The 115,343-nt window shown below is 42.3% G+C and carries 103 protein-coding genes, 2 rRNA genes, 2 pseudogenes and 1 riboswitch (1 of these 108 running past the window's edge); of the genes and pseudogenes, 55 read left to right on the top strand and 52 right to left on the bottom strand.

Translation table 11 applies throughout. The features are described from left to right. Both ACEWB7_RS01410 and rrf read left to right on the top strand, forming a co-directional pair. Positions 1-179: ribosomal RNA gene (locus ACEWB7_RS01410) — 23S ribosomal RNA — on the top strand; the annotation flags it as partial. 234 nt (positions 180-413) lie between these two features. Continuing rightward, positions 414-528, top strand: a 5S ribosomal RNA gene (rrf, locus tag ACEWB7_RS01415). Positions 529-678: 150 nt separating this feature from the next. On the opposite strand, the gene ACEWB7_RS01420 is transcribed toward rrf, so the two are convergent. The 6 genes from ACEWB7_RS01420 to ACEWB7_RS01445 all read right to left on the bottom strand — a co-directional run bounded on the left by ACEWB7_RS01420 (position 679) and on the right by ACEWB7_RS01445 (position 6,666). Beyond that, positions 679-1,257, bottom strand: a complete 579-nt coding sequence (locus ACEWB7_RS01420) for a lytic transglycosylase domain-containing protein (RefSeq protein WP_166138226.1) — start codon at positions 1,255-1,257, stop codon at positions 679-681. A 213-nt stretch (positions 1,258-1,470) separates the two neighbouring features. Next, a complete protein-coding gene (locus ACEWB7_RS01425; protein ID WP_166138223.1) occupies positions 1,471-1,959 on the bottom strand; it encodes a GNAT family N-acetyltransferase in 489 nt (162 codons plus the stop codon). 106 nt (positions 1,960-2,065) lie between these two features. Continuing rightward, complete coding sequence (locus tag ACEWB7_RS01430) at positions 2,066-3,265, bottom strand: acyl-CoA dehydrogenase family protein (RefSeq protein WP_312308701.1); 1,200 nt, start codon at positions 3,263-3,265, stop codon at positions 2,066-2,068. A gap of 23 nt (positions 3,266-3,288) precedes the next feature. Further along, a complete protein-coding gene (locus ACEWB7_RS01435) occupies positions 3,289-4,575 on the bottom strand; it encodes an acyl-CoA dehydrogenase family protein (RefSeq protein ID WP_312308746.1) in 1,287 nt (428 codons plus the stop codon). 252 nt (positions 4,576-4,827) lie between these two features. Then, on the bottom strand, positions 4,828-6,201 hold the full coding sequence (locus ACEWB7_RS01440) for an ABC1 kinase family protein (protein ID WP_005235905.1): 1,374 nt from the start codon (positions 6,199-6,201) through the stop codon (positions 4,828-4,830). Positions 6,202-6,357: 156 nt separating this feature from the next. Further along, on the bottom strand, positions 6,358-6,666 hold the full coding sequence (locus ACEWB7_RS01445) for a hypothetical protein (RefSeq protein WP_312308704.1): 309 nt from the start codon (positions 6,664-6,666) through the stop codon (positions 6,358-6,360). Positions 6,667-6,867: 201 nt separating this feature from the next. Between ACEWB7_RS01445 and ACEWB7_RS01450 the strand changes: the two genes are divergently transcribed. The 7 genes and pseudogenes from ACEWB7_RS01450 to ACEWB7_RS01480 all read left to right on the top strand — a co-directional run bounded on the left by ACEWB7_RS01450 (position 6,868) and on the right by ACEWB7_RS01480 (position 13,478). After that, complete coding sequence (locus tag ACEWB7_RS01450; RefSeq protein ID WP_312308706.1) at positions 6,868-7,254, top strand: lysozyme inhibitor LprI family protein; 387 nt, start codon at positions 6,868-6,870, stop codon at positions 7,252-7,254. 197 nt (positions 7,255-7,451) lie between these two features. Next, the gene (gene prmB / locus ACEWB7_RS01455; protein WP_104426049.1) at positions 7,452-8,462 is read left to right on the top strand and encodes a 50S ribosomal protein L3 N(5)-glutamine methyltransferase; all 1,011 of its coding nucleotides are present in this window, start codon (positions 7,452-7,454) and stop codon (positions 8,460-8,462) included. Positions 8,463-8,474: 12 nt separating this feature from the next. Continuing rightward, positions 8,475-9,569, top strand: a complete 1,095-nt coding sequence (aroC, locus tag ACEWB7_RS01460; RefSeq protein WP_180014728.1) for a chorismate synthase — start codon at positions 8,475-8,477, stop codon at positions 9,567-9,569. A gap of 64 nt (positions 9,570-9,633) precedes the next feature. Then, positions 9,634-10,155: pseudogene (locus ACEWB7_RS01465) on the top strand (GNAT family N-acetyltransferase). Between the two features lie 61 nt (positions 10,156-10,216). Continuing rightward, the gene (locus tag ACEWB7_RS01470; RefSeq protein WP_312308709.1) at positions 10,217-10,651 is read left to right on the top strand and encodes an Imm44 family immunity protein; all 435 of its coding nucleotides are present in this window, start codon (positions 10,217-10,219) and stop codon (positions 10,649-10,651) included. Positions 10,652-10,811: 160 nt separating this feature from the next. After that, complete coding sequence (locus ACEWB7_RS01475; protein WP_312308710.1) at positions 10,812-11,720, top strand: AEC family transporter; 909 nt, start codon at positions 10,812-10,814, stop codon at positions 11,718-11,720. A gap of 291 nt (positions 11,721-12,011) precedes the next feature. Next, positions 12,012-12,099: riboswitch (glycine riboswitch) on the top strand. 134 nt (positions 12,100-12,233) lie between these two features. Further along, on the top strand, positions 12,234-13,478 hold the full coding sequence (locus ACEWB7_RS01480) for a D-amino acid dehydrogenase (protein WP_312308712.1): 1,245 nt from the start codon (positions 12,234-12,236) through the stop codon (positions 13,476-13,478). 192 nt (positions 13,479-13,670) lie between these two features. On the opposite strand, the gene ACEWB7_RS01485 is transcribed toward ACEWB7_RS01480, so the two are convergent. Beyond that, positions 13,671-14,324 (bottom strand): hypothetical protein, encoded by a 654-nt coding sequence (locus ACEWB7_RS01485; RefSeq protein ID WP_312308713.1) that lies wholly within the window; start codon positions 14,322-14,324, stop codon positions 13,671-13,673. 99 nt (positions 14,325-14,423) lie between these two features. Here ACEWB7_RS01485 and ispF point away from each other — a divergent pair, with 99 nt between their 5' ends. Further along, positions 14,424-14,912: a 2-C-methyl-D-erythritol 2,4-cyclodiphosphate synthase gene (gene ispF, locus ACEWB7_RS01490; protein WP_034171374.1), complete on the top strand. Its 489-nt coding sequence runs from the start codon at positions 14,424-14,426 to the stop codon at positions 14,910-14,912. 2 nt (positions 14,913-14,914) lie between these two features. Here ispF and ACEWB7_RS01495 read toward each other — a convergent pair whose 3' ends face one another. The 3 genes from ACEWB7_RS01495 to ACEWB7_RS01505 all read right to left on the bottom strand — a co-directional run bounded on the left by ACEWB7_RS01495 (position 14,915) and on the right by ACEWB7_RS01505 (position 17,613). Continuing rightward, positions 14,915-15,439, bottom strand: coding sequence for a protein tyrosine phosphatase family protein (locus tag ACEWB7_RS01495; RefSeq protein WP_125278644.1), 525 nt, complete (start codon positions 15,437-15,439; stop codon positions 14,915-14,917). 64 nt (positions 15,440-15,503) lie between these two features. After that, positions 15,504-16,595 carry a 3-deoxy-7-phosphoheptulonate synthase gene (locus ACEWB7_RS01500; protein ID WP_125278643.1) on the bottom strand — a complete coding sequence of 364 codons (1,092 nt, stop codon included), beginning with the start codon at positions 16,593-16,595 and terminating at the stop codon, positions 15,504-15,506. Between the two features lie 127 nt (positions 16,596-16,722). Continuing rightward, positions 16,723-17,613 carry a sulfite exporter TauE/SafE family protein gene (locus ACEWB7_RS01505; protein WP_208462255.1) on the bottom strand — a complete coding sequence of 297 codons (891 nt, stop codon included), beginning with the start codon at positions 17,611-17,613 and terminating at the stop codon, positions 16,723-16,725. Positions 17,614-18,021: 408 nt separating this feature from the next. Here ACEWB7_RS01505 and lpxB point away from each other — a divergent pair, with 408 nt between their 5' ends. Beyond that, positions 18,022-19,194, top strand: coding sequence for a lipid-A-disaccharide synthase (gene lpxB / locus ACEWB7_RS01510; protein WP_411580359.1), 1,173 nt, complete (start codon positions 18,022-18,024; stop codon positions 19,192-19,194). On the opposite strand, the gene ACEWB7_RS01515 is transcribed toward lpxB, so the two are convergent. Further along, positions 19,183-20,133, bottom strand: a complete 951-nt coding sequence (locus ACEWB7_RS01515; RefSeq protein ID WP_312308714.1) for an AraC family transcriptional regulator — start codon at positions 20,131-20,133, stop codon at positions 19,183-19,185. The two genes, lpxB and ACEWB7_RS01515, sit on opposite strands and share 12 nt — an antisense overlap. Before the next feature lie 188 nt (positions 20,134-20,321). Between ACEWB7_RS01515 and ACEWB7_RS01520 the strand changes: the two genes are divergently transcribed. Next, complete coding sequence (locus ACEWB7_RS01520; RefSeq protein ID WP_312308715.1) at positions 20,322-21,536, top strand: alkane 1-monooxygenase; 1,215 nt, start codon at positions 20,322-20,324, stop codon at positions 21,534-21,536. 56 nt (positions 21,537-21,592) lie between these two features. Here the strand turns inward: ACEWB7_RS01520 and ACEWB7_RS01525 are convergent, their stop codons facing one another. Then, the gene (locus ACEWB7_RS01525) at positions 21,593-23,416 is read right to left on the bottom strand and encodes an acyl-CoA dehydrogenase (protein WP_312308748.1); all 1,824 of its coding nucleotides are present in this window, start codon (positions 23,414-23,416) and stop codon (positions 21,593-21,595) included. 78 nt (positions 23,417-23,494) lie between these two features. Between ACEWB7_RS01525 and ACEWB7_RS01530 the strand changes: the two genes are divergently transcribed. Then, complete coding sequence (locus ACEWB7_RS01530; RefSeq protein ID WP_312308718.1) at positions 23,495-24,475, top strand: GlxA family transcriptional regulator; 981 nt, start codon at positions 23,495-23,497, stop codon at positions 24,473-24,475. Between the two features lie 45 nt (positions 24,476-24,520). On the opposite strand, the gene ACEWB7_RS01535 is transcribed toward ACEWB7_RS01530, so the two are convergent. The 4 genes from ACEWB7_RS01535 to ACEWB7_RS01550 all read right to left on the bottom strand — a co-directional run bounded on the left by ACEWB7_RS01535 (position 24,521) and on the right by ACEWB7_RS01550 (position 26,834). Continuing rightward, positions 24,521-24,730 carry a hypothetical protein gene (locus ACEWB7_RS01535; RefSeq protein WP_312308721.1) on the bottom strand — a complete coding sequence of 70 codons (210 nt, stop codon included), beginning with the start codon at positions 24,728-24,730 and terminating at the stop codon, positions 24,521-24,523. Positions 24,731-24,836: 106 nt separating this feature from the next. Then, positions 24,837-25,043: a helix-turn-helix transcriptional regulator gene (locus ACEWB7_RS01540; RefSeq protein ID WP_005235867.1), complete on the bottom strand. Its 207-nt coding sequence runs from the start codon at positions 25,041-25,043 to the stop codon at positions 24,837-24,839. 151 nt (positions 25,044-25,194) lie between these two features. Next, positions 25,195-26,394 (bottom strand): MFS transporter, encoded by a 1,200-nt coding sequence (locus tag ACEWB7_RS01545; RefSeq protein ID WP_312308725.1) that lies wholly within the window; start codon positions 26,392-26,394, stop codon positions 25,195-25,197. Beyond that, positions 26,391-26,834, bottom strand: coding sequence for a MarR family winged helix-turn-helix transcriptional regulator (locus ACEWB7_RS01550; protein WP_312157574.1), 444 nt, complete (start codon positions 26,832-26,834; stop codon positions 26,391-26,393). The genes ACEWB7_RS01545 and ACEWB7_RS01550 overlap by 4 nt, the downstream gene beginning before the upstream one ends. Before the next feature lie 260 nt (positions 26,835-27,094). Between ACEWB7_RS01550 and ACEWB7_RS01555 the strand changes: the two genes are divergently transcribed. Both ACEWB7_RS01555 and cydB read left to right on the top strand, forming a co-directional pair. Beyond that, complete coding sequence (locus ACEWB7_RS01555; protein WP_312308728.1) at positions 27,095-28,540, top strand: cytochrome ubiquinol oxidase subunit I; 1,446 nt, start codon at positions 27,095-27,097, stop codon at positions 28,538-28,540. Further along, positions 28,537-29,541 (top strand): cytochrome d ubiquinol oxidase subunit II, encoded by a 1,005-nt coding sequence (gene cydB, locus ACEWB7_RS01560; RefSeq protein ID WP_034702762.1) that lies wholly within the window; start codon positions 28,537-28,539, stop codon positions 29,539-29,541. Before ACEWB7_RS01555 ends, cydB begins: the two co-directional genes overlap by 4 nt. 200 nt (positions 29,542-29,741) lie before the next feature. Here the strand turns inward: cydB and ACEWB7_RS01565 are convergent, their stop codons facing one another. Continuing rightward, entirely contained in the window at positions 29,742-30,359 is a 618-nt protein-coding gene (locus tag ACEWB7_RS01565) for a thermonuclease family protein (RefSeq protein WP_312316252.1), read from the bottom strand. A 161-nt stretch (positions 30,360-30,520) separates the two neighbouring features. Beyond that, positions 30,521-31,438: a LysR family transcriptional regulator gene (locus ACEWB7_RS01570; RefSeq protein WP_312308729.1), complete on the bottom strand. Its 918-nt coding sequence runs from the start codon at positions 31,436-31,438 to the stop codon at positions 30,521-30,523. 94 nt (positions 31,439-31,532) lie between these two features. On the opposite strand from ACEWB7_RS01570, the gene ACEWB7_RS01575 reads away from it, so the two are divergent. The 9 genes from ACEWB7_RS01575 to ACEWB7_RS01615 all read left to right on the top strand — a co-directional run bounded on the left by ACEWB7_RS01575 (position 31,533) and on the right by ACEWB7_RS01615 (position 39,286). Then, a complete protein-coding gene (locus ACEWB7_RS01575; RefSeq protein WP_312308731.1) occupies positions 31,533-32,774 on the top strand; it encodes an acyl-CoA dehydrogenase family protein in 1,242 nt (413 codons plus the stop codon). Positions 32,775-32,828: 54 nt separating this feature from the next. After that, entirely contained in the window at positions 32,829-33,950 is a 1,122-nt protein-coding gene (locus tag ACEWB7_RS01580) for a phosphotransferase family protein (RefSeq protein WP_312308732.1), read from the top strand. Then, on the top strand, positions 33,947-34,645 hold the full coding sequence (locus tag ACEWB7_RS01585; protein ID WP_312209009.1) for a histidine phosphatase family protein: 699 nt from the start codon (positions 33,947-33,949) through the stop codon (positions 34,643-34,645). Before ACEWB7_RS01580 ends, ACEWB7_RS01585 begins: the two co-directional genes overlap by 4 nt. Positions 34,646-34,697: 52 nt before the next feature. Further along, positions 34,698-35,441, top strand: coding sequence for an SDR family oxidoreductase (locus tag ACEWB7_RS01590; RefSeq protein ID WP_004785546.1), 744 nt, complete (start codon positions 34,698-34,700; stop codon positions 35,439-35,441). A gap of 123 nt (positions 35,442-35,564) precedes the next feature. Further along, positions 35,565-35,870: an IS630 transposase-related protein gene (locus ACEWB7_RS01595; protein ID WP_000122230.1), complete on the top strand. Its 306-nt coding sequence runs from the start codon at positions 35,565-35,567 to the stop codon at positions 35,868-35,870. Between the two features lie 47 nt (positions 35,871-35,917). Next, on the top strand, positions 35,918-36,412 hold the full coding sequence (locus ACEWB7_RS01600) for an IS630 family transposase (protein WP_001003818.1): 495 nt from the start codon (positions 35,918-35,920) through the stop codon (positions 36,410-36,412). A 328-nt stretch (positions 36,413-36,740) separates the two neighbouring features. After that, positions 36,741-37,799, top strand: a complete 1,059-nt coding sequence (locus ACEWB7_RS01605; RefSeq protein ID WP_312308734.1) for a fatty acid desaturase — start codon at positions 36,741-36,743, stop codon at positions 37,797-37,799. A gap of 159 nt (positions 37,800-37,958) precedes the next feature. Beyond that, positions 37,959-38,669, top strand: a complete 711-nt coding sequence (locus ACEWB7_RS01610; protein WP_179993226.1) for an SGNH/GDSL hydrolase family protein — start codon at positions 37,959-37,961, stop codon at positions 38,667-38,669. 32 nt (positions 38,670-38,701) lie between these two features. After that, positions 38,702-39,286 carry a uracil-DNA glycosylase family protein gene (locus tag ACEWB7_RS01615; RefSeq protein WP_034704166.1) on the top strand — a complete coding sequence of 195 codons (585 nt, stop codon included), beginning with the start codon at positions 38,702-38,704 and terminating at the stop codon, positions 39,284-39,286. Between the two features lie 60 nt (positions 39,287-39,346). On the opposite strand, the gene ACEWB7_RS01620 is transcribed toward ACEWB7_RS01615, so the two are convergent. From ACEWB7_RS01620 to ACEWB7_RS01630, 3 genes are all read right to left on the bottom strand, one after another. Continuing rightward, positions 39,347-39,838, bottom strand: coding sequence for a pyridoxamine 5'-phosphate oxidase family protein (locus tag ACEWB7_RS01620; RefSeq protein ID WP_159122904.1), 492 nt, complete (start codon positions 39,836-39,838; stop codon positions 39,347-39,349). A gap of 172 nt (positions 39,839-40,010) precedes the next feature. Further along, the gene (locus ACEWB7_RS01625; RefSeq protein ID WP_125278624.1) at positions 40,011-40,448 is read right to left on the bottom strand and encodes a hypothetical protein; all 438 of its coding nucleotides are present in this window, start codon (positions 40,446-40,448) and stop codon (positions 40,011-40,013) included. Between the two features lie 263 nt (positions 40,449-40,711). Then, entirely contained in the window at positions 40,712-42,265 is a 1,554-nt protein-coding gene (locus tag ACEWB7_RS01630) for a phospholipase D family protein (RefSeq protein WP_312308741.1), read from the bottom strand. A gap of 120 nt (positions 42,266-42,385) precedes the next feature. Here ACEWB7_RS01630 and ACEWB7_RS01635 point away from each other — a divergent pair, with 120 nt between their 5' ends. The 4 genes from ACEWB7_RS01635 (at position 42,386) to ACEWB7_RS01650 (ending at position 47,276) form a co-directional block, all read left to right on the top strand. Then, positions 42,386-43,498, top strand: coding sequence for an S-(hydroxymethyl)glutathione dehydrogenase/class III alcohol dehydrogenase (locus ACEWB7_RS01635; RefSeq protein WP_034704162.1), 1,113 nt, complete (start codon positions 42,386-42,388; stop codon positions 43,496-43,498). A gap of 208 nt (positions 43,499-43,706) precedes the next feature. Then, the gene (locus ACEWB7_RS01640) at positions 43,707-44,237 is read left to right on the top strand and encodes a hypothetical protein (protein ID WP_034704160.1); all 531 of its coding nucleotides are present in this window, start codon (positions 43,707-43,709) and stop codon (positions 44,235-44,237) included. A gap of 538 nt (positions 44,238-44,775) precedes the next feature. Next, entirely contained in the window at positions 44,776-45,825 is a 1,050-nt protein-coding gene (locus ACEWB7_RS01645; RefSeq protein ID WP_312316263.1) for a 3-deoxy-7-phosphoheptulonate synthase, read from the top strand. A 254-nt stretch (positions 45,826-46,079) separates the two neighbouring features. Beyond that, a complete protein-coding gene (locus tag ACEWB7_RS01650) occupies positions 46,080-47,276 on the top strand; it encodes a PilT/PilU family type 4a pilus ATPase (RefSeq protein WP_312316266.1) in 1,197 nt (398 codons plus the stop codon). Positions 47,277-47,351: 75 nt separating this feature from the next. Here ACEWB7_RS01650 and ACEWB7_RS01655 read toward each other — a convergent pair whose 3' ends face one another. The 5 genes from ACEWB7_RS01655 to ACEWB7_RS01675 form a co-directional block, all read right to left on the bottom strand. Next, on the bottom strand, positions 47,352-48,527 hold the full coding sequence (locus ACEWB7_RS01655) for an MFS transporter (RefSeq protein WP_312316269.1): 1,176 nt from the start codon (positions 48,525-48,527) through the stop codon (positions 47,352-47,354). Between the two features lie 252 nt (positions 48,528-48,779). Continuing rightward, positions 48,780-49,154, bottom strand: coding sequence for a glycine cleavage system protein GcvH (gcvH, locus tag ACEWB7_RS01660; protein ID WP_104426083.1), 375 nt, complete (start codon positions 49,152-49,154; stop codon positions 48,780-48,782). Positions 49,155-49,236: 82 nt separating this feature from the next. After that, a complete protein-coding gene (locus tag ACEWB7_RS01665) occupies positions 49,237-50,265 on the bottom strand; it encodes an AraC family transcriptional regulator (RefSeq protein ID WP_312316272.1) in 1,029 nt (342 codons plus the stop codon). 374 nt (positions 50,266-50,639) lie between these two features. Then, positions 50,640-52,496 carry an ABC transporter ATP-binding protein gene (locus tag ACEWB7_RS01670; protein ID WP_312316275.1) on the bottom strand — a complete coding sequence of 619 codons (1,857 nt, stop codon included), beginning with the start codon at positions 52,494-52,496 and terminating at the stop codon, positions 50,640-50,642. A 247-nt stretch (positions 52,497-52,743) separates the two neighbouring features. Continuing rightward, positions 52,744-54,003 (bottom strand): mechanosensitive ion channel family protein, encoded by a 1,260-nt coding sequence (locus ACEWB7_RS01675; RefSeq protein WP_125278616.1) that lies wholly within the window; start codon positions 54,001-54,003, stop codon positions 52,744-52,746. A gap of 430 nt (positions 54,004-54,433) precedes the next feature. Here ACEWB7_RS01675 and ACEWB7_RS01680 point away from each other — a divergent pair, with 430 nt between their 5' ends. Then, positions 54,434-54,763, top strand: coding sequence for a hypothetical protein (locus ACEWB7_RS01680; RefSeq protein WP_411580360.1), 330 nt, complete (start codon positions 54,434-54,436; stop codon positions 54,761-54,763). A 190-nt stretch (positions 54,764-54,953) separates the two neighbouring features. Here the strand turns inward: ACEWB7_RS01680 and ACEWB7_RS01685 are convergent, their stop codons facing one another. The 5 genes from ACEWB7_RS01685 to ACEWB7_RS01705 form a co-directional block, all read right to left on the bottom strand. After that, positions 54,954-55,490, bottom strand: a complete 537-nt coding sequence (locus ACEWB7_RS01685; protein ID WP_104426088.1) for a DUF2058 domain-containing protein — start codon at positions 55,488-55,490, stop codon at positions 54,954-54,956. A gap of 15 nt (positions 55,491-55,505) precedes the next feature. After that, entirely contained in the window at positions 55,506-56,180 is a 675-nt protein-coding gene (locus ACEWB7_RS01690) for a YoaK family protein (RefSeq protein ID WP_291360138.1), read from the bottom strand. Between the two features lie 42 nt (positions 56,181-56,222). Continuing rightward, positions 56,223-57,419 carry a serine/threonine transporter SstT gene (gene sstT / locus ACEWB7_RS01695; protein ID WP_312316279.1) on the bottom strand — a complete coding sequence of 399 codons (1,197 nt, stop codon included), beginning with the start codon at positions 57,417-57,419 and terminating at the stop codon, positions 56,223-56,225. A 313-nt stretch (positions 57,420-57,732) separates the two neighbouring features. Continuing rightward, complete coding sequence (locus tag ACEWB7_RS01700; protein ID WP_175967711.1) at positions 57,733-59,481, bottom strand: SulP family inorganic anion transporter; 1,749 nt, start codon at positions 59,479-59,481, stop codon at positions 57,733-57,735. A gap of 206 nt (positions 59,482-59,687) precedes the next feature. Next, a complete protein-coding gene (locus tag ACEWB7_RS01705; RefSeq protein WP_179992606.1) occupies positions 59,688-60,008 on the bottom strand; it encodes an ArsR/SmtB family transcription factor in 321 nt (106 codons plus the stop codon). Positions 60,009-60,300: 292 nt separating this feature from the next. Here ACEWB7_RS01705 and cysK point away from each other — a divergent pair, with 292 nt between their 5' ends. The 5 genes and pseudogenes from cysK to ACEWB7_RS01730 all read left to right on the top strand — a co-directional run bounded on the left by cysK (position 60,301) and on the right by ACEWB7_RS01730 (position 64,858). After that, positions 60,301-61,299: a cysteine synthase A gene (cysK, locus tag ACEWB7_RS01710; RefSeq protein WP_175967709.1), complete on the top strand. Its 999-nt coding sequence runs from the start codon at positions 60,301-60,303 to the stop codon at positions 61,297-61,299. A 263-nt stretch (positions 61,300-61,562) separates the two neighbouring features. Continuing rightward, a pseudogene (locus ACEWB7_RS01715) lies at positions 61,563-61,643 on the top strand (hypothetical protein); the annotation flags it as partial. A 36-nt stretch (positions 61,644-61,679) separates the two neighbouring features. Further along, positions 61,680-64,172, top strand: a complete 2,493-nt coding sequence (locus ACEWB7_RS01720) for a heavy metal translocating P-type ATPase (RefSeq protein ID WP_411580371.1) — start codon at positions 61,680-61,682, stop codon at positions 64,170-64,172. After that, complete coding sequence (gene cueR, locus ACEWB7_RS01725) at positions 64,172-64,606, top strand: Cu(I)-responsive transcriptional regulator (protein WP_104426096.1); 435 nt, start codon at positions 64,172-64,174, stop codon at positions 64,604-64,606. The genes ACEWB7_RS01720 and cueR overlap by 1 nt, the downstream gene beginning before the upstream one ends. Before the next feature lie 54 nt (positions 64,607-64,660). Further along, positions 64,661-64,858: a heavy-metal-associated domain-containing protein gene (locus ACEWB7_RS01730; protein ID WP_312316285.1), complete on the top strand. Its 198-nt coding sequence runs from the start codon at positions 64,661-64,663 to the stop codon at positions 64,856-64,858. Between the two features lie 53 nt (positions 64,859-64,911). Here ACEWB7_RS01730 and ACEWB7_RS01735 read toward each other — a convergent pair whose 3' ends face one another. Further along, positions 64,912-65,520, bottom strand: a complete 609-nt coding sequence (locus ACEWB7_RS01735) for a TetR/AcrR family transcriptional regulator (RefSeq protein WP_005235816.1) — start codon at positions 65,518-65,520, stop codon at positions 64,912-64,914. Between the two features lie 563 nt (positions 65,521-66,083). Here ACEWB7_RS01735 and ACEWB7_RS01740 point away from each other — a divergent pair. Then, a complete protein-coding gene (locus ACEWB7_RS01740) occupies positions 66,084-67,865 on the top strand; it encodes an acyl-CoA dehydrogenase C-terminal domain-containing protein (protein WP_411580361.1) in 1,782 nt (593 codons plus the stop codon). A 78-nt stretch (positions 67,866-67,943) separates the two neighbouring features. Further along, positions 67,944-69,119, top strand: a complete 1,176-nt coding sequence (locus ACEWB7_RS01745) for a thiolase family protein (RefSeq protein ID WP_312316371.1) — start codon at positions 67,944-67,946, stop codon at positions 69,117-69,119. Positions 69,120-69,245: 126 nt separating this feature from the next. On the opposite strand, the gene ACEWB7_RS01750 is transcribed toward ACEWB7_RS01745, so the two are convergent. Beyond that, on the bottom strand, positions 69,246-70,334 hold the full coding sequence (locus tag ACEWB7_RS01750; protein WP_175967701.1) for a putative zinc-binding metallopeptidase: 1,089 nt from the start codon (positions 70,332-70,334) through the stop codon (positions 69,246-69,248). 456 nt (positions 70,335-70,790) lie between these two features. Between ACEWB7_RS01750 and ACEWB7_RS01755 the strand changes: the two genes are divergently transcribed. Together ACEWB7_RS01755 and ACEWB7_RS01760 are read left to right on the top strand one after the other, a co-directional pair. After that, the gene (locus tag ACEWB7_RS01755) at positions 70,791-71,249 is read left to right on the top strand and encodes a GNAT family N-acetyltransferase (protein ID WP_104426988.1); all 459 of its coding nucleotides are present in this window, start codon (positions 70,791-70,793) and stop codon (positions 71,247-71,249) included. Positions 71,250-71,482: 233 nt separating this feature from the next. Beyond that, entirely contained in the window at positions 71,483-72,370 is an 888-nt protein-coding gene (locus ACEWB7_RS01760; RefSeq protein WP_104426100.1) for a DMT family transporter, read from the top strand. Positions 72,371-72,429: 59 nt separating this feature from the next. Here the strand turns inward: ACEWB7_RS01760 and pcaD are convergent, their stop codons facing one another. The 12 genes from pcaD to ACEWB7_RS01820 all read right to left on the bottom strand — a co-directional run bounded on the left by pcaD (position 72,430) and on the right by ACEWB7_RS01820 (position 83,694). Next, positions 72,430-73,209, bottom strand: a complete 780-nt coding sequence (pcaD, locus tag ACEWB7_RS01765; RefSeq protein WP_312316292.1) for a 3-oxoadipate enol-lactonase — start codon at positions 73,207-73,209, stop codon at positions 72,430-72,432. Between the two features lie 97 nt (positions 73,210-73,306). Beyond that, complete coding sequence (gene pcaF / locus ACEWB7_RS01770; RefSeq protein ID WP_312316295.1) at positions 73,307-74,512, bottom strand: 3-oxoadipyl-CoA thiolase; 1,206 nt, start codon at positions 74,510-74,512, stop codon at positions 73,307-73,309. Positions 74,513-74,675: 163 nt separating this feature from the next. After that, complete coding sequence (locus ACEWB7_RS01775) at positions 74,676-75,329, bottom strand: 3-oxoacid CoA-transferase subunit B (protein ID WP_312533448.1); 654 nt, start codon at positions 75,327-75,329, stop codon at positions 74,676-74,678. A gap of 21 nt (positions 75,330-75,350) precedes the next feature. Continuing rightward, positions 75,351-76,022, bottom strand: coding sequence for a 3-oxoacid CoA-transferase subunit A (locus ACEWB7_RS01780; RefSeq protein WP_004731110.1), 672 nt, complete (start codon positions 76,020-76,022; stop codon positions 75,351-75,353). A 37-nt stretch (positions 76,023-76,059) separates the two neighbouring features. After that, positions 76,060-77,280, bottom strand: coding sequence for a benzoate/H(+) symporter BenE (gene benE / locus ACEWB7_RS01785; RefSeq protein ID WP_004731109.1), 1,221 nt, complete (start codon positions 77,278-77,280; stop codon positions 76,060-76,062). A 58-nt stretch (positions 77,281-77,338) separates the two neighbouring features. Continuing rightward, positions 77,339-78,124, bottom strand: coding sequence for a benzoate diol dehydrogenase BenD (gene benD / locus ACEWB7_RS01790; RefSeq protein WP_312316303.1), 786 nt, complete (start codon positions 78,122-78,124; stop codon positions 77,339-77,341). Positions 78,125-78,141: 17 nt separating this feature from the next. After that, the gene (gene benC / locus ACEWB7_RS01795; protein WP_312316304.1) at positions 78,142-79,158 is read right to left on the bottom strand and encodes a benzoate 1,2-dioxygenase electron transfer component BenC; all 1,017 of its coding nucleotides are present in this window, start codon (positions 79,156-79,158) and stop codon (positions 78,142-78,144) included. Positions 79,159-79,251: 93 nt separating this feature from the next. Then, the gene (gene benB, locus ACEWB7_RS01800; RefSeq protein ID WP_064096717.1) at positions 79,252-79,743 is read right to left on the bottom strand and encodes a benzoate 1,2-dioxygenase small subunit; all 492 of its coding nucleotides are present in this window, start codon (positions 79,741-79,743) and stop codon (positions 79,252-79,254) included. Further along, the gene (gene benA, locus ACEWB7_RS01805) at positions 79,740-81,128 is read right to left on the bottom strand and encodes a benzoate 1,2-dioxygenase large subunit (RefSeq protein WP_312316308.1); all 1,389 of its coding nucleotides are present in this window, start codon (positions 81,126-81,128) and stop codon (positions 79,740-79,742) included. The genes benB and benA overlap by 4 nt, the downstream gene beginning before the upstream one ends. A gap of 75 nt (positions 81,129-81,203) precedes the next feature. Continuing rightward, complete coding sequence (catA, locus tag ACEWB7_RS01810; RefSeq protein WP_125278481.1) at positions 81,204-82,124, bottom strand: catechol 1,2-dioxygenase; 921 nt, start codon at positions 82,122-82,124, stop codon at positions 81,204-81,206. A 154-nt stretch (positions 82,125-82,278) separates the two neighbouring features. Then, positions 82,279-82,569 (bottom strand): muconolactone Delta-isomerase, encoded by a 291-nt coding sequence (catC, locus tag ACEWB7_RS01815; RefSeq protein ID WP_125278482.1) that lies wholly within the window; start codon positions 82,567-82,569, stop codon positions 82,279-82,281. Between the two features lie 15 nt (positions 82,570-82,584). After that, positions 82,585-83,694 carry a muconate/chloromuconate family cycloisomerase gene (locus ACEWB7_RS01820; RefSeq protein ID WP_312309705.1) on the bottom strand — a complete coding sequence of 370 codons (1,110 nt, stop codon included), beginning with the start codon at positions 83,692-83,694 and terminating at the stop codon, positions 82,585-82,587. A 115-nt stretch (positions 83,695-83,809) separates the two neighbouring features. Between ACEWB7_RS01820 and ACEWB7_RS01825 the strand changes: the two genes are divergently transcribed. The 3 genes from ACEWB7_RS01825 to ACEWB7_RS01835 all read left to right on the top strand — a co-directional run bounded on the left by ACEWB7_RS01825 (position 83,810) and on the right by ACEWB7_RS01835 (position 87,777). Continuing rightward, positions 83,810-84,721, top strand: coding sequence for a LysR family transcriptional regulator (locus ACEWB7_RS01825; RefSeq protein WP_312316312.1), 912 nt, complete (start codon positions 83,810-83,812; stop codon positions 84,719-84,721). Positions 84,722-84,950: 229 nt separating this feature from the next. Beyond that, positions 84,951-86,321, top strand: coding sequence for an MFS transporter (locus ACEWB7_RS01830; protein ID WP_262737478.1), 1,371 nt, complete (start codon positions 84,951-84,953; stop codon positions 86,319-86,321). A 112-nt stretch (positions 86,322-86,433) separates the two neighbouring features. Further along, positions 86,434-87,777, top strand: coding sequence for a DcaP family trimeric outer membrane transporter (locus tag ACEWB7_RS01835; protein ID WP_262737479.1), 1,344 nt, complete (start codon positions 86,434-86,436; stop codon positions 87,775-87,777). Positions 87,778-87,818: 41 nt separating this feature from the next. On the opposite strand, the gene ACEWB7_RS01840 is transcribed toward ACEWB7_RS01835, so the two are convergent. Next, on the bottom strand, positions 87,819-89,240 hold the full coding sequence (locus tag ACEWB7_RS01840) for a PLP-dependent aminotransferase family protein (protein ID WP_253148414.1): 1,422 nt from the start codon (positions 89,238-89,240) through the stop codon (positions 87,819-87,821). A gap of 189 nt (positions 89,241-89,429) precedes the next feature. Here ACEWB7_RS01840 and ACEWB7_RS01845 point away from each other — a divergent pair, with 189 nt between their 5' ends. The 5 genes from ACEWB7_RS01845 to ACEWB7_RS01865 all read left to right on the top strand — a co-directional run bounded on the left by ACEWB7_RS01845 (position 89,430) and on the right by ACEWB7_RS01865 (position 94,638). After that, positions 89,430-89,591, top strand: a complete 162-nt coding sequence (locus ACEWB7_RS01845) for a hypothetical protein (RefSeq protein WP_162835335.1) — start codon at positions 89,430-89,432, stop codon at positions 89,589-89,591. 260 nt (positions 89,592-89,851) lie between these two features. Further along, a complete protein-coding gene (locus ACEWB7_RS01850) occupies positions 89,852-91,489 on the top strand; it encodes a long-chain-fatty-acid--CoA ligase (RefSeq protein WP_262737480.1) in 1,638 nt (545 codons plus the stop codon). A 318-nt stretch (positions 91,490-91,807) separates the two neighbouring features. Further along, a complete protein-coding gene (locus ACEWB7_RS01855) occupies positions 91,808-92,830 on the top strand; it encodes a flavin reductase family protein (RefSeq protein WP_262737481.1) in 1,023 nt (340 codons plus the stop codon). Between the two features lie 40 nt (positions 92,831-92,870). After that, positions 92,871-94,037 (top strand): acyl-CoA desaturase, encoded by a 1,167-nt coding sequence (locus tag ACEWB7_RS01860; protein WP_312316326.1) that lies wholly within the window; start codon positions 92,871-92,873, stop codon positions 94,035-94,037. Positions 94,038-94,287: 250 nt separating this feature from the next. Further along, the gene (locus ACEWB7_RS01865) at positions 94,288-94,638 is read left to right on the top strand and encodes a hypothetical protein (protein WP_159122938.1); all 351 of its coding nucleotides are present in this window, start codon (positions 94,288-94,290) and stop codon (positions 94,636-94,638) included. A gap of 69 nt (positions 94,639-94,707) precedes the next feature. Here the strand turns inward: ACEWB7_RS01865 and ACEWB7_RS01870 are convergent, their stop codons facing one another. Then, a complete protein-coding gene (locus ACEWB7_RS01870) occupies positions 94,708-95,418 on the bottom strand; it encodes an HAD family hydrolase (protein WP_262737482.1) in 711 nt (236 codons plus the stop codon). A 405-nt stretch (positions 95,419-95,823) separates the two neighbouring features. On the opposite strand from ACEWB7_RS01870, the gene mtlD reads away from it, so the two are divergent. Beyond that, entirely contained in the window at positions 95,824-97,950 is a 2,127-nt protein-coding gene (gene mtlD, locus ACEWB7_RS01875; RefSeq protein WP_262737483.1) for a bifunctional mannitol-1-phosphate dehydrogenase/phosphatase, read from the top strand. A gap of 71 nt (positions 97,951-98,021) precedes the next feature. Here the strand turns inward: mtlD and ACEWB7_RS01880 are convergent, their stop codons facing one another. Both ACEWB7_RS01880 and ACEWB7_RS01885 read right to left on the bottom strand, forming a co-directional pair. Next, on the bottom strand, positions 98,022-99,026 hold the full coding sequence (locus tag ACEWB7_RS01880) for an ABC transporter substrate-binding protein (protein WP_262737484.1): 1,005 nt from the start codon (positions 99,024-99,026) through the stop codon (positions 98,022-98,024). Between the two features lie 10 nt (positions 99,027-99,036). Next, entirely contained in the window at positions 99,037-99,615 is a 579-nt protein-coding gene (locus tag ACEWB7_RS01885) for an ANTAR domain-containing response regulator (protein ID WP_004785667.1), read from the bottom strand. Positions 99,616-99,961: 346 nt separating this feature from the next. Between ACEWB7_RS01885 and ACEWB7_RS01890 the strand changes: the two genes are divergently transcribed. Together ACEWB7_RS01890 and ACEWB7_RS01895 are read left to right on the top strand one after the other, a co-directional pair. Next, a complete protein-coding gene (locus ACEWB7_RS01890; protein ID WP_262737485.1) occupies positions 99,962-100,165 on the top strand; it encodes a hypothetical protein in 204 nt (67 codons plus the stop codon). Between the two features lie 481 nt (positions 100,166-100,646). Continuing rightward, positions 100,647-102,812, top strand: a complete 2,166-nt coding sequence (locus ACEWB7_RS01895) for a TonB-dependent receptor family protein (protein ID WP_411580363.1) — start codon at positions 100,647-100,649, stop codon at positions 102,810-102,812. A gap of 66 nt (positions 102,813-102,878) precedes the next feature. Here ACEWB7_RS01895 and ACEWB7_RS01900 read toward each other — a convergent pair whose 3' ends face one another. Both ACEWB7_RS01900 and ACEWB7_RS01905 read right to left on the bottom strand, forming a co-directional pair. After that, entirely contained in the window at positions 102,879-103,487 is a 609-nt protein-coding gene (locus tag ACEWB7_RS01900; RefSeq protein WP_125278496.1) for a MarC family protein, read from the bottom strand. 28 nt (positions 103,488-103,515) lie between these two features. Then, entirely contained in the window at positions 103,516-105,552 is a 2,037-nt protein-coding gene (locus tag ACEWB7_RS01905; protein ID WP_125278497.1) for a choline transporter, read from the bottom strand. A gap of 271 nt (positions 105,553-105,823) precedes the next feature. Between ACEWB7_RS01905 and betI the strand changes: the two genes are divergently transcribed. From betI to ACEWB7_RS01930, 5 genes are all read left to right on the top strand, one after another. Then, complete coding sequence (gene betI, locus ACEWB7_RS01910) at positions 105,824-106,402, top strand: transcriptional regulator BetI (protein WP_034705247.1); 579 nt, start codon at positions 105,824-105,826, stop codon at positions 106,400-106,402. 21 nt (positions 106,403-106,423) lie between these two features. After that, positions 106,424-107,899, top strand: coding sequence for a betaine-aldehyde dehydrogenase (gene betB, locus ACEWB7_RS01915; RefSeq protein ID WP_262737488.1), 1,476 nt, complete (start codon positions 106,424-106,426; stop codon positions 107,897-107,899). 10 nt (positions 107,900-107,909) lie between these two features. Beyond that, entirely contained in the window at positions 107,910-109,565 is a 1,656-nt protein-coding gene (gene betA, locus ACEWB7_RS01920) for a choline dehydrogenase (protein ID WP_034585192.1), read from the top strand. 127 nt (positions 109,566-109,692) lie between these two features. Next, positions 109,693-110,463, top strand: coding sequence for a hypothetical protein (locus tag ACEWB7_RS01925; RefSeq protein ID WP_034705255.1), 771 nt, complete (start codon positions 109,693-109,695; stop codon positions 110,461-110,463). Between the two features lie 355 nt (positions 110,464-110,818). Next, on the top strand, positions 110,819-113,017 hold the full coding sequence (locus ACEWB7_RS01930) for an OsmC domain/YcaO domain-containing protein (protein ID WP_411580364.1): 2,199 nt from the start codon (positions 110,819-110,821) through the stop codon (positions 113,015-113,017). Positions 113,018-113,180: 163 nt separating this feature from the next. Here ACEWB7_RS01930 and ACEWB7_RS01935 read toward each other — a convergent pair whose 3' ends face one another. After that, on the bottom strand, positions 113,181-114,017 hold the full coding sequence (locus ACEWB7_RS01935; protein ID WP_004785687.1) for an IclR family transcriptional regulator: 837 nt from the start codon (positions 114,015-114,017) through the stop codon (positions 113,181-113,183). A gap of 569 nt (positions 114,018-114,586) precedes the next feature. On the opposite strand from ACEWB7_RS01935, the gene ACEWB7_RS01940 reads away from it, so the two are divergent. Further along, positions 114,587-115,343: the 5' portion of an acyl-CoA dehydrogenase family protein gene (locus ACEWB7_RS01940; RefSeq protein WP_034171043.1), read on the top strand. The gene runs 398 nt beyond the window's last position; only the first 757 of its 1,155 coding nucleotides appear in the window; its start codon is at positions 114,587-114,589; the stop codon falls past the right edge of the window.

The following is a 115,343-nucleotide window of genomic DNA, read 5'->3' on the forward strand; positions in this document are numbered from 1 at the left end:
TGTTCGGAAGGGATAACCGCTGAAAGCATCTAAGCGGGAAGCCTACCTCAAGATAAGATTTCCCCGAGACTTTATGTCTCCTAAAGAGCCGTTGAAGACTACGACGTTGATAGGTTGGATGTGGAAGTGCAGTGATGCATGAAGCTGACCAATACTAATTGCTCGTGAGGCTTGACTATACAACACCCAAGCAGTTGTATATAAAGCATCAATTGATTTCATATTGATCTAATGATCAGACAAAAACTTGATTTAGTTAAGCTAATCGAACAAATGAGAGTATAATTAAGCACTGCTTAGTTCTACTTGCAAGAACTCAGATACATCTGTTAATGCATTCTATTTGAAGAAAGCTAGGCAAACGAAGCGCAAGCAACGTAGATAAGACCATAGCGAGTAAGCATACCAGTTGTGCTGGCGACCATAGCAAGAGTGAACCACCTGATCCCTTCCCGAACTCAGAAGTGAAACCTCTTAGCGCTGATGGTAGTGTGGGGTCTCCCATGTGAGAGTAAGTCATCGCCAGCTCATTATTCCAAAAGCCCTCTGCTCACGCAGGGGGCTTTTTTTATAGAAAAAATAAAGATGAAATAGAAAAAGGCTTAAATAAATTTAAGCCTTTTTATTTATGGATTAATATTTCTGGAATGCATTTAATTAATCATTAGTACGTTCTAATTACATCGATTTTTTAAGTTGCTTCTGGTGCGTTAAAACTTCTTTAGCATATTTTTTGCCTTGTTTACGCATTTTCCGATCTTTCTCATAGGCAGTAGGGCCTACATTATAATAGCCCAGCGCTTTTTCTAGGCTGCCACTAGATTCCTGATAACGTGACAGAATATAACTCCCACATCCAATATTTATTGCTTCATTAAATAAATCAGGTCCACATGTAGATTGCCAATAACGCGGAACAATTTGCATAAGACCCACAGCACCTGCAGGTGAAGCGACCTGACTGCGATAGGTAGATTCCTGTCGAATCACGGCTGCTACTAGCAAGGGATCTAGACTATGTCTTTCGGCATTTTGAATAATTAAAGGTGAAACGCGAGTAGCAGTTATCGCAGGCACAGCATATGCAGTCTGAATTCCTTGAGACAGTTTAGCAGAGCGTTTTTCTAAGGAATTACCTCCTAGTGAGGAGCAAGCACTTATTAATATTGTACTTAAACCAAGTATCCCAATTTTTAAAGTAGTAGGATTTAAGACCTTTAATAATGAATAGTTTTTGCCAGAAAATTTGCCCAACAACTTTCAGCTTCCCTGTATTTTTAAAATTAGATTGATCTTAGGAAGATGTATGAAAATCGTCAAGAAATTAGATGATTTGTTTACAAAGACAAATTAGATTTTATTGAATAATGAATTTTTTATGAAGAATTGTTTAAAGAAAAGCCAATTAACAGTCGAATTTGTATCTCAGGCTTTTCTTTAAAGTGTATGTGTTTAGATGCACAAGAAAGCTTAGTCTAAAGTTTTTAGCATCCAGATTTCACAAGCTGCACTATGACCTGTATTGCCTTCGGGATGATCGAGATGTTCAAAACCTAATTTTTCGTAAAGCTTCACTGCCTGCCAAAGACTTGCAGTAGTCTCAAGATAGATTCGTTTAAAGTTCTGCTCATGAGCAAAGTCAAAGGTCAGATTTAAAATCTTTTTTGCAAATCCATAACGACGAATAATGGGTAAGAAATACATTTTCTGTATTTCTAGAATACTCTGATCACCCTGTAATGGCGCAATACCTCCGCCACCAAAGACTTGATCCTGCTCATCGATAATGACCCAATAAGCTGCATTTGGCTGCTGATATACTTCATACAGGTTATCCAAAATTGAATCACCGACAGCAAAGCCGGACTCTGCTGCAAGCCCGAATTCTACGGAAACTTCACGAATAATCTTGGCAATTTGAGCATTATCTTGAGGTTGTAGAGGACGAATAGAATACATAGATTATGACATAAAGAAGGATGGAAATTTTATAGACCGAAAATCATAAAAAATCTATCCTTTTTGTTGATTCATTCTTTAATGAAGCGGTATTTCCAGTTTTTTATTATTTTAATTCACTTGAAGATTTACCTAGTTCACGTCGAGCAATAATCAGTTGCTGGATCTGTTGAGTTCCTTCGAAAATATCTAGAATCTTGGAGTCACGTGCCCATTTTTCTAAAAGTTCTGCCTCGTTATAGCCTACAGACGCTGCTAATTCGACACACTTCAAAGTGATTTCATTCGCGATACGACCCGCCTTGGCTTTAGCAATAGAAGCTTCACGGGAATTAGGCTTACGATTATCCGCCATCCACGCAGCTTTTAACATTAATAAACGGGCAGATTCCCATTCGGCTTCCATACGATAAATCTGCGCTGCAATATTCGATGTTTGTAAAAAAGGCGTATTGTACTCAGGGTCTAGCTGATCCTTAAAAATTTCCTTGATTCTCTCTAAAGAAGCTTTAGAGCAACCAATTGCCATCGCTGCAACGAGTGGACGGGTATTATCAAAAGTTTCCATCACACCAGCAAAACCTTTAGCCACATCAATTTCAGCATGTCCAAGTAAATTAGCAGCAGGTATACGACAATCGATAAAACTAATTGCAGCCGTATCCGAGGCTTTAATACCTAGCTTATGTTCCAGACGCTCGATTTTCATGCCGGGTGTGCCTTTGGGTACGACAAAGGACTTGATCGCAGCACGGCCAAGTTTTTTATCCAAAGTCGCCCAGACCACAACCGCATCTGCACGTTCGCCAGAGGTGACAAAGATTTTTTCACCATTGAGGATATAGTCATCACCCTCTTTAATGGCAGTGGTACGAATGGCAGCTGAATCCGAACCACAGCCTGGTTCAGTAATCGCCATCGCTGCCCATATACCATGAAAGCGTTGCAACTGTTCGTCATTAGCAACGGCAGCAATGGCTGAATTTCCTAACCCTTGACGCGGCATGGATAAAAGCAGTCCGGTATCACCATAACACATTTCGACAATACTAAGTGCAGTGGACATATTTACGCCATTTTTATTGCTTTCATCGCTATCACCGCGTTTATTGACCGCAGCTCCTGCATTCATGCCTTCGCTGCCTTGGTTCATACCATCGACGACAGAGGCAAGCATATCCAACTCTTTCGGATAAGCATGTTCAGCTTTGTCATACTTGCGTGAAATAGGGCGGAGTACATTCAGGGCAACTTCATGTGCCTGATCAATCAGCAATTTGAATTTTTTAGGATTTTGCAAGTTCATTTATTTTTTTCCTTATTCTTTGCTCAGGCATGAAGGCCAGAATGTACGATTGCTGTTGCTCTTAAGTCCCGATACCAGCGTTCTACCGGATGTTCTTTGGTGAAGCCATGTCCGCCGAGAATCTGTACGCCATCTGTGCCAATTTTCATGGATTTTTCTGCACAGAGCAGACGGGCCAGATAAGCTTCTCGATGAAAGTCTTGACCAGATTCTGCAAGACTGGCGGCATTCAGGATCAGCATTTGCATGGCATCAATTTCAATCGCCATATCTGCAATCATAAAAGCTACACTTTGCCGATGGGAAATTGGTTCACCAAAGGCTGTCCGTTCATTGGCATATTGCACACAGTATTTTTTAACCGCTTCACAGGTACCGACCGCCATGGCACACCACATTAAATTGCCTAGATCAAGAAAAGCGGTGTAATCAAAATCGTCATCTCCCAAGCGTTGTGCCGGTGTGTTATTAAATTTGAGATTCACAGTTTGAGTGGCTTTCAAGCCCATAGCCGGAGATTTTTGTGCAGTAATGGTATTATTGCGTTGCACAATAAATACTTCGGTTTTGCCATTCAGATCTGCACTGACCAGATAGATATCAGCAGTTTCTCCGAGCATCACCAAGGTTTTTTCACCATTAATTAAATAGTGATCTCCATTCGAGGTTGATTTAGTTTTTAACTGATAAGGATTAAAGGCAGCTGTTGCTTCTTGTACTGCGAAGGTGGCTTTAAGATGCGGATCATCGGCAAATGCAGTCAAATACTCAGTCTGAACCTGTTCTGAACCCCAACGGGTAATCGCATTAATCACACTAAAGGTAGAAAGCAGACCAGCAGTCAGACTGAAATCACCTTGAGCCAACTGTTGAGCCATCAGGACATTGCTGACGATATTCTGTTCTGCAGCTACACCACCTAAAGCTTCAGGCAGCGCATAAAAATTAAGACCCAGATCAGTTGAATATTGCCAGAGTTCCTTTGGGAAGATTTCATGATGATCTGCATCATGTGCCAAAGGATAAAGGACTTCACTGGCAAACTGCTGCATCGCCTCACAGGTCATTTGCTGTTCTTCAGTCAGATTCAGATCGAACAGGGATTTAGACTGATGTGGTAAGCGTTGTCTTTGAATTTTCTGACCAGATTTCAGGATTTTCTGAGTCTGGCTGAGTGTTTTAAAACCTGCTTTAGAGCTTTGATAAAGAGATTTTTCTAAAAATTTACGCAGCTTTAATTGGTCGAGTAAATCACTTCCTGCCACTTTGGTCAGGATGGACAAGCCAAATCCTTGTGCTTTGTTCACCATATTGTTCATTCTAATTATCCTACGGGGTGTTATCTTATTTGCCTGATGTTGACATGCAGTTCTAGAAAAAACCATGTCATCAATGACATGAATCATTGTCAATTTATAATTAAAATAAAGAGGGGATTTGAAGAATTAAAATATTGAAACTAAATAGAAAAATAAAATAAGAAAAATTAGGTTTTTATCAAAAATTGACCCGAATGACAAAATCATCCGGGTCTTATATAAGGCTAATAATAACTTAGTCGATTAGAGATGACGTTTAATCATTGCACGTACATTAGTTTTCGCATCAATCACTGTCATGAAGGTATAAGCGCCGATGAACTTACGGCTGATAAACATAAATTCTTTAGGCGGTACACTGAAATAACGTGAAGCCATGGATTTAGAAGCCTGTTGCATCACACGGCTATGAAGCTGACTTTTTTTCCAGTTATAGCGGTCATGTTCATCCATCACGCCTGGAGGCAAGTCTTTATTGTTCATTGGCGAGCTGAAGGCTTCTGTAGCTAATAGGAAGACTTTCGCCATATCCGGTTTGATGCTAGGCGGAATAGAATCAAAGAATTCATAACCGGTCATGGCTTTCACCATCATGTCTGAATCATGATGATAACCGGCCTGGATCAGGTTACGCGCTACATTGAGTAGATGCTGGTCAAACTGACGGATTGCACCGAAGTCGAGAAGCACAATCTTGTCCTGAATATTTTCGCCATCCCCTAGACGTACCAAATAATTGCCGAAATTCGGGTCAGTCTGCATCTCACCCCATTCAAAAATCTCACGTACTGCGATTTCAAGGGAAGCCTCACCCAGTTTATTACGACGTTCCTGTGGTAGAGACAGCATTACTGGACTATTGATGGGTACACCACGTTCAAAGGTCATACACAGAACACGGTCAGTACAATAGTTATCGATGATGGTCGGTACGATATATCGTGGATCATTTTGCAGACGTTTACAGAAACGACGGGTCGTATCCGCCTCAATTTTATAATTGACCTCACGATGCATCATCTCACGAACTTCATCGAACCATTGATCAAATTCACGGGTTTGCGGCACCATACGGGTCAATTTGAGCATGTTCTTAAACAGGCTCATATCAGAATCAATAGCCTCAGCTACACCCGGGTACTGGATTTTAAGCACCAGTTCCATGCCATCTGACTTGCGTACAGCACGGTGAACCTGAGCCAAAGAGGCGGTACCTAGGGGCTCATGATCAACCGTCAGATCATCTAGCTTGGAACCTAATTGCTGTTGTAATTGGGCTTTGATCGCCGGCCACGCCAAAGCAACTGTTTTATTATTTAACGTATTTAAGGCTTGAGTGACCTCTTCTGGCAGAAAATGTTCGCCATACAGGGCCATCATCTGGCCAATTTTGACAATTGAACCTTTAAGCTTGCCAATTTCTGCAACCAGATAATCGGCCTGTTCTTTCATGGCTTTTTTGCGTCTTCTTTCTTTTTCTTCTTCACTCGAGAACATAGAACCCGCACTGGATGCTGCCCAGCGCGTACCTGCCAGCAAAGATGCCTTTGCGATCGATAAGCGTCGATCCATTGAGGAAGTTTTCAATTGTTTAAGCTTATCGTTCTGATCTGACATGTAAACTCAATCCTTTTATCAGCATAAAGCGGAATAAATCATTGTAGTGGATATTACCGTGTCTGCACGTATTAAAAAAGTTTAAGCCGCTGAATTCACGGTGAAAATCTCGGCAAGAGCATATCGCTTGCCGTTTTGACCAGTGTAGGGTGAATATTATGACATTTGAAATTGAATTTTTAATTCAGATCGTTGTTGTAACTGTTGTTTATTTGTTTGAATATGTTGATGAATTAGGTTCTGGACTGTTTCATGCATAAAACCCAGCGCATAACCCTTCACAATAATGATGCTTGGCAAACTGAAAAACAGGTTTTTGGCATCTTCCGGTGTCGCGCTACTAAATACGCCTTGCTGCATTAATGTGGTTTGTAAAAATACCTTTTCCTGCTGCACCTGACTGGATAACTGGTCATTCCAGTAGTTCTGGCGCATGGCCATAAGATTGTTGTGCTTATAGCTCATAAGATCTGGGCTCGTTTGGACATCATTGCCGAATTATATGCGGCCATAAAATCAAGTTTCAACCAAAGAACTGTGACATCTTTTTAAGCGAGAAAAATATAGGATTTTATCAAGGACTCAGTTAGTATCAGGCAATAATTTAAACAAGATTCATTATTCAATATTGATTGGAAACAAGCCAGTTTTGGTGAAGGGGATACTATGCGTTTTGCATGTTTATTAATGGCAGGTTGTTTGGGGACGATGGCATTACAGGTTCAGGCGGCTACAGGTTATTCTCAGGAATATACCCAGTGCATGAACTTTAGTTATGGCAATACAGCTAAACTGCAGAAATGTGTGAAAAAAGAATTAAAAGCACAGAATAAACGTCTAAAGAAAAACTATAAGACTTATCTGAAATTGAATGCGGGTTATCGTAATAATATTCGTGATCAGCATACAGTGTGGGAACGCAAACTGTCACAGCAATGCAAGCTGACCATGAATACTCAATATGCCCAGATTAAACAGGGTCAATGTGTGCTGGAGATGGTAAAAGATCAGGCGAATTTGTATCAATTGCGTTCTTATCGTGCCGGTGCTTAAACTGATTTTAAGTTAATAAGTCCTTCCGGAAATAGAGATAAATCTTAAAAAGCAGGATTCTAATCTGTCTGAAATCCAGAAGATCTGTCATTGATAAACCATGGAGAATTCGGGTTTTTCATGGTTTTGGCATTATAAAAGACCTCAAAACAAGGTATCATAAGGCGTTCTAAAAAATGACCTTGGAGACGCCTTAAGTGGATCGACCGACTATTAGCCCTGAACATTTGCAGGAAGCCGCTGAAAATTTAACTACCATTCGTGATTTTATTCGTTTTGGGGTTACAGCATTACGTCAATACGATGCGCACTTAGGTCAAGGTACAGAAGATTATTTTGCTGAAAGTTCAGCGCTCGTTCTACAAACCTTGTCACTGGACTGGAATGCAGATCCTGAAATTCTGGACTCTAAATTATTGCCAAGCGAAGTGGCTGAGTTCTTAAGCTTGCTGGAACGCCGCATTAATGAACGTGTTCCAACCTCTTATTTATTGAATCTGGCCTATTTCTTCGGCAAGCCATTCTATGTCGATGAGCGTGTTCTGATTCCACGTTCGCCAATCGTTGAGCTGATTGAAAACCGCTTTGCTCCTTATTGCCTGACTGAAAATGGTGAAATGGGCGCGGCAGTAAATAACCTGCCAGAAAACCCGAATCCAAAAACTCCACAACGCATTCTGGATATGTGTACCGGTTCTGGCTGTATCGCGATTGCATTGGCCTATGCTTTCCCGGATTCAGAAGTGGATGCAACCGATATTTCTAAAGAAGCTTTGGAAGTGGCGCAGATTAACTGTGAACATCACAGTAAGCAGTACCAAGTAGCGTTACTTGAATCTGATCTGTTCGCTAAAATTCCAGCTGAAAACCAATATGATCTAATCGTATCTAATCCTCCATATGTCGATGCAGAGGATATGGCTGATCTTCCTGATGAATTCCATCATGAGCCAGAGCTGGCATTGGCTGCTGGTCAAGACGGTCTGGATCTAGTACGTAAGATGCTGGCTCAAGCAGCTGATTACCTAACTGAAGACGGTTTAATCGTGATTGAAGTGGGTAACTCTGAATGGGCGATGAAGCAAAACTTCAATACCGTTGATTTCCACTGGTTACAGTTCCAACGTGGTGGTTCAGGTATTTTTGCACTGACTGCAGCCCAATGCCGTCAATATCGTGATTTATTCATTCAATCTGTTAATTCATAAGGAGTCGTTGACATGGCAGGTAATAGTATAGGGCAACTCTTCCGTGTAACGACTTGTGGTGAATCTCATGGTGTTGGCTTAATGGCCATTATTGATGGGGTTCCACCAGGGATTAAACTGTCTGAAGCCGATTTGCAAAAGGATCTGGACCGTCGTAAGCCGGGTACATCGAAATTTGCAACACAGCGTAAAGAACCAGATGAAGTTGAAATTATTTCAGGTGTGTTTGAGGGTAAAACCACCGGAACTTCAATCGGTCTTTTAATCCGCAATACGGATCAGAAATCGAAAGATTATGGCAATATCGCGCAAACTTTCCGCCCGGGTCATGCAGATTATACCTATACCCAGAAGTATGGTTTCCGTGATTATCGTGGTGGTGGGCGTTCAAGTGCGCGAGAAACTGCGATGCGTGTTGCAGCGGGCGCGATTGCCAAGAAATTCCTGTTTGAAAAATTCGGTATTGAAATCCGTGGTCATGTGACTCAGATCGGTACTGAAAAAGCAGAAAAACTGGACTGGAATGAAGTTCCAAATAACCCGTTCTTCTGTGGTGATGTTGATGCGGTGCCGCGCTTTGAAGCATTGGTAACTTCATTACGTGAGCAAGGCACAAGCTGTGGCGCACGCCTTGAGATCATTGCTTCTAAAGTGCCAGTGGGTTGGGGTGAACCAGTATTTGATCGTTTAGATGCTGATATTGCCCATGCCATGATGTCAATCAATGCCGTGAAAGGCGTGGAAATTGGTGATGGGTTTAGTGTCGCTGAGCAGTTCGGTCATGAAACCCGTGATGAACTCACAACAGATGGCTTCCTGGCGAACCATGCTGGCGGTATCTTGGGTGGTATTTCTAGCGGTCAGGATATTCGTGTTTCGATTGCGTTGAAACCAACGGCTTCCATCACAACTCCGGGTAAAACCATTACCATTAATCGTGAAGATACGGATGTCCTGACCAAAGGCCGTCATGATCCTTGCGTGGGTGTACGTGCAACCCCAATTGCTGAAGCGATGCTAGCAATTGTTTTGATGGATCACTTCATGCGCCATCGTGCACAAAATGCCGATGTCGTTGCGCCGTTTGAGCCAATTGAACCTAAATAATTTGCTTTATAGAAGCAAATGAAATTAAAGTCAGGCTTCGGTCTGGCTTTTTTATATTTATAAAATGAAAAATAACAATATTCGTTTAGCCCAAGCTACGGACATTCAAAGCATTGTTAAGTTGATCAATACAGCTTATCGATCTAATTTGGGCTGGACGCATGAACATGACATTTTTTTAGGTGATCGAATTAATGAGGCTCAGTTAAGTGAACTTTTAGCACGGCCTGATTTCGAACTTTATGTCTTGGAAAATAATGATCAACTGGTGGGTTGCATTGGTCTGACACACTTGCCAGATTGTTTTGAAATCGGCAGTTTTGCTATTGACTCAGTTCGGCAAAATTCAGGTTATGGTCGAATATTGTTAGATTTTGCTGAATAATACTCCAGAGAAAAAATACCTTTCAAAAAACTTAGAATGTCTGTTCTTAATGTTCGCATTGAATTAATCGCGTATTATGAGCGTCGTGGTTATCACCAAACCGGCAAAACAGAGAGTTACCCACTGCATGCAGATGTTGGACAGCCTTTAGTAGATTTAAATCTGGTGATTTTAGAAAAGAGTCTCGAAAAGATTTATTAAGTTATTTGAATCCATTTTTGATTCTAAGTGTGTTTAATAAGAATAATGACAGGATATATGAATGGAAGTATGGTTAAGTGCTGAATTAAGTAGGGAAGTGTTAACAGAAGATCATCTTGATCTCGAAAATAAAGCACGTAACGCAGTAGAAAATGCCTTAAATGCTCAACTACAAAATAAGTCGTATGATATTCCGATAGATAAATGGAAGTGCATTGAAATTATAATGGGAAATGATAGTTTTGATGAACGTATTTTTTATTCATTTAAACGTAGAAATATGGATTTCTGTTTAAGAATTGATCCAACAACTTTTAAGGCAACAGATGATTTAGGCCGTGAGAGACTCATTTTTAGGATGCTCTTAAGAAGCCTGGATTTGTTAAAAGTTAAGTTTGAAAAAGTCCGTCCGAAGCTTGATGCAAAGGTTTATGAGGAGCTTGAAAGACTAAAAAATGATGCACTAAATGTTGCAAAAGATGAAAGTTGGATTTAAAGCGTATTTTAATTAAAGCCAGCGAGAGTGTTTTTTATTTATTATCCATTGAATTTTCCACTATTTTTATCCTGAAACGAGTCGGTTGTTGTATCCTTGCTCATTGACAGGCAATTGAATTGGATGCGATTGCCGCAAAACCCATATCATGAGTTGTTCAATGTTTCAGACTATCTTCACTGTACTGTTTCCGCTTATTGGCCTGATTACTTTGGGCTATGTATTAAAACAAAGGAAATGGCTGGAAGATAGTTTCTGGCGTGGGGCAGAAAAACTCAATTATTTTGTCCTGTTTCCAGTCATGCTGTTTTTAAATCTGGCCATAGCCAAGATTGAAATGGCAGTCATTAAAGATGTGATTCTGGTGGTCTTTAGCCTTATGGCGGTGGTCAGTATTGCTCTATATGTACTGCGCAAGATTTATCAGATTGGCTATGCACATTTTGGGGTCTATGTGCAGGCACTTCTGCGCTTTAACACCTATATCGGACTTGCAGCAGTGAATGCTTTATTTCATCAGCAGGGCATGACCATTTTCGCCGTAGTGATGGTGTTGTGTATTCCACTGGTCAATATTTTATCTGTACTGGCATTTACCCGTAGTTCAGATATGCAGATCTTCAAAATCCTGATTGATCTGTTAAAGAATCCTTTAATTTTAGGCTCTCTTGTGGGTGGCCTATTTAATCTTTCAGGCTTATCACTCTGGGCTGGGTTTGAATTATTCTTAAAACAGATTGCCTTATGCAGTTTGCCGCTTGGCTTGATGTGTGTGGGGGCTGCCTTACAGTTCCAAGGCTTCCAGCGAGATATCTTCCCATTAGGTCTGGCGACTTTTGGACGTTTATTAGGAATGCCACTTGCTGCTTTCTTTGTCTGCCAATTATTTGATATTGATCCTTTAACCACCCAGGTACTGGTGTTGTTTTTTGCTTTACCTACTGCTTCAGCTTCCTATGTACTGACGCGTGTCTATGGCGGAGATAGCCAGTTCATGGCCAGTATTATCAGTATGCAAACGGTAGTCGCGGCTGGATCTCTCATGTTGATTCTTTCCTGGTTAATTTAATTTTAGTACCTAAAAGTCGGTCATATATTAAAGTCTAATATTAAATCAATCCTATAAATAGCCTAAGCAATTATTAACATTATTGCTTTTCTTAAATGCCTTGCATTGCAGCATGACGTAGGAAAATGAGGCAAAAAACCAAATTAAAATCTTAAAATTCGTTTGAAATAGATAGTGTTATTTCTTCTAAATTTATTGAAAATATCGTTACCACTTAAATCACGTGAATTAACATAAATAAAAAACTGTAGTCTCCGATAAGATGGTATATAAATTGCTCAGGATAATAAAAATATTATTGCAGGAGAGAAATGCTACTGCATTCGCCGAAGGAGCAAGGTCCCAGGAAACTCTCAGGCAAAAGGACTGCAATAATATATTAAACTCTGGAGAGAAGTGTTGAATCACTCACCGAAGGGGGAAGGTTGCTGCATACAGCTATGATGCAGTCACCGAAGCTCTCAGGTACACATGACAGATGGGAAAGACATCACATATTGAGGAGAGGTGTCTATGCGTCATGTTATTGTGGTGGGGGCAGGCATTACCGGTGTAACAACAGCTTATGAGCTCGCCTTACTCGGTTATCAGGTCACGGTGGTTGACCGTCATCTTTATCCCGCGATGGAAACATCCTTTGCTAATGGCGGGCAACTTTCTGCCTGTAATGCAGAAGTCTGGAATCAAAAAGCCACTGTGTTGAAAGGCATCAAATGGATGTCACAAAAAACCGCACCGCTATTGCTTAATCCTTCTTTTAGTCTGCATAAATATAGCTGGCTGATGGAATTTCTAGGTCATATTAAAAACTATGAAACCAATACCCGGGAAACGGTAAAAATCGCATTACTGGCCAGAAAACGTCTGTTTGAAATTGCCGAAATTGAGCAGATTGATTTTGATCTGGAAAAGCGCGGAATTCTACATTTCTACCATAATAAAGCTGATTATGATGTCGCAATTAAGGTCAATGATCTGTTGTGTAGTGGTGGTCTGGAACGTAATGCCATCAGCAATGAAGAAATCAAGCAGATTGAACCTGCATTAACTGGAGATTATTATGCCGGGTTTTATTGCCAGAGTGATGCGACTGGAGATATTCATAAATTCAGTACTGGACTGGCAAATGCCTGTATGAAAAAAGGGGTGAACTTCGAATTTGGTCAGGATGTATTTGCGGTCGATCACCAAGCACAGTATATTACGGTTAAATGCAGACCAAGCCCTGAAAATGTGCATGCCAATGCTGAAGATGTGCTCGAGATTCAGGCGGATGCCATTGTGGTATGTGCAGGCGTAAGCAGTTATCAGTTGGCAGATCTGTTGGGTGAGCGAGTGAATGTCTATCCGGTAAAAGGCTATTCAATTACCGTACAGCTGAATGATGAGCAAAGTCAGCAAAATGCTCCTTGGGTCAGTCTGCTAGATGAGAGCGCCAAGATCGTCTTGTCACGTTTAGGTAAAGACCGCTTACGTGTTGCAGGAACCGCGGAATTTAATGGTTATAATCGGGATATTCGTGTTGACCGAATTCAGCCTTTAATTGACTGGACACAACGCAATTTCGATCTGTGTACTGAACATGTGGTTCCATGGGCAGGTCTGCGTCCCATGATGCCGAACATGATGCCAGTGGTGCGTCGTGGTAGACAGGAACGTGTCTTTTATAACACCGGCCATGGACATTTAGGCTGGACATTATCAGCGGCAACCGCAGCTATGATTAGCCAAGAAATAGCTCAGCATTACCCGGCCTAAGTAAATAGCCCGTTTGCGGGCTATTTTAAAGCTCAAAAAATAATTGTTTATTCATTAAGTTCCTTCTACCTGAGCAAGAAGGTTAGGGGGGAAGGGAATCTTTATAAAAACCTCTCCTATAAGGAAAAGGAATTTCTAGTTCAAATTTTTAAATATATATTTAGGAAATCAATAGATAAAAAAGTCGGCTGTTTAATCATATAAACGATAAATACCACTAAAGCGCTCGCAGCCTTTTTGTTCAGTACTGACCGTCAAGATTGCCTTGCTATAGTTAAAGGTATATTTGCAGTCATGCTCATTATCCGTAATCTGGCTTTTAGTTTCCGTCGTGGTATAAGCCAGAAAAGGAATGGTCTGGGTTTCTGCACGATTGTTCGGATTACGGTAGGCGACCCCTTCAATCTTGATGCGGTCTTTCGTCAGCTGATGAATCTTGAGATGAATCGGCTGTTTGGCCATTTGGCCCTGTTCAAACTTGAGATAGTGCTGAGTCAGGCTCTGATTCAAAGAAATATAAATATTGAGGTCATCCAGACGCTGGTCAAATTGCTGTTTAAAGCAGTCCAGCGTTTTACATTGCTGTAAGCGTGTGCTCCATAGTTGCTGGGTATCTTGCAACAAGCGAACAGGCGCATCTGTAATCAGAAAAGCGGTAAAATATTGATCTGTCAGTTTTTCACGCGGTTCAGCTAGAGAGGCTGAGCAGATCTTTTTCATGGCTGCGTTATTGTTATGATGACTGCTACAGTCCAGCGATTCAGCATGAATGCTGCTAGCAAAAAGGCCTGTACCGAGTAAAAGTCCCATTATTTTCATCATATTTATATCAGTTTTCAGTAGCATGATCGCTTATACTTTCACTGTGTTACGCTAGGTCTAACTATAGCGAAATAGAAACGTCGTGTACAAGATTTCAATTAGTTATTTCTAAAGGATATAAAAGTGATTGCACAAATTCGTATTGGTCAGGGACTGGATGTACATGCATTTGAAGAAGGTGATTTTGTCACTCTGGCAGGTATTCAGATTCCACATACGCATGGCTTGAAAGCACACTCTGATGGTGATGTAGTTTTACATGCACTTTGTGATGCTTTATTAGGTGCCTTAGCACTGGGCGATATTGGTCAACATTTTCCGGATACCGATCCGCAGTTTAAGGGTGCGGACAGCAAGGTCTTGTTAAAGCATGTCTATCAGCTAATTCTGGATCGTGGTTATCGCCTGAATAATGCTGATATCACTGTAGCTTGTGAACGTCCAAAGCTGGCTAAACATAATCTGGAAATGCGTCAGAGCATTGCCGATGTTCTGGATGTGGATGTGACTCAAATCAGTATTAAAGCCACAACCACTGAAAAATTAGGATTTACTGGTCGTCAGGAAGGTATTCTGTCTATGGCAACTGTTCTGATCAGTCATTACAAATAACATCAACCGAAGTTATTAGGATGAATCAGGGATAATTCCAGTTCCTGTGTTGCTTTACGGCCTTGCAGCTGTAGGGCAACCGCATGAATTAAACCGGTCCAGGTTTCATTCGGTTCCCAGAGCTGATGCAGATATTCCTGTGCAGTCGGCATGTCCATATCCATATAGTATTGTCGATATAAATACATCAGGCAGCTGACATGATAATTCTGCGTACAATGTACCCAGACCATTTGTTCTTTGACCAGATGATCAATCAGATCCAGTACCAGCAGGCATTGGCTATCCGAAGGGGTTTCCCAGGAGATCGGCAACTGGATATAGTTCAGGCCAAGATCAAGACAAATTTTATCTTCATGTAACAGATGATGATCGCTATCTGTTAATGCCACATTGATTACGGTGGATACGCCGTATTCTTTAATCAACCTTAGTTGTTCAGTTGTCGGCTGACCAGAGCTGAACAGATGGTCATGGATGAACTGAAAATTTTCAATTTGACTTAATGCAGTTTCAATTTCATTCATCAGATAAAATTTTCCTTGTTCAGAAATGAAAACGCCATCTTGTCGATGGCGTTTGTCAGTTCGTTTAACGATTAGGTAAAACGTCCTTCAATGCCTCATGCATGTCAAGCAACACTTTTTCTGTGGTCTCCCAATCGATACAGCCATCAGTCACTGATTTTCCATATTCCAGATCACAAAGATTGGCAGGAATATCCTGACGGCCACCTTTCAGGTGACTTTCTACCATAATACCAACAATTGACTTGTTTCCATCAAGAATTTGTTCAGTAATATTTTTTAAGACAAGCGGTTGTAAGTACGGGTCTTTATTTGAGTTTGCGTGGCTGGCATCAATCATGATCTTGCCGCTGACTTTGGCTTTCGCAAGCGCTGCCTCAGCATCTGCAACTGAACCTGCATCGTAGTTAGGTTTGCCATTACCGCCACGTAGAACCACGTGTGCATATGGATTCCCTGAAGTACGAATCACCGCAACCTGACCTTGGTCATTTAGACCCAGGAAGCTGTGACCATGTTTAACAGATTGCATTGCATTGGTCGCAACAGTTAAGCCGCCGTCTGTACCATTTTTGAAGCCGACTGGTGAAGACAGGCCAGAAGACATTTCACGGTGAGTTTGGCTCTCGGTAGTACGTGCACCGATCGCTGACCATGAAATTAAATCCTGATAGTACTGTGGAGAGTTTGGATCCAGTGCTTCTGTTGCACATGGCAGGCCAAGTTCATTCAGCTCCAGTAACAGTTTACGACCGATACGCAGACCTTTCTCAATATTGAAAGAGTCATTCATATCAGGGTCATTGATCAGACCTTTCCAGCCTACAGTTGTACGCGGTTTTTCAAAATAAACACGCATTACGATATACAGGCTATCTTTTACTTTTTCGCTTAAAGCTTTTAAACGTTCAGCATATTCATGCGCAGCCGCTGGATCATGAATTGAACATGGACCAATCACTACAAAAATACGCTTATCCTTGCCATCCAGGATATTACGAATCGTTTCACGACCATGCAGTACGGTTTGATAAGCAGTTTCAGTCAAAGGTAACTCTGCTTTCAACTGAGCAGGTGTTACCAAAGGAATCATGCTTTGGATATTCACGTCATCAATATCTGATGCTGAAATAGGTTTTGACTGTAGTGTATTCATTGCCGTCACTGGTTTGATCATACAAAAGGTTGTTTAATAGCCTGAATATAACATGAATGATGCGTCACTTTGTTATAAAAAAGATGAATACTTCTTTGAAAAAAAAGTGATGAATCCATGATTTAGTTTAAACAGCAGCTGTTTTTTCTACTGCTGTTACCAATTCAGGTTGGGCGGGTTGTGCCGGTTTTGACTTGACTGGATTCACAATGAAATTCACGCCAAGACAGAACAGGGTAATCCCAAGAATTTTACGGATAATTTTCTCTGGCATACGTGAACTGATCAACGTACCAATTACAATCGCTGGAATCGAACCGCAAAGTAACCAGCCTAATAAAGTAAAGTCTACATTACCTGCACTCATATGGCCCAGACCTGCGACTAAAGTTAGAAGTACGGCATGTACTACATCCGAACCGATAATGCGGATCATGGGTAAATTCGGAAACATGAGGATCAAGGCCATAATACCGAAAGCACCGGCACCGACAGATGACAGGGTCACAAACACGCCCAGTACAATCCCCATGATCACGATCAATACACGTTTATTGCCAGATTTAAAATCAACTTTATCCAGATCCTGAGTCATGTCAGGCAGTTCTTGTTTGCGGTATTTATTAAAGAACTTTTCAATGGAATTGCGGAATACAATAGATGCACCGGTAAGGGTCAGCATAAAGCCCAATACCATAGTCAGCGTTGCTTTATAATGTGTCGATTGACTGAGATAATTCTCAAGGACCCAATGGGTTGCAAATGAGGCAGGGATACTACCAATTGCCAGCCAGATGACAATAGGCCAGACAATATTCATTTTTTTGGCATGAACCAATGAACCACAGAATTTAGAAATTGCGGCATAAAGAAGGTCTGTACCAATCGCGATATGCGGTTCAACCCGAAGCAGTGTAATCAGGATCGGGGTCATCAACGAACCGCCACCGACACCGGTAATCCCAACACAGAAACCTACCAATACACCTGCTAAAATAAATTCAATCGGACCAAACATGCATATATGCCAAAATCAAAAAACGAGCATATCTTATGACTTTTAGATATAAGTCGTTGTCTTGATTATTGATTTGCTTATTCTAAAAAGAGATAAAGACCATAAAATTTAAAGTAATTCATCCTGATTTATATTTTAATTTGAATCATCTAGCACACCTTTCTATTGCTAAGTACGAAAATTGATAAAGATTCTGCAAAATGCCTTTTTATTTATTTGTTTAAAGATCATTCGGTTTAGGTCACTTCTAATTTTTAAGCTGGGCTAAGGCGCGAGCATTGTCCAGATTCCAGTAGTTTTATTATTTGAGATAGCCACGATTTGTGAGTTCAACACTTAGTCATGCTCAAATCACGCTTTATGATAGAATCTGAACGGAATTAATTGGTCTCATTTGAGGGAATACACTTGCAAAATCGGAAGCTTAAAATCGGAATCGTGGTGGGAGAGGTATCGGGAGATACGCTTGGTGCGAAGCTCATCCGTAGTTTTCGAGAGCAGGGTTTTGATGCAGAATTTGAAGGGATCGGCGGGCCGCAAATGCTGGCAGAAGGCTTCAAGAGCTACTATCCAATGGATATTCTCTCGGTCATGGGCATTGTTGAAGTCCTGAAAGATATTAAAAAACTGTTCGCGGTTCGTGATGGTCTGGTCGAGACCTGGACGAAAGATCCCGTCGATCTTTTCATTGGAATTGATGCGCCTGATTTTAACTTAAGATTATCTAAAACACTGAAACAAAAACAGTTACCGATTAAGACCGTGCAATATGTCAGTCCTTCGGTCTGGGCATGGCGTCAGGGCCGGGTACATGGCATCAAGGCCAGTATTGACCTGGTACTGTGCCTATTTCCATTTGAAAAAGCATTTTTCAAGAAATGGGATGTTCCGGCAGCTTTTGTCGGTCATCCCTTGGCAAGCCAGTTACCCCTCAATAATGATCTGGCTGAAGCGCAGTCAGAACTGGGTTTAGATCCTGCACAAAAATATATTGCATTGCTGCCAGGTAGCCGCCGTGGTGAAATTGAACGTTTAGGACCATTGGTACTGGATGCAGCTAAAATTCTACATCAGAAATATCCAGATTATATTTTTCTGATTCCCGCCATTAATGAGATGCGTAAACAGCAGATAGAGAATCTGTTAGCGCAATATCCGGACAGTTTAAAAGCGCATATCCGCCTGATGGAAAATACCAGTAGTGAGTCAAAAATTGGCCGCCAAGTCATGAATGCTTCTAATATCATTGCGCTAGCTTCAGGCACTGCGACACTGGAAGCCATGCTATTACATCGTCCAATGGTAACTTTTTATAAATTGCACTGGTTGACTTATCAGATTGCCAAATTGCTGGTCAAAATTCCTTATTTCTCATTGCCAAATATTATTGCTGGCAAAAAAGTCATTCAGGAATTGATTCAGTCTGAAGCAACGCCTGAAAATCTGGCTGCTGAAATTGAAAAGCTGATGGATATCGAAGCAGCTCAAATTCAGGTGATGCAGCATCTTACTATGCATAAGCAATTGCTTTCCGGCAACAGTGAAGATCCTGTCAAAGCGGTACTAGACTTAGTCCAATAAAGGCGTCTTGCTTTTCTGACTGGCAAGACGATATTGAGTCGGGGTTTGTTCAAACTGTTTTTTAAAGCTTTGACTAAACGCCGTTTCCGAAGAATAGCCTACCAGATAGGCGATCTGCTGGATGCTAAATCCGCTATTTCTGAGATATTGTGCTGCCAGTCGAAGTCGATGCTGTTGTAAATAAGCCAATGGCGGCTCACCAACAATCTGGGTAAAAAGTTGGGCAAATTTGGAACGCGACATATGGCATTGTTCAGCCAGGCTTTCTACGGTCCAAGGCTGTTCTGGTTTGCCATGAATTGCTGCCAAGGCATTAGATAGTTCAGGATGCGAAAGAGCATTCAGCCAGCTCGAAGCATTTTCCAGATTCAAAATATAATCTCGTACGCATTCAATCAGTAAAATACTGACCAGATGATCCAGAATTTTGTCTCGTCCCGGACGAAGTTGCTGGGTTTCCAATGCCAGAAATTGCAAACCAACTTGTAACCATTCTGGTGCTGTATCTCCCAGAATATGCTGGATGTGCAGATATTTAGGTAAAGCACTCAATAGCGGTTTCGCCATCTGGATATCCAGATTGGAACGAATCGCCAAAATAAAACTACGTTCTGCTGAATGGGTGATATTGAGATCCACACATTGCTGTGCATGAGTCTGAAAATAAGAATTGATCGAATGATGTTCAGAAAAATCCGCATTACCGGGACTAGAAATCCGATGGGCAGAACCAGCAGGCAATAACACCAGATCGCCTTGTTGCAGCTCAAGCAGATCGCCATCTTTGAATATTAATTGCGCTTGACCCTGTAATAATACATAAGCCAGCATGGAAGGTTCATACTGATAATCAAACCCGCCTGGATGAAACACATTGAGGTAGAGATATTCGGATTTTTCCAGATGAATATCATCAAAAATTTTACTTAAAGCATCCATGCTTGACTCTATTCTTTTGTTTTAATTCATTTAATTAAATTTAAATAGCCCAGTCTTGTGATTTAAGGCCAAGATTTGGCCTAATGCGCCAAAGACGCTGACATAGTTTTTCTGGACGTTCAATACTGTTCGCTAATGCTGAAATATTCAACTATATGTGCAGAGTAACATAAAAAAGGAGGGTCGCAATGAATGCCCCTGCACAAATTAGCAAAGCTCAGTTCACGCAGGATGCGTCAGCGCTGAAAGGTGTCCAACTGGATAAAAAACGTTTTGGCTGGCTGCTGAGTCCCGGTTTGCCTGTGATCGGTATGGGAATTCTGGCTGGCTATCATTTTGGCCCCAAAGCCACTAAAAAAGTCTTTGCGATGGGTGGGCCTTTATTATTACATGTGATTATCCCAACATTAGATGCTTTAATTGGTGATGATGCCAATAATCCAAATGATGAGCAGATTCAGGCATTGGTCAAAGATCCTTATTATGACCGGATCGTGAAGATGTTTATCCCATTGCAAATGGCTGCCAATGCTTTTGCAGGCTATGTCGTATCCCGTCCTAATGTTTCTCTGGTCGATCAGGTTCTACTTGGCGTTTCTATGGGGGCGATCAATGGAATCGGTGTGAATACTGCACATGAGCTGAGCCATCGCCCTCAGAAAAAAGACCATTACTGGTCGCATGCCAGCCTGATGCCACTGGCCTATAACCATTTCCGGATTGAGCATCCTTATGGACATCATAAACGGGTGGCGACGCCAGAAGACCCGGCATCTTCGAAAATGAGAGAATCCTTCTACCGTTTCTGGCCACGTACCGTATTTGGTGGCTTGAAATCAGCAATTCAGATAGAAAAAAGACGTTTGGAACGTAAAAGTTTAAAATTCTTTAGTCAGGAGAATGAACTGTTTCATGGCTGGGCCATGAGTGCGGGCTATCATGCCTTGATGCTGAAAACGTATGGCAAAAAAATTATTCCTTATACGCTGACCCAAGCCTTTTATGGTATCAGTCTGTTTGAAATCGTGAATTATATCGAACACTATGGATTGAAACGCGGGCAAAAAGCGGATGGAACTTATGAGCGGACCTTGCCCGAGCATAGCTGGAACAATAACAACATCGTGACTAATCTGTTCCTGTACCAGTTACAGCGCCATTCGGATCATCATGCCTATCCAAGCCGGCCATTTCAGGCATTGCGACATTTTGATGAAGCGCCAGATTTACCAAGTGGTTATGCCACTATGCTGATTCCGGCACTGATTCCACCATTATGGTACAAGATGATGGATCAACGTGTGTATCAGCATTATCAAGGCGATCTGACTAAAGCGAATATACTGCCTTCGAAACGTGCCAAACTGCTTAAGAAATTTGGTCTAAAAGACGCTGCAGCTTAATGATGTAAACAAATAAAAAATGCGCCATTCGAGGCGCATTTTTTATTGAGTTTTATTTAGAACCAATCACTCTGCATCTTCAAACAGGTGTCATCGAAGTTCATCAGTAATTTGGCCTGATGTTCAATTTCAGGCAGTTCCCAATGAATAAAATATTGGGCTGCCTGAATTTTACCGGCCAGAAAGGCTTGATCTTCCTGTTGAGAAGATGCGCCAAATCTGAGTTGAGCTTGATTGGCCATTTCCAGCCACAACCACGCGATAATAGTTTTGCCCATCATATCCAGATATAGGCCAGAATTGGCCAAAGTTTCACTAACTTTGCCTTGATGCAGAGCCTGACCTAAAACCTGTGTGGTTTTTTGCACAGTGACAAGATGCTGTTTATAGACATCTGCCAGTTCTGTTAACTTGCTATCCTGAATCTCAGACAAGGTTTTCTGGATGCGTTGCATGAGCAGGGTCAGGCCTTTGCCATTATGCTGCCAGAGTTTACGGCCTAATAGATCCAGAGACTGAATCCCATAAGTGCCTTCATGAATCGGATTAAGACGGTTATCCCGATAGCATTGCTCAACCGGATATTCACGCGTATAGCCCGCACCACCCAAGACCTGGATCGCCAGATCATTGGCTTTAGGACCATAGGCAGAAGGGAAGGACTTGACCACTGGTGTAATGAGATCCAGCAAAATGGCACTCTCTTCATCTTGTGCAGCCTGATGTTCATCAATTAAACGAGCTGCAAATAAGCACAGCGCTAAAGCACCTTCAACATAAGATTTTTGTGCCAATAACATGCGTTTGACATCAGTATGCTCAATGATATTCACGGGCTTGGCATCAGGTGTCTTTTCGTGAACCAGACGACCTTGAGGACGGTTCTTGGCATAGTCCAGAGACTCCAGATAACCACGATAACCGATCATGGCTGCACCGAGGCCAACACCGACGCGCGCTTCATTCATCATCTTGAACATGTATTTTAGGCCATGTCCTGCTTCACCAATTAAATAGCCTAAGCAATTGTCATTTTCTCCAAAGCTTAGCACTGTTGATGTGGTGCCACGATAACCCATTTTATGTAAAAGGCCAGCTAATTGTACATCATTGGATTCACCTATAGTTCCATCTGTATTGGTTTTGAATTTCGGCACGATGAATAGGGAAATACCTTTTACCCCTTGCGGAGCATCTTGGATACGAGCCAGAACTAGATGCACAATATTTTCAGTAATGTCCTGATCACCACCAGAAATAAACATTTTCTGGCCTTTAATTTTGTAGCTTCCATCTGACTGAGGAATCGCTTTAGTGGTCAGATCACCCAAAGAGGAACCCACGTTCGGTTCGGTCATCGCCATAGTTCCGGCAAAGCGGCCACTAAGCATATGCGGCAAGAACATTTGTTTTTGTTCTGGAGAGGCAAAGGCTTGAATCAGATTTGCTGCAGCGGCTGTCAGAAAAGAGTAGGCAACAGTCGAAGGATTCGCTGACATGAAATAGGCATTGCAGGCCATATTCACCAAAGTCGGCAATTGCATGCCGCCGTCTGCGTAATCATGCTGGGCGCAGAGTAGACCAGCATCAGCAAATTGTTGCCATGCTATTTTTACTTCATCAATGGTCTTCACCTGTTTGCCATCAAAGCTCGGTTCATGATGATCAGCCTTGGTATTATGCGGCGCAAAATAATCGGTCGCGATGCCTTTTGCCGTTTCCAGAATGCTATCAAAGGTATTTTTATCATGATCCTGATAGCGTTCCAGTTCAGTTAAGGCTTCGAGTTTGAAGACATCATAAAGCAGAAAATTGAGGTCTTTATCATTAATCAGCTGAGTCACGGTACGGTCCTGAATGTGCAATCCTTGAGATAACATCAAGACTAGCAGTTGCTTTTATCAAGGAGGATTGTCAATAATGACATGAAACAGGTTAAAAGCGACAAATAGAAAAATATGCAACAGGTAGTGATTTTAGGCTTTGATGGTGCTTTGGCTTCAGCAATTACAGGTGTGGTCGATTTATTTGCCATGGCTGGCGTGAGCTGGAACCGGATTCAGCAGCAGGATGTACAACGCCTGTTTAAAGTGAGAATCGCCAGTCCAGATGGACAACCAATTCGTTGTATTAATGGTCTGGAATTACCAGCCCATTGTGCATATCAAGAGATTCAAACAGCAGATATTCTGGTAGTGCCGACCATCGCCGCACCTATACAAGAAGTGCTAGATCAAAACCCAGCTTTGATTCAGTTTTTAACTTCTGCTCATGCACAATCCACCTTAATCGCTGGAAACTGCACCGGGAATTTCTTTCTGGCAGAAGCTGGTATTTTAGATGGTCGTGTGGCGACAACGCATTGGGGCTTTCAGGACATGTTTCGTGCACGTTATCCTCAGGTCAAACTCAATGCCGATCTGATGATTAGCCGGGATCAGAATATTTACTGTGCAGGTGGAGGCTTGGCCTGGTTTGACTTAGGCTTGCATCTGATTGAACGTTTCTATGGTTTTGAAGTTGCCATGCAATCTGCCAAATCCTTTGTGATTGATTATCGACGCGATAGCCAACTCTCTTATTCATTAATGAAGATCGGTCAACCACATCATGATGAACTGGTGCAAAAAGTTCAGGACTGGTTAGAGCAGCATTTTCATGAAGAATTTACTTTGAATGCGCTGGCAGAACGTTTTAATGTCACGACTCGCACTTTAATCCGACATTTTAAGCAGGCGCTAAATATTGCACCGAACCAGTATCTGCAAGCGATTCGTATTGAAGCGGCACGCAAACGTCTTGAGGAAACCGATCAGGCAATAGATCTGATTATGCAAAATGTCGGCTATCAGGATCCAAGTTCATTTCGGCGTTTATTTTATAAAAAAACAGGGTTAACACCCTTAGAGTATCGCCGTCGTTTTAGTCGACGTTTCTAGATTTTGACAAAAAGAGAGATTCGAAAATCTCTCTTGGTATACATATTAGCTAAAGATGTCTTTACGTAAATAATGCGTATAAATGGTTGAGGCGATGCTTTGCAGGAAGCCGGTGAACATGATCCAGTAAATGAAAACTTCACGTTCTAACCATTTTAGTCCGAAGCCATCAAATCCGATGATGATTAAAAAGGCTGAACTAATCCCCAAAAATAAAATGTTATAGGATAATGATTTCTGCTTTAATAAAATCATTGTTCCTCTTTCGTCTTTGGCTTCCTGTGAGCACTCAAAGCGTATTTTATATATTTCACAGCAACCACAATACTTAAAATACTAGCCATCAATAACCAATATAGTGTCATGTTTCTTCCTCAGCATAACTAAACAGTTCCTCAATCGTGGTTTCAAGCACATTTGCTAACTTGAATGCCAGTATCAAGGAAGGGTTGTACTTCTCTTTTTCTAATGCAGCAATCGTTTGGCGGCTGACTGCTACTGCATCAGCAAGCTGTTGTTGTGTCCAACGTTTTTTAGCACGGAACACGATGATGTCATTCTTTAACATGTCTTTACTCCAACATCATTCAAAATGTAATATATATTTAACATTGTGTAAACTATATATTTCATAATGATGAAAATAAGCGTCATTTAAAAAGGTTGAGATATAAAAAACGGGCTTGATGCCCGTTTAAAAAAGTATTGAATCAACTCGTTTAAGCTTTGACTGAGGTCGATTTAACCTTGCGGCCATGCAGCAGGTAATACCAGATTAGACAGCTAAAGGTAAGCAATGCAGAGAATAGATAAAGCTGACGATAACCCACCTGATCCAGCAGCATACCGAGGAAATAAGGTCCGAAACCAAGACCGGCATCTAGCGCAATAAAGAAAGTTGAGGTGGCCAGACCCATCCGTTGCAAGGTGGTACTTTTCACGGCAATAGTCTGACACACTGACTGAATATTACCGAAACCAAAACCTAATAACGCGGCACTCGCCAGTAACATCACAGAGTTTTGTGCCTGACTCAGCATCAGAATACCTACTGCCATAATCACGATTGCAGGGTAGATAATGATGTTTTCACCTTTACGGTCCATTAATGGGCCAGTAAAAGGACGCGACAGCAGAATGGCAAAGGCATACATCAGGAAGAAGAAAGAGGCTGCTTCGACCAGATTGATGTCCTTGGCATAGAAGTGAATAAAGGACAATACGCCTGAATAACAGGTAGCCACCAGCAGGACAATCACTGCAATCGGCAAGGCATTCGGCTCTACATATTGAGCGAGCTTACTGGCAGATTGTGGAACAGATGAAGTTGATGTACCACTCGCTTTAAGACGCGGCGGCTGGATAAACAGACCGCAGATCAGGCAGCTGAGCGCCACGATAGTGGTGAAGATAAAAATCACCTGATAATTAAAATTCGTCATCAGCCAGATCCCGACAAAAGGACCAATCGCTGTACCGAGCGTACTGCTCATACTGAAATAGCCAATTCCCTCACCACGTCGTGTTGCCGGAATGGTTTGCGCAATTACTGTGCCGAGTACAGTAGAGGCCATACCCATCATAAAGCCGTGTATCAGACGAATACCCAATAACATTTCTAGTTTGGCCGGAATCATATAAAGTCCGGAAAATAGCAAAAAGCCAGTCAGGCCAATCACCAGGGTATTTTTCAGTCCTAGACGATTCAGCAATTTCCCAATAAATAAGCGTCCAATTAGCGTTCCGACAATAAACAGACCGGATACCAGACCGGCTTGTGCAGTCGATGCTCCCAGTTCAGCGACCGAGAAACCGACAATCACAATCACCAGCAGGTAAAATACCAAAACGAGCTGGAAATTAACCAGACTGACCAGGACGAAATTAGGGGTCCATAAGCGGGCTTGATCTTGGCTCATTGTGGTGTTTCCTGAGATGAAGGGTGTAATTGCTGAATCAGCTGTACCAAAGTGTTTTTACTGCTTTGTAGATCATCTGCGCCAATCTGTTGCAGTAACTGATCTTCAAAAGCATCAATCTGTTTGGAACACAGGTTAAAGGTTTTAACCCCTTGCTCGCTGAGCTTAAATAATTTTTGACGTTTATCTTCGGTTTCGATCTGGCAGATTAAGTCGAGTTCACTTAAATGCTGGATGCGTTTGGTAATGCTTGGTTTTGAAACATTTAAATAGCTTGAAATATCAACCAGCGTGCATTGCTGTTGGGATTGAATGGTATAGAGTACTTGCCATAAGGAATAATTAAGTTGGGAGGATAATAAAATAGTATTGATTTCATCACTCATGAGTCGTGCGCAACGCAGCAACAGTGAACGAAATCTGGAAGAGGGTTGAAACATATAGTTAACCTGGCTAACTAAATTGTGCCTAATTTACGCCTCTTTATTCAATTAAACAAGAGGGAAATTTTGAAAATTTCTGCATGGATAACGTTCTTCTGACTAAGTTGTTACAAGTCCTTAACCTGATTAAAAAACAATCAACAAAAGACTACATACTTTTAAGAATGATTCAGCCTAAGCTACCTAAGCACTAGAAAAATCCATCACTTAATAACTGAAGGGCAGATATGCCAAATAACACTGCATAGGTGAAGTTTATGACTCTGGGTTTAACTGCATTAGAGTTAGCACGAATACAGTTCGCCTTTACTGTATCTTTTCATATTATCTTTCCTGCAATTTCAATCGGATTAGCAAGTTTTTTGGCTATTCTGGAATGGCGCTGGTTAAAGACTAAAAATCCGATTTTTCAGGATCTGTTCAAGTTTTGGGTCAAAATTTTCGCCGTCGCATTTGGTATGGGCGTCGTATCCGGTGTGGTAATGAGCTATCAGTTCGGAACCAACTGGAGTGAGTTTTCCCGGGTCGCTGGAAGTGTGACGGGGCCCTTGCTGGCTTATGAAGTTTTAACTGCGTTCTTTTTAGAAGCCGGATTCCTGGGCATCATGCTCTTTGGCTGGGATCGGGTTGGCCCACGAGCACACTTTTTCTCCACTTTAATGGTCGCAGTCGGCACCTGTATTTCCATGTTCTGGATTTTATCTTCCAATAGCTGGATGCAGACCCCTCAAGGTTTTGCGATTGAAAATGGCCTGATCGTCCCGCAAGACTGGGTAGCGATCGTATTTAACCCGTCTTTTCCTTATCGTTTGGCTCATATGGCAATGGCCGCCTTTCTGGTCTCCGCCTTACTTGTAGCCTCAACAGCGGCATGGCATCTGATCAAGGGCCGTCGCGATCCTTTAGTCAAAACTTCGTTTTCCATGGCCATGTGGCTAATTCTGGCACTTGCACCTTTACAGATTTTTGTGGGGGATATGCATGGTCTGAATACACTTGAACATCAGCCAGCCAAACTGGCCGCGATGGAAGGCCATTGGGAAACCAATCATGATGAAGGAATGCCTTTATACCTGTTTGGGATTCCAGACATGCAAGCTGAAGAAACCAAATATGCCATTGGTATTCCTAAATTGGGTAGCCTGATTCTAACGCATTCTATGGATGGAAAAGTCACGGGGCTTAAAGATTTTGCGCCTGAAGATCGACCCAATTCACTGGTCGTGTTCTGGAGTTTCCGGATCATGGTCGGGATGGGTATGTTGATGCTCTTGCTTGCATTATGGGGGCTATGGTCACGTACCCGAGGACATTTTTATGAGTCACGTGGTCTGCATCGGTTTGCACTCATTATGGGTCCATCCGGATTTCTTGCCATGTTGGCAGGATGGTTTACCACAGAAGTTGGCCGTCAGCCTTGGGTCGTTTACGGCATCATGCGGACCAAGGATGCATTATCACCAGTATCTGCTGAACAGGTTGGTTTGACCTTGATTATCTTTGTGGTGGTGTACTGCGTCGTTTTTGGCGTGGGAATTTTCTACATGTTGCGCCTTATGCATAGAGGTCCAGAGTTTATTCATTCCAGACCACACCATGAATCGGATAGTGATGTGGTTCAGGCTTCTCGTCGACCATTGAGCAGTATTCGCGAACGTATTGAAGAGGTTCCTGAACATCCGGATCAGGAGGATAAAAAATGATTGATTTATCATTAATTTGGATTGCGATTATTGGCTTGGGTGTGCTGGTCTATACCATTCTCGATGGTTTCGATCTGGGCATTGGCATTCTATTTCCATTCTTCCCGCATCAGGATGAACGCGATGTCATGATGAATACGGTCGCTCCGGTCTGGGATGGTAATGAAACCTGGATGGTGCTAGGGGGCGCCGGATTATTTGCTGCCTTTCCCTTAGCTTATTCGACGGTACTCTCAGCGCTATATATGCCTATTATCCTGATGGTGATCGCCTTGATTTTTCGTGGTGTCGCTTTTGAGTTCCGTTTTAAGGCGAATAAAAGTAAACACTGGTGGGATAAAGCCTTTATAGGTGGGTCGATCGTCACCAGTTTCTTGCAAGGAATGATTCTGGGTGCATATATTCAGGGAATTGAAACGCGAAATGGTGTCTATGTGGGTGGTGGTCTGGACTGGCTTAGCCCATTCAGTATCTTTACCGGAGTCAGTGTTGTGGTGCTATATGCAGCATTAGGATGTGGCTGGCTCATTTATAAAACCGGTGATGATTTACAGGATCGCATGTTTAAACTGATGCCGAAGCTGATTATAGCTTTATTGATTATTCTAGGCGCTGTTAGCGTTTATACGCCGTTGACCCATCCGCAAATTGCGGAGCGCTGGTTCAGTCAGCCACAATTCACCTACTTTATGCCCGTACCGATCTTGGTCATATTGTTTACTTGGCTAGCCTTACGCGCTTGTAAAAGACGCAGTGAACTAGGTCCATTTTCCTATATGCTGGTGCTGGTATTCCTGGCATATACCGGTTTTCTGATTAGTCTGTGGCCATATATTATTCCGCCATCAGTCACGATCTGGCAGGCAGCGGCACATGAAAATAGCCAGTTATTTGCCTTGATTGGAGCCTTGATCCTGATTCCGATTATCGTGATTTATACCTGTATGTCCTATTGGGTATTCCGACACAAGGTGCGTGTTGGTGATGATGGTTATCATTAAGGAGCAGGCATGACACGCAAACAGATAGTATGGTTTGTAGGCTTATGGCTTGCAGGTTTTTTGACACTAGCACTTATTGCAGGAGCATTCCGCTTTCTGGTGCATTTGGCCTATTAGGTCATAATATAAACTGAATAAAGAAAAGGGATTTGTTATCACAAATCCCTTTTTTATATGCTAATTTTTTGATTTTTAAAAAGTCAAGATGAGGCTTTGATCTGTTTACGATACACACTTGGACGGACAGGGCGGCTGTTTTTCCATAACCCTTTTTTCTGCTTTTTGGCTTTATTCTGTAGCTCCATCATATAGCGTAAATGGTTTTTATCCCGGATATATTCTTCATAGACCCATGCCGCACCACGTTTCACCATCTCTTCATTGATATTCTTGCGATAACGATAGACCACACCGACACAGCGACCATATCGGTCAATATCCGTAATTTGTACCCGAATCATTTTATTTTTAACCATACTTTGAACCAGACGTAGCGATTCCTTGCCATAGGCCTGTGAAGATTCAGGCGCATCGACATAGGCAAAGCGCAGTTTGGTCTCAGAGCGACGGATATTAAAACGGTAGCAGGTGAGGGTATCGCCATCACTGACAGCACTTACCCGGCACCAGTATTTCTTGCCTTTCTTAAAGGGGCGAAATAGGTCCTTTAAATACACCGTAATTTTATGCAGCAAATAATAAGAAAAACACAGAAGTACGAAGCCCAGCACAATTTGCCAGGTGGTGGAGAGATGTAACAAGGGCAAGATCCAAATCAGCAAAAACAGCCGCATAAACACAGCTAAAAGTTGAGCCATTTTAGATCAAAGCCACTCCGCATAGGGCTTAAAAAGCCATCAATCAGTGTTTAGTTTTGTACCGATAAAATAGCCTAAGCACTATCAAATTAGGCCAATCTCAATCCTAAAACCTGATAATAAAAATAGCCTAAGCAAGTTTAAATTATCTCATAAATAGCCTAAGCAAATATTTTATAAATTTCATTTCTCAAAAATTGATGTCTTTTATTCTCCTGCAAATCTTTATGCCAATACATCCCCATATTAATTTTCGGCAGTTCTACAGGAACGTCAAAAATATTCAGACAGTTTGCTAACTGTAGATGAGTCAAAACATTTTTAGGAATTGTCAGCATGGCAGTCTTTTGCTGTTCCAGAATTTGCAGGGCTGTGGAATAGTGCTGACAACGTAAAAAAATCTGTCGGGAATAATGTTTTCGACTTAAATATATATCTTCAACTAAAACTCCCGTACGGCGTGAGGAAACGCCAATATGAGGTGAGGCCAGATAAATCTGTTCATTCATTTCTGTTCGTTGTGTACAGACCACGAATTCATCCTGTACCAGTCGTTCAAACTGAATTTTTTCACTAATACTTTGCTCCAGATCAATAACAAAATCGACCTGTTGAGAGGCGAGATCTGCAGCAATATTTTTACGGTCGAGTTTCATGCTACTCAGTTGAAGATCCAGGTTAATTTTTTGGAAATGTTGAACCAGTTTAGGAAAGATCATGGGTTCAATTTCGTCATGTACAGCAATTTTTAAGCTATGAATCGATTCCGGTCTGAATTGCTGATGCTGCATCGAAATATTCTGAATCGCAAAAAGTGCATTTTTAATTTCAGGATAGATCTGATCTGCAAACGGCGTAGATTGCATCTTGCTACCGGTTCGCACAAATAAATCATCCTGTAAATGCTGTCTTAAACGTTGTAAAGCATGGCTGGCTGCTGACTGGCTTATCGATAGAATTTGCGCAGCTTTAGAAATACTATTTTGTTCGTAAATGGCAATAAAAAGTGGATAAAGATTAATATCAATACGATGAAAATTTCGTAAATCCATGACGGTTTTTGAATGAATACTATGCATACTACTATATGGAATTAAATCATTTTATTCATAATATGTTTTGGGTTAAGGTGTTGTAAAGCGTATGAATTAGAATATTCAGAGGGATAAAGCAATGTTTGAGCTGTCAGCACGTGCACAGGATTATTTAAATAGAACAAAAAAGTTTATTACTGATGAAATTGAACCTGTCGAGGCTGATTTCTGGCATCAGGTGCATCAACTGAATCAAGGTGGCGACTGGACCAAATGGCAATGGCCGGCAGAACTTGAAACATTGAAAGATAAAGCCAAAGCGGCAGGTCTCTGGAATATGTTTTTGCCTTGTCCAGAATTAGGTCAGGGATTATCCGTTCAGGAATATGCGCATATCGCTGAACTTTCTGGGCGAAGCCTGATTGCACCTACCGTCTTTAACTGTAATGCGCCAGATAGCGGCAATATGGAAGTATTGTGGCGCTATGGTTCTGAAGAACAAAAACAGCAATGGTTGATGCCACTTCTGGAAGGGAAAATTCGTTCAGTCTTCTGTATGACTGAACCTGCAGTGGCTTCAAGTGATGCTACCAATATGCAGGCAACGGCGGTGGTTGAAGATGATGAAATTGTTTTGAATGGTCGTAAATGGTGGTCTTCAGGTTTGGGTGATCCAAATGCCAAAATCATCATCTTTATGGCACATACACCAGATGAATCCAAAGACCGTCATCATCAGCATTCCATGGTTTTAGTTCCAGTCGATACTGCAGGCGTAAAAATCGAACGGATGCTTCCAGTCTTTGGTGACTATGATGCGCCACATGGCCACGGCGAAGTCAGCTTTGATAATGTTCGTGTTCCAGTTTCGAATTTTATTGGCGGTGCAGGTCAAGGCTTTGAAATTGCCCAAGGGCGTTTAGGGCCAGGCCGTATTCACCATTGTATGCGTTGCATCGGTGCTGCTGAAAAATCATTCGAGTTGATGATTGACCGGGGTATGAGTCGTACCGCATTTGGTAAAGAGATTTTAAAACTGGGTGGTAATTTGGAACGTGTCGCAGAAGCACGTGTGGCGATCGATCAGGCTCGATTATTAACCTTGTATGCTGCCTATAAAATGGATACTTTAGGGAATATGGCAGCATTGACTGAAATTTCTGCAATTAAAGTCGTTGCGCCAAGTGTGCTGGAAAAAGTTGTGGATATGGCGATTCAAATCCACGGCGGTGCGGGTGTTTCTCGTGATACACCGCTGACCGGATTCTTTGCCCAAGCCCGTGCCTTACGTCTGGCTGATGGTCCAGATGAAGTGCATAAAGGCATGATTGCCAAACTGGAGCTAGCAAAACGTGGTTATAGCACACGTCGTAAAAAATAAGCTGGCTTTATATATAGAACATTGAAACGTATTAGAAGATTTTAAGGAAAAATTATGGCGGTCATTGATGTAGGTGGATCAGTTCGTGAAGGTGAGGAACTGGATGTACAGGCCATCACAGATTGGTTAAATCAACAAGGAGTAAATGTAGAAGGTCCTTTAGAGCTTACCCAATATTCAGGTGGAGCTTCAAACTGGACTTATCGTTTGCAATATGCCAATGCCGATTTAATTCTACGTCGTCCGCCTCAAGGGACTAAAGCTAAATCTGCACATGACATGGTACGTGAATATCACGTACAAAAAGCCTTGGCTGAACATTATCCAGTCGTACCTGAAATGGTGGCACTCTGTCAGGATGAATCAGTCATTGGCTGTGACTTCTATGTGATGAAACGCATTGAAGGTATTATTCCACGCGCCAAATTGCCGCCTGAATTGCAACTAAGTGAATCAGATATCCAGACTTTATGTATTAATGTGATTGATAAGCTGATCGAACTACACCAAGTTCCTTATACAGGTACAGAACTGGAAAAACTGGGCAAGGGTGAAGGCTATTGCCGTCGTCAGGTAGAAGGCTGGGATGCACGTTATGAAAAAGCCAAAACATTAAATGTTCCATCTTTTAAATATGTACGTAACTGGCTGAAAGATAATATTCCATCTGATTCTAAAACCTGTGTCATTCACAATGACTGGCGTTTTGATAATGTCATTCTGGATCCAGAGAATCCAACTGAAGTTATTGGGGTTCTGGACTGGGAAATGGCCACCCTGGGTGATCCGCTGATGGACTTGGGTTCTGCCTTGGCTTATTGGGTAGAAGATACGGACAATGCCATTTTTAAAGCAACACGTCGCCAGCCGACCAATTTAAAAGGTATGTTTACCCGTAAAGAAGTGGTGGATTACTATCTGGAGAAAACCGGTCTGCAACCGGAAAACTGGACATTTTATGAAGTGTTTGGGATTTTCCGTCTCTCGGTGATTGCCCAGCAGATCTATTACCGTTATTACCACAAACAAACCAATAATCCGGCCTTTAAGGATTTTTGGGTAGTGATTCATGCCTTGCATATTCGTGCCTTAAAACTGATTGGTTTACAAAAGCTGGAAGCCAATGACATTGCACAAAAATATATCCTGAAATTTAAAGAGTTAATGCCAAAATGACTACCATTTACTTGATCCGGCATGGACAGGCATCTTTCGGGGCAGCCAGTTATGATCAGCTTTCGCCAAATGGGGAACTACAGGCAAAATTGCTCGGTCGTTATTTTGATGAAATTCTGAAAGAAGCACCATATGTAGTGGCTGGTTCCATGCAACGTCATCAACAAACGGCGCAGTTATCTCTAGATGAATGTTTTCCTGAAAGCGAGATCTTGACCGATAGTGCCTGGAATGAGTTTAATCATCAGCAGGTCTTTGCCCGTTATGAACCGCGTTTTAATCAGCCAGAACTGCTGAAGCAGGATGTCTCAGAACATGCCAATCCGCGAGACTATTTGAGCAAAATCTTTAGTGGAGCGATTGCTCGATGGACCTGTGATGATTATCACCACGAATATGATGAATCCTGGCCCAATTTTAAAAGCCGTGTAGAAACCGGTTTGCAAAATTTATGTGACCAGCTTGCGCAAACTAAACCGCGCTATGCAATCGTGTATACCTCGGGTGGTGTCATCTCTGTGACGGTAGGCAAAATCCTAGGTCTGAGTCCGGAGAAAACTTTCGCTTTAAACTGGGCAATTACCAATACCAGTATTACTACATTGCGTCTGGTCGGAAATGAACCTCAGCTACTCAGCTTGAACGAACATCATTTTATTAAAGCACAGCGTCCAGACCTGCTAACCTGGATTTAAAAATTATTGAAGATAAAACACCTTAGAAAAAATAAAGGGATAGGGTAAAAACATGGCTAAAACGATTTTAATTACTGGTGCAAGTTCAGGGATTGGTGCCGGTATGGCACGTGAATTTGCAAAAAAAGGGTATAACTTGGCGATTTGTGCACGTCGTCTGGAACGTTTGGAAACTTTGAAGCAGGAACTCGAAAGCCAATATGATATTAAAGTCATTGCTAAAACACTGGATGTGACCAATTATGATCAGGTTTTTGAGGTTTTCCGTGCCTTTAAAGAGGACTTTGGCACCATTGACCGGATTATTGTCAATGCCGGTGTAGGTGAAGGCCGCCGGATTGGTAAAGGTAATTTTGCGATTAATAAAGCTACTGTTGAAACTAACTTTATTTCTGCATTGGCACAATGTGAAGCTGCAGTGGAAATTTTCCGCGCACAAAACTCCGGTCATCTGGTAATGATTTCATCGATGAGCGCAATGCGTGGTATGCCAAAACACTTGACCGCTTATGGTGCAAGTAAGGCTGGGGTTGCCCATCTGGCTGAAGGCATTCGTGCTGAACTAATTGATACACCAATTAAAGTTACGACCATTTTCCCAGGCTATATTCGTACTGAAATTAATGAAGGCGCGAAAAAATTACCATTTGAAGTGGATGAGAAAACGGGTTCACGTTTATTGGCAGAAGAAATTGAGAAAGCGCCAGTCAAAGCCTATGTACCGAAATGGCCTTGGTTGCCACTCGGTCTGGCAATGAAAGTATTGCCGCTAAAATTAGTCAATAAATTAGGTTAAAACTTCAATTTAAAAAAGCTCCATTCGGGGCTTTTTTACTTTTTAGTATTCAAAATTTTGGATAAAAGTAGGTAGGATAATTCTGGTATAGTCAAATCATTATAAAACCAATACAATGGTGCAATGAGTTATTCAGAACATTTTAGACGTAAAATTTTAGCTAAGCTTGAGGAAGGTTATTCTATTCGAGCAGTAGCTGCACAATTTGAAATTAATAAAAATACCATTGTTGAATGGAAGAAACGTATAGAGATTAAAAAAACTCGTGTACGTAAACCTTCTAAAATTAACGATGATGCTTTACGTGAAGATGTTGAAAAGTATCCTGATGCTTATCAATATGAACGTGCTGCACGTTTTAATTGTGGTGTTTCATCTATTGGTGCTGCATTAAAGCGCTTAAATATTACAGTTAAAAAAAGACGTTAAGCCATCCTAAAGCAGATACAAAGCTTAGGGATAAATTTATTCTGCAAGTGAATGAATTAGAAAAAAACCATCCGATTATTTATCTGGATGAAAGTGGTTTTAAGTCACATGATTACAGACCTCATGGCTACTCACGAAAAGGAGTACCCTGTCTAGGGCAATATAATTGGCAATTAAAGAATCAGACCAATGCCATTGGAGCAATCCATAAAGGGTATTTATTTTCAGTCGGTTTATTTGACTGCAAAATCAATTCAGATGTTTTTCATTTTTGGATTGAGCAATTCCTCATACCAGCATTACCAGAAAATAGTGTAGTGGTTATGGATAATGCAGCATTTCATAAAAGAGCAGATATTCAGGAGTTATTGGAACAACAAGGGCATAAAATTCTTTGGCTTCCTGCATACAGCCCTGATTTAAATCCTATAGAACAGATGTGGGCATGGGTTAAACGTAAGCGTAAAGAATGGTTGATCGACTCAGTCGATGAGTTATTTCGAGTTTTTTTCGAATCTTGTATGAATAATAAAGTAGTTTGACTATATCGGATCTAAAGGTATTATAAATTATTAAAATAATTAGTTAATTCACTAAAAGTCATTAACACTTTGATGATGAATAAATTTTATTTATATATAAAAATTAAAATTCTATCAGAATAGAAATAATTAAATTTTTAAGAAGAGAATTTTTAGACGACAAGTTTTATAGAAAATACTCCTTATTTTTCTGCTTTATTCTTGATCTTGAAAAAATTACTAAAACTGCCCAAAACTTGGACATACTCGCTGCGAAAGTGGAAAGATAACTTCTCTTTTTTATAAATTCCTTTAATGTACAACTGTTCAGAAATCAAAGGTTGTCCATATGTCTACATCTTCGGATATGACTGACCAACAGCGAATCTCTAAGGTCAGAAATATCGTTACACAGGCCGGGGAAGAAATACGTACCCGTTATCCTATACTTAAACATCAGAATTTCATTGGTGTGAGTATTTTAGGTTTTGCCTGGACGGGGATGATCGCATGCGCATTGGCATATGGATATGGTTATCTTTCTGCGTGGTTCACCATTCCCCTAATTGCAATTTTTGCTTCACTGACACATGAATTAGAACATGACCTGATTCATTATATGTATTTCAAAAAAACACCTTGGGCACATCATTTAATGTTGGCTTTAGTGTGGCTGGCTCGTCCAAATACGATTAGTCCATGGGCTCGCCGACGCATGCATTTGCATCATCATAAATATTCAGGCACTGAATATGATCTTGAAGAACGTGGCATCAGTAATGGTATGCCATGGGGGATTCGCCGCATACTAGTGATAAGTGACCAGTTGATGTCGGTCTATTTACGTCCTTTTCAGATGTTTAAAATGATTCATCTTTTTATGGAAAAACAGCCTGAAAAAGAACGTAAAGTTGCCATGATTTCTCAGCTATTAGGCTTCTTGCCATTAAGCTTGATTTATTATGGTCTGTGCTATTTATTTGTAGTCTTTCATGTAGGCAATGCCGTTGCACCAATCTTTGGTTATGAAATGCTTTGGTCGGAAAGTATCATCGAAGCTATGCCGCTCGTGAATTTCTTGGCAGTAATTTGGATCATTCCGAATTTTATCCGTTCTTTTAGCCTGCAATTCGTTAGCTCCAATATGCATTATTATGGTGATATTGATCCACGCGATGTCATCAAGCAGACTCAGGTACTGAATCCATGGTGGATGGTGCCATTCCAGTTATTTTGCTGTAATTTCGGTTCAACTCATGCGATCCATCATTTTGTGGTCAAAGAACCCTTTTATATACGTCAGTTGACCTCTAAAACGGCGCATAAAGTCATGAAAGAAGTGGGTGTACGCTTTAATGATATTGGGACGTTCAAGCGCATGAACCGCTGGAATGATCATAAAGTTTGATATATTAGCCACATTAAAAAAATCCCGTTAAACGCCGGGATTTTTTTATTTTGCTAGTTAAAGTTACGTGAATATTCATTAAAAATGACTGCTGAGGTATTACTCGTAATCCATAAATTGCAGTAAAATTAATCATATCTTTATATAAATTAGTCCATTATGTTGCTCAAAGCTGCCACTATCGCCTTAATTCCCACGCTCGTAATTCAGGGTAACCGTGTCAAAAAAAATACGATAAAACTTCCAGAACCAGAGGGTGCACGTGAAGGTCAAACAGGAACAGGCAAAAAACTTTCATTACTGATTGTGGGTGATTCAGCAGCAGCAGGGGTCGGGGTAGATCATCAGAATGATGCCTTACTTGGCGCGATTCTGAATGAGCTAAAAAATGACTTTGAAATTGAATGGAAGTTACAGGCAAAAACGGGCGATACCACCTCAAAGGTCATTCGTACTTTAGACCAGATTGAAGCTAAATCCTATGATGTGGTCGTGACTTCAGTCGGCGTGAATGATGTGACTAAGCTCATGCCTGCCGATGTCTGGATCAAGAAGCAGGAACAGTTTTATGGCAAAATCCAGCAAAAGTTTAATCCAAAACTGGTCATTGCAGCCGGTGTCCCTCCAATGAACATGTTCCCAGCTTTACCGAATCCTTTGGCCTGGTTATTTGGTCAATATGCCAAACATATGAACCAACAACTGGAAAAATTTGTGAACAAGCAGATCAACATGCAATGGATTGAATACGATATTGAAAAATATCGGGCCATGAATTTACAAATGGCCAAAGATGGTTTTCATCCAAGTAAGGAAGTTTATACACTTTGGGGACAAGAAGTCGCTAGCAAGATCCGTCAGGCATTCTAAAATAACTGAAATACCTGAATCTGGAACAGTTTATGTCGGATATTGAAACCCATCCATTACCGCCATTTTTACCGCCCAATGCCAAATTACTGATGTTGGGCAGTTTTCCGCCACCCGCAACGCGCTGGAAAATGAATTTTTATTATCCGAATTACCAAAATGATATGTGGCGGATATTTGGGTTAATTTTCTTTAAAAATAAAGATTACTTTTTGGACTTACCTAATAAAAAATTTCAGGAACATCTAATCCGTGAGTTTCTAACTGAAACGGGGATTGCGATTTTTGACAGTGCTTATCAGATCCGACGCCTGAAGGGAAATGCTTCCGATAAATTTCTAGAAATTGTAGTGCCAACCAATTTGCAGGATCTATTAGGGAAAATGCCGGACTGCAACCACATCATGACTACAGGCGACAAGGCCACAGATACTTTGATGCTCTCTATGCCTGAAGGTACGTTGAAACCCGGTATAGGTGAGCCAACACAGGCACATTTTCTTGGCCGTGACCTGTATCTATACCGGATGCCATCTTCATCCCGGGCTTATCCTTTGGCTCTGGATAAGAAAGCAGATAGTTACCGGATGATGTTCGAGCATGTCGGTCTAATTTGAGTTATGAATAAATATAAATATTAAGTATATTTATGAAATAAGCTTACTTTTAGAAAGTTTTTAAGTATTTTCTACCTGCATATTGGGATATTCGACCCAGCGATAATCCTTAACTTTAATATCCCGAACATGATGAAAGCTGGACCAGATCAGTTTGCTACCTTTACTCCATTTTAATGTAGAGATACGAGATTCAACTTTCTCAATCTCTTCCGCTGTTGCAGGACGTAAAGAGCCAATCTCTGCATATAAACGTACACCGGGATAATGCTTAAATTTTCCCTTGAACATGGAACTTAACCAGAACAGTTTGCTGCTATTCACAGCCTGAATGCAGGCAAGTGGCTGATGCTGTAAATTTTCAGAGAAGGTGGTGGAGTAAGTATCAAAAAAGAAACCTGTACTAGACTGCTGATCCAGAAAGACAGTTCCGATCGGAGTAATACTAGGAAAGCCTCGGGGATTGACGGTTGCGATCGAACAATGCATTGCTGCACGCTGCGCATCTGCAACAACTTGACGGATATTTTGCCATTCAGAAGGGGAAATCATGATGTTTTCTCTTTATTATTTTAATCAAGCTTAATCTGTATGTCTAAAATAGGCATTGCCATAAAAATATTCAGGCAAGGGCAATTTAACCAATTAAATATATTAGGTAAATTCCCTGTAAACGAAAAAGAGCCGATATGGCTCTTTCAAATTTTAGAAATGGAAAAATGAATTAACCATCATATTCCACATAATCCCACAGGTTTAAGCGCGCTTTAATTTCTTTGCGGATATTCGGCAACATCGGGAGTAATGTCCCGTCAATCCATAAACTTAAAGCCTGTGCAGAAATCAGTTGCTGTTGTTCATCGACCAGTTGCGCGCCTTTAACCATCACCAGTGTTTCTTCAGAAGCTTCGGTTTCAACACCTTTGAATAGCACCTGTAATTCATAACCGGTATCCTGAATCAGCCATTCCAGTTCGACCTGGATATTCTGATTAGATTTAAGTACGACCTGACCTTCGACCAAGTCCGAATCAGACAGGCAGTCATGTTCAACCCGTATTTTGGCTAAAAACCATTCTTGTTGAGACAGATCCTGCAAGGTCTTAACAGGGGTGAGAATATCACTGAGTTTAAACTGACGACTTAAATCAAAAAATTGCATGGGAGTGGAAAGCGAAAATTCGCAAAATACTGGAAAAGTGTAATTTTAGAGCAATCAACGGAATAGGTAAAACCTTTGTAGGTATTGATCTGATTAATGTATAAGAAATAAGCTGAAAAATATAAGTAGAAAAACTCGATTTAGAGATTTAGTCAATTTTATATTGTTCAGCTTATTACCAATAAAGATCTAAAATATCTAAAGCCAACTATCAATTAAGGAAAAACCACACTAAATGTAATTTGATCGCAATGTATCTGTCATTACATTAACCATTCTCCCGGGAATTTCGCCACCAGATTCATCATATAACGCTGGAATTGTGTTGTTTCAGGGTCATGATTATGCTGAATCACTGAACCATTTTTTTGATGTTCCAGCCAAATGATCTCGCCCTGTTTATTTAACTTAAGTTGATAAGCCATTCTGGGTAAATACTGGTTTAAGGACTTGGTAATTTCATCTTGGAGCTGATCAGATTCAATCACCAGACCGACTTCAGTGTTTAAATATGCAGAACGTGGATCGAAGTTAAAGGAACCAATAAATACCATGCCATCCAGATCAAAGAATTTGGCATGCAAACTGGAGCTGTTCTTATTTTTGGCCGGAATAATATTACCGGTCATAATTTCATACCAGGTCCGTTTTGGTCGTTCAATATAGGGTTTAAATTCCCAGAGCTCAATTCCATTTGTGAGGAGCTGTTTACGGTATTGCTGATAATAGGCATGAACCAAAGCAACATCATTTGCCTGGAACGAATTGGTTAAAATTCTGATTTTGACACCCTGTTGGGCACGTTTACTTAAATAATCCGCACCTTCCTGAGTAGGAATGAAATAAGAAGAAACCAGTTCCAGATGGTCTTTGGGCTCACCCATAAGTTCCAGCATATGAGTATAAATATAATCACCATTCTGGGCGCTACGACGGACCTTGGAAGGGGCGTCGGCAACAAAATAGGCATTTCCCCATTTAATCGGGCGCTTTCTCAGCTGTTCATCAATCTGCTGTTCCGCAATACCGACTCGACGTCTTAGTTCATTTTTATCGACTTCATCTTCTTTAAATTCTGTTCTCAACCGTTTTAAAAGTTGTGGATTACCTGAATCATTCAAAACTTGTCGGATGTCATAGCTTAGATCATCGTTCCAGAATTTGATAAAGGTCTGATTCGCATCGTGTGCTGGTTTTCCGGCAAAGAAAATATCAACATCGCTAAACTGAAAGTCTTCACTGGCATCAAAATATTCACTACTGATATTCCGACCACCTGTGACCGCTGCCGTACCATCCGCAATAATCAGTTTATTATGCATGCGCGGATTAACATATTTCATACGAAATCCGTAATCAAGGGCACGCAAATGACGGAATTTATAAGGATTAAATAGTCTGACTTCGAAATTAGGGTGTTGGGCTAAGGCCAGCAGCTTATCATCCAGTTGAGTTCCGTTCTGGTCATCAATCTGAACCCGAACCTTCACGCCACGGTCTGCGGCTTTTAATAATTGGGAGAGGATCATGTTGCCAATATAGTCATCTTTCCAGATGTAATATTGTAGGTCGAGATGGTATTTGGCTTGATTAATCAGATATAACCTTGCCGCCATACTCATAAAACCGTCATATAAAGGCAGATAAGCCGTTTTCCCTTCCTGAATCTGTGGTAGTTGTTCCTCTCTGATCCAGTGGGCCGATTGTACCGGAGTAATGGCTTCGTCTTTTGCTGTATTGGGAGCTAATTCACAGCCAGAAATAGTCAGACTAAAAACAAAAATACTTAAACATGTAATTGACGAGGGCTTAGTCATTGATGTTCCATTAGTTATAGGGGTTTTATTCCTCAACTAGTGATGTTAATGGTTGAATCTCTGAATAGAAAGAGGTTACTGTTAACCATCTGTAAATCAGTAATAAAAGGATCGTTTTACATGAAATCACGTGCAGCGGTTGCATTTGGCCCAGGTCAGCCATTAGAAATTGTGGAAGTAGATGTTGCTCCACCAAAAGCAGGTGAAGTACTGGTAAAAATTAGCCATACAGGCGTATGTCATACCGATGCATTTACCTTATCTGGTGATGATCCGGAAGGCGTATTTCCAGCCATTTTAGGCCATGAAGGCGCGGGTGTGGTCGTTGAGGTAGGTGAAGGCGTGACGAGTCTGAAACCGGGTGATCATGTGATTCCACTTTACACGGCAGAATGTGGTGAATGTCTGTTCTGTAAATCGGGTAAGACCAACCTGTGTGTAGCGGTTCGTGCGACTCAGGGTAAAGGTGTAATGCCAGATGGAACTACCCGTTTTTCTTATAATGGCCAACCGATTTATCATTATATGGGCTGTTCAACGTTCTCTGAATATACAGTCGTTGCAGAAGTTTCTCTAGCGAAAATTAACCCTGAAGCTAACCATGAGCAAGTGTGTTTATTAGGCTGTGGCGTGACTACAGGTATTGGTGCAGTACATAACACTGCTAAAGTACAGGAAGGCGATAGCGTCGCTGTATTTGGCTTAGGCGGTATTGGTCTTGCAGTTGTACAAGGTGCTCGCCAGGCCAAAGCCGGCCGTATTATTGCCGTGGATACCAATCCAGATAAATTCGAACTGGCTAAACAGTTTGGCGCTACTGATTTTGTGAATCCAAAAGACTATGACAAGCCAATTCAGCAAGTGATTGTGGAAATGACCGGTTGGGGCGTAGACCACTCTTTTGAATGTATTGGTAATGTCGACGTAATGCGTTCAGCACTAGAATGTGCACACCGTGGCTGGGGTCAGTCTGTGATTATTGGCGTAGCAGGTGCAGGTAAAGAAATCTCAACTCGTCCATTCCAGCTAGTCACAGGCCGTAAATGGATGGGTACGGCATTTGGTGGTGTTAAGGGCCGTTCTCAATTACCGGGCATGGTTGAGCAGGCCATGAAAGGCGAAATTCAATTAGAACCATTTGTGACACATACGATGCCATTAGATCAGATCAATGAAGCTTTTGACCTGATGCATGAAGGTAAATCAATTCGTACAGTCATTCATTTTGACTAAGCTGTTTTAATCTAAAAAAGACCGGTACCAATCCGGTCTTTTTTATGCGGCTTTCACTTGATTCAAGATACATTAGTGCATGAAAGCCTCACAGAGAGTCACTGAAACAACACACGCCTGCTAATGTCATTACATGCCAGATGCTTATATTAAATAGGACGTATGAAAATACGTGATAAAACCATTTTAAAGAATAAGGATAAGCTCTATGTCGAATGATAATTTTGATCGTGATGTAATTAAGAATGCGCCTAAAGATGTCCGCGATGATTTAAATGCTGATCCAATTACTGGTGAACCTGGTGCTCATCCTGTGGGTACAGGTGTTGGTGCTGCAGGTGGCGCAGCGGCAGGTGCAGCGGTCGGTGCAGCAGGCGGTCCGGTCGGTGCAGCAGTAGGCGGTGTTGTTGGGGCAGTGGTCGGTGGTCTGGCAGGTAAAGGCGTAGGCGAAGCTGTGAACCCGACTGAAGAAGCAGCGTTCTGGCGAGATAATGCCGTTGAAACCCCTTATTATTCAGATGCCCGTACCACGTATAGCGATTTAGATTACGATCGTGACTATGATGCGGCCTATCGTGTCGGTTATGAAAACCGTGGAGCATATGATGCCAATACCCGTTTTGAAGATGTAGAAAGCGATCTGAAAGTAAAATGGGAACAGGCAAAAGGCCAGTCACGTCTGAACTGGGAACAGGCAAAATTTGCAGTACGTGATGCATGGAATCGCGTAACCCGTTAATTGCAAATGCCAAAACCAAGATCTAATATGCTCTTGGTTTTAAGGAAATGGGCAAAGTCTGCTGACCGTCACGACTTTGTCCATTATTAATATCTGAAAGGTTAGAATTCTAGGGTGATAAGTAAAAGTATAAATACTGATAAATATTTTTTTATATTTACTACTTGTCAAAACTGGATAGAGCGCGTATTTTAATTTCAGATTCACATTTTTATGAAAGACATAAACATGTTAAAGCAACCTATCATTTCAAACGCTTATTTTTATTTCTGGCAGTTTAGATAATTGCCTGAATGCGTTTGGGCAATGAAAAGGTTGCCCACCAGTTAATACCTGATCGGCAACCCTGATCAGGTTTTTTTATGCATGTGATTTAACAATTTTTTGGAGACAGCCATGACAAACTTTAACTATTCATACTTTAGTAACTTTTATTGGTCTTACTTTAGCCAGCTAATGACGCTTTCGACATCTTCGATTAGACCCATAACGCTCAAATAAAAGTTTGGACTGATTGCCAGTCCCAGGATTTAAAGTCATGAATATTGCACATACATCACAACAACATCAAACAGAAACCATTTTAGCTTTACCACAGCAGCTTAAGCAGCAATTGCCACTGTCTCCGCAATTGGCTGCACAAATCGCTGAACAGCGTCAAATTATTCAAAATATTTTAGAGGGTAAAGATCACCGTTTAATGGTGATTACCGGACCATGTTCCATTCATGATGAAGCTTCCGCACTGGAATATGCAGAAAAATTAAAACAGCTTCAGGAACAGGTTTCTGATCAAATTTTCCTGGTTATGCGGGCTTATATTGAAAAACCACGTACCACCGTAGGCTGGAAAGGCTTCCTGTATGACCCAGAACTCGATGACTCATCCAATATTCAATTGGGTCTGGAAAAATCTCGTGCACTGTACCTAAAACTGATTGGCATGGGTCTGCCGATTGCCTCAGAGGTATTAAGTCCAATGGCGACAGCGTATTTCGATGATCTATTGGCATGGGGTGCGATTGGCGCGCGTACCAGTGAATCACAAATTCACCGTGAAATTTCCAGCCATATGCCGTACAGCATTGGTTTCAAAAATGGGACAGATGGTTCGATTCAAATTGCTCTTGATGCTATTCAGTCAGCTTCCAATCCACATCAGTTCATGGGCATGAGCCAATCGGGTCTGCCGTGTATCCTGAGCTCAAAAGGGAATCCAAAAGCACATTTGATCCTGCGTGGTTCAAATAGTGGTCCGAACTACCAGTTGTCTGAAATTGAAAAAATTAAAGCGAAACACTCAACCGATTTGCCGGCCCTGGTTATTGATTGCAGTCATGGCAATAGTTCAAAAAACCCAATGCTACAACCTGAAGTGCTGGAGCAGATCGTCGCTGAACGTTTGCACAGCAATGTGCGGGGTGTAATGCTCGAAAGTCATTTGGTTGATGGCAATCAGAAAATCTCTGAAGATATGGTTTACGGCCAGTCAGTGACTGATGGATGTCTGGGCTGGACAAAAACCGAGCAATTATTGTTAAATATGGCTGATTCACTGCGATGCGAAAGTTTAAAGCGTAGCGCTTAAACTCACGATCTTATCTTTCCTCAATTCGTTGAGGAAAGATATTATGATCGGATATGGTTGTTCAGAAGTATTTTTCTAAATGCTGAAAGCAACAATTCGATATTTTGAAAATTAAAACAATGAGTATTAAAACGATTTTAAAAAATTCATAAAAAATAATTAATTTAAAAAATAAACAATAACAATAATTTATTAGAGGTCAGCCTGATACTGTTTTTAAACAGCGGATGAGTAATGATCCCGGGAAGCTTGCTATGTATACAACTGAATTGCTCGATGAAGCACGTAAATTTATGCACCATATGCTGACCAAAGTCGTTGAATATGGTGGTTCCGATCTTTTTATTACAGCTGATTTCCCGCCCAGTATCAAACAGCAAGGGTTAATGAAACCGTTTGGCCAGCAGAAACTCACAGCCGATAAGACCCGTTTGTTTGCTTATGCCTTGATGAATGAGCGACAGATTCAGGAATTTGAATCGGTGATGGAATGCAATTTTAGTATTAGCATCCCGGGCGTGTCGCGTTTCCGGGTTAATGTCTTCCAGCAACAGCACAATGTAGGCATGGTGATTCGGGTCATTACGACAGATATTCCAAGCTTTGAGCAGTTAGGCTTACCAGCTTCATTGCAACAGGTCATCATGCAGAAACGTGGTTTGGTGCTGGTAGTTGGTGCAACGTGTGTCGGGAAATCGACTACATTAGCAGCTATGATTGATTATCGTAATACGCATACTGAAGGGCATATTATTACGATCGAAGACCCGGTGGAATATGTCTATCAGCATAAAAAGTCGATGATCACCCAGCGTGAAATTGGTGTAGATTGCGTTTCCTGGCACAATGCACTGATTAATACCATGCGGCAGGCACCTGACGTTATCGTGATTGGCGAAATCAGGGATACAGACAGTATGGAGCATGCAATTGCCTTTGCTGAATCTGGCCATTTATGTCTTGCAACACTCCATTCTAATAATGCCGATCAGGCACTGGACCGGATTATTAACTTCTTTCCAGAAGAACGCCGTAATCAGTTACTGCTAGATTTATCAGCTAATATCAAAGCCGTGATTTCTCAGCGTCTGATTCGTACTCAGGATGGAAAAGGGCGTCGGGCTGCAATTGAAATCATGTTAAATACACCTTTGATTTCTGATCTGATTCTAAAAGGTGAGTTTCATGAGCTGAAAGCCATTATGGGCAAATCTCGTGAACTGGGCATGCAGACTTTCGATCAGGCCTTATTTGACCTGTATAACGAGGGTGCGATTTCTTATGAGGAAGCATTGCGTAATGCTGATTCGACTAATGAATTACGTTTACAGATCAAGCTGAAAAGCAACCGCCAGGATAATCCTGCTGCTGGAGAAGCAACACAATTCACGATGATGCAAGAACCGAAAGCTGAAGAAAAAGAACAAGAAAATACTTCAGCATCTGAATAAATACATCTTCGTGTCAGAATTAAAACAGGCAGTTCATCTGCCTGTTTTTTTATTATATTTAGATATTAACTTGTATTAGGCAGTCTTAACTTGAACGACCAGTTTAAAGTAAACAATACTGCATAAGGTGAGTAAACTACAGAGAATAAAGGCGAACTGATAACTATAAGTCGCAATAAGCGCCCCAATCAGTAGCGAACCGACCGCAATTCCTACATCATAGAAGGTATAAAAGGTCGAAGTCGCATAACCAATCCGGTGTTTCGGTGCACGTTGAATGGCCAGTGTTTGAATGCAAGGTTGTGCGCTGCCAAAACCGACACCAATCAATACCGCAGCCAGTAAGAATCCCCACAAAGTCTGAATCTGACTGAGTAAAAAGAGTCCTAAGCTAAAGATGAGTAGCGCAGGATAAATCACATATTGTGGGCCTTTGCGGTCGTAAATTTTTCCGGTAATCGGGCGCAAACTCATCATGGAAATAGCGAATACGACAAAGAATAAACTGGCATAAGCCATCAGATTTTTACTGGCAGCAAAAGGCGCGATAAAAGACATGATACTGGCATAAGAGAAGGAAGTCAGAGCAGCGAGTACCGCAACAGGCAGCGCTTTCTTTTCTACAACATCAGACAACGCCAGTCCTTTTTTCTCAGGAATAGTTTGAATGATGTTCTCAAACTCTTTGACCGGAATCATTAAGCAGAAAGCAAATCCGATAAAAACTAATGCAATCAGCAATGTTGTGATCTGAAAATAAGACCAGTATTCAATCAGACTTAAGCCAATCAGTGGCCCTAAAACAATGCCCAGATTGACTGACATAACGTAATAGCCCATGCCTTCGCCTTTACGCTGCTCTGGAATAAACTGATTCACCACAGGAACACAGACGGTAGTCAAAATACTAAACCAGATCCCATGCAAAAAACGGATGATAAATAAGGTCATCAGCTGATCGGCAAGCAAGTAGGCTAGGGAAAATAGACTGAAAAAGATTCCAGAAACAATCAAGGTTTTACGGATACCCAATTTCTCAATAATCAGGCCGCTAAATGGTCGTACAGCAATCGCTGAAATCATGAACAAGGTCATGGCCAGACCAGCTTGGGCTAAGTTTCCGCCTAATTCTTTCAGGATATAAATCGGTAAAATCGTGGTTTGTGCAAAATAGAAAATAAATAAAAACAGGTTATTGGCCAGACACAGCACAAAAGGCTTGGTCCATAAAGGCAATAGATTGGATTTCATAATTTTCCTAAATTGATCTATAGGGAAATGCTGCGGTGAACATGAATATTATTTTTATAAAGCAGCCTGAGCTATCTGATGCGAGTGATAGCAGGTACAGCAAAGACTTTAAGAAAAATGTGTGAAAAATACAATAAAATTCCGATATAAATACATTGTATTTGATGGTGAGCTTTAAATACGAAGTTTTCAATGCGTAAAAAAATCAGCCCGCAGGCTGATTCTTATTTTTCCATACTAAATCAAAGTAGCTTATAGGCCAGCTTCATATTCTGTATTAGACAGTAGCTTTTCTACATCTGCCATATTGTCCGGTTTGATTTTATAGATCCAGCCTTTGCCGTACGGGTCATCATTAATGAAGTCAGGATCATCTTCAAGCGCAGCATTGATTTCAACCACTGTACCAGAGACAGGTGCATGAATATCAGAAGCAGTTTTCACTGATTCAACCACGCCAGCCTGTTCGCCCGCAGTAATATGTGAGTCAAGATCTGGTGCTTCTACATAAACCAGATCACCTAATGCATCCTGTGCATGGTCGGAAATACCGGTCACAACAAGATCACCCTCAATGCGTACCCATTCATGCGTACTTGCGTACTTTAATTCTGAAGGATGATTCATTGATAACTCCCTAAAAATCTTAAGATCATTTTTGATATGTTTTATACATTCTTTTTGGCCAAAACAAAAGGTTTATCCGTGCTTATAAATAAGGATCTTTACGCCAGTTGCTCGGGCTACGACCACTCCAGCGCTTAAACGCCCGACTAAAATTGGCCACATCACTATAGCCAAGTTCATCAGCGATCTGCTCTAGAGTAAAGTCTGTACGGGATAATAAGGAAGTGGCATGCCGGTAGCGCACTTCATCCACTAGCGTAGAGAAAGAAGTACCTTCAGCGGCCAACTGACGCTTTAAGGTTCGATCCGATATATGCAGCCGTTCAGCTACGCTTTCAATACTCAGATAATGCTGTTCGGAATGAGTCAGAATATCCCGCACCCGCATGGCAATCCGGTGTCGTTCACCAAGTGCAGATAATTCAGCTTCACATTGGTTAATCGCAATCTGGCTGGCAATTGGATCGGCATGTACCAACTTGTTCATCAGGTAGCTTTTATCAAAGCTTAAAATTAAATGCGGCTGTTCAAAACGGAACTGGTGCGTAGGAAATTTCGCCATGAAGCGTTCAAAGCCTTCCGGCTTTTTGAAATCAAAGTCGATTTCTCCGTTCGCATCGTTAACCCCGGTAATGGCTTTGGCCATACTGATCAGGCCAATCATCAGGGCAATTGAAATTTCGGTACGAAGCGGTTCAAGCTGAATATCAGTTTGCAGCTGTACCGTTGCCTTAGCGCCAAAGGTCGAGAAAAATAGCTGCAGGAAGGGTAAACGTAACTGAATGAATCGGTTCGCTAGCACCAGAGCTTCGGTAATATTATTCGCCGTCATGATGGCATAACCGATAAAGCCATGAATTGAAATCCGCATCTGGGTACCTAAGTGATAACCCAATGTCGGTTCACCAGTGAGTTTCAGGGCATGCTTGACCAGTTCATTGGCCACAGGGGTCGGAATACGGTAATCAGGATCTGCCAACTGTTCACTGGTCAGGCCAAAAGGCTTAAAAAGCGACTCATTATTATACCCCCAGCGGGAAATGACATCGAGAAGCAAGAGACCGTATACACCTGGAATACCTTGGTCTTGGCGTGGAGCTATTGTTTTCATGCGCGATCCGTTGCACTCATTCAAATTTTTTTATTTTCACTTCATATTGGCATGAAAAAGCCATTTTCTTGATAAAAATTGTTGGACAAAGCTGCGGCAATTTCCACAAGCAGATTTCAATCAACTTCAAGCAGAGTAGCCTAATTTAAAGTTGGAAATCAATGTAAACCAGAGATATTTTAGGGATTTAATTTTAAGGCTACAAGTTTCTTCTAGTTCAAAACAGGATCACTTTTAGGAAAATCTAGACTTAAAAAATGCTTATGGAATAGATGATATTCCCATAAAAGCAAACCGAAGCATGGCTATTCAAGTGACTCAAATAGAATGCTTCGGTTTCTGTTGTAGAGCTTAGCTACTACTGGATAGAGCGATTATGCTTCGTGTAAGTTATCAGTTTTGACATGTTGCTGTACCAAGAACCCGCCTGTTTGACGTTGCCATAATTGCGCATAGATCCCGTTTAAGGCAACCAGTTCATCATGCGTACCTTGCTCGGCAATTTTACCTTGATCCATCACAATCAGACGATCCATCTGCGCAATGGTAGAAAGACGATGCGCAATGGCAATAACCGTTTTACCTTGCATCAAGTCATCTAGACTATTCTGAATAGCCGCTTCGACCTCAGAATCCAGAGCACTGGTGGCTTCATCCAGAATCAGAATCGGTGCATCTTTCAGGAATACCCGGGAAATGGCAATACGTTGACGCTGTCCACCAGAAAGCTTCACGCCACGTTCACCCACATAGGCCTCATAGCCTCTACGGCCACGCAAATCAGTCAGATTTGGAATGAATTCTTCTGCTTTGGCCTTGCGTACAGCTTCAAACATCTCTTCATCAGTTGCATCCGGACGGCCGTATTTAATATTTTCAGCCACGGTACGATGCAGTAAAGACGTATCCTGAGTGACCAGCGCAATATTTTTACGCAAACTGTCCTGAGTGACATCGGCAATATCCTGGCCATCAATCAGAATACGGCCCTGATTCAGATGATAGAAATGCAATAGCAATTGAATCAGAGTCGATTTACCAGCTCCAGAACGCCCCACGATCCCGATTTTTTCACCTGGGCGAATGGTCAGATTAAACTGGTCAATGACCGGTTTTTCATTATAGGCAAAAGTGACATTATCGAATTTAATCTCACCGTGTTTTAGCTCCAGTTCTTTCGCATCTTCTTTGTCTTGAATATTGATCCGACGACCTAGAGTTTTCATCCCGTCCTGAATGGTACCGACATTTTCAAACAGGGCAGAGGTCTGCCACATCATGAACTCGGCAATACTATTCAGCTTTAATACCATCGCTGTAGTGGCTGCAATAATCCCGAGCTGCGCTTGACCTTGCATCCAGAGCCAGATTGCAGTACCCAGCACACCTGCATATAGCACAACACTCAGCATCAGAATGCTGATTTCGTATTGAGCGCCCAGACGCATTTGCTTATACACCGTAACCATAAATTCCTGCATAGAGGATTTGGCATACTGGCTTTCACGACCCGCATGCGCAAACAATTTTACGGTCTGAATATTGGTATAGGCATCAGTCACACGTCCGGTCATGACTGCACGCGCATCCGCTTGTAAGGACGAAATCTTGCTTAGTCTTGGAATGAAATAGCAGGCAGCACAGATAAACAGTAATAACCAGACCATAAGCGGCAAGATAAGTAAAGGTGAAATGGCACCCAAAACAATATTGATTGTGACGAAATAAATCAACACATAGGCCAGCATATCGCCCAAAATGACCCAGAATTCCCGGATCGCCAGCGCCGTTTGCATGACTTTGGCGGATAAACGTCCGGCGAAGTCATTATGGAAGAAGTCCAAACTCTGTTTGAGCAATAAATTATGGAAGCGCCAACGCAGACGCATCGGGAAATTACTGTATAAAATCTGATGCTTGATCAGGGACTGGGCACTGGCAAACAGGATATTGGCCAGCAAGATAATACTCAATAAGGTCAGGTTGCTGGCATGTTGATCTAAAAAAGTCTCTGGCTGACTTTGACTCAACCAGTTCACCAGATCACCAATTTTTGAATACAGTAAGGCCTCAAAACTGGCTGCACCTGCGGTACACAATACTAGAATCAGCAAATAACGGCGTACCCCATAAGCTGCTTGCCAGACAAAGGGGAAAAACCTGGTGGGTAAAGGTTGATTCAGGTTTTTGGTGGGATAGGGGTCTACCAGCCGTTCAAGCCATCGAAACATTAACGTACTCTTATCATGTATTTTCTTTGCGGAAATTATAAAGGATTCTGCTTTTTGAAGTCTGAATTTGAGTGAAATTGCCACAAATGTTTAACTAAATCAAACTTTAGGTTGCAGAGCAGAAACTCATGCCAGATTTATGCCAGCTGATATGAAAACTAAAAATAAGAGCTTGAAATCGTTTTAAATACTGAGAATAAAAAAGCCCGAAATAGAGATTATGTCGGGCTTAAGTTAAGAGGTTAGTTTAAGTGATAATCGGAGATGAAGAACTCGCGTTAAAAGATTCTTTAAAATCACTTCCAGAAGGCGCCTGATAAACTTTCAATCCAAATTCCGGAATAATCGCCAGAATATGGTCCATGATATCTGACTGGATATTCTCATACTCTGCCCAAACCGTCGTATTGGTGAAAGCATAAATTTCCAGTGGCAAACCTTCGCTGGTCGGTTGTAACTGACGCACCATCAATGAGAAATCTTTGGCAATACCCGGATGCTGTTGCAGATAAAATTCCAGATAAGCGCGGAACGTTCCTAAATTGGTCAGACGGCGCTGGTTGTATTGTGAATGATGCTGGAGCTGCTGGTTAAACTTCTCTAGTTCTTCTGATTTGGTATTCAGATATTGATCCAGCAGGATAAAATTTTTCAGCTTGTTCTGTTCTTCAGCCGTCATGAAATGTACGCTGGTTTGATCAATATGAATTGAACGTTTGATCCGGCGGGCACCCGCTTCCTGCATGCCGCGCCAGTTTTTAAAGGTATCAGTCACCAGTTTATTGGTCGGAATCGTGGTCACAGTCTTGTCAAAGTTCTGCACAGTCACGGTATGTAATGACATATCAATGACATCACCATCGGCATTCAGGGTCGGCATTTCAATCCAGTCACCAATACGAACCATGTCATAAGATGAAATCTGAACCGAAGCGACCAGTGACAGAATGGTATTTTGAAAAACCAGCATCAGAACAGCGGCCATCGCACCAAAGCCAGCGAGCAAGGTGAATACATCTTTTTTCAGGAAAGTGCCTAAAATCATCAGACCACAAACAATGAAGATGATCAGCTTAACCAGCTGTAAATAACCTTTAATCGGCTTGTTGCGTGACTTGGGATTGCGCTGATAAATCAGGTTAAAGATATTCAGTAATTCACCGAGCGCCAGAGCAATGGTCAGGAAAATAAATGCCTGAGCACCCATCTGTACAAAAGTTTGTACCTTGTCGGATAAATGGGGAACTGTGGTAATCCCGTTCATAATCACGATTGCCGGAACAATATTGGAAATCCGGCGAATCACACTATGTTCAGCAAAAATCTGATTATTGGCAAAGGGCATTTTGGAAATCAGTTGACGGATGCCACGTACAACAATCTGTTTGGCAAACACATTGGCAAGGATGGCCAGTAAAATCACAATACTCAGTGAAGATAACATTTCCAGCCAAGGGTACTGATCGGCCCAATCTCGAATATTCTGAATAAAATTAAACTGTTCCAACTGATCTTTCTCTTTAACTCAAAAAATTTGTTAGAGTTTATAGGTTTAAACGCAATTTTTTAATCCAGGATAACCTTTTAAAACATATCTTTCTTAGAGACTGCGAACTTAATCACTATTCAGGCATTTGTTTTTATTTTATCGGAATAGTTTTTTCTTCCTTGAGATTAATTCAGATTGAATAAATAGATGAAAAATTGATCGGTTTCTGACTAGAAAATGTGAAAAATTGATATAACAACCTAACTTGGTATTCCTATGCTTCTTTTTAAACTTTAAAAAATTAAAAAGGTCAAAGTGAATTAAAGAATTTGGTATAGCGTTTATTATATTGATTCAATATAACTTAATTTTTATTTTACATTTTATATACTTACTTCTTTTAAGGGATAGTGCTAGGATTAAAATCATATAATCTTAATCATTAAAAATGAAAAATCTTCAAATAGTTATAGCACAAGCTCTACATTCCTATGAACTGGAACATATTGAGCAATCAATAAGCCATGAAATTAATAACACTATATTAGAGATAGTGGTTAATGATGAATCTTTTGAAAAAATTGATGGTTACTTGTATTCAAAGAAAGATCCGAAAAAAATCCTTAAAAGCTCTATACATTATGTAATAGCACTCTTAGAAAGAGCAAAGTATAGTGTAGAAAAAGCTCAGCAAAATAACGTGAGTCCTTTGCATATCTGCTTATACGTGAATAAGAAAATTGAGGGATTTATTGAATATTTACAGACTAAATTTTAGTGATTAGCGCTTTCATTTAAGGCCTATTATATGAAATCTTAATTTTCCAAATAGGATTTGAATTGAGTGAAATTTGCTATCTATTAAAACAAGAATATGCAAAAGGAAAGCTGACATAGACTTAATAAAACAGATTAAAAAAACCGGCAAATATACCGGTTTTTTATTTATGCTTTTAAGGGAAATGTGCTTACCACATTAAATCATCTGGAATCACATAGGCTGCATATGGATCTTCTTCATCAGTGGTTTCTTCATTTTTCTCTGAATTATTCACGATGATAAAGCCTTCCATTTTCGAATTGATACGATCTGCCAGAGCTTTAGGCAGGAAAGCGTAACTCTCATTTTCACGCGCAATCACCAGACTGCCAGCGACCAGTGCATTATAGATCTGCTGGTTGATATAAACTTTCTTGATCTTGCTGTCATCAATAAACTGATAACTGATCTCGCCATCCGTATCGCGGATTTTATGCTGGTTAATCATCTGCATGATGGCAGCTTTAAGTTCTTTTTCCTGCAACTGGGCTTTTTTCGCCTGTTCAATCGCTTGGTCTTTAGCCAGCTTTTCCTGTTTGTCCTGCTCAATCTTTGCCTTGATTTCGGCTTCTTTACTGTCGCCTGTGCGCTTTTCATGTACAGCCTGTTTAGACAGTTTTTTGGCTTTTTTATTATCGACCAGGCCTGCTTTTAACAATTGCGCCTGTAATGCATTTTTAACCATGAGAATTTCCAGAAATTAGTCGTGTTGATGTCGATAACGTAAATAGATCACCCAATAGGTCAGGCTAAGCAGCAGGCTTAACACTGTAGGGACCAGGAATGCATTTAATTTTAAATAAGGATAAATCCAGCTGGCAAGTATGCCACCCATTAAAAAGCCGACCAAGATCAGCATATGCAGGATCACTTTACGGGATTCTACTACCAGACCACGCAGGCGATAGCCCATAGCCAGACCTAAATCGGTCAGTACACCAGACAGATGTGTGGTCCGGATAATTGCACCTTTATAATGGCTGACCATGGCATTTTGCACGCCCATCGCGACACAGGCCCATAACAAGGCATAACGCGGGAAATAGGGCAATAATAGCCAGCAAATGAATATAAAAAAAGCCACCAGGCTTAAAGGATAACCATACAGGCGTCCCAAGCGAAAGTGACTATTTCCTAAAATCAGCCCGCTATACATCGAGCCAATTACATAACAGAGAGTAACCAGAATCAGATATAAAATCTGACGCGGTTGCCAGTCCAGCAGCGCCATTGCCAGCATACTGACATTACCGGTCATATGTGAAACAGACTGATGCAACACGGTCACCAGTCCTAATACATTAATCATTCCAGCATTTACCGCAAGGAAGAATGCACCCAGTTGAACCCACGATGGTAAACGCTGTAATGGCATGGCAATATCATTAGCAAAACATCTTGATTCTTCAATATAAAATCAATCTGTAGCGCGGTCTACTGCTGTAGTAAATAAAACATCGGTAGATGAGTTGAGTGCAGTCTCGGTAGAGTCCTGCAATACACTGATCACCATACCAATCGCCACCACTTGCATTGCGATATCTGAAGAAATCCCGAACAGGCCACAAGCCACGGGAATTAGCAATAGTGAACCACCAGCCACACCTGAAGCACCACACGCAGACACAGTTGCCACGATAGAAAGAATTAGCATAGTGGTGAAGTCAACATTAACACCTAAAGTATTTACTGCAGCTAAAGACAACACGGTAATCGTCACTGATGCACCAGCCATGTTAATTGCTGCACCTAAAGGAATTGCTACGCTTGAAGTAGTCTCTTTCACACCTAAGCGTTTTGCCAAGTCCAGGTTTACCGGAATATTGGCAGCAGAACTGCGGGTAAAGAATGCGGTAATACCACTTTCACGTAAGCAGGTAAACACCAGTGGATACGGATTGCGACGGGTAATGAAACCCACCATTAACGGGTTAATCACCAAGGCTACAAATACCATGGTACCCAGCAGAACAGCTAATAAATGCGCATAGCTGGTCAAGGTATCTAGGCCCGCTTCAGCAAAAGTCACAGCAACCAGACCAAAAATACCCACTGGCGCAAAGCTGATCACCAGACGAATTACATAATTGATTGCATTGGCAGCGTCATTTAAACAGGTTTTAGTTGTGTGTGATGCATGACGGAAGGCAATTCCTAACGCAATTGACCATGCCAGAATTCCAATAAAATTCGCTTCAGCAATGGCAACCACCGGGTTCGCTACAAAGCTCAGCACCAGATTTTTGAGAATTTCACCTAGGCTGCCTGGCGGCTGTAAATCACCTTGCGCTGTAATATCCAGGAACAATGTGCTTGGAAATAAAATACTGGCGATCACAGCGCTTAATGCTGCCAGGAACATGCCGACAGCATACATCAGCATAATAGGTCTTATCGTTGAATTGGTCTGGCCAACCTGGAAATTTGCAATTGATGCAAGAACCAGAATGAAAACCAGAACTGGCGCGACGGATTTTAGTGCCTTAATAAACAGATCACCCAACAGGCTTAAGGAAGGTGCAGCTTCAGGAAATAACAGAGCCACACCAACGCCTAGAATAATGGCGATGATGATTCGGGAGACTAAACTCAGACGCGATAGGGCAGAAAACATAAGGTTGCCTTGTGAAAATTACGAGGGCTAAATGCGAAAAAAATTTGCGTTATTTTATACTTAAATTAAGGATCGCTTAAAATATATTTTTAGATAATATTTAAGTGACTGAAAATTAATAAATAATTAAGATGATTTTTTATCTTGATCGTATTATTTCCATACAAAATTCCTAGAAAAAGCCAGATTCAATGATCGGTTTTTAATCTTTATTTTTTAGATAAATATAGAATTTAAATCAATCATTTCCAGTTATATTTCAGTTCAATTCTTTGCATGACAGCATGTTTATCATGCAAAGAATTGAAAAATCTTAAATCATATAATGTTGAGGCTTTTCGAAGATTTCCGGTGCCAGATCCTGAATTGCCTGAAAATGGGTTAGATAAATCCGGCCACTCAAATGTGTCATGAGTTTGGAGGCCTGCAAGCGGTCAAATACCGGGCCTTTCACTTCTGCAAAATGCAGGCGAATATTCAGTTTGGACAATTCAGCATTGAGCTCTTCCAGTGTTTCCAAGGCACTCAAGTCAATCGCACTGATACTGGAGCAGTTCAAAATCACATGCTCTAACTTGTCATTTAAACTTAACTGATTAATCAGATAACCTTTTAAGGTATGCGCATTTAAAAAACTTAGGTTTTCATCTATACGCAGAGACAAAACCCGATCAGAGGTCATCACCTGATGACGCTGGATATTCCGGAAATGCTGGGTGCCTTCGACCAGACCCACGACTGCAATATGAGGGCGGCTGATGCGCCATAGCATAAGAATAAAGGTCGAAATAATCCCGACGATTAGACCGGTAGTAATATCCAGTAATACCACACCAAAAAAAGTAATCCACATGGCAATGCCATCAGCTTTGGAATAACGCCAGGCATCGACGAAAGGCTGGAAATTGACCAGTTTCCAGATAGACACAATAATGGTTGCAGCCAGAATGGTCAGCGGCAGATCCTCAAAGAAGCTGGTAAAAAACAGACTAACCACGACAATCAATAAAGAAGACAATACGCCAGCCAAAGGTGTTTTGGCGCCAGCGTCAGCATTAACCACAGTACGTGACAGACTACCGGTTACAGGAAAGGCGGAGCTGATTCCGGCACTGATATTGGCTACACCGAGCGCAATCAGTTCCTGATTACTGTTCAAATTGCTACGCTGCTGTAGCGCCGTTGCCTGAGCAATAGAGAGAGATTCTACAAAGCTGATCATGGCAATCATGCTGGCACCCGGTAATAAGGTCATCACCAGTTCCCAGTTCCAGTGCGGGAAAGACAAGGGCGGAAAGCCTGAAGGAATTTCTCCGACCGTTTTAATGCCTTGAACTTTTAAATCCAAAAACAGAACGGCAGCAATACCGAGAAAAACCAGAATCAATGGAACCGCCCGAACCAGAAAATCAGTCGAACCGATCCGGCTTTGTACTGCTTGAGATTTTAATAGTTTCGGCAGATAAACCAGTAAACCGATAGAAAGCAGGCCAAAGATCAGACTCGGGAGATGCAAAAGTGGTAAATATTCAATCAGGCTTTTCACCAGCTCGGGAATATTATTGGCTTTTAAAGGCAAATCCACCAGAAACTTGAACTGACCAAAAGCAATCAATAGAGCCGAAGCAATAATAAAACTCTGAATGACCGGATGGCTGATCAGCTGAATTAAAAAGCCGAAACGGAATACACCTAAAAGCAGGGAAATAATGCCGACCATCAATGCCAATAAAGTTGCCGCTTCAATATAGACCGGAGAACCCACTTCAAATAATGGATTCAGTGTGGCAAAGGTCATCATGGAAATGATGGCTACTGGTCCAATCGATAAGGTCGTACTGCCGCCCAATAAGGCATAAATGATCATTGGTAGAATACTGGCATAGAGTCCCATAATCGGTGGCAAACCTGCCAGCATGGCATAGGCCATCCCTTGGGGTACCAGCATCGCGACGACAATCAGGGCAGCCAGTACATCTGATTTTAATTTCACTGGGCTGTACTGACTTAACCATGACCAGGCAGGGAGTCTATTGAGCAGTCTAGACTTAAAATTTGGCATATACAGGTCTAAATCACAAATATAGATATATTATGCACAAATTCTGCTAAGAAGTCTTAGGATATAAATAGGTGATCATTCACATTTTAAAAAATGAATGAGAGGACAAAGGATCAAGGCAAAAGACTTAAAACTCTCAGTAGAGAAAATTTAAATCAGGCAGATCGCTTTAAAATAAAACAGGACGAATGAGGTAAATTGCAGCTTTAAGCGACTGCTTGATTTACACAGTAGATTTGATAAAGCTTTTTTAACATTTCTACCAGGTTCTGGTCTTTGATCGAATAATAGATCTGTTTACCGTCTCGACGGGTATTTACCGCATCGCTTTTACGCAAAATCATGAGCTGCTGAGACAGGGTTGGCTGTCTGATCTCGGTAATCTCTTCAATTTGAGAGACATTCAGTTCATTTTGGGAGAGATGACATAAAATGAGCAGTCGGTCCGTATTGGCCATTAACTTTAAAATACCGACAACCTGTTGAGCTGAATCCCGCATCGCGGCAATTTCAAGATCGGTTTTCATTTACTATGTCCATTTATACAATTACAGCCCGCGAATTATACGACTCGAACAGCATGAATTGATGGATAGAAAGCGTGAATTACTATGGTTTTTAATGAATTGTGTTATCAAGAATAGTTATAATTTACTAATTAAAATATAAGATAATTTTATCGTGTTCCGGTTTTTTTAGGAAGAAGATGTTTCATTTCAAACTGCTATCGTGATTCCATCTTGTTTCAGGCATCTACAAAGCCGGAAAATGCTTGTATCATGTAAATACATCTTGGCGAATAACATCAAGGATATTCTAATGACTACAGATTCAGCTTTTCCAACACCTGCCAATTTAGGTATCGCGGTTTATAGCAATAATGCAGAGGCAATTGGTAATACCCCTCTGGTTCGTATCAATCGTGTCATTTCAGGCGGAGCGACTGTACTTGCGAAAATTGAAAGCCGTAACCCGGCATTTTCGGTGAAATGCCGTATTGGCGCAGCCTTGATTGCTGATGCAGAAAAGTCAGGTAAATTGAAGCCGGGCATGCACATTGTTGAGCCAACCAGTGGTAATACCGGTATTGCGCTGGCATTTGTAGCAGCGGCTAAAGGCTATGATATTACCTTAACCATGCCATCCAGCATGAGTATTGAACGCCGTAAAGTGGTGAAAGCATTAGGTGCTAATTTAGTACTGACAGATCCAGCCAAAGGCATGAAAGGCGCGGTAGAAGAAGCACAACGTCTGGTGAATGAAAATCCTGAACTGTATTACCTGCCACAACAGTTTGAAAATCCAGCTAACCCAAAAATCCATGAAGAGACGACCGGTCCTGAAATCTGGGAAGCGACTGCAGGTAATGTCGATATTCTGGTAGCGGGTGTAGGTACAGGCGGTACGATTACCGGTATTTCACGCTTTTTTGAAAAAGTGAAAAACAAGCCGATTTATTCAGTTGCTGTAGAGCCTGCTGAATCTGCCATTATTGGTCAGGCAAAACGTGGTGAGACACTCACTCCAGGACCACATAAAATTCAGGGTATTGGCGCGAACTTTATTCCAAAGAACCTGGATCTGGATCTGGTAGATGAAGTGATTGCCATTACCAGTAGCGATGCAGTGGAATGGGCACGTAAAACTGCGACTCAAGAAGGCATCTTGGTGGGTATTTCAAGTGGTGCTGCAATGGCTGCAGCTGCGCAACTGGCTGCACGTCCTGAAAATGCAGGCAAAAATATCGTGGTGATTCTGCCAGATGGTGGTGAGCGCTATTTATCTTCAATTCTTTTTGAAGATATTTCTGCTGAGTAAATATTTAACAAATTAGTTTCACTAAATCTCGAAAAAGCCTGAAGTCATCTTTGGGCTTTTTTATTGGACTTTATGCCTTCATATAATGAAAGATCAAGAATTTAAACCAGAAGCTTGACCTTCCCATTATGGTAATGTTTAAGCTATGTATAGGTAGTGAATGGGTGAATGGAGAGCGCAGAATGAATACACCAGCAACCACACAGTTGTACGAACAGCAGGTACAGATTTCAGGAATGACCTGTGCCTCTTGTGTCGCACGTATGGAAAAAGCCTTAAAGAAAATTGAAGGTGTGGTGGAAGCGAACGTTAATCTCTCCACTGAACAGGCTTTTTTAAAAAGTGAACAACCTATTCCTGCAACGCAACTCGTCAATGCTATCAATAAAACCGGTTTTGAAGCCGTGATCCAGCAGTTTGATTTAAATATTGAAGGCATGACCTGTGCGTCTTGTGTAGCTCGTGTTGAAAAAGCCTTGAAAAAAGTCGATCAGGTACTGGATGCGCAGGTTAATCTGGCAACCGAAAAAGCTCATGTCACTGCAATTCGTCCTCTCGCTGTTTCCCAACTGGTTAAGGCGGTACAAAAGGCCGGCTTTGATATTCAAACCGACCGAATTGAACTGGCTATTGAAGGAATGACCTGTGCCTCCTGCGTAGCACGTGTAGAAAAGGCCTTGAAAAAAGTCGATCAGGTAAGTGAAGCACAAGTCAATCTCGCCACTGAAACAGCTTCGGTCAAGGCGCCGCATAGTCAGCTTCCAGCTTTAATTGCTGCCGTCGAAAAAGCTGGATATAACGCCCATGAAAAATTAGATACACAGGCTACCGATGCCCAGACGGCATTTCAGGAAAAGAAAACCGCTGAAACTGAACAGCTAAAACGTGACTTATGGTTGGCGCTAATTTTAGCTGTTCCGGTGTTTATTCTGGAAATGGGTTCACACCTGATTCCGGCTTTTCATCACTGGATTGCACATACGCTAGGTACTGAAAACAGCTGGTATATCCAGTTTGTACTGACGACTCTGGTTTTGCTGATTCCAGGACGGCGGTTTTATCAGCATGGGATTCCGGCATTATTCCGACTGGCCCCCGATATGAATTCTCTGGTTGCCGTGGGAACAATAGCCGCTTATGGATTTTCCTGTATTTCCACTTTCTTTCCGCAATTATTGCCGCAAAGCACTGTACATGTGTATTTCGAAGCGGCGGCTGTGATTGTTGCCTTGATCTTACTGGGACGTTATCTGGAAGCTCGAGCCAAAGGTAAAACCTCTGAAGCGATTCAATATCTGGTTGGCTTGCAGCCAAAAACTGCTCGAGTACAGCAAAATGGAACCTGGGTTGATCTGAAAATTGCTGATGTACAGCAGGGCATGCTAATCGAGATTCGTCCGGGTGAGAAAGTCGCAGTTGATGGTGAAGTCGTTTCTGGTCAAAGTTATATCGATGAAGCCATGATCAGCGGTGAACCTTTAGCGGTGGCTAAACACGCTGGGGATCGGGTAATTGGCGGAACGGTGAATCAGAATGGCACTTTGCAGATCAAGGCGACTGCGGTCGGTCAAGATTCCGTCCTGGCTCAGATCATTCATATGGTGGAACAGGCACAAGGCGCAAAGCTTCCGATTCAGGCAGCTGTCGATAAAGTGACCTTATGGTTTGTGCCGGCTGTGATGCTTCTCGCGACTTTGACTTTTATTGTCTGGTTCCTGTTGGGTCCTGAACCGAATCTGACTTATGCACTGGTCAATGCTGTTGCAGTACTGATTATTGCCTGTCCTTGTGCAATGGGCCTGGCTACGCCAACATCTATTATGGTCGGCACCGGCCGGGCAGCAGAGCTGGGTGTCTTGTTCCGTAAAGGCGAAGCATTGCAACTCTTGCAGCAAACCAGAGTTGTGGCGGTGGATAAAACCGGAACCTTAACTGAAGGGAAACCAGCCCTAACCGATTTTGCAGTGACATCTAATTTTGAGCAGCAAATAGTATTGCGAATGGTCGCAGCAGTGGAAGCCAAATCCGAACATCCCATTGCTCATGCGATTGTGGAAGCTGCGAAAGCACAACAGTTGCAACTACCTGAAGTCAGTGATTTTGATTCAATCACTGGTGCAGGCGTGAAAGCTCAAGTTTCAGGTCAGCAAATTCATATTGGCGCAGAACGCCTGATGCAGCAATTGGGCTTAAGTGTCGATATTTTTAAAGAGAAAGCACAACAGTTAGGCGAGCAGGGACGCACGCCTTTATATGTCGCGATAGATCAGCAGTTGGCTGCCATTATTGCTGTGGCTGATCCGATTAAAGCCACAACCTATAGTGCGATTCAGGCCTTACATGATCAAGGCTTAAAGATTGCCATGATCACCGGTGATAACCAGCATACTGCACAGGCCATTGCCAGTCAGTTGAAAATCGACCATGTCATTGCTGAAGTTCTGCCTAATGAAAAAGTCGATGCGGTACGCCAGCTCCAACAGCAACATGGCATCGTGACTTTTGTCGGTGACGGGATTAATGATGCACCTGCCTTGGCTCAGGCCGATGTTGGAATGGCAATAGGAACTGGTACGGATGTCGCAATTGAAGCAGCAGATGTGGTGCTGATGTCAGGAAATTTACAGCATGTGGCAACCGGTATTGGCCTGAGTCAAGCAACCATGCGCAATATCAAACAGAACCTGTTCTGGGCCTTTGTTTATAATATTGCCTTGATTCCGATTGCTGCAGGTCTACTATATCCATTCTTCGGTATTTTGTTATCACCGATGTTTGCAGCAGGTGCAATGGCCTTATCCTCAGTTTTTGTGGTCAGCAATGCGCTTCGGTTAAAGACTTATCAGCCGATCCAGTTGAAGGAGGCAGTGTAATGAATATTGGACAGGCCGCGAAACGCTCCGGGATCTCGGCCAAAATGATCCGTTATTATGAAGATATCGGTTTATTACCCAATCCTAAACGTAGCGATTCGGGTTATCGTATCTATAGTGACGATGACATCAAGACTTTAAGTTTTATTCAGCATGCGCGTGAACTGGGTTTTTCTTCTGAACAGATGAAAGAATTGCTCGGCCTGTGGCTGAACGATGCCAGACACAGCAGTGATGTCAAACAGTTGGCGCAAAAGCATATCGAGTTACTGCAACAGAAAATTGCGGACATGCAAAATATGATGAAAATTTTGCAGCAATCGGTTGCACAGTGTGCTGGAGATGAGCAATCTGACTGTCAGATTCTGAAACAGATTGAGCAGGGTGTGTCACATGGGCAAACTGCACATACGGCTATCAAAGCAGATCAATAGCCTTGAATTAAAATTCGCTTAACCCAAATTTAAACTGATCAAAGGGAGATCAAGATGAAATTCCGTATTGAAAATATGACTTGTGGTGGTTGTGCACGTAGTGTGACGGCAACCATTCAGGAGCTGGATGAAAATGCTAAAGTAGATGTTGATGTGGTCAGCAAAATGGTGGAAGTTGAATCGAGTGCAAGCGAATCTGAGATTATCGCGGCATTAACTGAAGATGGCTTCCCGCCTGAAACTATGGTTTGATATTCACTATTTAAAAAATAATTCTAAAATGCCTAATCATGATTAGGCATTTTTTATGAAACTGCCGATATTTTATCTGGCGTCATCAATGCCTGATTAATATATAGCTTAATCAGGCGTTCACGCGAACCAATCGCTTTTTGATAACTGGTCGAATTTAATAATAATGAAGCGCCGTAAGTGACCGTCCAGATATAAGATAAATAATCCCGGATTGACATGGCACTGTCTAAAGATACTAGATAATCATGGGTCATATCTTTAATGCGGATAATTCGTTCTTCACGAATACGATAGAGTTCCTGAAATAACTCTTTCAGGTTTTTTTCATTATTGGTTAAACGCTCTTCAATAACATGCAGCAAAATAGTCCGGTTTGAATTGAGCATGTGATAAAGCATATATTGCGAAACATAATTTTTAATATCGTTATTATATTTATCGGAAATTGCCAGAATTCTTTTTTCATTCAGAATGATGAGTTCTAAATATAACTGGTTCTTGCTTTTAAAATGCTTGTAGATGGTTCCTTTGGCGATGTCTAGTTCTTCAGCAAGTTCACTCAAGGTGATGTCCTGATTATTATCAAGCAGTAGACTTTCCGCCATGCTCAGGATCTTCTCTTTACGAAGAAGGAAGTTCTGCTGTCTTACAGTCGTCATCTTCTTGACTCATCATTTTCGAAAAGGAACCTACTAAGAATATGCTATTTTCACATGTATAGCTATAAAACTAAGGTCGTGATATTTATCTAAATTTGTATATTTATTCAACATTTCTTGTAGAAAAAAGTCATATACAGCTGCGCTAAAAATATTGTCAAGAAAATTGAACCCTTGAGATCAACTTTGCTAAATAAAATTCCATTTTCAATATATTTGATTTATGGTTTTAGGGCATAAAGCTGAATCATATTTTCGTTTTAAACCCAGACCAGACAAGGTTTAGCGAAGTGAAGCCAGAGTCATTTTAACAGCTTAAATTTTTCATTCATCAATGGATTTAAGTTTTAATGATTCAGTAAATACCAGAGGTATAAAGTTTTTGATTTTAAATTTTATATCGCTAATTTATGTCAATGAATTCATCGCCAGATTAATTCGATATGATGATTTTTGAATGACATGCATGGATTCGAGCAAAAATCCTCAAAATATTTTCTCGAATCCATAATGAAAAAATACTCAGTAACAGAATTGAGTATCACCAGTGAAGGAATATGAAAATGCCTATTTATAATGCGCCGCTAAAAGACATGGAATTTATTTTAAATGATGTGTTTCAGGCCGAACAATTTTGGCAAGATAATGAAAATCTTGCACATTTAGATATGGCAACTGCAAATGCAATTCTGGAGGAGATGGCCAAGTTTTCCAAGAATGTGATTCTTGATCTGAACCGCCCTGCAGATGAAGAAGGTGGTGCTCAGTTTAGTAATGGTGAAGTGAAAACACCTGCAGGCTTTAAAGAAGCTTTCAAACAGTTTGCTGAAGGCGGCTGGGTGGGGCTGGGCGCACCTGAAGAATGGGGCGGTCAGGGCATGCCAAAAATGCTGACTGTACTTGCAGACGAAATGATCTGGAGTACCAATCCCTCTTTCATGCTTTACCCGCTGTTAACCGTGGGGGCTGGCATGGCGATCAATGACCGTGCTTCGCAGGAGCAGAAAGAAACCTATCTGCCAAAATTCTATACGGGTGAATGGTCAGGCACGATGTGTTTAACTGAGCCACATTCAGGGACAGATCTGGGCATTATCAAGACCAAGGCTGAACCAAACGAAGATGGTTCATATAACATTACCGGGACCAAAATCTTCATTACCAGCGGTGAGCATGATCTGAGTGAAAATATCATTCACCTGGTACTAGCCAAAACACCGAACGCGCCAGCAGGTTCACGCGGTATTTCTCTGTTTATTGTTCCAAAATTCCTGGTCAATGCAGACGCTTCACTCGGTGAGCGCAATGCAGTCGCTGCTGGCTCGATCGAACATAAGATGGGCATCAAAGGCTCGGCAACCTGCGTCATGAACTTTGATGGTGCCAAAGGCTATATGGTGGGCAATGAAAATGAAGGTCTGGCGGGCATGTTCGTGATGATGAACTACGAACGTTTGTCGATGGGGATTCAAGGCATTGGTGCGGCAGAATTTGCTTATCAGAATGCAGCTCAGTATGCGACTGACCGTTTACAGGGCCGTGCCTCAACCGGTGCAAAATCACCAGAAAAACCAGCCGATTCGATTCTAGTCCATGGTGATGTACGCCGTATGTTGCTGAATGTACGTGCCAATAATGAAGCTTCTCGTGCTTTCGCAGTCTATGTCGGTCAGCAGCTGGATATTACCAAATACTCAACCGATCCAGAGGCAGTACGTAAAGCAACCGATCGTGTGGCTTTGTTGACGCCAATTGCCAAAGCCTATCTGACTGATAAAGCCCTAGATGCTGCGCTGGAAGCGCAAATGTGCTTCGGTGGTCATGGCTATATCCGTGAATGGGGCATGGAACAATGTATCCGTGACCTGCGCATTTCACAGATCTATGAGGGGACCAATGGGGTGCAGGCAATTGACCTGATTGGCCGTAAAACTACGAAATGTAAAGGTGCATATATTGCAGAGTATATTGCAGAAATCCGTGAATTTGCCCAAAGTCTAGATGATGCCTTAACGATTAAAAAGGCAACCTTAGATACCTGTCAGCAACTGGAAGATATCACCAATTTTATTGTTGAGCAGTCTCAGCAGAATCCTGATTTCGCCAACTCGATTGCTGTGGATTATCTGCATGCGGTAGGTTTGTTGAGCTTCGTCTATATGTATGCACGTATTAGCAAAGCGGCGTCTACCAAAGAAGAGAGCTATTTCCAGAATAAACTGGTATTGGCAAATTACTATATTGCTAAAGTACTCCCGGATTTGAGTGCGAGAATTCAACGCATTCAGGCAGGTGCAGAGCTGGTGATGCAATTGCCAGAAGAATATTTCACTGCACAAGCCTAAACCCGCAAATATTGCGAAGGACAAACACTGTAGAGCTATCACTTTGCAGTGTTGATAACAATGATGTTAAAGGATGAAATTAGAATGATTGTAATTGTAGAAGCTGTACGTACCGCGATGGGTGGTTTTCAAGGCTCACTTTCAAGCTGTACGGCACCAGATTTGGGTGCTGTAGTGATCAAGGAAGCGGTAGCGCGTGCAGGTCTGGCAGCCAATGATATTGATGAAGTGATCATGGGTTGCGTACTGCCAGCTGGCTTAAAACAGGGGCCGGCACGTCAGGCTATGCGTCAGGCAGGCCTGCCAGATTCAACCGGCGCGACCACGATCAATAAAATTTGTGGTTCAGGTATGAAAGCCGTGATGCAGGCTGCGGATGCGATCAAGGCGGGTTCGGCAGAAATCGTAGTGGCGGGCGGTATGGAATCCATGTCGAACGCACCGTACTTAATGGATAAAGCTCGTGCCGGTTTCCGTATGGGCCACGGCAAAGTAACGGATCATATGTTCCAGGAAGGCCTGGAAGATGCTGAAACTGGTCTATCTATGGGCATCCTGGCACAAGAAATGGCGGACAAGAAAGGCTATACTCGTGAACAACAGGACGATTATGCAATTGGCTCTTTAAATAAAGCCGTGACTGCTGTTCAGCAGGGCTTCTTCAAAGATGAAATCGTGCCAGTTACAGTCAGCACGCGTAAAGGCGATGTGGTGGTTGAGCAGGATGAACAGCCACTGAATGCCAAAGCAGACAAAATCCCATCTTTACGTCCGGCATTTAAAAAAGACGGTACGATTACTGCGGCTAATGCCAGTTCAATTTCCGATGGTGCTTCCGCACTGGTTGTAACATCGAGCGAGATTGCAGCACAGCGTAACCTGAAACCTCTAGCGAATATTCTGGCTTATGCCAGCCATTCACAACATCCATCAGAATTCACGATTGCACCGGTGGGCGCAATTGAAAAAGTACTGAAGAAAACTGGCTGGAATGCAGCTGATGTGGATCTATGGGAAATTAATGAAGCTTTCGCGATGGTGACCATGGCAGCGATTGATGCCTTTGAACTGGATCCTGCCAAAGTGAATATTAATGGCGGTGCTTGTGCTCTAGGTCATCCACTGGGCTCTTCAGGTTCTCGTATCATTGTGACCCTGATTCATGCCTTGAAACGTACTGGCGGCAAAAAAGGTATTGCAGCGCTATGTATTGGTGGCGGTGAAGCAACAGCGATTGCGGTAGAACTGGTTTAAGTTCATTTAGATGAGATAGCGATGCTTTTGGTAAGCTAAGAGTATCGCTTAATTTATTGAAATAGTATTAAGCCCAAAATAAAGCCCGTAAATCACGGGCTTTATTTATTGTGTTAGATAAATATTTTAGTTCTGAATCAGACGTGGGTTATTAAAGACTTTATCCAATATATGCCGATGAATGAAACGCAGTTTATCTTTCACAGCTTCAGTCAGCTTAAACGGGTAAGCATCTTCCAGACCCATACTGCGGTTTAAAGCATTCAAGTTAAAAGTCAGGGTGACCCAGTTTTCCAGGATATGTTCAAAATCCTGTCCACCAATCGGGCATTCTTTAAAGTCCATACTGGCCAGGTTTCGGCCATTACCTTCCACGCGTAGACCAGCATAAAATGCTGTTTCCAGTGTTTCCATGATATGCAGATAGTGCGACCAGGTTTCAGCCCAGTCTTCCCACGGGTGTGCGGTGGCATAGGGACTAATATATTTTTCATGCCAGTTAATAGGTGCACCTTGATTATAATGACGTTCTAATGCTTCACTATAATTTTGCCGCTCATCTCCAAAATAATGGCGAAGTTCATCGAGTAATTCCGGGTGTAGGTGCTGGATGACATTAAAATAAAAATGCCCACTTTCATGACGAAAATGCCCTAATAATGTCCTGTAATTTTCACCCATATTGACCCGAGTTGTTTCACGATAAACCACATCGGCCTCGAAGGCATTTAAGGTAATCACACCATTGGCATGGCCGGTAAGTACTGGCTTGTCTTTTTCAGGAAGAAGAAAATCAAAACGCAAACCCAATGGATCATCATCCGAATGTTTTGGACGAGGCATAATGTTCATACGTTGGGTCAGATACAGAAAACGGCGTTTGGCTTCCTCGAGCCGATACCAGTAAATCATGTTCTCAGAATTTTCCAGATTTGGAATTACATGAGTCAGCTGGCAGGATTCGCAAAAATCTTCCTCGTCATCTACAGGGATCATCCAGTTACATACCTGATGATGGGTATAGTTATAGCAAGGTTTATAACGGGAATGTTGATACTTTTCGGCAACCGGAACCCACTCCTGAGCATTCAGCTTTTTAAATGTCGTCATTTCTTTTTCGGATGCGATATAACCGATAGGGGAAAGGCAGTGATCACACACGAATTTGGCGAAAAAGATCTGCTGTTCGCAAACTGGACATTCAAAATATTTCATCGATACTCCCTGCGAAATGAATGAATTACAATGGATTGCTGAAACTCTGTAATTTATATTCAGATTGCATTGCGGAATTTTATCCTGTTTAAAAATTCATCATAAAAATTTCTTAAAAAACACTATGTTGATTAATTGTAAAATGCATGTGATCGATTATTCATTAGATTATAGTTTAGTGACTGTTTATAGAAGAAAAGCTGACAGAAATAAAAAAACCGATGAACTGACTTATGTATTTTTTTCTTAAATAAAAACGAGAGTATCAATTTAAAAAAACTGAATAATGCAAACTATAAAAAATTAGAGATCAAAAATTATTGAAAAAAATTGATTGAATAGCATTTTTCATAAGACCTAATTGGTATATATTTTACTCAATGTTAAAACATGCATCATGCTGAAAAATAAATTATTTTTAATTTTTTAGTTCTGCTTTTGGGGTATTAAGATATGATGAAGATAAGAAAAGTCACTGTTCAGGATACACTTGCAATTGCGAACGTCATTGCCCCATTTGTTGATGTCTTGATTTCTAGTGAAGAGGGGCGCAAGCGTTTTCAACCTGAAATTCTTCAGACCATTTTTGACCGAGCTGATATTCATTATTTTATTGGAGAAATTAATCAAAAAATTGTGGGCGTAGTGGCCTATATGGAACCTGCACACTTCATGCACTTTTTTCTGGATCCAGCTTATCAGGGTCAGGGATATGGACGACAAATGTGGAATTTTTTAGAAGAACAAATCCGTAATCAAGGGCATCAAAAGATTACAGTCAAATCCAGTTTATATGGCTTCAATATTTATAAAAAATTTGGTTTTGTTGAGACGGGTGAACTTACTCAGGAACATGGCATTCGCTTTATTCCAATGGAAAAAGTTTATTCTGATGAAACATCTTCGGTCTCTTAAAATAGAAGAGCCGTTTATTATAAGTTAATCAAAGATCAGGAGTTATTTTCTTATTTTTTTGCATAGTTGGAATCTGAGAAATCAATTTTATCCCTATCAAATTGATAAATTTTAATTATTTTTGAATTAGAAAATTAAACTTTTAGCTATTAGCCATTATCTCATTTTTAATTAGTCATAGATTGTACTAAGGCATAGAATTAATTCACTTTTACGGCATTAACGATCAGGGTATGGCAATCAGCTGGATTTTCTTCACTTTAATGGCTGCATTTATGCAGGCCTGGCGAAATGCCTTTCAAAAACAGCTCAGCACAACTGTCGATATCTGGGGCGTGACACTGGCGCGTTTCCTGTTTGGCTTTCCGCTAGCAGGGCTTTACATCGCAGCTTTATATCACTTCAAACCGGTAGAAAGTGTGGTGCATTTTACCCCGAAGTATTGGATCTATATCCTGATTGCCGGTATCAGCCAGATTCTGGCAACCGCCTTGATGGTGCAGCTGTTTAAACAGAAAAATTATGCGATTGGCGTTGGATTGGCAAAAAGTGAAGCGATTCTGGCTGCCATTATCGGAGTGATTTTTCTGTCAGATCATCTGTCTGTACTGGCATGGATCGGGGTGCTGATCGGTGGTTATGCGGTATTCCTGCTGAGTAAGGGCAATCAGCTCACCGGTCTATCCACCAAGACTTTAGCCATCGGAATCGGCAGCGGTTTGAGCTTTGCTATTACTTCACTCTTGGTACGTGAAGCCAGTCTGGAATTACCAATGTTGCCAACCATGCATAGAGCTTCATGGGTACTGATTTCGGTGATTGGTTTCCAATGTATCAGTATGCTGATCTATTTAAGTTTATTTAGCCGCAAAACCTTAGTTGCCATGTGGCAACGTTTGGGACTTACTTTTAAAGTCAGTTTTTGTAGCTTTATGGCATCACTCGGTTGGTTTACCGCCATGAGTATGATGAGCGTGCCAATCGTGAAAACCTTGGGACAAATCGAAATCCTGTTCAGTCTGCTGATTTCAGCTTATTTCTTTAAAGAAAAATTGGCGCGTGCCGAGCATTGGGGCTTGGGACTAGTGGTGATTGCAGCGATGCTGGTGATCTGGGCTTAACGAATCAACGAATAAAAAGAAAAGCCACGAAATATCGTGGCTTTTTTTACAACCATAAATCAAGCAGCAAGAAAAGTTTGTACTGCCTGATTAAAGGCTTCCGGCTGTTCAATATTGGAAATATGCGAAGCATTGATTTCAAACAACTTGCTATTCGCAATACGTTGCTGCATAAACTGGCCATCTGCAACAGTCGTCACCGGATCCTGCTGACCCGCTATAATCAGCACAGGGATTTGAATACTGCTAAGTTGTTCGCGGACATCCGCCTTAGCCAGAGCTTCACAGCAGTTTGCATAGCCTTCTGGGCTGCCAGCTCCGAGGTCGTTTGAAAGTTCTGCAACGACTGCCGGGTTGCTCTGGATAAAGGGATTGGTAAACCAGCGTGATGCTGCAGTTGCAGCAATCGGAGCAAGACCTTGCTCACGGACAAGCGCAGCACGGTCTTGCCATGCCTGTTCCTGGCCAATTTTGGCTGCGGTGTTACAAACAATCACGTGGTTAAAACGTTCTGGCTTATGAATCACTAACCATTGACCGGTTAAGCCACCCATAGAAATACCACAGAATGCTGCTTTTGCAATATTCAAATGATCCAGAAGACTCACGACATCCTGACCCAGTTGTTCCAGACTATATGGGCCTTGTGGCGCAAAAGATGCACCATGACCACGGGTGTCATAACAGATTACGTAATAATCCTGCTGGAAATGTTCAATCTGTGGCTGCCACATGCTGTATTTGGTGCCCAGTGAATTGGAAAATACCAATGCAGGTTTGTTGGCATTCCCAAAAGTCTGGTAATTAATCTGGGCATCATTTGATGTAAATGTTGGCATTTGTTATTCCTTTTATTTCCTTCTAAAAGTTCTTCCCTGAACAAGGCATAAGCACTGCTTAAGCCTTGTGCAAGAAAGGGAGGTTAGGAGGGATTTTTTAAACACGTTCAATAATCAGCGCGATACCTTGACCTACGCCAATGCACATAGAGCAGAGAGCATATTTCCCGCCAGTCTGTTCCAGCTGGTTCAGTGCGGTTGTCACCAGACGGGCACCGGAAGCACCGAGTGGATGGCCAATGGCAATGGCACCGCCATTCGGGTTTACATGGGCAGCATCATCTGGAAGGTCAAGGTCACGGGTCACGGCTAAGGCCTGTGCAGCAAAGGCTTCATTCAGTTCAATGATATCCATCTGATCTAGTGTCAAACCGGTCTGGGCCAGTAGCTTTCTAATCGCTGGTGCCGGACCAAAGCCCATAATGCGTGGTTCAACACCGACAACCGTTGAGCCAATAATTTTGGCACGCACTTCTAGGCCATATTCAGCAACAGCTTCATCAGAGGCAATCAGGAGTGCCGCTGCACCATCGTTAATGCCAGAAGCATTGCCGGCAGTCACCGTACCATCCGCTTTTACAACTGGTTTTAGCTTAGTTAAACCTTCTAGTGTCGTAGAAGCACGTGGATGTTCATCTGTATCAACAACCACAGGTTCGCCTTTACGCTGAGAAATCACTACCGGAATGATTTCATTTTTAAAGAAACCTTTGGCCTGCGCCGCTGCAGTACGTTGCTGGCTGGTCAGGGCAAACTTGTCTTGATCTTCACGGTTGATATTGAACTGTGCTGCCACATTTTCCGCAGTTTCCGGCATGGTTTCCACGCCATACAGTTCCTTCAGTTTCGGGTTGATAAAACGCCAGCCCATGGTAGTATCTTCAAGCTTTTGAGTACGGCCATACGCCGTTTCTGACTTGCCCATCACGAATGGAGCACGCGACATGCTTTCTACACCGCCGGCAATAATCAGATTAGCTTCACCGGCTTTAATCGCCCGTGCTGCCATTGCGATTGCATCCATCGATGAACCACATAGGCGGTTCACGGTCGTTGCCGGCACCTGATAAGGCAGGCCTGCAAGCAGAGAAGACATACGACCGACGTTACGGTTGTCTTCACCGGCCTGATTGGCACAGCCATAGATCACGTCATCGACCTGTTCCCAGTTCACACTTGGATTGCGCTCCATCAACGCTTTAATTGGCAGCGCACCTAAGTCATCTGCACGGACAGGCGCGAGGCCACCGGCATAACGACCGAATGGGGTACGGATGGCATCGATAATATATGCATTTTTCATTGTTTCTATTTCCAGTTCTCTAATCCCTCCCGACCTCCCTTTGATAAAGGGAGGAGAGCTTCCGTCATATATTTTCGAAAGTCCCCCTTTCTTGCACATTGACTTAAAGCAGTGCTTAAGTCTCGTTCAGGGGATATAGGGGGATTTAATTTTGCTTTATTACTTAACCTTGTGTCGCATCAATCAATGTTGCACCCGTCATCGACTGCAATTCTTCAAATGACAGACCTTCAACTTTTTCAATCACTTTCATGCCTTCAGCCGTGACATCAATCACACACAGATCGGTATAAATACGGTCTACACATTTCAGGCCAGTGGCAGGATAAGTCAGTTCAGCCACGATCTTCGGTTCACCTTTTTTAGTGACATGATCGGTAGTGATAAAGACTTTCTTGGCACCGACGGCCAGATCCATCGCGCCACCGACAGCAGGAATTGCATCCGGTGCACCAGTATGCCAGTTGGCCAAGTCACCATTTTCAGCGACTTGGAATGCCCCCAAGACTGCGATATCTAAGTGACCACTACGCATCATCGCAAAAGAATCTCCATGATGGAAAAATGCACCTCCAGTCAGCATGGTCACAAATTCTTTACCGGCATTGATCAGCTCAGGATCGCGGTCTTCTTCAGCAGGAGGAGGACCGAACGCCAACAGACCATTTTCAGAATGCAGGAAGACGTCTTTATCGCTTGGCAGGTAGCTTGAAATCTTGGTCGGTAAACCAATACCCAGGTTCACATAAGCACCATCAGGAATGTCTTGTGCCACACGTTCAGCAATCTGGTCACGGGTCAGTTTGTTATAGCTCACTTCTTTTCTCCTTATCCGTGATTACTGTGCAGGTTTAACTTGAACAACGTGTTGAACAAAAATTCCCGGGGTGATGATGTGCTCTGGATCCAGTGCACCCAGTTCAACCACTTCAGAAACTTGAGCGATGGTCACATCTGCTGCCATTGCCATGATTGGGCCGAAGTTACGCGCAGATTTTCGGTACACCAGATTGCCCCAACGATCGCCTTTAGATGCTTTAATTAAAGCAAAGTCGGCTTTAATCGGATTTTCTAAAACGTAGTCTTTACCTTCATAGTTCATGGTCGGTTTACCTTCAGCCAGCAAAGTACCAAAACCGGTAGGGGTATAGATTGGACCTAAGCCCATACCTGCTGCCTGAATACGGCAAGCCAGATTGCCTTGCGGTACCAGTTCCAGTTCAATCTTGCCTGCACGATATAACTCGTCAAATACCCACGAGTCAGACTGACGCGGGAAAGAGCAAATGATTTTACGAACAGCACCAGCTTTAAGCAGTTTCGCCAGGCCGTAATCGCCATTACCGGCATTATTGTTGACAATAATCAGGTCTTTAATACCCAATTCGATCAGACCATCAATCAGTTCAGCAGGCTGACCCGCTGTACCGAAACCACCGATCATAATGGTAGAACCGTCCTTGATCTGGGAGAGTGCTTCTTTCAATGATAATGAACTTTTATCTATCATAATCTGGTCCTTACATATCCTAAACTGATGGATGTCTTTAAACTCGTTTTGAATCTGATGCTGTAACCGGAACTGCATTACGGTTTTTCTGTGACAGCAGAAAATGTGCTACCAGGCCAATGCAAATTCCCCAGAAGACTGAACTCAGTCCCAAGAAATGCATGCCGGAAGCAGTCGCTAAAAAGGTGATCAGTGCTGCATCACGTTGCGACTCTTTGCCCATGGCCACGGAAATATTGGTGGCAATCGCACCCAGTAATGCCAGTCCCGCCAAAGCTGCAATGAGTTCTTTAGGCATCAGGCTAAACAGCATGACAATGCTGCCGGCAAATAAGCCGCCTAAAATATAAAAAAGCCCATTGGCCACGCCGGCGATATAACGCTTTTCTTTCAGTTCGTGGGCATCTTTGCCCAAACACAAAGCAGCTGTGATCGAGGCCAAGACAATCGTGATGCCACCTACACAGGCTACTGCAAGCGAGGCAATACTCGTTGCACTAATAATCGGCTTGGCGGGCATGTCATAACCACTGAGTTTGATAATCGCCATTCCCGGTAAAAACTGGCCAGACAGGCTGACCAGAATGAGCGGGAGGGCCAGATTCAGGGTTGAACTCCAGGTCCATTCTGGTGCAATAAATTGCGGAATCGCCAGACTGAAATCTGCCGTGACCGGGTTAATCTTGCCGAGTAGCATGCTTAAAACCACACCGGCAATCAGCACCCAGACCATGGCATAGCGGGGACTAAAACGCTTGGCCAGCAAAAATACCGCCAGCATGCCAAAGACGATATAGGGCATGGTATCGGTCGCGGTGAACAACCCTAAACCAAACTGCAGTAAAATCCCCGCCATCATTCCGGCAGCCACTTCCTGAGGAATCCAGGACAGCAATTTGTCGAAATAACCGGTGATCCCAATGAAAAAAATCACCACAGCAGAGGTGATATAGGCAGCAACCGCTTCATTGAGCGAAATATCGGGAAACAGCGTGACTAATAAAGCCGTTCCGGGCGCAGACCAGGCGGTGACGACAGGTATTTTGTATTTAATGGATAAAAAAATACCTGCGAGCGCAGCCCCAATAGAAATTCCCCAAATCCATGAAATCATCATGTCTGGGGAAACCTGAGCTTGCTGTGCCGCCTGGAAAAAAATGATCAGTGGCCCTGAATAGGAAATCAGCACTGCTAAGAATCCTGCAACAGTTGCTGAAATTGACCAATCATTTTTTAATGTCTGAAACAGGGTGTTCATTGGTGATGTGCCTCCTTGCGTCGAACCATGAGCCTGTTAAAAATCGTGATGATCAGGATTAGCCCTGATCACCACCACCGACCGGTACCACTGTACCTGTCATATAAGATGATTCATCCGAAGCCAGGAATACAATTGCATTCACTTGCTCCTGAATCGTACCGTAGCGTCCCATGAAAGTACGGTCAATGGTCTGATCAACCACTTGCTGCATCCATTGTTTTTCAGATTCAGTCAATGGATTGGCATTGCGCGGTACTTTACGTGGTGGTGCTTCAGTGCCACCCGTCGCGATTGCATTGACACGGATACCATCTTTGGCATGTTCAAAGGCAAGGGAAGCGGTCAGGCCGTTCACACCACCTTTCGATGCCGAATATGGCACACGGTTAATGCCGCGTGTCGCAATAGAAGATACGTTTACAATGGTACCTTTCTGGTTTTTAATCATTTCCGGAAGAACTGCATGGCAGCACCACAGTGTCGGGAACAACGAACGGTTCACTTCCTTGATAATTTCCTCTTCAGAAAATTCCTCGAAAGGTTTCATCCAGATCGCGCCACCGACGTTGTTGATGAGCGCATCGACACGGCCATAGGTTTCTAGTGCTTTTTCAACGACTGATTGAGCACCCGCAAACGTTTCCAGATTGGCTTTGACCGTAATCGCATCACCGCCAGTCGCTTCAATTTCAGCCAGAACTTCTTCCACATAAGGAGAAAGGTCAGCCATGACGACTTGAGCACCTTCGCTCGCCACTTGCAGCGCGACACCGCGACCGATGCCTTGAGCGGCACCCGTCACGATTACGACTTTATTTTCAAATCTTTGACGATTAGACATTGAACAAATTCCCTCTCTTAGTTGGCAGAGAATTTTTCAAACAGGAAGCTTGCAGGTTTTACGCCTTCAGCATCTAGCCAGCCGCGAACTGCTTCTACCATTGGTACAGGGCCACATAGGTAGATGTCTACGTCGCCGCCATTTAGCCATTTGTTTTCGATATGACCGGTCACATAGCCTTTACGCTCATGTGCCGATTCCGGGTTAGCCACAACAGTGCGATACTCGAACCACGAGAATTTTTCTTGCAGTTCGTTCAGTTTTTCAATGGCAACCAAGTCGAAATCATTGGTCACACCAAATACTAAACGCACTGGATGTTCTGAACCTTTTTCTTCCAGCACTTGCAGCATCGACATGAATGGTGCAATACCTGTACCACCCGCCATCATCAAGACAGGACGGGTCACAGGGCGCAGGTAGAAGCTACCAAATGGACCAGTAAAGGTCATTTTGTCGCCAGCTTGGGCATTGGCACTCAAGAACTCACTCATTTTACCATTTGGCACGTTACGTACCACAAAGCCGGTTAAACGGTTGCCTGGTTTAGAGCTGAACGAATAAGAACGGGTTTCAGTTGTACCTGGAATACCCACGTTCACATATTGACCGGCAAGGAAGTGAATGTCTGGTTGACCTTCATCTAACTGAATGTCAAAGGTAATGGTCGAGTCAGACAGGTTTTCAACGCGAGCCAAAGTTCCCTGGAAAGCATGGATTTCAGTTTTACACACTTCCGAAGAGGCCTGAATCTGAAATACGGCGTCTGAGGTTGGTTTACATTGGCAAGCAAGAATGTAGCCTTCAGCTGCTTCTTCAGGCGTTAATGCATCTTCAATATAAGTTTCTTCAGGCATGTCAAATGAACCTGATTCACAAAACGCACGACACGTTCCACAAGCACCATCACGGCAGTCCAAAGGAATATTGATCTTTTGACGGTAAGCTGCATCAGACAGGGTCTCGCCTTGGGCAACAGAAATAAAACGTGTAACGCCATCTTCAAATTGAAGTGCAATATTGTGGTTTGACATGGCTGAATATCCTATATAAATCTTTGTAACTGGACCTTTCAGCCAATTTTCCATCTGGCTGAAAGGTTTTACCTGGCTGTAATAAAAACAGTCTTAAAGGTGATAGATGTCGATAACCTGATTGATGTAATCATTTTTCAGTACCACGTATTTGCTTAAAATTTGTGGTTTATCGCCTGAAAAATCGATTTCATAACGTGACATACCGAAGTAGCTGTAGCTGTTTTTGTAACGGAAACTCAAGGTATTCCAGTTAAAACGTACAGTGACCTTGTCGCCATCACGTTCAACAATTTCAATATTGCTGATGTTATGGCTGGTACGTGTATCCGGCATGGTGGCAGATGAGCGTTCAGTCTTAATCCGGAACACACGGTCTTCTAAACCTTGACGGTCTGGATAATAAATCAGGGAGATTTCAGACTGTGGATCTGTAGTCAGTTTGTCGTCGTCATCCCAGGCTGGCATCCAGAAAGAAGCAGTAGGGGCATAACACGTCAACCAGTCATCCCATTGCTCATCATCCAAAAAGCGAGCTTCTTGATACAGGAACTGCGCAATATTTTCTAAAGTGATGTCGCTCATGCGTTTTCTCCTTCAGTAGATACTGCAATTTCTTTTTCAGTCGCGATGCCTTTTTTGATCAGTTCTAACCAGTACTGGTGCTGAGCCAGGTATAGACCTTCATCTTCAGTTTTAATACCAGACAGTTTTGGTTTTAAACCGATTTCATTGGCAGCATCATCTGGACCTTGGATCCAGTGTTTGGAGCCGCGACACATATCGTTCCACTCAAGCGCGATCCCGGCATAACCAGCCTGACAGGCACGGAATTCTTCCAGATCGTCCGGCGTTGCCATACCAGAAGCATTAAAGAAGTCTTCATACTGACGGATACGGCGGGTGCGTGCTTCAGGCTCTTCACCGACAGGACCGATACAGTAAATGGTCACTTCAGTCTTATCGACAGAGATTGGACGCAGGACACGAATTTGTGAGCCGAACTGATCCATAAAATAAACGTTTGGATAGATACACAGGTTACGTGAACGCTCAATCATCCATTTCGCCATGGCTTCACCATAACGCTCGGTATATTCATCTTTCTTGGCAAAGTTTGGACGGTCTTCCGGATTGGCCCATTGAGTCCAAAGCAGCATGTGACCATGTTCAAAGCCATAAGAACCACCGCCTTGTTTGCCCCATGAACCTGCGCTCATGGCACGAATATTATCGCCAGCTTCTTTTTCCTTACGTTGCTGAGTGGTCGCGGCGTAGTTCCAGTGCACAGCAGAGACGTGATAACCATCGGCACCGTTTTCTGCAGTCAGCTTCCAGTTACCTTCATAGGTATAAGTCGATGAACCACGTAAAACTTCCAGACCTTGCTCAGACTGACCCACGATCATGTCGATGATCTTCATGGCTTCGCCCAGGTATTCTTCCAGAGATGGAACATCCGGATTCAGGCTGCCAAACAAGAAGCCTTTGTAATTTTCAAAACGGGCTACTTTTTTCAGGTCATGAGAACCGTCTTGGTTAAAGCAATCTGAATAGCCTGCATCAGCCGGGTCTTTCACTTTTAACAGCTTGCCCGAGTTATTAAATGTCCAGCCATGGAATGGGCAGGTATAGGTTGCTTTATTACCACGTTTGTAGCGGCAGAGCTGTGCACCGCGGTGTGAGCAGGCATTGATCATGGCATTCAGTTCGCCATTACGATTACGTGCAATGATGATTGGCTGACGGCCAATATGGGTTGTGTAGTAATCGTTGTTATTGGGAATCTGACTCTCATGGGCCAGATAAACCCAGTTTCCTTCAAAAATGTATTTCATTTCCAGATCAAACAGGGCTTGATCAGTAAATACGGAACGGTGCAGTTTAAATTCACCAGATTCAAAATCATCGACCAGTAATTCATCAATACGGTCTAAATGGCTGATGTTAATTACAGGAATACGAGGCATGTCCAGTCTCCGACTTTCCAAGGAGGGGAAGTCATCGGGATGTTGCTCAGACTGACATCCCGATTCCATTTTGAATTAAGCGCTTGCGCGACGACGTTCTACTTCAGTGCTTGGTGCAGCAGCTTGGTCTCTCACCAGTTCAATATTGAATTGGATATGTTTGAATGGACCATTTAAACCGCGGCGTGCGATTTCAGCTTCATCAGTCACATCAACAGCGGTTGCGACCAGACCATCACGTGTGGCGAATGCAAAGTCATCCCACAGGTACTGATCGCCTTCGATGTTGAACTGTGTGGTTAACTTGCGGTAACCGGGTGCAGATACGAAGTAATGCACATGAGATGGGCGGTTACCGTGACGACCTAATTTGTCCAGTACGAACTGGGTGGTACCTTCAGGTGGACAGCCATAACCGACCGGCATGGTGGTCAGAGCAACATATTTACCGTCTTGATCGGTAAAGATAGAACGGCGCAGGTTAAAGTCAGATTGCGACTTGTCAAAGAAAGAATAGTTGCCCAGGCTATTGGCATGCCAGACTTCAACTTTTGCACCTTCAATGATGTTGCCGTCAGTATCGGTCACTGTGCCTTCAATAATCAGGGTCGGAATTTTGCCTTCTTCAGAACCGTCATCCATACGCGCAAAACCAACTGACTCAGGTGCACCTGCAACATACAGCGGGCCTTCGATGGTACGTGGTGTACCACCTGTAATGCCTGCTTTGGCATCTGCTTCATCCGCGCGTAAGTCTAAGTAATGTTCCAGACCAAGACCTGCAGCCAGTAAGCCTAATTCATTAGCTTGACCTGCATCAGTAAAGTATTCCAAACCTTTCCAGAGTTCAGTCTGAGAAATATCAAGATCTTCAATAGCCTGGAAAAGATCACCTAATAAACGTACAACAACTTGTTGTACACGCTCATCTACTGGTCCTGTCGCTGTATCGACATTCATTTTTTTAACCAGTGCATCAATTTCTTGGCGGTTCATACTATTGCTCCTAAAGTATGTTTTCATATTTTAGTGGCGCATGTTTTAGCATTCATTTGGCTGGCTAAATCTTGCTGGCCACAAGTCCTTTTGGATTACCCTCAGGTGTATGGGTGGGAAGGATTTTTTTTATTTCCATTCCCGAATTTATTCATTACTTGTCATCATCCCGAATCGATGATGGATGGCGGTTCAATGCGATAACTTCGATGTTCATATACGGGTAGAGTGGCAAGCCCTGTAGCAAGTTGTGCAACTCTTCATTGCTTTCAACATCAAAAATACTGATGTTTGAATACTGCCCGGTGATGCGCCAGATATGACGCCACTTACCCTGACGTTGCAGATCCTGTGAATAGGCTTTTTCGACAGCCTTAATTTCATTGGCCTGTTCAACTGGCATATCTTTTGGAATATTGACGTCCATTCGTACTTGGAAAAGCATGGGATTCTCCTGGAATTATTGACGACGCAAGTTGTCAATTTTGTTTTCATCCAACTCAATACCCAGACCTGGTCCTTTCGGAATCTCAAGTTCAAAGTTTTGATACTGGAGTGGGGTTTTTAAAATATCTTCAGTCAGTAGCAGGGGGCCAAACAGTTCGGTGCCATAAGCGAGACTTTCAAAAGTCGAGAAGGCATGGGCAGAGGCGATCGTGCCTACCGGGCCTTCCAGCATGGTGCCGCCATACAGATCGATGCCTGCCAGCTGTGCCACTTTTGCAACTTCACAGCCTTCAATCAGGCCACCGGACTGCGCTACTTTGACTGCAAAAACTGATGAACCATGCTGACGTGCGATCTGATAGGCAGACTGTGGCCCCATCAAGGATTCATCCGCCATGATGGCGATATCAAAACGCTGGGTCAGACGTCGCATTGCATCCAGATTGTCAATGGCGCACGGCTGTTCAATCAGATCAATGCCGCCGTCCTGGAGTAACTGAATACCTTTAATCGCGTCCAGCTCTGACCAGGCACGGTTGACGTCCACACGGATTGAAATGTCTTTGCCCAATGCCTGTTTAATGGCAAGCACGTGTTCAACATCCTGTTCCACTGGACGAGAACCAATTTTCAGTTTGAAAATATTGTGGCGTTTGGCCGCAATCATTTTCTGGGCTTCAGCAATGTCTTTCTCGGTATTGCCAGATGCCAATACCCACAGCACTGGTACGCTGTTACGTAAACGTCCACCTAGAATTTCACTCAGTGGCTGGTTCAGACGTTGTGCCTGAATATCCAGTAGCGCAGTTTGAATGGCACATTTGGCAAAACGGTTACCATTAATATTCTTTTTGATGGCTCGTAATGTCTGTGCAACATTCAAACCCGATAATGTTTTCAGAAGCGGTGCAAAGTAAGTCTCAATATTCACTTTGACACTTTCTGGGCTTTCTTCACCGTAGCCTAAACCGCCAATAGTGGTGGCTTCGCCCCAACCCACATAGCCGTCTTCGGTGGTGATTTTGACCAGGACCAGTGTCTGGGTTTGCATGGTTGCGACAGCCATCTTGTGAGGACGGATCGTCGGTATTTGAACCAGCAAGGTTTCAACTGACTTATACATAATTACGCTTCACATTCTTGCTTTAATGTTTTGACCTGATATACCTTAAAAGAATAATTTTGATTGGTCTAAGATCGATTTAGCATTTTTTTATACTTTAAAGGTATTTAGGAATATGGAACTCAGGCATTTGCGTTACTTTGTCGCAGTCGTCGAAGAACAAAGTTTTACCAAGGCGGCAGAAAAACTGTTTATTGCTCAACCACCTTTAAGCAGACAGATACAAAATCTGGAACAGGAACTGGATATTCAGCTCTTTGAAAGAGGTAGCCGACCGCTTAAGACCACAGAAGCAGGTCAATTCTTCTACCAGCATGCGGTTAAACTTTTGTCTAATGCGGAAGAAATCAAATCGATGACCAAGCGGATTGGTATCGCGGATCGCACCATTAGTATTGGTTTTGTTGGCTCGTTATTGTTCGGTTTGCTATCGCGTATTGTGTTTTTATTTAAGCAGCAACATCCCCAGCTCAAAATTGAGATGGTTGAAATGAATACTTCAGAGCAGATTCAGGCACTTAAGGAAGGGCGGATTGATGTCGGTTTTGGACGCTTGAGAATTTCAGATCCAGCAGTGAAACGGGTGTTGCTGCGTGAAGAAAGACTCATGGTCGCTGCGCATTCCAGCCATTTTTTCTCGCAACGTGATGGCGTGAACCTGTCGGAACTGGTGGATCAGCCACTCTTTTTATATCCGAATAATGGTAAAGCGAATTTTTCTACCCAGGTGCGCAGTATATTTTCTGAGTATGGACTGGAACCGAAAAATATTCGTGCAGTCAGTGAATTGCAACTGGCGCTTGGTTTTGTGGCTGCTGGAGAGGGTGTTTGTATCGTGCCGGAAAGTGCCCAAAATATTCGTCTGGCTCATTTAAACTTTATCCCTTTATTAGATGAATTTGCGGTCAGCCCAGTCTTTATGGCTATTCGTAATATGGATGAAAGTGAATATATTCGTTATCTGTTTGATGCGGTCTATCAGGTCTATGATCTTGAAGCGATTAAATATGATCGTGCTGTATTTTAATTCAGATCAATACCTGTCTGGATCTTATAGGGAATAAAGCGAATCCATATTTTTATATTGAATAAAGGTTTCATTTTTTGGATGAATATCATTAAGGCATAGTAAATAAAGCCTTTTCTTTAAGGCAGACTTTATAGGTATAGAAGCATGCCTATTCAGTTTTGGACATTTATGGACATCTTCTGCATTGTGAATCTCATAAATTGAACTTCACAATTAGGAGGTGGAGATGTCTACAAATAAAGTGAATATAAATACGCTGATTGATGAAGCAAAGTTCACGCCTTTTCATTGGGGCGTCCTGATCTGGTGTTTGCTGATCATTATTTTTGACGGTTATGACCTGGTAATTTACGGCGTGGCTTTACCGCTACTGATGCAGGAATGGGCACTCAGTGCAGTACAGGCAGGCATGTTAGCCAGCACCGCCTTGTTCGGTATGATGTTTGGAGCGATGAGTTTCGGCACTTTGTCCGATAAACTGGGACGTAAAAAAACCATCATGATCTGTGTCGCGATCTTTAGTGGTTTTACGTTTATCGGTGCCTTTGCAACATCACCTGTCGAATTCGGAATTTTACGTTTTCTTGCCGGACTCGGAATTGGTGGCGTGATGCCAAACGTCGTTGCCCTGATGACGGAATACGCACCAAAAAGGATTCGCAGTACACTGGTCGCTTTGATGTTTAGTGGCTATGCCATCGGCGGCATGACATCTGCCTTGCTTGGCGCATGGCTGGTGCCACAGTTTGGCTGGAAAATCATGTTCTTACTTGCGGGTACTCCTTTACTGTTCCTGCCGATACTCTGGAAATATTTACCAGAATCGTTGATGTATCTGACCAATAAGCAGCAGACTGCTCAAGCGCAAAGCATTATCCAGAAAATCTCGCCAACACAGATAATTGGATCTGACACCCAGTTCGTCCTGAATGAAGTACAAAAAGGCGATGAAGCACCTTTAAAAGCATTATTTCAGCAAGGCCGCACATTTAGTACCTTTATGTTCTGGCTGGCATTTTTCATGTGTCTATTAATGGTCTACGCACTGGGTAGCTGGTTACCAAAACTCATGATTCAAGCCGGATATTCACTGGGCGCCAGCATGATCTTCCTGTTTGCCCTGAATATTGGTGGCATGATCGGGGCTATTGGTGGGGGTTATCTGGCAGACCGTTTCCATATCAAAAAAGTGCTGACCATCATGTTTCTTTGCGGGGCAGCTTCTTTAATCCTGCTCGGTTATAACAGTCCGCAATTCGTGCTTTACAGCTTGATTGCAGTGGCCGGTGCAGCAACCATTGGTTCACAAATTCTGCTTTATACCTTCGTGGCACAATATTATCCATCGACTGTGCGTTCCACCGGCATGGGTTGGGCTTCCGGGATTGGACGTATCGGTGCGATTGTTGGACCGGTACTGACAGGTGCTTTACTCACCATGAATTTACCGCATCAAATGAACTTCTTTGCAATTGCGATTCCCGGTTTGATTGCTGCGCTGGCAATTTTCCTGGTGAACTTAAAAATGTCAGTAGAAGGTCAAGCCCTTGCTAGATCTGAGATTCGCACTGATTCTCTCGCTGAAAAAGCAAGTTAATGGATTAAATATCAATTAATAAAGAAAACACTTCTAATGATAGAGATCGCCATCGTAAGCGGTGGTGATCTGTTGCTAGAATCGAGACGCATAATAAAAAAGTGAGTTTAGGATGAACACGGAACAATTATTTAATAATCAAACAATCACATTAAAACGCACGGTTCTGATGAGCATGATGGCAATAAGTTTAGGGGGCCTTAGCTTGTCTACCCAGGCACAAACTCCAGCTCAGTCCAATCAACAGGAAATTGAGCAGTTGCGTCAAGAGGTTCAAGCTTTACGTGCCTTGATTGAACAGCAGCAGACTCAGACAGCTGCTGTAACTGCACCTGTAGCGACAACGCCGGCACCTGTGAATACAGCAGTAGCTCCTGCGAGCAAATCTGTGATGAAAATTGCCAGTGGGGCCGAGTTTAATCTATACGGTAATATCCGTGCTGATGCCTCTTATCAGGCTGAGGGCGGTGCAGCGACACGTATGTATAACCAGATTAATGCCGTACCTCTTGAAGGCACAGGTGAACGCAGTGATGAGTTTAAATCCACGCTTTCAGCCACCCGTTTAGGGATGGATTTTAAAGCGCCCGTGGGTGCTGGGGATAATGCCTTAAGCGGTAAGGTTGAGGTCGATTTCCTGGGTGGAGCTAGTCTTGATAACCTGCGTATCCGTCATGCCTATATCAGCTATGCTGACTGGTTAATTGGTCAAACCTGGTCAAACTTTGCAACTCCGGACTATATACCTGAGACGGTAGATGCACTGGTTTATGCCGGTGGTTCAATTAAACGGACACCTCAGATTCGTCATACCAGTACTTTGAGTCCAGCGACCAATCTGGTGCTTGCAGTAGAAGATCCGAAAGATGCGACCATTACGGGAATCAAACAGCGTTTACCTGCCTTAACAGCACGCTTAAACCACAAATTTGCGGATAGTCTTTCTGTCAGCGCGCGTGCGATGGGGAATGAAAAACGCGTGAATGAAGATGAAAAAACTGCATGGGGTGTAGGTGTAGGCGCGAAATACGAGTTTGTTCCAGGCACCAGCCTTAAGGCAGATTATTATCATGTCAAAGGTGATAGCAGTTTTGTCTCTTACGCCAATCCAGGTGTCGTTACAGCTGCTAATGGAGATCTTCTACAGAGTGAATTCGACTCGATTACAGTCGGTCTAACGCAGCAGTTTAATGATAAATTGCGTGGTACTGTAGGCTATGGTTATATGAATTTCGACCAAGATAATGGCTATCTTGCTGCTCCTGGTCTGAATCTAACAGCAGTGAACAAAGACCTTTGGCAGGCTTGGGCTAATGTGTTCTATAACCCTACAAAACCGCTGAGTTTTGGCCTGGAATATGTTTATGGTGAACGTGAAGCATTGGGTGCTGCACCAAATGGCAGTACAAAAGGTGAAGATAACCGAGTGAATGCAGTTGCAATTTACAGTTTCTAAGCTCTAGCGATTTTACATAAGAAACCTAAAGCGTGGATGAATTAATCCACGCTTTTTGCATGATTCAGGATCATCTCTGCCAGTACATTGACTGCATTTTCTATCTCAGAGGTCCAGTCAAATGAACAGTTCAGGCGAATATAATTCTGGCTGGTATGTTCCGGTTTAAACAGCAAAGCAGGGGCAATGGCAATATTGTGCTGAATCAGCTGTTCATATAAAACCTGACCATCCAGCTGTTCCGGCAATTTGATCCAGAGAAAATACCCACTGGAATAATAATAAATTTCACAGACTGAATCTAAACGCGCTTTAAGTTCCTGATAAAACTTTTGCTTATACTTTTCTAGTTGCTGTCTTAAATGGCGCAAATGCTTTTCATAATGATGATGGGACAGAAAATCAACCAATGCATTTTGTAATAGCGGACTAACAGTCAAAGTACTCATGAGCTGTAAATGCTGGATTGCATCGGAAAATGGGCCAGCGAAAACCCAGCCGACCCGCGCACCCATGCCCAGAGTTTTAGAAAATGAAGAGCAGTGCAATACCCGTTGATGCTGATCAAAATATTTTACGGAAACCGGTTTATGAGCGCCGTAATTGAGTTCCTGATAGACATCATCTTCAATCAGATATACCTGATATTCATTCAACAGTTCCGCAATTCTTTGCTTGATCTCTGAATTTACCGTAAAGCCAATCGGATTATGCACATTCAGCATCAGCCAGCAAACTTTGATTGGGTACTGTTTAAGTGCTTGTTCAAATGATTCCAGGTCAAAACCAAACTGTGGATGTTCAGGGATTGTGATGACTTGCAGTCCTAAACGCTCAGCCGCCTGCCAGGCACCATAAAAAATGGTTTGCTGGAGCAGGATAAAGTCGCCAGGTTGAGTCAAAGCCTGTAAAGACAGATTGAGAGCTTCCAATGCACCAGAAGTAATGACAATGTCATCCGAAGTGCAGTTTATGCCTTGTAACTGATAGCGGTTAGCAATCAGTTGGCGTAATTCCTGATTACCCGGTGGCATATGATTTTGATGGCTATAACTGCTTTTTCTTTTGCTATGCTGCGCCAAAATCTGCATAAACCGGCTGTTATATAACAGTTCAGCATTTGGAAAAGCTGAACCAAAAGGTGCAATATTTGGAGTTTGCAGTGACTTTAAATAATTAAATACCACAGAGTTAATTTTAACTTTGGAGTTTAAGCCAATCTGTACCGCGGGTTCTTTGCTGTTATAGGTTTGAGGTCGTTCCGCAATATAGTAGCCAGATTTATCTTTGGCATAGACCAATCCTTGCGATTCAAGCACCTGATAGGCATTAAGCACCGTCATCAGGCTATAGCCGGACAGTTCAGTTTGTTCCCGTAATGAAGGTAATTTGTCATGCGCCTTCCATGCGCCATTTTCAATCATCTGGCGAATATTTTGGGCTAGCTTTTCAGATTTAAACATAAGAAAATAAAATCTAAACTGTACTAATATAATCAGAATTATATTATGAATAAGTTATTAAAATATAACAAATCAAAAAAATAAGTGGCTAACTGTTATATTTTTTTAAATGAATATTGTATCTATACAGCTGATTTAGGTCTGCTGATAATAAAACTCATAACGCCAGACCAACCTATGGGTGATCATATGAATTCAGAAGACAACAAAGCACCAAAATATGCGGATAGCAGTATTTCTGATGCAGCATTCAAGAAGATGATTCTCTGGTTTGCACTTTATGCCGGTTTATTCTGCCTCGGCGTTATCTTTGTAGTAAATGCAGACAAAATTATGATGAGCGGCTTTTAAAATTCTCTTCTCCCTGAACACTATCATCGCCCCAATCTAAATTGGGGCTTTTTTTATGCCACACATTACCAGTTTTATTTTCTACTTTTTCTGCATCCACTCTATGACTTTGTCACAATTTGACACTCACAAAGTCAGATTTCCTTGCTAGATTCAGACTGTTTGATGATAAAAATGAATACAGGCTTTTCGCCAGCGCATCATACAGAAATAACAACGATATAGCAGATGGACAAACAACAAGGATAAAGGAGTGAAGCATGCTCGGAAATATGATGTTCCAGCCCTTACTGATCAGCAGCATGATTGAACATGCCGGTCGTTATCATGCCGATACCGAGATCATTTCTAAAAATACCGATACCAGCATTAAAAAGACCAATTGGGGAGAAATCCGGGAAAACTCGAAACGTTTTGCCAATGTATTACAGCAATTCGGTCTGACACTCGGCGATCGGGTTGCGACCATTGCCTGGAATAATCATCGACATCTAGAATCATGGTATGCCATTTCGGGAAGTGGACTGGTTTGCCACACCATCAACCCGCGCTTATTTCCGGAACAGCTGGTATTTATTATCAATGACGCTGCCGATCGGGTACTGCTGTTTGATAAAACCTTTGCACCTTTAATTAAAGCCGTCAAACCGTTATTAAAAACTGTAGAACAGTATATTTGTCTGGATGCTGAAGATTCGTCGATTCGTGAAGCCATTCCGGAAGTTCAGTTTTATGACGATTTGCTTGCCCAGCAATCTGCAGAATTTGACTGGCCTGAACTGGATGAAAATACAGCGAGTTCATTGTGTTATACCTCTGGTACGACTGGAAATCCGAAAGGGGTTTTATATAGCCATCGCTCAACAGTGCTGCATAGTTATGCCATCATCATGCCGGATTCCCTGAATGTGGCAGCGCGTGACATCATGCTGCCGGTGGTACCAATGTTCCATGTCAATGCCTGGGGAACTCCATATGCCGCTGCCATGGTCGGTTGTACCTTGGTGCTGCCGGGGCCGGGCCTGGATGGAGCCAGTCTGGTCAATCTGATTGATACGTATAAAGTCTCTGTGGCTTTAGGTGTTCCAACGATCTGGCAAGGGCTGATTGCGGCTGCCCAGCAAAGTGGTTCAAAACTGGAAAGCCTGAAACGGAATGTGGTCGGTGGTTCTGCCTGTCCACCGGCTATGCTGAAAACCTTTAAAGAGCAGTTTAACTGCGAAACCATTCATGCCTGGGGGATGACTGAAACCAGTCCACTTGGTAGTGCCAATCAGCTAAAAACCAAACACCTTGATCTGGCGGATGAAGAAAAAATGCAGATTCGTCTGTCTCAAGGTCGTCCACCGTTTGGCGTTGATTTACGTTTAACCGATGAAGAAAAAGGAACTCAGGAAATTGCCCGCGATGGTGAAACCATAGGCAATCTGCAGATTAAAGGGCACTGGATCATTGATCATTATTTTGGCAAGGAAGAATCTACGCTCACAGCAGATGGATGGTTTGATACCGGAGATATTGCTACCTTAAATAAAGATGGCTTTATGAAGCTGTGTGATCGCTCCAAAGATCTGATCAAATCAGGCGGTGAATGGATCTCTTCAGTCGATCTTGAAAATATGGCGATGGGACATCCTGAAATTGCCATGGCTGCCGTGATTGCGGCACAGCATCCTAAATGGGATGAGCGTCCCGTTCTGATTGCGATTAAAAAGCCAGAGAGTCATGTGAGTGAAGCTGAAATGCTGGATTACTATGCGGACAAGGTCGCTAAATGGCAAATTCCGGATCGCGTGATCTTTGTAGATTCTATTCCGTTAAGTGGAACCGGCAAGATGCTGAAAAAAGACCTGCGTGAACTTTATGGCTCTATCTTGCTGGAACAGGCCGTAGGTTAAGCTATTTCTTTAAAAGGTAAAATTTTGCCTTTTTAACTCACCGAATATTTAAAACAGAAACTGATCTCTTATATAGAGGTCAGTTTTTTTATATGTTTTTGCTAAAAATATACAGACCAAAAAAGCAATTTATTCAGTTCATACAGTTTTAACAGCACTTTCTGGCTAGGATTGTCTTACAAAAAGTCCAACTATGGTTTCTAAGCACATAATTTGACCTACATTGACATGGTGCGAGCTTCAAAATTCTTTATTCTGGACTACATAATAAATAGACAGTTGTACATTAATGCTGTCTGCGGAATAGAGGGGATAAAAATGACAAGTATGACAACCTACAAGCCGCATTGGATTCGTGAAGATTTCATTGATTTTGTTGGTGAAAAAATCCATCCAACCTGGGCACTCAAAAAAGTCAAAGCATCGGTCGTGAATATTCAGGCGGTTAGCCCAGACTTTTTCAAAATCCAGTTACGTCCAAATTATAACTTTAACCGCGGGTCATTTCAGGCCGGTCAAAATATCGCGGTGACTCTGCGTCTGGATGGAGTACGTCATCAACGTCATTATTCTATCGTGACCATTTTAAAAAATGGTGATGTGATTATTGCAGTCAAGCAGCAAGGTAAAGTGTCGCGTGCCCTAACTTTATTGCAACTAGGTGCAGTGGTCGAGCTGTCTCAGCCACAGGGCGAATTTACCTTATTAAACTCTCCTAAACCGATTCTGTTTCTGGCATCAGGCAGTGGCATTACTGCAATTTATTCCTTATTGCAAAAAGCAGTCGTGCAGTTTCAGCATCCGATTGATCTAATCTATTTCACCCGTGATGATGCATTTCATGCCGAGATCAAAACCTTGGCGTTGATGCATCCTCATCTGAAATATCATCATTTTAATACAGTCGAGCATAAGCAACATCTGAGCCAGCAATTGCTAAACAAGCTGGTACCAGACTTTGAACAGCGTGAAATCTATGCCTGTGGTTCAGCGGGAATGATGAAAACTGCACTCAAAATTGCCGATAAACTGACGGTGAAATCCAGTTTCCATTCTGAATATTTCCAGATTGCGATGGATGAAAAAGTGAAAGCACAGCCTGTACAGTTTTTAAGATCGCAGCAGGAATTCCAGGCAGAATCTAATCTGCTGGAAAGTGCAGAGCAGGCGGGTCTTCGTCCAGCGCACGGTTGCCGTATGGGCATTTGTAATACTTGCTCATGTACTAAAGTCAGCGGTTCGGTGAAAAACATGCTGACGGGTGAGATCGACCACGGCAACAATACTCCAATCAAACTTTGTATTTCACAGGCCGTCAGTCCTGTGGTGATTAATTTATAAGCTATTTCAACCATTACTAAACGAATAAGAAGGTGCTCCCATGAATATGCAAATTGATTTTAAAAAATACAGTAAATCTCAATTTCTAAGCCCGGAACAGGTTGAAGAGTTCGGTGCCAAGGTTGATGCTATCCGCCGTGAAGTAATGGAAGATTTGGGCGAAAAAGATGCAGAATATATTTATAAAATCCGTAATTTTGTACGTTATAGCGAGATTGCTTCCCGTGGCATGCTGATGTTTGCAGGCTGGTTGCCGCCGGTCTGGTTAGCGGGAACAGGCTTATTGGGTATCTCGAAAATCGTGGAAAATATGGAACTTGGCCATAACGTGATGCACGGCCAGTTCGACTGGATGAATGATCCGAGTCTGAATGGTTCGACTTATGATTGGGATACTATTTCCACTGGGGATGACTGGAAATACACGCATAATTATATTCACCACACGTATACCAATATTGTCGGTATGGATCACGATGTCGGTTATGGTCTGATCCGTGTCAGTGAATCTCAGTCGTGGGAACTACGTTTTATCTGGAATATTCCTTTAACCATTCAGTTGATGGTGTTCTTTGAATGGTATGTGGGTGTACAGCGTTTGCATCTGGAAGATGTGATTGCCTATAAAACCAAAACCTGGAAACAGGTCTGGGAAGAAGCAGCGCCTTTACGCAAAAAAATGCGCCGTCAGGTCCTGAAAGATTATGTATTTTTCCCACTGATTGCCGGTCCAAATGCCATCCCAGTATTTACCGGGAATGCGGTTGCCAATGTGATTCGTAGCCTATGGGCGTCTGCAGTGATCTTCAATGGACATTTCACTGAAGATGCAGAAACCTTTGAAATGGACAATACCGACAATGAAACCCGTGCGGAATGGTATCTGCGTCAGATCCGTGGTTCGAGCAACTTCAGTGGCGCGAACTGGTTGCATATTCTGAGTGGTAATTTAAGCCATCAGATTGAGCATCATCTGTTCCCAGATATGCCAGCAAACCGTTATGCCGAAGTTGCACCAAGAATCAAAGCCTTATGTGCCGAGTATGGGGTTCATTATAACGAAGCCAGCTTTATGAAACAGTTCTCGACTGTATGGGTCAGACTGGCGAAATGCTCACTGCCAAATGAATGGAATCAGCAAATTGCAGAAAAAACTCATGCAGTTAAATCAGTGCTTCGTTACTTTAAATCTAAGCTTGTAAATTAATTTTTAGGGTTTCTCTATTATCCAGTTTGGTACTCCTCAATAGATTTGGATGGTCTATTGAGGATTTTTTTATCTGTTAAAAAGTGGTCAGTTCACACGAATTTATGAATGAAATATGAAGATGATTTTCAAAAAATGACGAAGGCGGGACAGATTTACTACCGCTGAAACGCTTCGCCTACAAGCTAAGCGTTTACCTCAAGGAGGTTCTTTTTATAATGGCCGCGTTCTATCATTCAAGGTCTCAGTTTTGAAATATCTTAAATATTTTTCAGGCATCTCACTTTTATTGCTGTTAACCGCGTGTAATACCCCGGAAACTCCAGCACCAGATTATCAGGGGAACTGGAAAAATACACTGGAAAATCCAAAATTGGAAAATATCCTGGTGATTTCCAAAAATGGTGAAAACTATTTCATCACCAATACTATTAAAGACAAAGAAAGCGGCAAAACTGACAAGAAAAATCCGATGCCAGCTTCAGTCGCTGATAATGGTCTGCTTCAGATTAATTCAGGTACAGGTGTCGTTGATTTCGCAATTGACGAAAAAACTGGCAATCTGGTCGGTTCAGGCTCCGTCTATAAAAAAGCCAAATAATGCTCTAATCTAATCAATTCAGAGATAACACGAAAAATGCCATGATCAGGGAGGATTCATGGCATTTTTTTAGTTCACCAATTTTATGAGACCAGCAAAATCTTCTACAAAATAATCTGCCTTGGCTTTGATCAGATCTATTTCATGCGCAGAATACTGGTCGTAAATTGCCACGACATCAATTCCCGCATTGTTGGCAGCTTCCACCCCAATTAAAGAGTCTTCAACAATCAGGCAATCTTTAGCCTCAATTTCAAAATGCTGGAGCGCATTTAAATACACTTCTGGATGCGGTTTGATATTCTCAACATTTTCACGAGTCAAAATAATCGCAAAATCATCATCAAAACTGATTTTCTGATTAATCTTCTGGTTATTGTCCTGATAACGCTGCACATTGAACAAGCTGGTGGTAGTCGTGAGTGCCAATTGTATCCCTTGCTGTTTTAAGGCTTGAATCAGCAGCTCAGCTTGCGGTTTGAGTTCTATCACATGATCCAGAAAATGCCGTGAAATATGATAACGACGGTTTTTAACCTCTTCCTTGCTGGGTTCAAAACCATATAGCTCTTTTAAATAGCCACAATATTCCAGATAAGGATCGGGCATATGTCTAAAGGCTTTCAGTTGCAGGTCACGCAGTTGCTGAATCTGATCCAGACCGACTTCGATCCCCGATAATTCCAGAATCAGGGCAGCATCGACCTGGTTCCAGATCCCCACTGAATCAATTAAGGTTCCATCTAGGTCAAAACACACCAGCTTTTTATCTTTAAACATGTCACCCCCATTTTTCTTTCGCCGCCATTATCCCGTTTTTAGAAAGAGGTAAAAAGTCCAGTTTGGGTGCATATCCAGTCTGTATTTATCATTAAATTCCTAAAATGAACTTATTTTGAGCATTCTAAGTATTACTCATAATAAAAATCGTAATACTAAATTGGCACAGCATTTGAATTTATCTACACCTCCTAATTTGAATATTTATTTTTTATAAGAAACAACTTGCTGGTTACTTTTTGTTACCTAACGGTTACATAAGAAAACCTAAAACTATTTAATTTAGTCTTTATTGATTAATTTATAGTCAGAACTATTTCATATCTTTACATCGGTTTATTTAATCTCTTATTTTCCTTAAGGTATTGTCCACTTCTTAACTCATTGAATTATAAAAGGGGAGCAATGCTAGAATTTAAAAATCAAATTGTACACGGCGCAATTTTCGATATGGATGGAACCATGTTTGATACTGAACGTTTGCGCTTTCAAACCTTGCAACAAGCTTCGCGTGAGCTGATCGGCGTCGAATTTTCTGAAAACTATTTAATGCAGTGCTTGGGCTTAAGTGCCCGTAGTGCCGAGCAGCTGGCCAAAGAGCGTTATGGACAAGATGTTCCTTATGCCGAGATCCGCCAGCGTGCTGATGTACTGGAACTAGAACATGTACGCAATTATGGCGTTCCAATTAAAAAAGGTTTATTACAGGTACTGGAACGCCTACGCAAGACAGGCCTAAAAATGGCTGTGGCGACTTCGAGTCGACGTGCGATCGCAGAAGAATATCTGATCAATGCCAATGTCTATAAATTTTTTGATGTGCTGGTGTGTGGCGATGAGATTAAACAAGGGAAACCTCATCCAGAAATTTTTATCAGCGCAGCCGAAAAAATCAATTTAAGTCCGGCTCAATGCCTGATGTTTGAAGATTCCGAAAATGGCCTGCGATCTGCTTATGATGCAGGTGGTATGACGGTACTTTTCAAAGACATTAAAACACCGAATGAATCGATGCTGGCACAAGCCCAGTATTATTATGAAACGATGGAAGATTTTCTGATAGATCTGAACCAGTTTGTTCCGGTTCTGGAAATGCCTGAACTTGAGACTGCATTTCCGCAAACGCTGAATCAGTTAACAGTTGGGATTCACGGCTTCGGTGCAATTGGCGGTGGTTATCTGGCTCAGGTGTTATCACACTGGGATGGCTATACGCGTCCACGCAAAATTATTGCCTCAACGCGTAATCCACTCTATCAATCTGCCGTAAATGCGTTTGGCACCTATTGCATTCGTTATGGTCAGAACTCTTTTGACCAGCGTATTGAAAATATGAGTGTGATTGATGCGCATGATCTGGAGCAAATGCAGAACATGTATATTGAATCCAGTCTGGTGGCAGTCTGTGTCCCTGAGGAAGCTCTGGTTTCTGAAGCAGAAGTAATTGCACAGGGTTTATATGCGCGATACTTGGCCTACGAGCAGCAGGAACAGCCGCTGACGCTGTTAATTATCCTGAATAAAATCGGGGCCAAACAGCTGGTGATGCAGCAGATTCTGAGCCGTCTGAAACAGATTACGGATGAACAGACAGCGCAGCACATTATGGATCAGCATTATTTCTGTGACACAGTGGTGAACCGTATGGTCTCCAAACTGTCCGACCAGAAACTGTACCGTCAGCTGCGCATCAAATACAACATGTTCAAGCAGTATCAGCTGGATGAAGATCTGTCCGTAGTGGATCTGGATGATTCTACAGCCCTGAATGCAGAGCAGGAACATCAGGCGGGCTTATATATTGAAGACCTGCGCCGTAATTTTCAGCCAAGTCATATTCTGCAGTCGATGGACCTGATTCTGTTTAATGCCGAAACGGATATGCCAATCTATGTGGAAAATAACAGTCCATTATTGGCTAAAATGCGCCAAATGATTCTGGTAGATGATATTGCCAATATCCAGCTGATTAAAAACCGCTTATGGAATGGTGTGCATGCGATGATGGCCTGGTATGCCAGCCTGCGCGGTCATCAGACCATTGGCGTGGCCATGTCAGATCATGCGGTCAGAAAATTCATGCAGCAGGCCTTAGCGCAGGTGAAGCATGGTCTCTGTTACCAGATTCCTAAGCATGCTTCAGATCTGGAACGTCTGGCACAAAGTTTTACTGAATCCTGTGCCTATGCTTATCAGGACCCATGTGCACGTGTAGGGCGTGAACCCTTAAGAAAGCTGAAACACAATGAACGGGTTATGGGTTCATTATCGACCTTGCTTAAATATAGTTTACCGTTTGATGTGGTTTTAAAAGGCGCAGTGTTAGGTTATATCTATGCTCTGGAACAGGGTGAATGCGAGCAGCAGGAACTGTTGATGCATTTACAAATCCAGTTAAGACATATGGCATTAGAGCCGCAGCTATATGAGACCTTGTATGATGAAATGTCACAATTCATCAATCAGATGATTGCTGGAAAATTGTCCTTACAAAAATTCATGCAACTGGATTTGCAGCAAGCGCTCAGCTAAATATCAGCAGTAAATAAAAATACCCAGAACGATTCTGGGTCTTTTTTTATGGAAGTTTATAAATTTATAATTTATACAGTCGTGGATTCTTGCTGATAAATACAGGATTGGGCAATCTGTTGCTGATCATCTGCGGACAGATCAATATTTTCCCATTTTTCCATCTGCTCTAATAGCCAGATAAAATCGGTGAATTGAGGCTCAACACTTTCACCTGCAAGGTTACGAATAATATTCTGAATCTTATGGAAGTCATAAACGTGTCGAGAAGCTGAACATTCAAACTGGATAATCTGATAATCCATCAGCATGTCCCAGACTTCAGAAAGATCCGTAGCATGCTTTAAATCCATCTGGGCTTTTTTTACAGCAGCGACTAAGGCCTCTACAGTCAGTGGATGCAACTCGCCCCATTCCTGAGTTATTGCCAGCACTTTGTCTGCTACTTTAGGAATGACATTCTGACTGGCTGCAACAATCAGGCTATAACCTTCAAGCTTGGCCTGAATATTCCATGGCTCACCCACACAAAAACCATCAAAAATCTGTGCTGCAATTCCTTTGACCATTAAAGGGGGTGGTGAGGTCTTGAGCAATATATTTTTGGCATATTGCGGATCAGTTAAACCCAGCCATTCTCTTAAACAGTAATGATGAATGGAGTATTTATAAACATGTGCCAGGCCTACTTTGTGTTGCTGCTTTAAGGCACTGACCAGCTTTTGCGACGTGATCTGTTCATTATCTTCAGGCTGAATGCCCAGTTCATAACACAGATCCTGTCTTAAGCTGATAAATGCCTGATTGATACTGAGTACTAATGGAGTCTGCAAAGCGACTTGTAACTGGTCTGCGCCCAAAGCAGCTGCGGGAAGCATGGCAGACAGGCAATGGGCTGCATCCAGAAAGCCATAGGCCAGACGGTCGCGTAAGCTGGACCAGGATGCTTCACGGATCAGATTTACCTTTAAACCCTGTTCAGTAAAATAACCTTGTCGCTCCGCCCAAAGAATGGCAACACAATCAAGCAGTGGAATATAGCCAATATTGAGTTCTGTTTTTTCTAATGTTGTCATTGAATGCTCCTTATTGGCCGGATAACAGTTTTTGTGCATCAAGTAAGCGCCTTGCCATATCGCCAATGGTAATCCGGTGACTCATGGCATTTTTGCGCAACAGGGCAAATGCTTCTTCTTCGCTCAGTCCATGTAGCTGGATCAGCAGGACTTTGGCTTTATCAATATCCCTGCGATCACTTAATTTTTCCTGAGTTTCCTTCAGGTCGTGTAACAGTTTTTTATGTTTCTGGAATTGTTCAATCGATATTTCCAGAATATTTTCCAGTTTGGTTGGATCAATCCCGTCCACAATATATGCCGTGACTCCGGCATCAATGGCATTTCTGATGGTGTCCTTGTTGGAATTTTGGGTAAATAGAACCGTAGGTAATTCATACTGACTCACGCAGCTTTCGATAATATCGCGATGAGGATGATCCATATTTAACAGAATGACATCGGCATGCAGGCTTTTGATATCAACAATGTTGAGGTCATTCAGAATGACACAAGCCACCACATGAAAATCATGCGCAAGCAAAGAAGCCTGAATAAATTCAGCGCGTTCTGGATCATCATCAATCAGGGCAATTCGTAATTTAGACATGCAAGATTTTTAGCTAGTACATCGGGGAATATTCCATAAGGACTTATGCAAAAAACATACCATGCAATTTGGTGCAAAAAATCAGGAGATCAGGTTAAAAGTGTCATAAAAATAGTGCATAGAGTCTGATGAGACTAAATTACTCTGACTAAAATGAGGCGTAACCAAAATAATCGCACTAAAATAAGGAATTTTAAGACAATAAAGAATATAAAATTTATCGCTTAGATCAATTTTAATTTCATCAAGATGATCGGGAAAAATAAAAAAATCAAATATAGATAAAAATATTGGAATAATAATTGCTTATTTTTAATCCACTATAAAATAAAAAGGTGGAATAGACATGAAATTACAACTTATACCATCCCTGCTAGTAGTAATGAGCAGTCTTTTGATGGCGGGTAATGTGATGGCAGAAGACGGTGGTTTACGCTTTGCCGAGAAAACTCTGGCCAAAGTGGCAGAAATGAAAACCAAGAAAAAATCAGCCGAAACCCAGCAAACTGCACCATTACAAGCGCAAGTAATCGAAAATGCCTCTAAATAATAACAATAGCCAAAAAAGAAACTCTCCAGCAGGAGGGTTTCTTTTTTTTGGCTGAAATTTATAAGCCGTAGTTCGAAAAGTAAAAGTTTTATTTTCTGGTCATCACTTAGATTTTGGTCTAGAAACCTGTCTATTAAACTGATCTTGATGAATCAAAATATTGTTTATATCTTCAAAATTTTTAATTTAAATCACTTTTTGCCAACTCGAATTAGATGGTCACAAGAAAAAAATACATATCTATAAATTACAAATACTTAATAAATTAGATGTCAGAACTTGTTTGAATCTGTCTGTGATCTTGCAAAGTACTGACAGATTTTTTGTATAGAAAAAATTAAAAATATTGCCGCACCAGTCAGATATTTTGGCAGAAAATATCTGCTTAATTTTACATGCTTCATTTATGCTACAGCTTAAATTTTTAAGCCAAGTCCTAAAGCAGATCAGGATCACTTATACAGGATTGTATAAATTCGCCATGAATATGACAAAAATTCCTCTCAAGAAAAATCCGCTTAGCCTGATGATACTGTCGGCATTTTCAGGCCATCTTTATGCTGAAACTACGCTAGCACAGGATAGTGTTCAGCAGCTGGACACTATTGTGGTGACCACTGAGCAAAATACAAATTCTCAGAAACAGACTGAGGCCGAACTTGCCAGCGTTTCGGGAGGAACCAACTTTATTTCAGATCAGCAGTTAGAACATCAGCGTCTGGGAACCACTGCTGACGTCTTCCGTCTCCAGCCCGGTATTTATGCCCAATCGCCGGGCAATGAAGGAGCCAAAATTTCTATCCGTGGTTCTGGCATTAACCGTACTTCTGGTGCACATGCATCCGGAACTTATGTCATGATCGATGATATTCCCTTTACCGGACCGGGTGGTACAGCTTATGAACTGCTTGAACCATGGTGGATTGATCATGTTGAGGTGTACCGTGGTGCCAATGGTTTAAAACAGGGCGGATTGTCCTTAGGTGGAACAGTTAATTATAAAAGTAAGACTGGTGCAGAGCAGAATGGCTCTGAATTAAAATATGAAACGGGTAGCCATGGCTATCAGAAATACCAGTTTAGTACTGGCCGACAACTCGATAAGTTAGATTATTATCTGACAGTAACGGGTTCACAGTTTGACGGGATTCAGGAGCATGCCGAAGGTGATGGTAAAGGTCTGGCTTTTAATCTGGGTTATCAGATCAGTCCAGATATTGAGACCCGCTTTTATGCCCGTTACCGTGAAAGCAAACATTTAACGCCAGGGCGCATTACCCAGGAACAGCTCAAGAATAATCCTGAAGCAGCCAATGATTTTAATCTGGCTGTAGATGCCAAGCGGATTCAACCGGGCAGTACCTGGCTGGCAAATACTACCACTTGGAACTTGCAGGATGATGCCAAACTGACCGGTAGTCTGGCTTATCACCATTATCCATTGGATCTACGTGAAAGTAGTTATCGTACCAATGTCGATTATGAGGATATTAGTGCGCGGGTTCAGTATGAGAAACCTTATCAGTTATTCGGTCTTGAACATCAAGGAAAAGTTGCTTTTCGAAGTACCACGCACCGTCCGAATAGTGGTGTAACCGAAACAATTCGACGCGATACTACGATTGACGGTGCGCTTTATCCGGCAGATACCGTAACACGCCGTTATACCTATCGTGGTTCAGACAATGTATTGCAATTTGATCAGGAAACCCAGTTGAATGATCAGTTTAAGCTTGATCTTGGATTGGCAGCTGCCTATACCCATCGTGAGAGTGAAGTGACTTACCCAGTCGCCAGTCCTGAAGTCAGTCGCTATGAATGGAATTTCGCACCGCGTATTGGTCTGACTTATCAGCCAAATGAAACATTACAATGGTTTGCCAATTTAAGCCGTAGTATTGAACCGGCACATCCATGGGCAATGGCATGGTCTTCACCATATTATTTTGACAGTGGTGTTGCTTCAGGGCGGGTACGTGAACCTATTTATCTGGACACGCAAACTGCAAATACTTTAGAACTGGGTGGCAGGGGTCAGTCAGCTTGGGGTGATTGGGCACTGAGCTACTATTATTCCAAAGTTAAAAACGAGTTATTAACCTCAGAGTTGATCAAAACCTATGAGGATGGATCGGAACGACCTTCTGAGCCAATTGCCGTTGAATCCAATGCGACTCCAACCCTTCATCAAGGTGTAGAACTCAGTCTGGATACACCATTGTATGCATCACAGCAGGGCGAGCTTCGTCTACGTCAAGCTTATACCTTGAGTGATTTCCAGTATAAAAACGATCCTTTATTTGGCAAAAACCAGTTACCGGGAATTCCAAAACACCTTTATCAGGCACGGCTCGGTTATGCCTTGAATAACGGTCTTTATGTGGGGCTAAATACTGAATATGCATCGAAGATGGCACATGACTATGCCAATAGCCGCTTCAGTGATGATTATCAGATTTGGGGTATTGATCTGGGATATGCGCCAGAAGATCAGTCATGGAGTGCTTGGGTTAACTTCAAGAACATTATGGATGAAAAATATGCAGCAGTGGTGATTCCAGGTTATGACGACAAAGGTGAAGATCGAGCACGATCTTCACCGGGTGAAGGCTTCTCGACCTATGCAGGCGTGTCGTTTAAATTTTAAAATCATCATTTTATAAAAAAAGCGGGCATTTTTACCCGCTTTTTTATCCTGTCAGCTTGTATAAAACTAGCCTTCCAGAATTCCACTGACACCTGTCACAATCATATCAATGGCAATGGTACCGATTAAAAGTGCTGCGACACGACCAACAATATCGACATAAAGGTCAATATAATTGGAATATTTGTGTTGCATATGATCATGCAGATATTTCATCAGGATCAGTAAGCTGCAGGTTAAAAATAAAGTGAAAAAGATCACCAGAATAGTCTGCATTAAACTGAGCTGTACACCAGTAATAACTGAAGCTGAAATGGTACCGGGGCCAATCATAAACGGCATGGCAATCGTACCCGCCAGATGATTCGGCGCACCCCGCATCACCCCAATGGTATCCGCACCTTCAAAGACATAGCGATAACCAATCACCAGAAAAATCAGACCACCAAAAATCTGGAAGGACTCAAACCGTACATGCAAGACTTCATTAAAGAAGGCTTCACCGGTTTTTGCAAAAATGATGAACACAATAAAGCTGATTAGACTGCCCTGAATCAATGCCATGTTGAATACTTTTGCGTCGGAATTACGGATAATTCCGAGCATATAAATACTCATCAGAAAAGGGTTGAGCAGGGAGAAAAACAGGGCAAATGCATTCAAACTTTCTGACATCATTCAGTCCTTCCGTAGTTGAGATATCCTAGATTTCACGGTCCGGGAACAGCGGACGTTTACCTGGGCTGATCCGGTTAATATGCAGATACATCATATGGCGTTCATATTTATCCAGGATGTCATTGATCACCTGTTCCTTGCTATAACCGACCAGATCGTTGCCCTGAGAGCCTTCAAACAGATAACTTTCCAGACGATAGTAATAACGTTTGGTTCGTTTACCCCGTGAACTGAAATTTGGCGTGTCATAGCGTACCGGCCATATTTCATAGACAAAGTTTTCTTCTTCATCGAGCTGAATGGTCAGATCCAGGTGATACAGTTCAGGTTCTTCCTCAAGCGATTTTTCCTGAATATTTACTTGAATGCCTTTGTCAATTAACTCGGTTGCAACGGCCTCAATGGCTGGTTTGCAAACATTATCCAGCATGGTTCGGGTCTGGGACAGGCTTGGATGCAGCATGACCCGGCTCAGACGCTTCTTCCAGTTCAGGATATCCACATTACCGACCACAGGCGCAGCATTCAGACTGGTACTGGCCTGCCGAAAATCCTCCAGACGCAGGGACTTATACAGTCCGGCCATCACAAAGAAAATCACGAAACTAAAAGGCAGACCCATAATAATCGTGGTGTTCTGTAATGCTGTCACGCCATTCGCCATGAGCATTGCCAAAGTTAGCAAACCGATAGTAATGGCCCAGAACACACTGAGCCAGCGCGGTGAATCATGCTCAATATTAGTGAATTTAGTGGTGAAGTTCCCCAATACCAATGCCCCTGAATCCGCTGAAGTCACATAGAACAGCAAACCTGTAATGGTGGCGACACCTGCGAGAAATGTGAAACCTGGATACTGTGCCAGCAGGTCATAAAAACCATGCGCTGGATTTTCTAAAACAGTTGTCGCAAGCTGAGTATTACCATCAAAAATCACACTGTATAAAGCACTGTTACCGAAAATAGACAACCAAGTGAGGGTAAATAACAGAGGAATAACCAAAGTCCCGGTGACAAATTCACGAATAGTACGACCACGGGAAATACGTGCCAGGAACAGACCGACAAAAGGTGACCAGGCAATCCACCATGCCCAGAAGAACAGGGTCCAGCTATTCATCCATTCTTTAGGCTGCTCAAAAGGAAAACTGCTTAAAGAGAGTTTCGGGAACTGGCTGAGATAATCACCAAAATTCTGAATTAGAGCCGCTAATAAAAACTCTGTATTTCCCATAAAGAGAATAAAGAGCAGCAACCCGATTGATACATAGATATTAATTTCAGACAGAACCCGAATACCTTTATTGACACCCGCAGTGACTGAAATAATAGTAATAATGACTGCAACACCAATTAATGCAGTTTGAATCCAGATATTTTCCGGCAAGCCAAACAGTACATGCAGACCGTAATTTAGCTGAACCACACCGATACCGCAGGTGGTGGCAATACCAAAAATCGTACCGAGTACTGCAGCGGTATCTACCGTATGGCCAATCGGGCCATTAATTCTTTTTCCAAAAATAGGATAAAGCGCAGAGCGAATTGTCAGTGGTAAATTATAGCGATAACTGAAATATCCCAACGCAACCCCAATCAGCGCGTACATGCTCCAGCCGGTCAGACCATAGTGAAACAGGGTCCAGACCATAGACTGACGCGCGGCTTCAAAGGTTTCAGCTTCACCGACTGGAGGACTCATATAATGAGACAAGGGTTCAGCGACCGAGAAGAACATCAAATCAATCCCGATCCCGGCTGAGAACAACATGGCCGACCAGCTCAGCAGGCTGAATTCGGGTTTAGAATGTTTGGGACCAAGCTTGATTTCGCCATAACGTGAGCAGGCGATAAAGACAATAAAAACCAGATACAGCGTTGCCGCCAGCAGGTAATACCAGCTAAAGGTACGACTAACCCAGTTTAAAATATTAATAATGACTAGATTGGCTTGTTCATTAAATAAAATCGTGATGATAGAAAACAGGAGAATAAGCGTCGCCGAACAATAAAAGACTACCTTATTCAGACTATCTTGCACCTCTTCGTTTTTCTTTTGCATAAATCTCTGACCATCGTTTTTGTTGCCGGATGATCTACAGTGCAGTGTGATTTAAAAGCAAAAACTGGCCCTAAAGCTTCCTTGTTTTCGTGAATTACAAACTTTTGCAAATCCAAAACAAACTACGCTGTACATCAAGGGTGAGCTGGTACTATAATTTTTATTAATTGAACGTTCAATTAAAAAAGCGTTTATGAATTGTTACATCATTCAGCTATTTGCTTTAGCAGAGTGATTTTTTATTGCTACATCCGTTATTCAGGTTAGTCCTATGCCAAAAGTTGGTATGCAACCGATCCGTCGTCAGCAACTGATTGATGCCACCTTAGCTGCAGTCAATGAGCTAGGTTTTGCAGAAGCTTCAATTAGTCAGATTGCTCAGAGGGCAGGTGTCTCAACCGGCATCATAAGTCATTATTTTCAAGGTAAAAATGGGTTAATTGAAGCCACAATGCGTTACTTATTGCAGCAATTAGGTAAGTCTGTTGCTGAAATCAAGTCACAGGTGAATGGCGCCCCTGAACAACGCTTACTGGCGATTGTGCGTGGCAATTTTACTGCTCCACAAACGGATAAAGCGGCCATGAAAGTATGGTTGGCTTTTTGGGCCAGCAGTCTGCATCAGCCCGATTTACATCGTTTACAGCAAATAAACCATTACCGCTTACATTCCAATCTTAAATATGAATTCATGAAAAAGCTGAGTAAGGATCAAGCTGAGAAGGCAGCACAAGGTCTGGCTGCACTCATTGATGGATTCTGGCTAAGAGGTGCTTTAGTAAGTGGCGAAATTGATCCAGAACTGCCGATTGAACTGTGTAGTGAATATATCCGGCAACAACTCAAATAACCAATCTGCGAGGGAATTCCATTGACAACACTCAAACTGCAACGTCCTTATATCTATGGACAATATGTCGATGCAACGTCCAATAGCACGTTTCAAACTATTAACCCTGCAACAGGCGAAGTCCTGGCTGAAGTGCAGGTCTGTTCAAAAAATGATATCGATCGTGCGGTTGAATCTGCACAACAAGGGCAAAAAGTCTGGGCAGAAATGACCGCGATTCAACGTTCGCGCATCTTAAATAAGGCCGTGGCCATTTTAAGAGAACGTAACGATGAGCTGGCAAAATTAGAAAGCCTGGACAGCGGTAAAGCCTTTAGTGAAACATCGACTGTTGATATTACGACAGGTGCAGATGTACTCGAATATTATGCAGGCATTTTACCAGTTCTTGAAGGCCAGCAAATCCCGCTGAGAAGCAGTTCCTTTGTCTATACCCGCCGTGAACCTTTGGGTGTCGTCGCTGGAATTGGCGCATGGAATTATCCGATTCAGATCGCTTTATGGAAATCTGCACCGGCACTCGCTGCAGGCAATGCCATGATTTTCAAAGCCAGTGAAGTCACACCTTTAACTGCGTTGAAACTGGCAGAAATTTATACTGAAGCCGGTGTACCGCATGGTGTATTTAATGTGGTGACTGGTAGTGGTGAAATTGGTGGTTATCTGACTTCGCATCCCGATATTGCCAAAGTGTCATTCACTGGTGGCGTTTCTACCGGCAAAAAAGTTATGGCGCAAGCTGCCAATTCTAGTTTGAAAGAAGTCACTATGGAGCTGGGCGGTAAGTCTCCGCTGATTATCTGTGAAGATGCCGATCTGGATCTGGCGGCTGATATTGCCATGATGGCCAACTTCTATAGCTCTGGTCAGGTGTGTACCAACGGTACTCGTGTTTTTGTACCTTTGGCATTGAAAGCAGCATTTGAAGAAAAGATTTTGCAGCGTGTTGAACATATCCGTATGGGTGATCCTCTCGATCCTGAAACCAATTTCGGCCCAGTGTCCAGTTTTGAGCATATGGAAAAAGTGCTGGGCTATATCGAAAAAGGCAAGATAGAAGGGGCACGCCTATTATGTGGCGGCGGCCGTGCTGAGGATGAACAGTTTGCCCAAGGGGCTTATGTCCTGCCAACCGTATTTACCGACTGCCGCGATGACATGACCATTGTGCGTGAAGAAATCTTCGGTCCTGTCATGAGTATCCTGAGTTATGACACCGAGCAAGAAGCCATTCGTCGTGCCAATGACACCGATTATGGTCTGGCCGCAGGTGTCGTCACACCAGACTTGGCCCGTGCACACCGAATTATTCATCAGGTAGAAGCAGGTATCTGCTGGATTAATACCTGGGGTGAATCACCTGCAGAAATGCCGGTCGGTGGCTATAAGCATTCCGGTGTCGGACGTGAAAATGGTCTAGTCACTTTGCAGCACTACACCCAGACCAAATCGGTTCAGGTCGAACTCAGTCCTTTCCAGTCTGTATTTAGCGCATAAGGGGGATTTGATGAATTACGACTATATTATTATCGGTGCGGGCTCTGCGGGTAATGTTCTGGCAGCGCGTTTAACTGAAGATCCAGATACTAAAGTGCTATTACTTGAGGCAGGTGGCCCGGACTATCGTCTGGATTTTAGAACCCAGATGCCGGCTGCTTTGGCTTATCCTTTACAAGGACGCCGTTACAACTGGGCCTATCTGACCGATCCAGAACCCCACATGAACAATCGCCGTATGGAATGCGGCCGTGGTAAAGGTCTGGGCGGATCTTCACTGATTAATGGCATGTGCTATATCCGTGGTAATGCTATGGATCTGGAACAGTGGGCCAGCCTTAAAGGTCTGGAACACTGGAACTATGCGCAGTGTCTACCCTATTACAAAAAAGCTGAAACCCGCGATATTGGCGGCAATGACTATCATGGCGATTCAGGCCCGGTTTCAGTCGCAACGCCTAAGAATGGGAATAATGAGCTGTTTCATGCCATGGTCGAAGCTGGAGTACAGGCGGGTTATCCGCGTACTGATGACCTGAATGGCTACCAACAGGAAGGCTTCGGCCCGATGGATCGTACTGTGACACCACAAGGTCGTCGTTCCAGTACGGCACGTGGTTATCTGGATATGGCCAAAGGCCGGGATAATCTCACCATTATTACCCATGCCATGACCAACCGGATTCTGTTCAACCGCAATCAGGCGATTGGCGTAGAATATTTTGAAGGTCAAAATACCTTACAGCCGATTCAGGTCTTTGCGGATCGTGAAGTTCTACTATGTGCAGGTGCAATTGCATCTCCACAAATCCTGCAACGTTCTGGTGTAGGTCCGGCTGAATTGTTAAAAAGTCTGGATATTCCGGTGGTTCAGGACCTGCCGGGTGTGGGTGAAAACCTGCAAGACCATCTGGAAATGTACTTACAATATAAGTGCAAAAAACCGGTCAGCTTATATCCGGCATTGAAATGGTATAACCAACCCATGATTGGCGCAGAATGGTTATTCCTGGGCAAAGGCATTGGTGCCAGCAACCAGTTTGAAGCGGGGGGCTTTATCCGTTCTTCGGATGAGTTCGAATGGCCAAATATCCAGTATCACTTCCTGCCAGTGGCGATTAACTATAATGGGACCAATGCTATCCATGAGCACGGCTTCCAGGCCCATGTCGGTTCCATGCGTTCACCATCTCGTGGCCGAGTTCGTCTGAAATCCAAAGATCCGTTTGAGCATCCAAGTATTTTGTTCAACTATATGAGTACCGAACAGGACTGGCGTGAATTCCGTGATGCCATCCGCATTACCCGTGAAATTATGCATCAGCCAGCCTTGGATCCATATCGTGGTGAAGAAATCAGTCCGGGCAAAAATCTGCAAACTGATGCAGAAATTGATGAATTTGTTCGTAATCATGCAGAAACAGCGTATCATCCGTCCTGTAGCTGTAAAATGGGTGAGGATGATATGGCAGTTGTCGATGGTTATGGGCGTGTGCATGAGATGCAAGGCCTGCGTGTCATCGATGCTTCAATTATGCCGCTCATTATTACAGGTAACCTCAATGCAACCACGATCATGATGGCTGAAAAGCTTGCAGATCATATCCGTGGCAAGCAGGCATTACCTGCTTCTACAGCGCCTTTCTACCGGGCCCCACGCGCTTAAGTCATGGCTATATTCCTGTTGCTTGTTGCATCAAGGAATATAGCGAAATTTATTTTTACCCAAAGCTGGATAAGGCTGTAATCGGTTTCAGTGTTATCCATTCTTTGCTTAATATAATTTATATTTTATGAGAATTTTCAAACAAACAGTCCTTTTCGGCTGTGCTGCTGTTTCTAGTGTTTATTGTTTTGCAGATGATGCGGAAGCAAAAAAAATTGAAACCAGTGGAAACATCAGTGTAGTTTCTAAATACATCTCTCGTGGTCTGACCAATGCACCAGAAAATGATGACGTTGCTTTACAGGCAGCGCTGAATCTGGCTTATGGTAATTTTTATGTCGGTTACTGGGGCTCAACCTTAGGTTATTCCTATCCGGAACTGGAAGGCAAAAAATCACATCGTCGTGATAAAGTCGAACATGATTTTATCGTGGGCTATAACTATAGCAGTGAAAACTACGACTGGAATTTCTGGGATGCGACCTATTATTATCCGGGTGGCAGCCATACCACTTCAAATGAATTAGGTCTGAATGTAAGTCGTGCACTAAACGACAAGACCAGTGTTACAGCGGGTGTATCGACCTATTTATATGATGTGGCCTATGCCAATCAGGGTGATACTTTTTATACCTTGGATTTAACCCATCAGATTAATGACAAGCTTGGTGCACATGTCGGTGCAGCAGGTGGTTATTTTAATGATGAAGGTAAATATGAAGGTAATGAGCTAGGTAATACCACAAAACAGCATGCTTTCCGTTATGCAACTGCTGGATTGAGTTATGAAGTTGCGCCGAAATTGACCTTGTCTGGTGATTATATCTTCGGTGGTTACGACCGTTTCGGTGATAAGCAGCGCGATCTCGCTGTGTTTGGCATTGGCTATGACTTTTAATTTGGATCTTGATCTGATTTAAAATATGCATTTCGCAGTCCATGAAATCCAGTCGGGAACAGCAAGTATCAATAAAAACAGCCTGTTCCCGGCTTAAAGCCAGATTTTCTGAATATTTAATTAACAGATATTTTGATAAATCTGCAGGAAATTCGAGCAAACATTATCAATTTCATAAAATGATTCTATAATAGCGCCCATTCTTACTCGAGCTTATCCTGAAACTAACTGGTTGAAGGTTTAACCCGGGTTATTTTTATTTTTGAGTCAAATTCTCCTCCGTGATTCGGCTTGTATATTCAGATTTAGCATCTTATCTGTCCGTGGTGGCACATAAGAATATTTAGGTATCCACATGGAAATTAAGGTCAATTATCTCGATAATCTTCGTCAGGAAGCCAAGTTCGATGACTTCACGGTAATCGCCGATCAGCCGATCCGCTATAAAGGTGATGGTTCTGCGCCAGGTCCATTTGATTATTTTCTGGCTTCATCTGCGCTGTGTGCGGCCTATTTCGTTAAAGTTTATTGTGCAGCGCGTGACATTCCGACCGACAATATCCGTCTGTCTCAAAACAATATCGTCGATCCTGAAAACCGCTACAAACAGATTTTTAAAATTCAGGTCGAGCTACCGGCTGATATCTCTGAAAAAGACCGTCAGGGGATTTTGCGTTCGATCGACCGTTGTACCGTCAAAAAAGTGATTCAGACTGGTCCTGAATTTGTTATTGAAGAAGTTGAGAGCATTGATGCCGATGCGCAGGCTTTATTGATGCCAAATCTGGCTTCAGACAGCCTAACCTGTATTGCGGGTAAAGACTTACCACTTGAAGAAACTATTGCCAATATGTCTGCGATTCTGGCAGGCCTCGGCATGAAAATTGAAATTGCGTCTTGGCGTAACATTGTACCGAATGTCTGGTCATTGCATATTCGTGATGCCCAGTCACCGATGTGCTTTACCAATGGTAAAGGTTCAACCAAGGAAAGTGCGCTGGCATCTGCACTGGGTGAATTTATCGAGCGTCTGAACTGTAATTTCTTCTATAATGACCAGTTTTGGGGTGAAGATATTGCCAATGCAGAATTTGTGCATTATCCGGATGAAAAATGGTTCCAGCCGGGTCCAAATGGCGAGTTGCCAGCCGAAGTTTTAGATGAACATACCCGTGAAATTTATGATCCTGAAGATGAGTTACTGGGTACCCATCTTTATGATACTAACTCAGGCAATAAAGCACGCGGTATCTGTTCATTGCCATTTGTACGTCAGTCTGATGGTGAAACTGTATATTTCCCATCGAATCTGATTGAAAACCTGTACCTCAGTAATGGTATGAGTGCGGGCAATACCTTGGCTGAAGCTCAAGTACAATGTCTGTCTGAAATTTTTGAACGTGCGGTTAAACGCGAAATTCTGGAAGGCGAACTGGCACTTCCGGATGTACCTGAACATGTACTGGCAAAATATCCGAAAATTGTTGAAGGTATTAAAGGCTTGGAAGAACAGGGCTTTCCGGTACTGGTCAAAGATGCTTCTTTAGGTGGTCAGTTCCCAGTCATGTGCGTGACCTTGATGAACCCGCGTACAGGTGGTGTATTTGCTTCATTTGGTGCCCATCCTAACTTTGAAGTCGCTTTAGAGCGTAGTTTGACTGAATTGTTGCAAGGTCGTAGTTTTGAAGGCCTGAATGATCTGCCAAAACCTACCTTCAGTTCAAATGCAGTCACTGAACCGAATAACTTTGTTGAACACTTTATTGATTCAAGTGGTGTCGTATCTTGGCGTTTCTTCAGTGCAAAATCTGATTATGATTTTGTCGAGTGGGATTTTACCAATAATGGTGAAAACTCAAATGCCGATGAAGCTCAGGAATTGTTTACTATTCTGGAAGAGATGGGCCACAAAGTTTATATGGCGGTCTATCAGCATTTAGGTGCAACCGCTTGTCGTATTCTGGTGCCGGGTTATTCTGAAATTTATCTGGTGGAAGATCTGGTGTGGGACAATACCAACAAGGCGCTTTTATATCGTGAAGATATTCTGAACCTGCATCGTCTGGATGATGAACAGCTAGAAGCTCTGGTTGAACGTCTGGAAGAAGCAGATGAAGATGATTACACCGAGATCCGTACCTTGATCGGGATTGAATTTGACGAAAATACCGAATGGGGTCAGCTGACCATTCTGGAATTGAAACTGCTGATCTATCTGGCTTTACAGCAATTTGAAGAAGCTAAAGACCTGGTCGAACAGTTCCTGCAATACAATACCAACACGGTTGAACGTGGCCTGTTCTATCAGTGCATGAATGTCGTGCTTGAAGTCATTCTGGATGATGAAATGGAACTGGAAGACTATGAACACAACTTCCGCCGTATGTTTGGTGATGCCCGTATGGATGCAGTCCTCGGTTCAGTAGAAGGTACAGTACGTTTCTACGGTTTAGCTGAAACCAATATGCAGCTTGAAGGTCTGGATCGTCATCTACGTTTAATTGACAGCTACAAGAAACTGCATGCAGCGCGTGCCAAGTTTGTAGCAGCGTAGTAAGTGAAGATGATTAGCTGACTTTGCTAGTCTTTAAATCTTTAAAAAAATAGCCCATCTTAGAATGGGCTATTTTTTATATTGCTCTAACATCTTAGGAGTAATTAAAAAAAGAAAAAATAAAGGGCGATCATTGCCGCCCATTTAAATCTTAAATAACAGCTTAAATATTATTTAAAGTCAGGGAAATGTTATTAACCATATGAATCAGACGAGGACCGATTTCATTTTCCAGTTTTTCCTGATTGAGCAGGTAAGTTGGCGCGCCGCAGTTAAAGGTCAAAATACCATGTTTAGGGTGAATTAAAGGTACTGCGACAGAGTTCACATCTTTGGCCCAATCACCGAGAGATAAGCAATAGCCATAATCCTGATAATCACGAATGGCACGTTCTAAATTACGCTTAATGGTTGGCCATTGATCTTCATTTCTTTTCTTGATCGCATCAAATAAATATTCACGTTCTTTAACTTCCATCGCAGCCAGGCAGGCACGACCCATCGCACTACTATGAATAGGCAGGGTAGAGCCAACTGGACGACGCATGGTCAAAGTAGACTCTGTGTGAACGACTTCCAGATAAATCATGCTCAGGCGATCACGGGTTGCCATTGCCACTGGCGCTTGCGCATAACGTGACATTTCTTCCATAAATGGATAAGCCTGTGTACGAGCCGAAATATTGCTTAGCGCCGCATAACCCAAAGCCAATACGCCAACATCCAATAGGTATTTGGTCGTATTGGGTAACTGTTTTAGATAACCTAAAGAAACCAGCGTGCTGGTGATCCGGGCAACAGTCGGTTTTGGCAGATTAGTCAGTTGTGCAATTTCCTGGTTGCCCAGTAATTGATTCGTTGCAGAAAAACATCTCAGGATTTCTAAACCACGTGCAATAGACGCGATAAATTGCGGGTTATTTTCTCTATGAATATGTGAAATCGGATCTAAACGGATCTCATCAAAATTAGGTATTTCGCCAGTTTTATTTTTTGTCATGGTCAGAGCAATTAAAGGTAAATTAATAAATATGATAGCAATTAAATTTCACGATACAAAATAAAACACTTCTATTAATGATAAAAATAAATAAAAAAGTGCTCATTTTATCTGTATTTAAGTCAATTAGCGCTATTCAGCTAAAAACCATGCAGAATCTATAGGTTTTTGAGACCTGTAATGATCTTTAAGTATCTTTAGAAAATTTAAAGTTCGCCAGATAAAATTTCAAGAAAATGGAGCCAATAAAAACTAGAATCATCAGCACGATTTAATTGAAACATTCTTATCTCGCTGCGCTTTTATAGAATCAATTATGATCTGATTCAGATCATCTAACTCTTTTCTAAATCTACTAACAATCTAAAAAATTTCGCATTGTGAAATAAAATTCTAACTATAATTTTTAATTAAAGCTAGAAAAATTTGCTTTTTTGCTTAAAAAATAAAATTTTTAATAATTTTTCTTGCTCAAAATGAATTTTTATGATTATTTATTTCGTATTACGAAACTAAAATTAAAGGGTAAAGGAATTTACCCAGATGAACTAAATAACATGGAGATCCCTATGATTCGCGATCCGGAAATGCTTGAGCAACTTCTTTCGACTATTCGTAACTTTGTCAAAAATGAACTAGTCCCTTTAGAACATGAAGTTGAAGAAAGCAACGCGATTCCTGAGCGTATTGTCGAGCAGATGAAAGAATTGGGTCTGTTTGGCCTAACCATTCCAGAGGAATACGGCGGTTTAGGTATCACCATGGAAGAGGAAATTCTGGTCGCAATGGAATTAGGCCGTACATCGGCTGCATTCCGTTCTTTGATCGGGACCAATAACGGGATCGGTTCAAGCGGGATCGTGATTGACGGTACAGAAGAGCAAAAACAGAAATACCTGCCACGTTATGCGACTGGTGAAATCATTGGTTCATTCTGTTTAACTGAGCCAGATTCAGGTTCAGATGCAGCATCTTTAAAAACCAGCGCGGTTAAAGATGGCGATTACTATATTTTAAACGGTACCAAACGTTTTATTACCAATGCACCGCGTGCAACAACATTTACGGTGATGGCGCGTACCAATCCTGATATCAAAGGTGCAAGCGGCATTTCTGCATTCCTGGTAGAAGCGAATACACCGGGCCTAAGTCTGGGCAAAATTGATAAAAAAATGGGTCAACATGGTTCATACACTTGTGACGTGATTTTTGACAACTGTAAAGTTCATAAAGATCAGTTGATCGGTGGTGTTGAAGGCATTGGCTTTAAAACTGCAATGCGTGTCCTGGATAAAGGCCGTTTGCACATTGCTGGCTATAGCGTAG

Origin of the sequence: Acinetobacter sp. NIOH-H-8 (assembly GCF_046635365.1) — a bacterium.
Lineage (GTDB): Bacteria > Pseudomonadota > Gammaproteobacteria > Pseudomonadales > Moraxellaceae > Acinetobacter.

Bases quoted from the DNA above. Each gene is read 5' to 3' on its own strand.
- ACEWB7_RS01670 (WP_312316275.1), bottom strand. From the start codon at position 52,496: ATGTTTCGATGGCTTGAACGGCTGGTAGACCCCTATCCCACCAAAAAC.
- ACEWB7_RS01430 (WP_312308701.1), bottom strand. From the start codon at position 3,265: ATGAACTTGCAAAATCCTAAAAAATTCAAATTGCTGATTGATCAGGCA.
- cydB (WP_034702762.1), top strand. From the start codon at position 28,537: ATGATTGATTTATCATTAATTTGGATTGCGATTATTGGCTTGGGTGTG.
- ACEWB7_RS01435 (WP_312308746.1), bottom strand. From the start codon at position 4,575: ATGGTGAACAAAGCACAAGGATTTGGCTTGTCCATCCTGACCAAAGTG.
- ACEWB7_RS01885 (WP_004785667.1), bottom strand. From the start codon at position 99,615: ATGTCTAAATTACGAATTGCCCTGATTGATGATGATCCAGAACGCGCT.
- gcvH (WP_104426083.1), bottom strand. From the start codon at position 49,154: ATGAATCATCCTTCAGAATTAAAGTACGCAAGTACGCATGAATGGGTA.
- ACEWB7_RS01930 (WP_411580364.1), top strand. From the start codon at position 110,819: ATGGAAATTAAGGTCAATTATCTCGATAATCTTCGTCAGGAAGCCAAG.
- ACEWB7_RS01870 (WP_262737482.1), bottom strand. From the start codon at position 95,418: ATGTTTAAAGATAAAAAGCTGGTGTGTTTTGACCTAGATGGAACCTTA.
- ACEWB7_RS01550 (WP_312157574.1), bottom strand. From the start codon at position 26,834: ATGTTTCAACCCTCTTCCAGATTTCGTTCACTGTTGCTGCGTTGCGCA.
- ACEWB7_RS01540 (WP_005235867.1), bottom strand. From the start codon at position 25,043: ATGTTAAAGAATGACATCATCGTGTTCCGTGCTAAAAAACGTTGGACA.
- ACEWB7_RS01685 (WP_104426088.1), bottom strand. From the start codon at position 55,490: ATGGTTAAAAATGCATTACAGGCGCAATTGTTAAAAGCAGGCCTGGTC.
- benE (WP_004731109.1), bottom strand. From the start codon at position 77,280: ATGAACACCCTGTTTCAGACATTAAAAAATGATTGGTCAATTTCAGCA.
- ACEWB7_RS01780 (WP_004731110.1), bottom strand. From the start codon at position 76,022: ATGATAGATAAAAGTTCATTATCATTGAAAGAAGCACTCTCCCAGATC.
- ACEWB7_RS01545 (WP_312308725.1), bottom strand. From the start codon at position 26,394: ATGAGCCAAGATCAAGCCCGCTTATGGACCCCTAATTTCGTCCTGGTC.
- ACEWB7_RS01855 (WP_262737481.1), top strand. From the start codon at position 91,808: ATGACAAGTATGACAACCTACAAGCCGCATTGGATTCGTGAAGATTTC.
- ACEWB7_RS01830 (WP_262737478.1), top strand. From the start codon at position 84,951: ATGTCTACAAATAAAGTGAATATAAATACGCTGATTGATGAAGCAAAG.
- ACEWB7_RS01850 (WP_262737480.1), top strand. From the start codon at position 89,852: ATGCTCGGAAATATGATGTTCCAGCCCTTACTGATCAGCAGCATGATT.
- ACEWB7_RS01500 (WP_125278643.1), bottom strand. From the start codon at position 16,595: ATGAATACACTACAGTCAAAACCTATTTCAGCATCAGATATTGATGAC.
- ACEWB7_RS01535 (WP_312308721.1), bottom strand. From the start codon at position 24,730: ATGATTTTATTAAAGCAGAAATCATTATCCTATAACATTTTATTTTTG.
- benA (WP_312316308.1), bottom strand. From the start codon at position 81,128: ATGCCTCGTATTCCTGTAATTAACATCAGCCATTTAGACCGTATTGAT.
- ACEWB7_RS01840 (WP_253148414.1), bottom strand. From the start codon at position 89,240: ATGTTTAAATCTGAAAAGCTAGCCCAAAATATTCGCCAGATGATTGAA.
- ACEWB7_RS01620 (WP_159122904.1), bottom strand. From the start codon at position 39,838: ATGATTTCCCCTTCTGAATGGCAAAATATCCGTCAAGTTGTTGCAGAT.
- ACEWB7_RS01820 (WP_312309705.1), bottom strand. From the start codon at position 83,694: ATGTATAAGTCAGTTGAAACCTTGCTGGTTCAAATACCGACGATCCGT.
- ACEWB7_RS01705 (WP_179992606.1), bottom strand. From the start codon at position 60,008: ATGAAAACCGATCTTGAAATTGCCGCGATGCGGGATTCAGCTCAACAG.
- ACEWB7_RS01750 (WP_175967701.1), bottom strand. From the start codon at position 70,334: ATGAAATATTTTGAATGTCCAGTTTGCGAACAGCAGATCTTTTTCGCC.
- pcaD (WP_312316292.1), bottom strand. From the start codon at position 73,209: ATGCCAACATTTACATCAAATGATGCCCAGATTAATTACCAGACTTTT.
- ACEWB7_RS01880 (WP_262737484.1), bottom strand. From the start codon at position 99,026: ATGACAACATTAGAAAAAACAGAACTCAATATTGGCTATATTCCACTG.
- ACEWB7_RS01565 (WP_312316252.1), bottom strand. From the start codon at position 30,359: ATGGCTCAACTTTTAGCTGTGTTTATGCGGCTGTTTTTGCTGATTTGG.
- sstT (WP_312316279.1), bottom strand. From the start codon at position 57,419: ATGTTTTCTGCCCTATCGCGTCTGAGTTTAGTCTCCCGAATCATCATC.
- ACEWB7_RS01655 (WP_312316269.1), bottom strand. From the start codon at position 48,527: ATGAAATCCAATCTATTGCCTTTATGGACCAAGCCTTTTGTGCTGTGT.
- ACEWB7_RS01425 (WP_166138223.1), bottom strand. From the start codon at position 1,959: ATGTATTCTATTCGTCCTCTACAACCTCAAGATAATGCTCAAATTGCC.
- ACEWB7_RS01755 (WP_104426988.1), top strand. From the start codon at position 70,791: ATGAAGATAAGAAAAGTCACTGTTCAGGATACACTTGCAATTGCGAAC.
- ACEWB7_RS01680 (WP_411580360.1), top strand. From the start codon at position 54,434: ATGAAAAATCTTCAAATAGTTATAGCACAAGCTCTACATTCCTATGAA.
- ACEWB7_RS01515 (WP_312308714.1), bottom strand. From the start codon at position 20,133: ATGGATGCTTTAAGTAAAATTTTTGATGATATTCATCTGGAAAAATCC.
- ACEWB7_RS01925 (WP_034705255.1), top strand. From the start codon at position 109,693: ATGAGAATTTTCAAACAAACAGTCCTTTTCGGCTGTGCTGCTGTTTCT.
- ACEWB7_RS01480 (WP_312308712.1), top strand. From the start codon at position 12,234: ATGCGTCATGTTATTGTGGTGGGGGCAGGCATTACCGGTGTAACAACA.
- ACEWB7_RS01630 (WP_312308741.1), bottom strand. From the start codon at position 42,265: ATGACTAAGCCCTCGTCAATTACATGTTTAAGTATTTTTGTTTTTAGT.
- ACEWB7_RS01650 (WP_312316266.1), top strand. From the start codon at position 46,080: ATGTATACAACTGAATTGCTCGATGAAGCACGTAAATTTATGCACCAT.
- ACEWB7_RS01735 (WP_005235816.1), bottom strand. From the start codon at position 65,520: ATGACGACTGTAAGACAGCAGAACTTCCTTCTTCGTAAAGAGAAGATC.
- ACEWB7_RS01665 (WP_312316272.1), bottom strand. From the start codon at position 50,265: ATGAAAACAATAGCTCCACGCCAAGACCAAGGTATTCCAGGTGTATAC.
- ACEWB7_RS01845 (WP_162835335.1), top strand. From the start codon at position 89,430: ATGAATTCAGAAGACAACAAAGCACCAAAATATGCGGATAGCAGTATT.
- ACEWB7_RS01905 (WP_125278497.1), bottom strand. From the start codon at position 105,552: ATGCAAAAGAAAAACGAAGAGGTGCAAGATAGTCTGAATAAGGTAGTC.
- betA (WP_034585192.1), top strand. From the start codon at position 107,910: ATGAATTACGACTATATTATTATCGGTGCGGGCTCTGCGGGTAATGTT.
- benB (WP_064096717.1), bottom strand. From the start codon at position 79,743: ATGAGCGACATCACTTTAGAAAATATTGCGCAGTTCCTGTATCAAGAA.
- ACEWB7_RS01730 (WP_312316285.1), top strand. From the start codon at position 64,661: ATGAAATTCCGTATTGAAAATATGACTTGTGGTGGTTGTGCACGTAGT.
- ACEWB7_RS01635 (WP_034704162.1), top strand. From the start codon at position 42,386: ATGAAATCACGTGCAGCGGTTGCATTTGGCCCAGGTCAGCCATTAGAA.
- ACEWB7_RS01740 (WP_411580361.1), top strand. From the start codon at position 66,084: ATGCCTATTTATAATGCGCCGCTAAAAGACATGGAATTTATTTTAAAT.
- ACEWB7_RS01610 (WP_179993226.1), top strand. From the start codon at position 37,959: ATGTTGCTCAAAGCTGCCACTATCGCCTTAATTCCCACGCTCGTAATT.
- ACEWB7_RS01645 (WP_312316263.1), top strand. From the start codon at position 44,776: ATGAATATTGCACATACATCACAACAACATCAAACAGAAACCATTTTA.
- catA (WP_125278481.1), bottom strand. From the start codon at position 82,124: ATGAACCGCCAAGAAATTGATGCACTGGTTAAAAAAATGAATGTCGAT.
- ACEWB7_RS01700 (WP_175967711.1), bottom strand. From the start codon at position 59,481: ATGCCAAATTTTAAGTCTAGACTGCTCAATAGACTCCCTGCCTGGTCA.
- ACEWB7_RS01890 (WP_262737485.1), top strand. From the start codon at position 99,962: ATGAAATTACAACTTATACCATCCCTGCTAGTAGTAATGAGCAGTCTT.
- ACEWB7_RS01595 (WP_000122230.1), top strand. From the start codon at position 35,565: ATGAGTTATTCAGAACATTTTAGACGTAAAATTTTAGCTAAGCTTGAG.
- ACEWB7_RS01900 (WP_125278496.1), bottom strand. From the start codon at position 103,487: ATGTCAGAAAGTTTGAATGCATTTGCCCTGTTTTTCTCCCTGCTCAAC.
- cysK (WP_175967709.1), top strand. From the start codon at position 60,301: ATGACTACAGATTCAGCTTTTCCAACACCTGCCAATTTAGGTATCGCG.
- ACEWB7_RS01475 (WP_312308710.1), top strand. From the start codon at position 10,812: ATGTTTCAGACTATCTTCACTGTACTGTTTCCGCTTATTGGCCTGATT.
- ACEWB7_RS01615 (WP_034704166.1), top strand. From the start codon at position 38,702: ATGTCGGATATTGAAACCCATCCATTACCGCCATTTTTACCGCCCAAT.
- ACEWB7_RS01585 (WP_312209009.1), top strand. From the start codon at position 33,947: ATGACTACCATTTACTTGATCCGGCATGGACAGGCATCTTTCGGGGCA.
- ACEWB7_RS01590 (WP_004785546.1), top strand. From the start codon at position 34,698: ATGGCTAAAACGATTTTAATTACTGGTGCAAGTTCAGGGATTGGTGCC.
- ACEWB7_RS01835 (WP_262737479.1), top strand. From the start codon at position 86,434: ATGAACACGGAACAATTATTTAATAATCAAACAATCACATTAAAACGC.
- betI (WP_034705247.1), top strand. From the start codon at position 105,824: ATGCCAAAAGTTGGTATGCAACCGATCCGTCGTCAGCAACTGATTGAT.
- ACEWB7_RS01640 (WP_034704160.1), top strand. From the start codon at position 43,707: ATGTCGAATGATAATTTTGATCGTGATGTAATTAAGAATGCGCCTAAA.
- ACEWB7_RS01575 (WP_312308731.1), top strand. From the start codon at position 31,533: ATGTTTGAGCTGTCAGCACGTGCACAGGATTATTTAAATAGAACAAAA.
- ACEWB7_RS01530 (WP_312308718.1), top strand. From the start codon at position 23,495: ATGCAACAGGTAGTGATTTTAGGCTTTGATGGTGCTTTGGCTTCAGCA.
- ACEWB7_RS01505 (WP_208462255.1), bottom strand. From the start codon at position 17,613: ATGTTTGGTCCGATTGAATTTATTTTAGCAGGTGTATTGGTAGGTTTC.
- ACEWB7_RS01470 (WP_312308709.1), top strand. From the start codon at position 10,217: ATGGAAGTATGGTTAAGTGCTGAATTAAGTAGGGAAGTGTTAACAGAA.
- benC (WP_312316304.1), bottom strand. From the start codon at position 79,158: ATGTCAAACCACAATATTGCACTTCAATTTGAAGATGGCGTTACACGT.
- ACEWB7_RS01580 (WP_312308732.1), top strand. From the start codon at position 32,829: ATGGCGGTCATTGATGTAGGTGGATCAGTTCGTGAAGGTGAGGAACTG.
- mtlD (WP_262737483.1), top strand. From the start codon at position 95,824: ATGCTAGAATTTAAAAATCAAATTGTACACGGCGCAATTTTCGATATG.
- catC (WP_125278482.1), bottom strand. From the start codon at position 82,569: ATGCTTTTCCAAGTACGAATGGACGTCAATATTCCAAAAGATATGCCA.
- ACEWB7_RS01445 (WP_312308704.1), bottom strand. From the start codon at position 6,666: ATGAGCTATAAGCACAACAATCTTATGGCCATGCGCCAGAACTACTGG.
- ACEWB7_RS01555 (WP_312308728.1), top strand. From the start codon at position 27,095: ATGACTCTGGGTTTAACTGCATTAGAGTTAGCACGAATACAGTTCGCC.
- benD (WP_312316303.1), bottom strand. From the start codon at position 78,124: ATGTCTAATCGTCAAAGATTTGAAAATAAAGTCGTAATCGTGACGGGT.
- ACEWB7_RS01525 (WP_312308748.1), bottom strand. From the start codon at position 23,416: ATGTTATCTCAAGGATTGCACATTCAGGACCGTACCGTGACTCAGCTG.
- ACEWB7_RS01760 (WP_104426100.1), top strand. From the start codon at position 71,483: ATGGCAATCAGCTGGATTTTCTTCACTTTAATGGCTGCATTTATGCAG.
- ACEWB7_RS01520 (WP_312308715.1), top strand. From the start codon at position 20,322: ATGAATGCCCCTGCACAAATTAGCAAAGCTCAGTTCACGCAGGATGCG.
- ACEWB7_RS01860 (WP_312316326.1), top strand. From the start codon at position 92,871: ATGAATATGCAAATTGATTTTAAAAAATACAGTAAATCTCAATTTCTA.
- ACEWB7_RS01450 (WP_312308706.1), top strand. From the start codon at position 6,868: ATGCGTTTTGCATGTTTATTAATGGCAGGTTGTTTGGGGACGATGGCA.
- ACEWB7_RS01570 (WP_312308729.1), bottom strand. From the start codon at position 31,438: ATGCATAGTATTCATTCAAAAACCGTCATGGATTTACGAAATTTTCAT.
- ACEWB7_RS01605 (WP_312308734.1), top strand. From the start codon at position 36,741: ATGTCTACATCTTCGGATATGACTGACCAACAGCGAATCTCTAAGGTC.
- ACEWB7_RS01440 (WP_005235905.1), bottom strand. From the start codon at position 6,201: ATGTCAGATCAGAACGATAAGCTTAAACAATTGAAAACTTCCTCAATG.
- ACEWB7_RS01825 (WP_312316312.1), top strand. From the start codon at position 83,810: ATGGAACTCAGGCATTTGCGTTACTTTGTCGCAGTCGTCGAAGAACAA.
- ACEWB7_RS01895 (WP_411580363.1), top strand. From the start codon at position 100,647: ATGAATATGACAAAAATTCCTCTCAAGAAAAATCCGCTTAGCCTGATG.
- ACEWB7_RS01935 (WP_004785687.1), bottom strand. From the start codon at position 114,017: ATGACAAAAAATAAAACTGGCGAAATACCTAATTTTGATGAGATCCGT.
- ACEWB7_RS01495 (WP_125278644.1), bottom strand. From the start codon at position 15,439: ATGAATGAAATTGAAACTGCATTAAGTCAAATTGAAAATTTTCAGTTC.
- ACEWB7_RS01690 (WP_291360138.1), bottom strand. From the start codon at position 56,180: ATGCCATTACAGCGTTTACCATCGTGGGTTCAACTGGGTGCATTCTTC.
- ACEWB7_RS01625 (WP_125278624.1), bottom strand. From the start codon at position 40,448: ATGCAATTTTTTGATTTAAGTCGTCAGTTTAAACTCAGTGATATTCTC.
- ACEWB7_RS01485 (WP_312308713.1), bottom strand. From the start codon at position 14,324: ATGCTACTGAAAACTGATATAAATATGATGAAAATAATGGGACTTTTA.
- cueR (WP_104426096.1), top strand. From the start codon at position 64,172: ATGAATATTGGACAGGCCGCGAAACGCTCCGGGATCTCGGCCAAAATG.
- pcaF (WP_312316295.1), bottom strand. From the start codon at position 74,512: ATGAAAAATGCATATATTATCGATGCCATCCGTACCCCATTCGGTCGT.
- aroC (WP_180014728.1), top strand. From the start codon at position 8,475: ATGGCAGGTAATAGTATAGGGCAACTCTTCCGTGTAACGACTTGTGGT.